The organism is Brevibacterium sp. 239c (assembly GCF_900169365.1).
Classification (GTDB): domain Bacteria; phylum Actinomycetota; class Actinomycetes; order Actinomycetales; family Brevibacteriaceae; genus Brevibacterium.
Genome location: NZ_FXZH01000012.1, coordinates 1 through 115,343, shown reverse-complemented (window position 1 = coordinate 115,343; position 115,343 = coordinate 1). Strand labels below are relative to the sequence as shown.

Annotated in this window: 100 protein-coding genes, 1 pseudogene and 1 riboswitch (1 of these 102 running past the window's edge); of the genes and pseudogenes, 45 read left to right on the top strand and 56 right to left on the bottom strand. The window is 63.1% G+C overall.

From position 1 onward, the window contains the following. A protein-coding gene (locus BSP239C_RS12420; protein WP_101573307.1) for an FAD-dependent oxidoreductase crosses the window boundary here: on the bottom strand, positions 1–659 show its 5' portion. Its footprint begins 547 nt before the window's first position; 659 of the gene's 1,206 nt are visible here — the first part of the coding sequence; it begins with the start codon at positions 657–659; the stop codon falls past the left edge of the window. Positions 660–735: 76 nt separating this feature from the next. Between BSP239C_RS12420 and BSP239C_RS12415 the strand changes: the two genes are divergently transcribed. Beyond that, on the top strand, positions 736–1,062 hold the full coding sequence (locus tag BSP239C_RS12415; protein WP_101573305.1) for a rhodanese-like domain-containing protein: 327 nt from the start codon (positions 736–738) through the stop codon (positions 1,060–1,062). 32 nt (positions 1,063–1,094) lie between these two features. On the opposite strand, the gene BSP239C_RS21375 is transcribed toward BSP239C_RS12415, so the two are convergent. Further along, on the bottom strand, positions 1,095–3,626 hold the full coding sequence (locus BSP239C_RS21375) for an MFS transporter (RefSeq protein WP_374701030.1): 2,532 nt from the start codon (positions 3,624–3,626) through the stop codon (positions 1,095–1,097). A 141-nt stretch (positions 3,627–3,767) separates the two neighbouring features. On the opposite strand from BSP239C_RS21375, the gene pgm reads away from it, so the two are divergent. Further along, positions 3,768–5,408: a phosphoglucomutase (alpha-D-glucose-1,6-bisphosphate-dependent) gene (gene pgm, locus BSP239C_RS12400; protein WP_101573301.1), complete on the top strand. Its 1,641-nt coding sequence runs from the start codon at positions 3,768–3,770 to the stop codon at positions 5,406–5,408. 33 nt (positions 5,409–5,441) lie between these two features. On the opposite strand, the gene fdxA is transcribed toward pgm, so the two are convergent. Beyond that, the gene (gene fdxA / locus BSP239C_RS12395; protein WP_101573299.1) at positions 5,442–5,774 is read right to left on the bottom strand and encodes a ferredoxin; all 333 of its coding nucleotides are present in this window, start codon (positions 5,772–5,774) and stop codon (positions 5,442–5,444) included. A 500-nt stretch (positions 5,775–6,274) separates the two neighbouring features. Here fdxA and BSP239C_RS12390 point away from each other — a divergent pair, with 500 nt between their 5' ends. Beyond that, positions 6,275–6,727 (top strand): hypothetical protein, encoded by a 453-nt coding sequence (locus BSP239C_RS12390; protein WP_101573297.1) that lies wholly within the window; start codon positions 6,275–6,277, stop codon positions 6,725–6,727. A 130-nt stretch (positions 6,728–6,857) separates the two neighbouring features. Here the strand turns inward: BSP239C_RS12390 and BSP239C_RS12385 are convergent, their stop codons facing one another. Further along, on the bottom strand, positions 6,858–7,904 hold the full coding sequence (locus BSP239C_RS12385) for an LCP family protein (RefSeq protein WP_101573295.1): 1,047 nt from the start codon (positions 7,902–7,904) through the stop codon (positions 6,858–6,860). A 180-nt stretch (positions 7,905–8,084) separates the two neighbouring features. On the opposite strand from BSP239C_RS12385, the gene BSP239C_RS12380 reads away from it, so the two are divergent. The 5 genes from BSP239C_RS12380 (at position 8,085) to BSP239C_RS12360 (ending at position 11,830) form a co-directional block, all read left to right on the top strand. Beyond that, a complete protein-coding gene (locus BSP239C_RS12380) occupies positions 8,085–9,323 on the top strand; it encodes an MFS transporter (protein ID WP_101573293.1) in 1,239 nt (412 codons plus the stop codon). A gap of 147 nt (positions 9,324–9,470) precedes the next feature. Beyond that, complete coding sequence (locus tag BSP239C_RS12375; protein WP_101573291.1) at positions 9,471–9,680, top strand: helix-turn-helix transcriptional regulator; 210 nt, start codon at positions 9,471–9,473, stop codon at positions 9,678–9,680. Next, positions 9,677–10,243 carry a hypothetical protein gene (locus BSP239C_RS12370; protein ID WP_101573289.1) on the top strand — a complete coding sequence of 189 codons (567 nt, stop codon included), beginning with the start codon at positions 9,677–9,679 and terminating at the stop codon, positions 10,241–10,243. The genes BSP239C_RS12375 and BSP239C_RS12370 overlap by 4 nt, the downstream gene beginning before the upstream one ends. A 139-nt stretch (positions 10,244–10,382) precedes the next feature. Further along, positions 10,383–10,580, top strand: a complete 198-nt coding sequence (locus BSP239C_RS12365) for a ferredoxin (protein ID WP_101573287.1) — start codon at positions 10,383–10,385, stop codon at positions 10,578–10,580. Next, positions 10,577–11,830, top strand: coding sequence for an NAD(P)/FAD-dependent oxidoreductase (locus BSP239C_RS12360; protein ID WP_180959007.1), 1,254 nt, complete (start codon positions 10,577–10,579; stop codon positions 11,828–11,830). The genes BSP239C_RS12365 and BSP239C_RS12360 overlap by 4 nt, the downstream gene beginning before the upstream one ends. A gap of 45 nt (positions 11,831–11,875) precedes the next feature. Here BSP239C_RS12360 and dld read toward each other — a convergent pair whose 3' ends face one another. The 4 genes from dld to BSP239C_RS12340 all read right to left on the bottom strand — a co-directional run bounded on the left by dld (position 11,876) and on the right by BSP239C_RS12340 (position 17,055). Further along, positions 11,876–13,585 carry a D-lactate dehydrogenase gene (gene dld / locus BSP239C_RS12355; protein ID WP_101573284.1) on the bottom strand — a complete coding sequence of 570 codons (1,710 nt, stop codon included), beginning with the start codon at positions 13,583–13,585 and terminating at the stop codon, positions 11,876–11,878. An 81-nt stretch (positions 13,586–13,666) separates the two neighbouring features. Further along, positions 13,667–15,013 carry a replication-associated recombination protein A gene (locus BSP239C_RS12350; RefSeq protein WP_101573282.1) on the bottom strand — a complete coding sequence of 449 codons (1,347 nt, stop codon included), beginning with the start codon at positions 15,011–15,013 and terminating at the stop codon, positions 13,667–13,669. A 96-nt stretch (positions 15,014–15,109) separates the two neighbouring features. Then, on the bottom strand, positions 15,110–16,378 hold the full coding sequence (locus BSP239C_RS12345; protein ID WP_257930195.1) for an MFS transporter: 1,269 nt from the start codon (positions 16,376–16,378) through the stop codon (positions 15,110–15,112). After that, on the bottom strand, positions 16,375–17,055 hold the full coding sequence (locus BSP239C_RS12340) for a GntR family transcriptional regulator (protein ID WP_101573280.1): 681 nt from the start codon (positions 17,053–17,055) through the stop codon (positions 16,375–16,377). Before BSP239C_RS12340 ends, BSP239C_RS12345 begins: the two co-directional genes overlap by 4 nt. Before the next feature lie 269 nt (positions 17,056–17,324). Between BSP239C_RS12340 and BSP239C_RS12335 the strand changes: the two genes are divergently transcribed. Beyond that, the gene (locus BSP239C_RS12335; RefSeq protein WP_145997443.1) at positions 17,325–17,591 is read left to right on the top strand and encodes a hypothetical protein; all 267 of its coding nucleotides are present in this window, start codon (positions 17,325–17,327) and stop codon (positions 17,589–17,591) included. Between the two features lie 38 nt (positions 17,592–17,629). Here BSP239C_RS12335 and BSP239C_RS12330 read toward each other — a convergent pair whose 3' ends face one another. Next, complete coding sequence (locus BSP239C_RS12330) at positions 17,630–19,408, bottom strand: FAD-dependent oxidoreductase (protein WP_257930194.1); 1,779 nt, start codon at positions 19,406–19,408, stop codon at positions 17,630–17,632. A gap of 77 nt (positions 19,409–19,485) precedes the next feature. Here BSP239C_RS12330 and BSP239C_RS12325 point away from each other — a divergent pair, with 77 nt between their 5' ends. Further along, a complete protein-coding gene (locus BSP239C_RS12325; protein ID WP_101573276.1) occupies positions 19,486–20,460 on the top strand; it encodes a LysR family transcriptional regulator in 975 nt (324 codons plus the stop codon). Positions 20,461–20,954: 494 nt separating this feature from the next. On the opposite strand, the gene BSP239C_RS12315 is transcribed toward BSP239C_RS12325, so the two are convergent. Beyond that, complete coding sequence (locus BSP239C_RS12315; RefSeq protein ID WP_101573345.1) at positions 20,955–21,938, bottom strand: LLM class flavin-dependent oxidoreductase; 984 nt, start codon at positions 21,936–21,938, stop codon at positions 20,955–20,957. Positions 21,939–22,083: 145 nt separating this feature from the next. Between BSP239C_RS12315 and BSP239C_RS12310 the strand changes: the two genes are divergently transcribed. After that, complete coding sequence (locus tag BSP239C_RS12310) at positions 22,084–22,509, top strand: MarR family winged helix-turn-helix transcriptional regulator (RefSeq protein ID WP_101573272.1); 426 nt, start codon at positions 22,084–22,086, stop codon at positions 22,507–22,509. After that, positions 22,502–23,893, top strand: coding sequence for an MFS transporter (locus tag BSP239C_RS12305; RefSeq protein ID WP_101573270.1), 1,392 nt, complete (start codon positions 22,502–22,504; stop codon positions 23,891–23,893). Before BSP239C_RS12310 ends, BSP239C_RS12305 begins: the two co-directional genes overlap by 8 nt. Before the next feature lie 235 nt (positions 23,894–24,128). On the opposite strand, the gene BSP239C_RS12300 is transcribed toward BSP239C_RS12305, so the two are convergent. Both BSP239C_RS12300 and BSP239C_RS12295 read right to left on the bottom strand, forming a co-directional pair. Continuing rightward, positions 24,129–24,779 carry a copper resistance protein CopC gene (locus tag BSP239C_RS12300; protein WP_101573268.1) on the bottom strand — a complete coding sequence of 217 codons (651 nt, stop codon included), beginning with the start codon at positions 24,777–24,779 and terminating at the stop codon, positions 24,129–24,131. 33 nt (positions 24,780–24,812) lie between these two features. After that, positions 24,813–25,328: a low molecular weight protein-tyrosine-phosphatase gene (locus BSP239C_RS12295; protein WP_101573266.1), complete on the bottom strand. Its 516-nt coding sequence runs from the start codon at positions 25,326–25,328 to the stop codon at positions 24,813–24,815. Between the two features lie 106 nt (positions 25,329–25,434). Between BSP239C_RS12295 and BSP239C_RS12290 the strand changes: the two genes are divergently transcribed. Continuing rightward, a complete protein-coding gene (locus BSP239C_RS12290; RefSeq protein WP_101573264.1) occupies positions 25,435–27,381 on the top strand; it encodes a M13 family metallopeptidase in 1,947 nt (648 codons plus the stop codon). A gap of 80 nt (positions 27,382–27,461) precedes the next feature. On the opposite strand, the gene BSP239C_RS12285 is transcribed toward BSP239C_RS12290, so the two are convergent. Continuing rightward, positions 27,462–28,973, bottom strand: a complete 1,512-nt coding sequence (locus tag BSP239C_RS12285) for a DUF1684 domain-containing protein (RefSeq protein ID WP_257930193.1) — start codon at positions 28,971–28,973, stop codon at positions 27,462–27,464. 181 nt (positions 28,974–29,154) lie between these two features. On the opposite strand from BSP239C_RS12285, the gene BSP239C_RS12280 reads away from it, so the two are divergent. From BSP239C_RS12280 to BSP239C_RS12270, 3 genes are all read left to right on the top strand, one after another. After that, on the top strand, positions 29,155–30,492 hold the full coding sequence (locus BSP239C_RS12280) for a M18 family aminopeptidase (RefSeq protein WP_180959006.1): 1,338 nt from the start codon (positions 29,155–29,157) through the stop codon (positions 30,490–30,492). A gap of 361 nt (positions 30,493–30,853) precedes the next feature. Further along, the gene (locus tag BSP239C_RS12275) at positions 30,854–31,624 is read left to right on the top strand and encodes an amidohydrolase (protein ID WP_101573258.1); all 771 of its coding nucleotides are present in this window, start codon (positions 30,854–30,856) and stop codon (positions 31,622–31,624) included. A gap of 48 nt (positions 31,625–31,672) precedes the next feature. Beyond that, positions 31,673–33,403, top strand: a complete 1,731-nt coding sequence (locus tag BSP239C_RS12270; RefSeq protein WP_101573256.1) for an ABC-ATPase domain-containing protein — start codon at positions 31,673–31,675, stop codon at positions 33,401–33,403. 45 nt (positions 33,404–33,448) lie between these two features. Here BSP239C_RS12270 and BSP239C_RS12265 read toward each other — a convergent pair whose 3' ends face one another. Then, positions 33,449–34,915, bottom strand: a complete 1,467-nt coding sequence (locus tag BSP239C_RS12265; protein WP_101573254.1) for an MFS transporter — start codon at positions 34,913–34,915, stop codon at positions 33,449–33,451. 164 nt (positions 34,916–35,079) lie between these two features. Between BSP239C_RS12265 and BSP239C_RS12260 the strand changes: the two genes are divergently transcribed. Continuing rightward, on the top strand, positions 35,080–35,994 hold the full coding sequence (locus BSP239C_RS12260; RefSeq protein WP_101573252.1) for a TetR/AcrR family transcriptional regulator: 915 nt from the start codon (positions 35,080–35,082) through the stop codon (positions 35,992–35,994). 59 nt (positions 35,995–36,053) lie between these two features. Here the strand turns inward: BSP239C_RS12260 and BSP239C_RS12255 are convergent, their stop codons facing one another. Further along, positions 36,054–38,300, bottom strand: coding sequence for a thioredoxin domain-containing protein (locus BSP239C_RS12255; protein ID WP_101573250.1), 2,247 nt, complete (start codon positions 38,298–38,300; stop codon positions 36,054–36,056). A gap of 351 nt (positions 38,301–38,651) precedes the next feature. Between BSP239C_RS12255 and BSP239C_RS12250 the strand changes: the two genes are divergently transcribed. Further along, entirely contained in the window at positions 38,652–39,560 is a 909-nt protein-coding gene (locus BSP239C_RS12250) for a hypothetical protein (protein WP_101573248.1), read from the top strand. 2 nt (positions 39,561–39,562) lie between these two features. Here the strand turns inward: BSP239C_RS12250 and BSP239C_RS12245 are convergent, their stop codons facing one another. Next, positions 39,563–40,378, bottom strand: coding sequence for a glycerophosphodiester phosphodiesterase family protein (locus BSP239C_RS12245; RefSeq protein WP_101573246.1), 816 nt, complete (start codon positions 40,376–40,378; stop codon positions 39,563–39,565). Positions 40,379–40,727: 349 nt separating this feature from the next. Between BSP239C_RS12245 and BSP239C_RS12240 the strand changes: the two genes are divergently transcribed. Then, positions 40,728–42,218, top strand: coding sequence for a sodium:alanine symporter family protein (locus tag BSP239C_RS12240; protein WP_101573244.1), 1,491 nt, complete (start codon positions 40,728–40,730; stop codon positions 42,216–42,218). Positions 42,219–42,332: 114 nt separating this feature from the next. Further along, positions 42,333–42,632: a hypothetical protein gene (locus tag BSP239C_RS12235; RefSeq protein WP_101573242.1), complete on the top strand. Its 300-nt coding sequence runs from the start codon at positions 42,333–42,335 to the stop codon at positions 42,630–42,632. Between the two features lie 37 nt (positions 42,633–42,669). Here the strand turns inward: BSP239C_RS12235 and BSP239C_RS12230 are convergent, their stop codons facing one another. The 9 genes from BSP239C_RS12230 to BSP239C_RS12190 all read right to left on the bottom strand — a co-directional run bounded on the left by BSP239C_RS12230 (position 42,670) and on the right by BSP239C_RS12190 (position 54,612). Then, the gene (locus tag BSP239C_RS12230; protein WP_101573240.1) at positions 42,670–43,380 is read right to left on the bottom strand and encodes a hypothetical protein; all 711 of its coding nucleotides are present in this window, start codon (positions 43,378–43,380) and stop codon (positions 42,670–42,672) included. Positions 43,381–43,693: 313 nt separating this feature from the next. Continuing rightward, on the bottom strand, positions 43,694–44,086 hold the full coding sequence (locus BSP239C_RS12225) for an ectoine synthase (protein WP_101573238.1): 393 nt from the start codon (positions 44,084–44,086) through the stop codon (positions 43,694–43,696). Positions 44,087–44,241: 155 nt separating this feature from the next. Continuing rightward, positions 44,242–45,534, bottom strand: coding sequence for a diaminobutyrate--2-oxoglutarate transaminase (gene ectB / locus BSP239C_RS12220; RefSeq protein ID WP_101573236.1), 1,293 nt, complete (start codon positions 45,532–45,534; stop codon positions 44,242–44,244). A gap of 166 nt (positions 45,535–45,700) precedes the next feature. Beyond that, positions 45,701–46,141 carry a diaminobutyrate acetyltransferase gene (ectA, locus tag BSP239C_RS12215; RefSeq protein ID WP_180959005.1) on the bottom strand — a complete coding sequence of 147 codons (441 nt, stop codon included), beginning with the start codon at positions 46,139–46,141 and terminating at the stop codon, positions 45,701–45,703. Positions 46,142–46,886: 745 nt separating this feature from the next. Continuing rightward, positions 46,887–48,383 (bottom strand): L-serine ammonia-lyase, encoded by a 1,497-nt coding sequence (locus BSP239C_RS12210; protein WP_101573232.1) that lies wholly within the window; start codon positions 48,381–48,383, stop codon positions 46,887–46,889. Between the two features lie 92 nt (positions 48,384–48,475). Next, on the bottom strand, positions 48,476–48,874 hold the full coding sequence (gcvH, locus tag BSP239C_RS12205) for a glycine cleavage system protein GcvH (RefSeq protein ID WP_180959004.1): 399 nt from the start codon (positions 48,872–48,874) through the stop codon (positions 48,476–48,478). 93 nt (positions 48,875–48,967) lie between these two features. After that, positions 48,968–50,251, bottom strand: a complete 1,284-nt coding sequence (locus BSP239C_RS12200; protein ID WP_101573230.1) for an aminomethyltransferase family protein — start codon at positions 50,249–50,251, stop codon at positions 48,968–48,970. After that, positions 50,251–53,202 carry an aminomethyl-transferring glycine dehydrogenase gene (gcvP, locus tag BSP239C_RS12195; protein ID WP_101573228.1) on the bottom strand — a complete coding sequence of 984 codons (2,952 nt, stop codon included), beginning with the start codon at positions 53,200–53,202 and terminating at the stop codon, positions 50,251–50,253. Before gcvP ends, BSP239C_RS12200 begins: the two co-directional genes overlap by 1 nt. Positions 53,203–53,317: 115 nt before the next feature. Further along, positions 53,318–53,439, bottom strand: a riboswitch (glycine riboswitch). A gap of 372 nt (positions 53,440–53,811) precedes the next feature. Next, entirely contained in the window at positions 53,812–54,612 is an 801-nt protein-coding gene (locus BSP239C_RS12190; protein WP_101573226.1) for an SDR family oxidoreductase, read from the bottom strand. A gap of 120 nt (positions 54,613–54,732) precedes the next feature. Between BSP239C_RS12190 and BSP239C_RS12185 the strand changes: the two genes are divergently transcribed. Further along, the gene (locus tag BSP239C_RS12185) at positions 54,733–55,314 is read left to right on the top strand and encodes a DUF1990 family protein (protein WP_101573224.1); all 582 of its coding nucleotides are present in this window, start codon (positions 54,733–54,735) and stop codon (positions 55,312–55,314) included. A 5-nt stretch (positions 55,315–55,319) separates the two neighbouring features. Here the strand turns inward: BSP239C_RS12185 and BSP239C_RS12180 are convergent, their stop codons facing one another. Beyond that, entirely contained in the window at positions 55,320–56,222 is a 903-nt protein-coding gene (locus BSP239C_RS12180; protein ID WP_101573222.1) for an aldo/keto reductase, read from the bottom strand. A gap of 118 nt (positions 56,223–56,340) precedes the next feature. Between BSP239C_RS12180 and BSP239C_RS12175 the strand changes: the two genes are divergently transcribed. Next, entirely contained in the window at positions 56,341–56,919 is a 579-nt protein-coding gene (locus BSP239C_RS12175) for a TetR/AcrR family transcriptional regulator (RefSeq protein WP_226841746.1), read from the top strand. Beyond that, positions 56,916–57,752: a phosphotransferase family protein gene (locus tag BSP239C_RS12170; protein ID WP_101573218.1), complete on the top strand. Its 837-nt coding sequence runs from the start codon at positions 56,916–56,918 to the stop codon at positions 57,750–57,752. The genes BSP239C_RS12175 and BSP239C_RS12170 overlap by 4 nt, the downstream gene beginning before the upstream one ends. Before the next feature lie 60 nt (positions 57,753–57,812). Here BSP239C_RS12170 and BSP239C_RS12165 read toward each other — a convergent pair whose 3' ends face one another. After that, complete coding sequence (locus BSP239C_RS12165) at positions 57,813–58,718, bottom strand: LysR substrate-binding domain-containing protein (protein WP_101573216.1); 906 nt, start codon at positions 58,716–58,718, stop codon at positions 57,813–57,815. A 162-nt stretch (positions 58,719–58,880) separates the two neighbouring features. On the opposite strand from BSP239C_RS12165, the gene BSP239C_RS12160 reads away from it, so the two are divergent. The 3 genes from BSP239C_RS12160 to fabG all read left to right on the top strand — a co-directional run bounded on the left by BSP239C_RS12160 (position 58,881) and on the right by fabG (position 62,193). Beyond that, entirely contained in the window at positions 58,881–60,110 is a 1,230-nt protein-coding gene (locus BSP239C_RS12160) for a CaiB/BaiF CoA-transferase family protein (protein ID WP_101573214.1), read from the top strand. A gap of 58 nt (positions 60,111–60,168) precedes the next feature. After that, positions 60,169–61,332: an acyl-CoA dehydrogenase family protein gene (locus BSP239C_RS12155; RefSeq protein ID WP_101573213.1), complete on the top strand. Its 1,164-nt coding sequence runs from the start codon at positions 60,169–60,171 to the stop codon at positions 61,330–61,332. 69 nt (positions 61,333–61,401) lie between these two features. Beyond that, entirely contained in the window at positions 61,402–62,193 is a 792-nt protein-coding gene (gene fabG / locus BSP239C_RS12150; protein ID WP_101573211.1) for a 3-oxoacyl-ACP reductase FabG, read from the top strand. 177 nt (positions 62,194–62,370) lie between these two features. Here fabG and BSP239C_RS12145 read toward each other — a convergent pair whose 3' ends face one another. Both BSP239C_RS12145 and BSP239C_RS12140 read right to left on the bottom strand, forming a co-directional pair. Beyond that, the gene (locus tag BSP239C_RS12145; RefSeq protein ID WP_101573209.1) at positions 62,371–63,684 is read right to left on the bottom strand and encodes an acyltransferase family protein; all 1,314 of its coding nucleotides are present in this window, start codon (positions 63,682–63,684) and stop codon (positions 62,371–62,373) included. A gap of 64 nt (positions 63,685–63,748) precedes the next feature. Further along, on the bottom strand, positions 63,749–65,722 hold the full coding sequence (locus tag BSP239C_RS12140) for an amidohydrolase (RefSeq protein ID WP_180959003.1): 1,974 nt from the start codon (positions 65,720–65,722) through the stop codon (positions 63,749–63,751). 103 nt (positions 65,723–65,825) lie between these two features. Here BSP239C_RS12140 and BSP239C_RS12135 point away from each other — a divergent pair, with 103 nt between their 5' ends. Next, complete coding sequence (locus tag BSP239C_RS12135; protein ID WP_101573205.1) at positions 65,826–66,308, top strand: hypothetical protein; 483 nt, start codon at positions 65,826–65,828, stop codon at positions 66,306–66,308. A gap of 119 nt (positions 66,309–66,427) precedes the next feature. Here BSP239C_RS12135 and BSP239C_RS12130 read toward each other — a convergent pair whose 3' ends face one another. The 12 genes and pseudogenes from BSP239C_RS12130 to BSP239C_RS20755 all read right to left on the bottom strand — a co-directional run bounded on the left by BSP239C_RS12130 (position 66,428) and on the right by BSP239C_RS20755 (position 77,721). After that, positions 66,428–67,102, bottom strand: coding sequence for an ATP-binding cassette domain-containing protein (locus BSP239C_RS12130; RefSeq protein WP_180959002.1), 675 nt, complete (start codon positions 67,100–67,102; stop codon positions 66,428–66,430). Next, a complete protein-coding gene (locus BSP239C_RS12125) occupies positions 67,089–68,225 on the bottom strand; it encodes an ATP-binding cassette domain-containing protein (RefSeq protein WP_101573201.1) in 1,137 nt (378 codons plus the stop codon). The genes BSP239C_RS12130 and BSP239C_RS12125 overlap by 14 nt, the downstream gene beginning before the upstream one ends. Next, complete coding sequence (locus BSP239C_RS12120) at positions 68,222–69,004, bottom strand: ABC transporter permease (protein ID WP_101573199.1); 783 nt, start codon at positions 69,002–69,004, stop codon at positions 68,222–68,224. The genes BSP239C_RS12125 and BSP239C_RS12120 overlap by 4 nt, the downstream gene beginning before the upstream one ends. Further along, the gene (locus tag BSP239C_RS12115; protein ID WP_145997442.1) at positions 69,001–70,044 is read right to left on the bottom strand and encodes an ABC transporter permease subunit; all 1,044 of its coding nucleotides are present in this window, start codon (positions 70,042–70,044) and stop codon (positions 69,001–69,003) included. The genes BSP239C_RS12120 and BSP239C_RS12115 overlap by 4 nt, the downstream gene beginning before the upstream one ends. Next, on the bottom strand, positions 70,014–71,627 hold the full coding sequence (locus BSP239C_RS12110) for an ABC transporter substrate-binding protein (protein WP_180959001.1): 1,614 nt from the start codon (positions 71,625–71,627) through the stop codon (positions 70,014–70,016). Before BSP239C_RS12110 ends, BSP239C_RS12115 begins: the two co-directional genes overlap by 31 nt. A gap of 109 nt (positions 71,628–71,736) precedes the next feature. Further along, complete coding sequence (ureG, locus tag BSP239C_RS12105) at positions 71,737–72,474, bottom strand: urease accessory protein UreG (RefSeq protein ID WP_101573193.1); 738 nt, start codon at positions 72,472–72,474, stop codon at positions 71,737–71,739. Between the two features lie 63 nt (positions 72,475–72,537). Beyond that, positions 72,538–73,464 carry an urease accessory protein UreD gene (locus BSP239C_RS12100; RefSeq protein ID WP_101573191.1) on the bottom strand — a complete coding sequence of 309 codons (927 nt, stop codon included), beginning with the start codon at positions 73,462–73,464 and terminating at the stop codon, positions 72,538–72,540. After that, positions 73,442–74,158: an urease accessory protein UreF gene (locus tag BSP239C_RS12095; RefSeq protein ID WP_101573189.1), complete on the bottom strand. Its 717-nt coding sequence runs from the start codon at positions 74,156–74,158 to the stop codon at positions 73,442–73,444. The genes BSP239C_RS12100 and BSP239C_RS12095 overlap by 23 nt, the downstream gene beginning before the upstream one ends. 11 nt (positions 74,159–74,169) lie before the next feature. Next, positions 74,170–75,883 (bottom strand): annotated as a pseudogene (locus BSP239C_RS12090) (urease subunit alpha). Beyond that, positions 75,876–76,184, bottom strand: a complete 309-nt coding sequence (locus BSP239C_RS21370) for an urease subunit beta (RefSeq protein ID WP_374701031.1) — start codon at positions 76,182–76,184, stop codon at positions 75,876–75,878. Before BSP239C_RS21370 ends, BSP239C_RS12090 begins: the two are co-directional and overlap by 8 nt. A 305-nt stretch (positions 76,185–76,489) precedes the next feature. After that, a complete protein-coding gene (gene ureA / locus BSP239C_RS12080) occupies positions 76,490–76,792 on the bottom strand; it encodes an urease subunit gamma (protein ID WP_101573187.1) in 303 nt (100 codons plus the stop codon). A gap of 581 nt (positions 76,793–77,373) precedes the next feature. Then, positions 77,374–77,721 carry a DUF559 domain-containing protein gene (locus BSP239C_RS20755; protein WP_180959000.1) on the bottom strand — a complete coding sequence of 116 codons (348 nt, stop codon included), beginning with the start codon at positions 77,719–77,721 and terminating at the stop codon, positions 77,374–77,376. Positions 77,722–78,028: 307 nt separating this feature from the next. Here BSP239C_RS20755 and BSP239C_RS20750 point away from each other — a divergent pair, with 307 nt between their 5' ends. Beyond that, entirely contained in the window at positions 78,029–78,166 is a 138-nt protein-coding gene (locus BSP239C_RS20750) for a hypothetical protein (protein ID WP_180958999.1), read from the top strand. A gap of 597 nt (positions 78,167–78,763) precedes the next feature. On the opposite strand, the gene BSP239C_RS12070 is transcribed toward BSP239C_RS20750, so the two are convergent. From BSP239C_RS12070 to BSP239C_RS20745, 6 genes are all read right to left on the bottom strand, one after another. Then, positions 78,764–79,519: an ABC transporter ATP-binding protein gene (locus BSP239C_RS12070; protein ID WP_101573183.1), complete on the bottom strand. Its 756-nt coding sequence runs from the start codon at positions 79,517–79,519 to the stop codon at positions 78,764–78,766. Next, positions 79,516–80,700 (bottom strand): iron chelate uptake ABC transporter family permease subunit, encoded by a 1,185-nt coding sequence (locus BSP239C_RS12065; RefSeq protein WP_257930192.1) that lies wholly within the window; start codon positions 80,698–80,700, stop codon positions 79,516–79,518. The genes BSP239C_RS12070 and BSP239C_RS12065 overlap by 4 nt, the downstream gene beginning before the upstream one ends. Positions 80,701–80,708: 8 nt before the next feature. Continuing rightward, positions 80,709–81,830 (bottom strand): ABC transporter permease, encoded by a 1,122-nt coding sequence (locus BSP239C_RS12060; RefSeq protein ID WP_257930191.1) that lies wholly within the window; start codon positions 81,828–81,830, stop codon positions 80,709–80,711. Between the two features lie 97 nt (positions 81,831–81,927). Next, the gene (locus BSP239C_RS12055; protein ID WP_101573181.1) at positions 81,928–82,920 is read right to left on the bottom strand and encodes a siderophore ABC transporter substrate-binding protein; all 993 of its coding nucleotides are present in this window, start codon (positions 82,918–82,920) and stop codon (positions 81,928–81,930) included. Between the two features lie 187 nt (positions 82,921–83,107). Beyond that, positions 83,108–84,127, bottom strand: coding sequence for an inositol monophosphatase family protein (locus BSP239C_RS12050; protein WP_101573179.1), 1,020 nt, complete (start codon positions 84,125–84,127; stop codon positions 83,108–83,110). Between the two features lie 442 nt (positions 84,128–84,569). Next, positions 84,570–84,725, bottom strand: coding sequence for a hypothetical protein (locus BSP239C_RS20745; RefSeq protein WP_180958998.1), 156 nt, complete (start codon positions 84,723–84,725; stop codon positions 84,570–84,572). A gap of 414 nt (positions 84,726–85,139) precedes the next feature. Between BSP239C_RS20745 and BSP239C_RS12045 the strand changes: the two genes are divergently transcribed. Further along, the gene (locus tag BSP239C_RS12045; protein WP_101573177.1) at positions 85,140–88,085 is read left to right on the top strand and encodes an FAD-binding and (Fe-S)-binding domain-containing protein; all 2,946 of its coding nucleotides are present in this window, start codon (positions 85,140–85,142) and stop codon (positions 88,083–88,085) included. A 50-nt stretch (positions 88,086–88,135) separates the two neighbouring features. On the opposite strand, the gene BSP239C_RS12040 is transcribed toward BSP239C_RS12045, so the two are convergent. Both BSP239C_RS12040 and BSP239C_RS12035 read right to left on the bottom strand, forming a co-directional pair. After that, complete coding sequence (locus BSP239C_RS12040; protein WP_101573175.1) at positions 88,136–88,525, bottom strand: universal stress protein; 390 nt, start codon at positions 88,523–88,525, stop codon at positions 88,136–88,138. Between the two features lie 85 nt (positions 88,526–88,610). Then, positions 88,611–89,573, bottom strand: coding sequence for a YafY family protein (locus BSP239C_RS12035; RefSeq protein WP_101573173.1), 963 nt, complete (start codon positions 89,571–89,573; stop codon positions 88,611–88,613). Between the two features lie 86 nt (positions 89,574–89,659). Between BSP239C_RS12035 and BSP239C_RS12030 the strand changes: the two genes are divergently transcribed. Further along, positions 89,660–90,256, top strand: coding sequence for a DinB family protein (locus BSP239C_RS12030; protein WP_101573172.1), 597 nt, complete (start codon positions 89,660–89,662; stop codon positions 90,254–90,256). Positions 90,257–90,363: 107 nt separating this feature from the next. On the opposite strand, the gene aceB is transcribed toward BSP239C_RS12030, so the two are convergent. Beyond that, positions 90,364–91,968, bottom strand: coding sequence for a malate synthase A (gene aceB, locus BSP239C_RS12025; protein ID WP_101573170.1), 1,605 nt, complete (start codon positions 91,966–91,968; stop codon positions 90,364–90,366). Between the two features lie 284 nt (positions 91,969–92,252). Beyond that, the gene (aceA, locus tag BSP239C_RS12020; RefSeq protein ID WP_101573168.1) at positions 92,253–93,563 is read right to left on the bottom strand and encodes an isocitrate lyase; all 1,311 of its coding nucleotides are present in this window, start codon (positions 93,561–93,563) and stop codon (positions 92,253–92,255) included. 177 nt (positions 93,564–93,740) lie between these two features. Between aceA and BSP239C_RS12015 the strand changes: the two genes are divergently transcribed. After that, entirely contained in the window at positions 93,741–95,192 is a 1,452-nt protein-coding gene (locus BSP239C_RS12015) for a helix-turn-helix transcriptional regulator (RefSeq protein ID WP_101573335.1), read from the top strand. Between the two features lie 37 nt (positions 95,193–95,229). On the opposite strand, the gene BSP239C_RS12010 is transcribed toward BSP239C_RS12015, so the two are convergent. Beyond that, entirely contained in the window at positions 95,230–96,786 is a 1,557-nt protein-coding gene (locus BSP239C_RS12010) for an FAD-dependent oxidoreductase (RefSeq protein WP_257930189.1), read from the bottom strand. Positions 96,787–96,823: 37 nt separating this feature from the next. Between BSP239C_RS12010 and BSP239C_RS12005 the strand changes: the two genes are divergently transcribed. From BSP239C_RS12005 to BSP239C_RS11990, 4 genes are all read left to right on the top strand, one after another. Beyond that, entirely contained in the window at positions 96,824–98,035 is a 1,212-nt protein-coding gene (locus BSP239C_RS12005; RefSeq protein ID WP_101573163.1) for a site-specific DNA-methyltransferase, read from the top strand. 92 nt (positions 98,036–98,127) lie between these two features. After that, positions 98,128–98,412: an FmdB family zinc ribbon protein gene (locus BSP239C_RS12000; protein WP_101573161.1), complete on the top strand. Its 285-nt coding sequence runs from the start codon at positions 98,128–98,130 to the stop codon at positions 98,410–98,412. Positions 98,413–98,620: 208 nt separating this feature from the next. Further along, complete coding sequence (locus tag BSP239C_RS11995) at positions 98,621–98,917, top strand: antibiotic biosynthesis monooxygenase (RefSeq protein WP_101573159.1); 297 nt, start codon at positions 98,621–98,623, stop codon at positions 98,915–98,917. 311 nt (positions 98,918–99,228) lie between these two features. Then, complete coding sequence (locus BSP239C_RS11990) at positions 99,229–100,683, top strand: APC family permease (protein ID WP_101573157.1); 1,455 nt, start codon at positions 99,229–99,231, stop codon at positions 100,681–100,683. Positions 100,684–101,109: 426 nt separating this feature from the next. Here the strand turns inward: BSP239C_RS11990 and BSP239C_RS11985 are convergent, their stop codons facing one another. After that, on the bottom strand, positions 101,110–102,330 hold the full coding sequence (locus BSP239C_RS11985) for a glycine cleavage T C-terminal barrel domain-containing protein (protein ID WP_219618894.1): 1,221 nt from the start codon (positions 102,328–102,330) through the stop codon (positions 101,110–101,112). Positions 102,331–102,571: 241 nt separating this feature from the next. On the opposite strand from BSP239C_RS11985, the gene BSP239C_RS11980 reads away from it, so the two are divergent. The 4 genes from BSP239C_RS11980 to BSP239C_RS11965 all read left to right on the top strand — a co-directional run bounded on the left by BSP239C_RS11980 (position 102,572) and on the right by BSP239C_RS11965 (position 106,421). Beyond that, positions 102,572–103,432, top strand: a complete 861-nt coding sequence (locus tag BSP239C_RS11980) for a methylenetetrahydrofolate reductase (protein WP_101573155.1) — start codon at positions 102,572–102,574, stop codon at positions 103,430–103,432. A gap of 173 nt (positions 103,433–103,605) precedes the next feature. After that, positions 103,606–104,070: a carboxymuconolactone decarboxylase family protein gene (locus BSP239C_RS11975; protein ID WP_101573153.1), complete on the top strand. Its 465-nt coding sequence runs from the start codon at positions 103,606–103,608 to the stop codon at positions 104,068–104,070. A 6-nt stretch (positions 104,071–104,076) separates the two neighbouring features. Continuing rightward, positions 104,077–104,715, top strand: a complete 639-nt coding sequence (locus tag BSP239C_RS11970; RefSeq protein ID WP_101573150.1) for a sigma factor-like helix-turn-helix DNA-binding protein — start codon at positions 104,077–104,079, stop codon at positions 104,713–104,715. 119 nt (positions 104,716–104,834) lie between these two features. Beyond that, positions 104,835–106,421, top strand: coding sequence for an FMN-binding glutamate synthase family protein (locus BSP239C_RS11965; RefSeq protein ID WP_101573148.1), 1,587 nt, complete (start codon positions 104,835–104,837; stop codon positions 106,419–106,421). 86 nt (positions 106,422–106,507) lie between these two features. Here BSP239C_RS11965 and BSP239C_RS11960 read toward each other — a convergent pair whose 3' ends face one another. After that, complete coding sequence (locus BSP239C_RS11960) at positions 106,508–107,257, bottom strand: IclR family transcriptional regulator (RefSeq protein ID WP_101573147.1); 750 nt, start codon at positions 107,255–107,257, stop codon at positions 106,508–106,510. 121 nt (positions 107,258–107,378) lie between these two features. On the opposite strand from BSP239C_RS11960, the gene BSP239C_RS11955 reads away from it, so the two are divergent. From BSP239C_RS11955 to BSP239C_RS11940, 4 genes are all read left to right on the top strand, one after another. Next, entirely contained in the window at positions 107,379–108,155 is a 777-nt protein-coding gene (locus BSP239C_RS11955; RefSeq protein ID WP_101573145.1) for an IclR family transcriptional regulator, read from the top strand. A 142-nt stretch (positions 108,156–108,297) separates the two neighbouring features. After that, positions 108,298–110,811 carry an FAD-dependent oxidoreductase gene (locus tag BSP239C_RS11950; protein WP_101573143.1) on the top strand — a complete coding sequence of 838 codons (2,514 nt, stop codon included), beginning with the start codon at positions 108,298–108,300 and terminating at the stop codon, positions 110,809–110,811. Positions 110,812–110,814: 3 nt separating this feature from the next. Further along, positions 110,815–111,603, top strand: coding sequence for an electron transfer flavoprotein subunit alpha (locus BSP239C_RS11945; RefSeq protein ID WP_101573141.1), 789 nt, complete (start codon positions 110,815–110,817; stop codon positions 111,601–111,603). Further along, positions 111,600–112,568, top strand: coding sequence for an electron transfer flavoprotein subunit alpha/FixB family protein (locus BSP239C_RS11940; RefSeq protein WP_101573139.1), 969 nt, complete (start codon positions 111,600–111,602; stop codon positions 112,566–112,568). The genes BSP239C_RS11945 and BSP239C_RS11940 overlap by 4 nt, the downstream gene beginning before the upstream one ends. Before the next feature lie 6 nt (positions 112,569–112,574). Here BSP239C_RS11940 and BSP239C_RS11935 read toward each other — a convergent pair whose 3' ends face one another. Next, entirely contained in the window at positions 112,575–113,741 is a 1,167-nt protein-coding gene (locus tag BSP239C_RS11935) for a CaiB/BaiF CoA-transferase family protein (protein ID WP_257930188.1), read from the bottom strand. A 178-nt stretch (positions 113,742–113,919) separates the two neighbouring features. Here BSP239C_RS11935 and BSP239C_RS11930 point away from each other — a divergent pair, with 178 nt between their 5' ends. Further along, positions 113,920–114,321: a thioesterase family protein gene (locus tag BSP239C_RS11930; RefSeq protein WP_096158930.1), complete on the top strand. Its 402-nt coding sequence runs from the start codon at positions 113,920–113,922 to the stop codon at positions 114,319–114,321. A 4-nt stretch (positions 114,322–114,325) separates the two neighbouring features. On the opposite strand, the gene BSP239C_RS11925 is transcribed toward BSP239C_RS11930, so the two are convergent. Beyond that, a complete protein-coding gene (locus tag BSP239C_RS11925; protein WP_096158083.1) occupies positions 114,326–115,009 on the bottom strand; it encodes a 4a-hydroxytetrahydrobiopterin dehydratase in 684 nt (227 codons plus the stop codon). 128 nt (positions 115,010–115,137) lie between these two features. Between BSP239C_RS11925 and BSP239C_RS21145 the strand changes: the two genes are divergently transcribed. Continuing rightward, the gene (locus BSP239C_RS21145) at positions 115,138–115,269 is read left to right on the top strand and encodes a hypothetical protein (RefSeq protein ID WP_257930187.1); all 132 of its coding nucleotides are present in this window, start codon (positions 115,138–115,140) and stop codon (positions 115,267–115,269) included. Positions 115,270–115,343 lie beyond the last annotated feature (74 nt).

Sequence of the window (115,343 nt, the reverse complement as noted above, 5' to 3'; positions counted from 1 at the left end):
TTGTGAGTGTTCGCGGGAATTTCATCTGGACTGCTCGTGTGGGCCACAAACCTCACGCCGGCTGCTGTGTGGGCATCGAACAGCGCCGAGCGCACAGGCGCAGAGAGCTGTTTGCGCAGGGGTTCATCGCCGCGCAGGTAGACGGTCGCCTCATGACCAGCCGCGACGGCCGAGGTGGCGACCTCCATACCTAAGTATCCGGAGCCGAGGACGCCGACGTTGAGCGCCTCGTCCGTCGTGGCCACCTGCTCGCGGATCCACTCGGCCTCGGACAGGTTGTACACGGGCAGGGCATCCGGGTAGCCGGGGATCTCCGGACGATTCGCTTCCATGCCTGTGGCCAAGATGGCGTGAGTGAAGTCCAGGGTCTCCCCCGACGACAGATGAACGGTGCCGGTGTGCTGGGACTTCGCGGTCGCCTCGGCGAGGGTGATCTCTGTTGCCTTGTCACGAACAAACGTGACGAGCTCACTGGATTCGAGGTGGAAGGGCAGGTGGTACCTGGAGTCGTCGAAGAGGTGCTTCGACAGTGGGGGCCGTTCGCTGGTCTCCCCCGCGGCGGGGTCGATGAGGGTGACCGCCTGGCCGCGTTCGCTGAGCTCCCGGGCGGCGGTGGTTCCGGCCAGCCCTGCACCGATGATGACGATCTTCTTTGCCATGTCTCCATGCTATGCCCGGTGGGAAAGACCCCAGGGACGGGTGCAAGCCGTTCGGGCCCGTGTTTAGACTGGGGCCATGGATGAAGAATCAGTCTCCGTAACAGAAATCCCAGAAGGCGCTGCCATCATCGACGTCCGTGAGGATGACGAGTGGGAAGCCGGGCACATCGACGGCGCACTGCATGTGCCGCTGGGCGATCTGCCGACCCGACTCGACGACCTTCCTCTCGATGACGATATGTACATCATCTGCCGCACCGGCGGTCGCTCTCACCGCGCTGTGGCCTGGCTGACGAACAACGGCTTCGACGCCTTCAACGTCATTGGCGGCATGGGGTCCTGGAACCTCGACCACGGCAAGCCGATCGTATCTGAGACCGGCGAGGAGCCGTGGGTGAAGTGAGTCCGCTTCTCTCAGGCTTACATCTCTCAGACCTACTTCCCTGAGGAGTGATCTGCCGGAGCGGGGATCTCGTCGGGACGGTATTTGGGCAGGCGTGAAGCCGGCAGGGCCGCGATCAGGCTGATGCCGGCGAGGATGAGGAATCCGATCTTCAGGGTGCGCAGACGCTGGTCGGCGTTGAGTTCGACGGCCTGTTCGATCTGAGCCGGCGTCGCCGTGGTCTCAACGAGGACGTCTTCGAGTTCGTCGTTGCTGATGAAGTTGACGTTGTCGAGGTCGACCTGGGCGACGAGGTCTTCCGGCAGCTCGGGATGATCATCAGCTGCACTCACGATTCCCGCGCTCAGCACGGTCACCAGCACGGCCCCCATCATCGCTGTGCCGACCGCCGAGGCGAGGTTCTGGGCGGTGCCGCGAATCGAGCCGACGTCGCCGGCCAGATGTTTCGGTGCGGCGGTGACGAGGACATTGAAGACGAGGGTGACGAGAGCTCCTTGGCCGATGCCGAAGACAATGAGGCCGAGGATCGTCGGCAGCGTCTCCCAGTTGTTCGTAACCACGAAGGCCAACCACACGAGCGCCACTGTGGTCAGCGCGAAGGAGAACAGGGCGATCGTGCGCGGTGAGTAGCGTTTGTAGAAGCGGACGATCAAGGTCGCTGTGACGAACACCGTGAGGTTGAACGGAAGCATCGCCAGGGACGTGTCGAAGGGAGTTCGCCCCTGGACCACCTGGATGTAGGTGGGAACGGTGAAGTTCACCGCCGCCTCCATCGCAACAATGACGAACATCGCGTACACGGCGGCACGCTCCGTGGGGCTGGCGAGGACACTGATGTCGACCAGCGGCACCTTGCCGTTGGCGATGCGTCTGCGCGTCCACATAAAAAAGGCCTGTCCGAGGACGACTCCGACGATGACGAAGACCGGTGCCGGGGAGAGGCCTGCGATGGAGAACGGGGCGCCGTCCTCAGCGCGGATGATGCCCCAGGCGTTGAGATTGTTGAATCCCATGGTCAGCAGCACGATCGCAGAGCCGATGAGCACCGAGGCGACGATGTCGATGCGGATCGTGGGATCGCCCTTGTCCGAGTGCAGTTTGAAGCTCAGCGCGAAGACGATGGCGGCCAGGCCGAGGGTGATGAAGAAGATCGGCCGCCACCCGACCAGGGTGCCCAAGGTGCCGCCGATGAGGAAGGCACTCATTCCCGAGAATGCGCGGGCCGATCCCAGCGAACCCACAGCGGCGGCCTGCTGCGATCCCCGGTAGTTCTCTGCGATGAGTGCCACCAGAGCCGGAACGATGATGGCGGCAGCGGCACCAGCAAGAAACTGCCCACCGATCACCCACGCGACCGTGCGCGAGAAGATCATCAGCAGTGACGATGCGGCGAAGATGATGAGCACGAACCGGAAGATGATGACCCAGCCGATGCGCTGGCCCAGTTTCGCACCCGTCATGACAAGGGCCGCCACGGCGAGACCGTAGACGACGATCGTCGATGAGGCGACTGTGGGTGCCACCCCGAAGTCCTCAACCATCCCACCCAGAGAGATGGGGAGGGCTGAAACATTGAAGGACATGAGCACCTGGGCGAGGAAGAGCCCGATCATGGGTGTCCAGGATGCACGAACCTCAGCGTGGTCGGTCGGTTCGGCCGGGACAGTCATAGTGATTCCTTTCAGCGTTGACGTGGTGCGGGTGCTGGGGTGACGTGGTGCGGGTGCTGGGGTGGAGGCGAAGAGATTGAGACCCAAGGCCTTGGAGAGGTCGAAGCAGGCCCGCTGGCCGCGCACGCTGTTGCCGGCGGAGTCGAGCCGGGGAGAGAACGTGCCGAGCGCACCCTTGCCCGGAGCGATGGCGACGATTCCGCCCGCGACTCCCGATTTGGCCGGCAGACCGATCTCGAAGAGCCATTCACCGCTGTTCTCATACATTCCGCACGAAGCCAGCAATGCGAGGGTGTCACGGGCCACCTCGGCGGAGACCACGCGTTCGCCGGTCACCGGGTTCACTCCCCCGTCTGCCGGAGTCGAACCCATCACCGCGAGATCGTGTGCGCTCACCGACAGTGAACACTGGCGGGTGTAGATGTCGACGCTGTCCAGAGGATCAGTGATGATCCTCCCGTAGCTCTCGAGCAGTCGGGCGATCGCCCCGGCATTGACCATCGAATTCATCGGATGCCCATCATTGAGCTCGATGGCCATCACAGAGTTGAAGGGCAGTCCCGTGTTGTTGACCCCGATGCGCTCATGGACGAATTCGTGACTGCGGGCCTGGCAGACGAGGGCAAAGACGAATGCCTTCGAGATCGACTGAATCGAGAAGGTCAGGTCGATGTCGCCTGCCTCATGGGCGCGGCCGGCGATATCGATGAAGCTGAGGCCGAACCATGTGGGATCCGCCTCGGCGAGGATGGGGATGTAGTCGGCGATCTCTCCGTCGTCGAGGTCACGGTAACGGCGATGAGCCTCGGCGAGGATCCGGGCCGTTGCAGAAGGGCCGAGCAGCTCGCCGGTGAAGGCACGCTGCTGGGGTTCAGTGGTGTCGCCTTCGAACACTGCCGATCTCCTCGTCGAGAGCAGGGATTGTTGTTCTAATTTGCTGATTTCAGCCTAGCCTCTTGGACACCCACCGTCCACGATGCAAGAACTGGAGGCTCAGAACTGTGTGCATCGGTTCGGGTTTGGCATTGTAGAAGTATGACTACTCGCGCCGGCCAGCTGGCCCAGGATAGGGATCTCGTCGATATCCCCGCACTGCTTGACTCGTACTACGACCTCGTTCCCGACTCCTCAGTGCCAGCGCAGGCCGTGAGCTTCGGAACCTCGGGGCACCGCGGCTCGAGCTTCAACCGTGCCTTCAACGAAGCCCACATCGCAGCGATCACCGCCGCCATCGTCGACTTCCGTAAGAAGCAGGGCATCCACGGGCCGATCTTCTTAGGCCGTGACACCCACGCGCTGAGCGAACCCGCAATCCTCACCGTCCTCGAGGTCCTCGCCGCCGCGGAGGTGCCTGTGCTCATCGATGAGCGTGATGGCTTCACCCCCACCCCGGTGCTCTCCCACGCGATCCTCGGGTTCAATGCCGGGAAGACCGCAACGGATGCCCAAGCCGATGGCATCATCGTGACACCCAGCCACAACCCGCCCTCCGACGGCGGCATCAAGTACAACCCGCCCCACGGCGGTCCGGCAGGCTCCGAGACGACGACCTGGATCGCCGAGCGTGCGAACTCCTACCTTGGGGCCGGGTGGGAGAAGATCCCGCGCACCGGTTTCCAGCGGGCCTTCCACCTGGAGAACACAGAGAACTTCGACTTCATCGCCAATTACACCGAAGACCTTGAGTCGGTCATCGACCTCGACGTGATCCGTGGCTCCGATATCCATATCGGTGCCGACCCGCTGGGCGGTGCAAGCGTCGACTACTGGGCCGCGATCGCCGAGGACTTCGACCTCAACCTCACCGTCGTTCACCCCGAGATCGATCCCGCCTGGTCGTTCATGACTCTGGACTGGGACGAGAACATCCGTATGGACTGCTCCTCGCCCTACGCCATGGCCGGGCTCATCGCCTCCCGCAATGACTTCGATATCGCCACGGGCAATGACGCCGATGCCGACCGTCATGGCATCGTCACCCCAGATGCCGGGCTGATGAACCCCAACCACTATCTGGCGACCGCGATCGACTACCTGCTCGACAACCGGCCCGAATGGTCCACCAGCGCAGGCATCGGCAAGACACTGGTCACCTCGTCGATCGTTGACCGCATTGTGTCGGCACATGGTCGCCAGCTGTTCGAAGTACCTGTCGGGTTCAAATGGTTCGTCCCCGGACTCCTCGACTCGACACTGGCCTTCGGCGGCGAAGAATCCGCAGGAGCATCATTCCTGCGCCGCAACGGCAAGGTCTGGTCAACGGACAAGGACGGCATCATCATGGCCCTCCTGGCCGCCGAGATGACGGCGAAGACCGGACAGACTCCGTCCCAGCGCTACGCAGGACTGGCCGCGAACTTCGGCACCAGCGCCTACGCCCGCCAGGATGCTCCGGCCACCCGGGAGCAGAAGGCGACACTGGGATCACTCGACGCCTCCCAGGTGAAGGCGAATACCGTCGGCGGTGAACCGGTGACCTCGACACTCACCTCGGCGCCGGGAAACAACGCACCCATCGGCGGGCTCAAGGTCACGACCGAGAACGCCTGGTTCGCGGTGCGCCCCTCCGGCACGGAAGACGTGTACAAGATCTATGCCGAGTCGCTGCGCGATGAGGACCACCTGCGGGCCGTCCAGCACGATGCGCGGACCTTGGTGGATAGGGTGCTGGAGTAGGTCGGGACGAAGGGGCTCCCCGTGGCCGGCCGGTTACAGCTCGACGTCCTGGTTCTGGGGCGGCAAGGCGGCGATGGCCGAGTGGTCTCGGCCGGTGTTGCCCAGGCCCGCCGCGCCTCCCGGCGAACCCAGTTCGTCGAAGAACTCGACGTTGTAGGTGTAGTAGTCCGCCCACTCCTCCGGGACATCGTCTTCATAGAAGATCGCTTCGACGGGGCAGACCGGTTCACAGGCCCCGCAGTCGATGCACTCGTCGGGATGGATGTAAAGACTGCGTTCGCCTTCGTAGATGCAGTCGACAGGACATTCGTCGACACACGACTTGTCCTTGACGTCAATGCACGGCTGCGCGATCACGTAGGTCATTCGGGCCTCCGCTCTCTGCTCGGATCGTCCACTTCCTCTGAGTGACGAATGGGATGAACCTCAGGGCCCACTCTAGGCCTTCGAACCCAGTCTTCATATGGCCCAGATCACGTCCGAGGAGAATGCAGAACCACCTCGGCGCGGTCCGGTCACAATCGGGTTTCACTGTGCGGACGAAAACGTCGCAAACCGCGCTCTGCAACATCCATGTGTCACCGTCTGGTCGAATCCGCCGAGCACTCGTTCGCACCGCGTCACCAGGCAAGAGTCGTTGCCGTATGCGACCCGTTGGCTCCGCGCACCTCGGCGACCGCCGCAGGACTGCAAACAAGTCGTCTCCTGGCTGTGACCCTCTCCGAGTTTCCTCTCAGACACTGTGGTCCTGACTTCAAGTGCGGGCGCAATACTGGTCGGCGTCGATGATGTGTCACCTGCCCGGTGACCGCACTCAGCAAAGACATCATTCAGCGACGACATCTCGAAGAAGAAGGATCGATGACATGAAGACCACCATTCGCAATCGCGCAGCAGCCCTGGCCATCGCCGGTATTGCCAGCCTGGCCGGAGTCGGACTCGCCAGCGGACCCGCCCTGGCGGCCCCGGCACCCGCCGCAGCCACCAGCGCGGACGCAGAGCCGCAGTCCGTCCACTACCCGACGGACACCAACATCTATGCCGATGAGCTCGTGCGAGCTTGGGGTGCCGACAATACGGAGCGGGTCGAAGGATTCGCCACAGCAAGCGTCGCCAGCGACCTAGCCGCCCACGGCAATGAGAACGGGAGCCATTGGGTTCAGACAGGCGAGGAGGGAGCCGCGGGAACGATCTATGTCGACTACAAGAACACCGTGACGGGAGAAACCATGTCTGTCGGTGTCGCCAACGAACAAGTGTCGAACGGCGGAGAATGGGGCTCACCCCACGGAGTCCATAGCGTCCAGTTCAACAACTGATACGACACACACTGGTGCGAAGAACCCCGTCCCTGGAAATCCGGGGGCGGGGTTCATCGTATGCACGGTTGGGCGGAGCTGCCTCGGCGAAGGCGTCTCGGCGAAGGCGCCCTTTGATGTGACGCGAGGATTACAGGTGTGACTCCGGGGCGTTCTGCACGTAGTCCTCGAGGGTGTCGTTCTTGTACGCGTCCTGGACCTTCTTCAGTTCCTCTTCATCGACATTGACGATCGACTGACCGTCACTCGAGGTGCCGACGCCAGCGGTCGGGGAGGTGAAGAACTCGATGTCGCCGGGGCGGACGTCGCGCATGCCGAAGGCTGTCGCGGAGATGTACTGGGCGTCGAGCCCGGAGTCGACGTACATGTACGGGGCGAAGTTCTTGACCATATCCTGGATCTTCTTCGGGTTCGACAGGGTGTCAGCGGAGATGATCTCACTGGTCAGCCCCCTGATGAAGGCCTGCTGGTTACGAGCGCGCTGGAAGTCGCCGTCCTTGAAGGACTTGCGTTCGCGCACAAAGGTCAGTGCCTCGTCACCGTCGAGGACGTTCTCTCCCCTCGTGAAGGTGTAGCCGTTCTTCTCAAACGACTGCTCCGAGTTCACGCTCACCCCGCCGAGGCTGTCGGTCAATGCCTTGAAGCCTTCGAAGTCGATGATCGCCACGTGGTCGAGGTCCGTGCCGATGAAGTCCGACACCGTGGATACGGCCAGCGGCAGACCACCGTAGGAGAGCGCAGAGTTGATCTTGGCCTTGCCGTGGCCTTCGATGTCGACCCAGCTGTCACGCGGGATCGACATGACCTGGACCTTCGATCCGCTCTCGGGCAGGTGCATGACCATGATTGTGTCCGAGCGCAGTCCGCGGGAGTCGTTGACGTCGACCTGGTCCATCGGCTCATCGGAGCCCAGCAGCAGAATGTTCGTGCCGCCGTCTTCCTTGTTATCGGCACGCTTGGTGCCGAAGACCTGCTCGTCGGTGAGCTTGTTCGCGTTGTTGTCATAGGACCGGCCGACGTTCCATAGGTACAGACCCACGCCGAGCACGCCGAGGATGACGATCACGAGGATGACGACGAGGACCTTGCGCCACACCTTTTTCTTCTTGCGGCGGGGGCGCTGCGGTCGTTCGTCCTGGCTGTCGAAGAGATCATCGAAACTGCTGTTGTCCGTCATCGGCACTCCGGGTTTCAGTCAATGCGGCGGGAACGCCGGCGGGGAGAAGATACAATCTCTGCAATTATATAGCTTTTGTTACATTCTTCTTGACACCTTGCGCGCCGAGGTGACTCGACTCACCGGTAACAACGCCGTATTCGTATGGTGAGGGCTTGGTTCGCTGGGTAGACTTTTCTGGTGTTCAACAACTATCGGGAAATTCTGTCTCTTCCCGGTGCTCTCAAGTTCTCCTTGGCCGGTCTTGTTGCACGTATGCCCATCGCAGTTCTGGGCCTGGGAATCGTTCTGTTCATCCAGGGCGTCAGCGGCTCCTATGGTCTGGCAGGCATCGTTGCCGCCGTGTACATGATCATCCAAGCGCTTGCCGGGCCCGGGATCGCGCGTCTTGTCGACCGTCGCGGTCAAGCTGCTGTCATGGCGCCCATCGTCATCACGCACCTCATCGCGCTGCTGATGCTCATCATCACCGTCTACGCCGACTGGTGGGTGGGACTCATCTTCGTCTTCGCCGGCATCGGCGGTGCCACCGTCGGCTCCGTCGGATCACTGGTGCGTTCCCGCTGGTCACACATCGTAGATTCGCCGAAGAAGCTGCAGACCGCATTCTCGTGGGAATCCGTGGCCGATGAGCTGCTCTTCGTCACCGGCCCCGTCATCGCCACAGTGCTCGCCACCGCTGTGTTCCCACCGGCAGGCATCATACTCTCGATGCTCACCGCCGGGATCGGCTCGGCCCTGCTCTACGTGCAGAAGTCGACCGAACCCCCACCGATCGAACGCACCACAGAGGCCAGGGGCCACGTGTTTTCCAACCCAGGCATCTTCACGATCATCATCGTCAATGTGTTCCTCGGGGTGAACTTCGGCGCCATCGACGTCATTGCCGTGGCCTTCGCCGACGAGCAGGGAGTGAAGTCCCTGGCCGGCATCCTGCTCAGCGCCTTCGCCCTGGGCTCACTCATCGCCGGCGCACTCTATGGGTCGCGAAACTGGAATTCAGCCACCCATCATCGTTTCGGCATCACCGTGTCCCTCCTTGCGCTCGGCGCCTGCTCGATGATGCTGGCACAAGGCATGATCTCCTACACGATCATCCTGTTCCTCGTCGGCTTCACGATCGCCCCGAGCCTCATCGGCGCGAACTCAGTGATCGAACAGCTCGCACCACCTCGGCGCCTGACCGAGGCTTTCGCCTGGCTGGGTACCTCGCTGGGCTTCGGTGTTGCCTTCGGGTCGGCGATTGCCGGCAACATCATCGACGCGGCAAATGCCAAGACCGCGATGCTGCTGCCCGCCGGGTGCGCCATCGTCGGTGCGCTGCTGGCGCTGAGCCTGCTCAAGCTGCTCAACCCGAAACGCTCAAGTCACGAGGTGCGGGTCAACCGTCCAGGACGACAGGTGCGCATCGAGGGGTAGTGCGCACTGGGTTCGGACAGCAGGTTGCGGCTGCACCGCAAGCCCTTCTCCAGCGCGAAACACCTTCCGAATGTCAACGATCTTTGACACACCCACGTCAACAATGCTTTACTTTTGATGTAAAGAATCATTGACATAGGGAGTGGGATGGAAGTTCAGACCTCGAACCTCAAACACGTCCGCAAGTCGGTCGGTCTCACTCAGGCTCAACTGGCCCAGCTCACCGGCGTATCGCGGCAGACGATCATCGCCACCGAACGTGGCGACTATGCTCCCAGCGTGTACCTGGCGCTGCGGATCGCCCGGACCCTGGAGACCAGCGTGGAAGAGATCTTCGCGCTGAAGGAGGAATCATGAATAACAGCAACGCGAGCAAACCCCGTCCCAATGCATTCGCCGACAGAATCACCGGTCTCGACGATCCCTCGATGGGTGATGAACGGGAACGTGATGTCATCCTCCGCGCCTATACATTCGGCTCTGTCGTCTCGACACACGTCTTCTTCGCCCTCGCCGTACTCTTCGCCGTCATCGGCGCTGGCCTCTGGACCATCCCTTTGGTCCTTGGAACCGGAGTGGCCGGTCTCGCAGTGCCCGCATACTGCAAACGTGAGGGTGTCGATTTTACTCTGGCGGTCTCGCGGGCAGCCAATAAACGGATCGTTGTCTCCTACGCCGTATCAGCAGTATTCACCGCCGCTTGGGTGGCCGCAATCGCCTTCCAGCAGACCACCGGCCACCCCCTGATCGATGTCGGTCTTGGGTCACCGCTGGTTGGAGCCAGCAACGGCTCGTTTGTCACCGGCGCGATTATCGGCATAGTCATCGCCCTCACCGCATTCGCCGTCTTAAGACACCGCAAGCTCAAACGAGCGCGCCTCGAGGAGGAGAGCGCGGCAGATATCGAAGACGAAGAGTGAGCGAAGACTGCATGAAGAGTGAACAAAGAGGCGCGGGAAGTCGCGGCACCTATAATGTGAGTGATGCTTCTCCCCCAAATCAGTCGCTTGACAAATCAGTCGCTTGACGAGTAGTTGACGGTCAACGTAGGAGGATCTGTTGAGAATCGAACTGGACCAAGACGCGTGCATCGGGGCTGGAAACTGCGTCATCACAGCCCCGGACTTATTCGACCAGCGGGATGATGACGGAGTGGCTTTTCTGCTTGAGGAGAATCCCTCTCCCGAACAGGAGAGCTCCGCCAAGGAGGCGGAAGCACTGTGTCCTGCCGCCGCAATCCGCATTCACAAAAAGTGACGAGAGTCGTTTCAGCGAAGAAGGTCGTCATTGTCGGTGCCGGCCCCGCCGGAATCGCGGCCGCCGATGCACTGCGGGCTCAAGGCCACACCGGAGAGATCCTGATCTTCGGCGAGGAACGCCATATGCCCTACGACAGACCACCACTGTCCAAACAGATATTGGCCGGTACCTGGTTGCCCGAAAAGGCCGAGCTGCGCACCGGTGAACTGCTGGCCGATGCCGATGTGACGCTGCGCCTCTGCACCAGAGTCGCCTCAGCAGATGTCGCAGCCCATCAGCTCACCCTCCAATCCGGCGAGCAGATCGCGTATGACGCTTTGATCATCGCCACTGGAGTCACCGCACGAGAGCTGCCGTTCGGACACCATCTCGACGGTGTCCACGTGATGCGCACTCTTGACGACGCTCTGACTCTGCAAACCGGTTTGGAGACGGCCCAACGACTCGCAGTCATCGGCGCAGGATTCCTCGGCGCAGAAGTCGCCGCCGTCGCTCGCTCGCTGGGCAAAGAGGTCACGTTGATCGATCCTCTCGAACTGCCGATGCAGAATGTGGTCGGCGACGAGATCGGATCCATGATCGCCGAGCTGCATCGCCACCATGGAGTCAAGCTTGAACTCGGACATGGCGTCAGCTCCATCGAGGACGGTATGGGGCAGGCCACCGGAGTCACACTCGACGATGGAAGAACGGTATCTGCGGATGCGATTCTCGTCGCCGTGGGAGCCCGGCCTGCCGTTGATTGGCTGCGGTCAAGCTCGGTTCCCCTGACCGCGTCGAATGAGCCCGGCGCCGGTGGTGTGCGCTGTGATGCGAGTGGACGCGCCACCGATGATGTCTGGGCCATCGGCGACGTCGCTGCATGGTGGGATCCCACACAGGAACGCCACGTGCGCGTGGAGCATCGGCAGACCGCGAATGAGCACGCTCTCTCCTGCGTACGCGACATCCTGGAACTCACGCCGACCTCGGCGAAGTCCGTCCCGTACTTCTGGTCCGACCAGTACGATCTCAAACTGCGCAGCTTCGGCTTCCCCTCCCGTGACAGCGGATTTCACGTGGTCGAGGGAAATCTTGAGGACCACCGATTCGTTGCCGCCTACACAGACGAATCAGGTCGCATCGTCGGCACAATCGGGTCCGGAATGTTCAAAGCGATGAATTGGTGGCGGTTGCAGATCCTTGACCGCCGTCCCCTCGGCGACGCCCTCCGCGACAGACAGATCACCAAGCGATCTGTCGAATAGTCCACGGAGAACTCCGCTTGATCGCTCAGCAGCATGTGCCTACGGTCAGGCCCAATTCTTGTGCGGCGAGGTGTCACCGACACCGGGGTTGAAGACATTGCACGGGTCGAGTTCCTTGAAGTGAGCTTCCATCTCCGGCGGCACACGGTAGAGGCGACCGTAGTTGTGCTCGGCAGGAACCGCGGCACCTCGTTCCTCAAGCAGCGCCATCATCTGCTTCTTCAACGCGACCGGGTCGACACCCTTCTTCGCCACGTGGTCCTGATGGAGGACGTGGCAGAAGAAGTGACCATAGTAGGAGCTGATGTGCAGCTGCTCGGCGATCTCCGGTGGCAGCACCTCGAGCCAGTCATCCTCGTCCCGACGCAGTGCGACATCGAAGGTGATCATGTCCGACGAGTCGTCACGGTTGAGGTTGAAGTACCGGGTTGCCGCGCTGGCGGCACCGAAACGGTGGAGCATGGCCGATTGAGCCTCATCGGCAGTGCAGATGAAGAAGTCACCGTCATGGCTCGCCTCGGCGAAGAAGGTCGTGAGGAACTCCTCGGTCCTCTGCTTCTGGTCACCGCTGACGACAAGCAGAAGGTGGTGTTCGAAGCGGTCGCGGTACTCCAGCATTCGGTCCGGCAACTGCTGCGGCAGCAGGCTGAACGCGCCTTGGGCGATGGAATCGGCGACTGTCTGGCCGAAGAACGGCAGTTTGGCGAAGACCCCGTTCGCCCAGTTCTTCAACGCGAAGAGCTTGATCTGTTCGCGGCTGCCGGCGTGCTTGACGGAGACGAACGTGTCCTTGCCGTACTTCTCTGCGAGATCGAAGGAGGGCCGTCCCATGTACTCGCCGGAGATCGGCAGCGGCATGTCCGAGGTCAGTATCGCCCGGCGCAGGGCCTCGAGCTCGGCAGGGCTGTCGGTGCCGATGTAGAAGGTCGTCGATTCCTTCTGCTTGGGGAAGGTGCGGGTGCGCACGGCGAAGACCATGAGCTTACCCGCCGACCCGGACGCTTCGTGGAGGAATTTCGGGTTGGCGTTGTAGCGTGCGGGAGAGTCGGCGATCTTGCGGACGTGCTCGCCGTATTCGGTCTCCGTGGCGTCCTCCGGCGGCGGCGTGACATCCGCGGGAGCCCAGTCGCCGCGCTGGAGCTTGTCGAGGATGTGCGCGGGATCGTCACCGAGTTCGACGCCGAGGTGGTTGACGAGTTCGACCTTGCCTTCGTCGTTGACTCGGGCGAAGATGGCATGCTTCGTGAACGCCGGACCCTTGCGGATCTGGCTGCCTCCGGAGTTATTCGCGATGCCACCGACGACCGACGCACCGATCGAGGATGAGCCGATGACCGAATGTGGTTCACGGTCGTGGGCGGCCAGGGCGTCGTCGAGTTCGAAGAGCGTCGAGCCTGCCAGGCAGACGGCTTCACGAGCGTCGTTGATGAGGTGGATCTCGTTGATGCGCAGAGTGGATATGATGACGATCTCACGGTCATAGTCCTGATCGCCGGGTCCCGACCCGCCGGTCAGTCCGGTGTTCGCCGACTGCGGTATGACGATGAGGTCGTGATCGACGCAGACCTGCAGGGCCCGCCACATGTCGACGAGGCTGCCCGGCTTGAGGACGGCGAGCACATTGCCGCCGCCGAAGCGATTGCCTTTGGCGAATGGTGCTGTCGCCCGGGCCGAGGTGAGCACGTGGTGTTTGCCCATGATGTCGTTGAAGGCGCTGACGGCTGGTGACGGCTTCTGGTGTGATTGTCCGAGCATAGTGTCGATCCCTATCTGGTCGTTGCGAGCTGTTGTCGTCGTTGAATATCGTCACTGGGCGCGCCGAGGTGACCTCAGTGCTCAGATCTCGGTTCCGCCGTCCTGCGCTTCCTGGTCTTTCTCGTCTTCCTGCATCCGTCTCTCAGCACGCAACCGGTGCCATTCGGCCAGTTTTTCGGCGATGACGCGTTCGTAGCCATTGCCGGTGGGCCGGTACACCCTCTGCGGCTCCATATCCTCGGGAAAATAGTTCGCCCCCGAGAAACCTCCGGGCCGGTCGGGATCGTACTCGTATCCTTCTCCATAACCGAGATTCTTCATCAGCTTCGTCGGGGCGTTGAGGATATTTGCCGGTGGCATGAGAGACCCCGTCTGCTTCGCGAGCTTCTTTGCTGCGTTGAATCCACGGTAGACGGCGATGGATTTCGGTGCGGTTGCGAGGTAGACGACGGCTTGGGCGATGGCGAGCTCACCTTCTGGAGATCCGAGACGCTCGTAGACGTCCCATGCCGCCAGCGCTTGCTGGACGGCTTGCGGGTCGGCGATCGCGATGTCTTCGTTGGCGAACCTCACCAGACGTCGGGCGATGTAGAGCGGATCTTCACCCCCGTCGAGCATTCGTGCCAACCAGTACAGTGACGCGTCTGGGTCGGAGCCGCGCATCGCCTTGTGCAGGGCGGAGATGAGGTTGTAGTGGCCTTCCTGGCCTTTGTCGTAGATCGGTGCGCGCTGCTGAACCAGCTCGGCTAAGGCAGAAGGGTCAAGTGTCCCGCTGACTGTTTGGAGCTGTTCGATGAGGTTGAGCAGGTATCGACCGTCACCGTCGGCCATCGCCACCATCGCCTGCCGGGCCTGCGCGTCAACAGGAAGTGATCTTCCCGTGGCCGCTTCGGCACGTTCGATGAGTGTGGTCAGTGTCTGCTCGTTGAGTCGTCTGAGGACGAAGACCTGGGAGCGGGAGAGCAATGCTGAGTTGAGTTCGAAGCTGGGGTTCTCCGTGGTCGCACCGACGAGCACGACCGTGCCGTCTTCCACGTAGGGGAGGAAGGAATCCTGCTGGGCGCGATTGAAGCGGTGGATCTCGTCAACGAACAGCATCGTGCCCTGGCCGATCTCGCGGCGCTTGGCAGCTGATTGGAAGACTTTGCGGAGTTCGGCGACACCGGAGAAGGTCGCTGAAACCGATTCGAAGACGAGGTTTGTTCGCTCAGCGAGGAGTCGCGCAATGGTTGTCTTCCCACAGCCTGGTGGCCCCCACAGCACCATGGAGACCAGTCGGCGTTCGTCGACCATCCGGCCGATGGGGGCGTCATGTCCGAGCAGGTGCTCTTGTCCGAGCACGTCTTCGAGTGTCTTCGGGCGCAATCTATCGGCAAGGGGACGACCTGCCTCGTCAGGTTCAAACAGTGACGGCGGTTCCTGGCTCATAGCGGCACCTCCATCGTCATCGATTCGTCTGCGTGGTGAGGATTCCGTTTTCATCCTAGTTGCCCGTGGCAAGGGGCGTCGGTCGGTCCGCGTCTCTCACCCCGGCCGGTTCGAGGCGCGCGCCACAGCGCCAAGACAGAGCAGGCAGATCACGGCAACCCCAGCCAAGGAGAGGCTGTAGGGCATGACCGGCAGCAGGGCCGCGAGCACTGTAGGCAGCAGGAACCCGGAGTAGGCCAGCGAATAGTAGACGCCGGTGATGCCGGCCAGGTCGTCCGGTTCGGCGATGGCCTGGACGATGACCAGACCGGCCACCACGCAGATGCCGTAGGCGATGCCGAGCACGATGGCCACGACCAGGGCGAGGACTGGATCCGCGACCAGGGACGCGACCACGGCGAGCGCCATCCCGAGGGTCATGAGCACGAGGCCGACGACGAGTGCGCGCCCGCCCGTCCACCGGTTGATCCGGGGAACGCTGTTCTGCACGAGCGCCCCGGCACCGAGGGTGACGACGGTGAGCACGGTTGCGTAGAGGGTCGTCCACTCCCCCAGCTCGTCCTGGACCAGTGCCGGCATCACAGCGTAGGCGATGCCCGCTGCACCGAAGACCCAGGGAGCCGCAGGGGCAATGAGGCGCACGAACGTGCGGTGTCCCACCAGGGGAACGCGCAGGCCTCTCCACCAGTGTTGAGAGCTCCGCTGTTCCCGCGACAGAGACTCCGGCGCGGCGAACAGGATGGCCAGGGCCACGATGCTGAGCAGTCCGTGCACCGCATAGGGTGTCGCCTCGGGGACTGGCCCCCATTGTGCCAGGCATCCGGTGACCGCGGCACCGACGGCGAATCCCAGGGTCAGAGTCAGTGCCGGGCGGCGAGCTCCTGCTGTGATTCCGGCCTTGTGGTCGAAGGGCGGCATCGAGAGTTCCTTGATCCAGCTCGTGCCCACCGACATCGCCACGCCGACGCCCGCACCGGCGAGCACCCGGCCCAGACACAGAAGCCAGAAGAGGTCGAAGCCGATGCCGAGGAGCACACTGCCGACCAACGCCGCAATGGTGCCGACGATGAGCACGGGTTTGCGTCCGCGACGATCCGATATCGCCGAGGCGATCAGAAGTCCCGGGATCAGCCCGCCGACGTACATGCCCAGGAGAAGATTGGCCTGCCAGACCGCGTATCCTCCATCTTCCTCGTACATATGGACGAGCGGGGTGAAGTGATTGCCGCCCCAAGCAAGCAGGAAGATGGCAGGTGCAACGCGAAGCCAGGCACCGCCTCGGCGACGGACGGGTTCAGGGGGCATCGCTGTCGGGCCGGGCGTCGGCGTGGCCGAGTCTGAGGTCACCGCTGGATCGGGTGTCATCGGGTCCGGTTCTGCTGGAAGTGACCGTGATCGATGTGCTGGCGGACGAGTCTCGTAAATCGTGGGGAATCTCCTTGGCAGGCGCATTCGGTGAGCTGTTCGTGGTCGGCGAAGAGGTCTTCGAGAGCCGAGGGCAGATCGATGACGGCCTGGTAAGTCAGGCGAGCCAGGCGGGGGCCGATGGTGGAGAGCAGTTCGTCGGTGACTGCGTTCCGGCCGCTGCGAATGATGCGGGCATGGAAGGCGTAGTCACTGCTCGCGAAATCCAGCGAGGAGTCGCCGCTCAGAGCCTCGCGCTGCCGACCAAGGAGGAACTGCAGGTCTGCCGCCAAGGCCTCCATCACCTCGGCGTCGGCACTCAGGGCATGGACTGCGTCGATTTCGAACATGGCGCGCACGGCCAACAGGTCCCGCCGCTCCTCGCCGGTGACCGTTGTGACGATGGCCCCTTTCTTGGGCACGAGTCGGACCAAGCGCCACCGCTCGAGTTGGAGCATAGCCTCCCGGGCCGGGGTGCGGCTGGCCTTCTGCGCCTCGGCGAGATCAGCCTCGGTGAGGAGCATTCCAGGTTCATACCGCTGTTCGATCACCTCGCGAGCGGCCCAGGCCGCCATCCGCGCAGCGATCGGAGAAGCGTCGTCGGCGGTCTCCCAGGGCAGCGTCAGCAGATCATTCACACACCCAAACTATCAGATGCATGCATTGATAGATGCATCAAGTCCGGACCGGAGCAATGCGACCTTGGACAGGACGCTCAGCTCGCCGATCGGCAGTCAGCACCAGCAATAAGGACAATGTCGACAATAAAGAATGCGTCATATTGTGTACTCAACGAACCTTGTCGGTTACTATGGTCTGCGGCGCCATTCAAGCGCTCAATGCCGAGCACATTAGCGGAGGAGATTCCCGGGCACCCACGAGCTGGGTATCCGGTGATGTGATCAACGTGGAATCAGTTGTCTGGAGCGCTATCGCCCTCAGCTTCATCACCGGAATGCTGTCGAAAGCTCTGCCCCGAGCCCCGGGTGCACTCGTGGCCGCCGCGTGGGGAGCCGTTTCATTGGCAGCAACCGGAGTCTTCTTAACCACAGACACCACCGACGCGGGCCTGGAAATCGTCGCCATCGGACACCTGGCCACCTTCTCGGCCTTCCTCACAGGCTTCACGATGATCAGCCTGGTCGGAGATTGGAAGCGCGAGCTCGCCGCCTGAAGGACCCTCGCGGAGAGCTCGCGCTCGAAGGTTCCGACTCACTCGACGAGCTTGCCGACCTGGCTGATCTCGTCATCTCGCATGAGCTCGGCAACCTCGGGATCGACTGCTGGAATGCTCTCCTGCACGACTCCAGTGGACGGTGACCACACGAGGTTGACCTGCAAATTCTCGTCCTGTTCGGGGTAGTCGCTGCGATTGTGGCAGCCGCGGGTCTCCCTGCGTTCGAGTGCGCACTCCAGGGTTGCCCGAGCCGCCAGTGCCGAGGATTTGAGGTCGAAGGCGTGTGAGAGATCGGAGTAGCCGGCGATATCCGGGTGAATTCCGACCTCACCCATGCGTGCCTCGATGCCGGCGAGTTTCTCGAGTCCTTCCAACAATCCAGCCTCATCGCGGACGACTCCGGCATGCTCGGTCATGAGATTGCGGATCTCGCGCTGCAGCGCCCGGACATTCTCCGTACCCTCGGAAGCGAGGAGATCATCGATCTCAGCCCGCGCCTCGGCGATGGCAGACCGCGACCGCACCTGCGCACCCAACTCTGATGAATACGCGACGGCGGACTTTCCGACGATGCGGCCGAAGACGAGGAGTTCGATGAGCGAATTGCCGCCGAGGCGATTGGCCCCATGCAGCCCGGATGACGCTTCGCCGATGGCCCACAGCCCCTCGACGTCGGTGCTGTGCTCAACCGGGTCGACCCACACCCCGCCCATCGAATAGTGCGCGGTCGGGGCGATCTCGATGGGGCTGACGGTGATGTCGAGCATCTGCGTTTCCATCATCGTCTGGAACACGCGCGGCAAGCGGTTCATGATGGTCTCGCGCGGCAGGTGGGAGACATCGAGCCAGATGCCGCCGTTCTCCGTCCCGCGGCCCTCGGCGATCTCGGTGTAGGCGGCCAGAGCTACGCGGTCGCGGGTGGAGAGTTCCATGCGTTCTGGATCGTAGCGTTCCATGAACCGCTCCCCCAGTGCGTTGCGCAGAATTCCGCCCTCACCGCGTGCAGCCTCGGAGACCAGTGTTCCGGCGGCGTTCTCGGGTTCGATGATGCCCGAGGGGTGGAACTGGACGAGCTCGGCATCGCGCAGACGGGCTCCGGCTTCGACGGCCAGGCGGAAGGAATCACCGGTGTTCTCGTCGCGACGTGATGAGGTGCGGCGCCAGATCCGGTTGTGCCCACCGGCTGCGAGGATGACCGCGTCGGCATGGATTCGGTAGCGGGAACCGTCGACGATGTCGAAGCCGAAGGCGCCGAAGATGCGCCCGTCGGCGACGAGGAGTTTGGTGATGTAGACGCGGTCGAGGATGGGGACGTTCAGGGCCTCAGCACGATGAATGAGGGTGCGCTGAATTTCGAGTCCCGTGTAATCGCCGGCGAAAGCGGTGCGACGCCAGGTATGGGCGCCGAAGAAGCGCTGCGAGATCCGACCGTCGTCCTCCTTCGCGAAGTCCATTCCATATCGCTCCAGGTCAGCGATTCCCTGTTCGGCTCCTTGGGTGACGATTTCGACGGTGCGGGGGTTGGCGAGGTCATAGGATTCCTTGATTGTGTCGGCGGCGTGCTGCTGCCAGGAGTCGTCGGGGTCCATCGTGGCCAGGGCCGCGTTGATGCCGCCGGCAGCCAGCGAGGTGTGGGCGTCGTCCTTGGGTCGCTTGCCGACGGCCAGGACATCGGTGCCGGATTCGGCGACCTCGATTGCCGCCCGAAGACCGGATCCGCCGGTGCCGATGACCAGCACCGAGGTGGAGATCGTGTGTTCGTGTGTGCGGGAATTGCCCTGTGTGGTCTTCGAGTTCTGTGCTGTGGAGTTCATGTTTTCCACGCTAAGCTCAGCGGTCTCATGCGTCCAATGTATTGTTTCGCTCAACTCGATAGCGGTACGCTATCAGCATGAATCTGGAACAGCTCGCGAGCTTTGTCGAAGTCGCCAATACCGGTCATTTCACGAAGGCCGCTGCCACTCTTCACCTGGCGCAGCCGTCACTCAGCCGGCAGATTTCCACCTTAGAGAAGGAGCTCGGGTCCGAACTCTTCCATCGCGCCCATGGACACATCAGTCTCACCGCCGCGGGTGAAACACTTCTGCCGAGTGCACGACGGATGCTCGCCGACGCCGAGGCGGTGCGCCGTGACATGGATGAGCTCGCGGGCCTGCGCAAGGGTCGCATCCGCCTGGGTGCGACGCCGACCTTGTGCGTCAGCCTCGTCGCCGAGGCGATCAGCAACTTCCATCAGGAGCATCCCGGGGTCGGGCTCGAGCTGGTCGAGAAGGGATCGCGGGAGCTCATTGAGGCGCTGGGTACGGGTGAGTTAGACCTTGCGCTCATCACGCGGACGCTGAGTCCGAGTGCGCAGATGCCGCGGCTGCGGATGCAGGGGGTGCTCAGTGAGGATCTGGTGGTGATTGCTGCCACGGAGGCAGGTGAGCCGCTACCGTCCGACGGTCGGGGCAGGTCCGCGCTCCTGCCAGGTGACACGGTGACTCTGGCGGAGGTCGCGGCACTCCCCCAGGTGCTGTTCCATCACGGATACGATCTGCGCGAAGCCACCTCGGCGGCCTTCGACGCCGCAGGACTGGCGCCGAATATCGTCGTCGAGGGCGCTGAGATGGACGCGGTGCTGCGGTTCGTCGAGCGCGGCCTCGGCGTCGCCATTGTTCCCGCCATGGTCCTCGTCGACCGGCCCCAGCTGGTCTCAGCACAGCTGGTGGAGCCAAGCCTGAATCGGACGGTCAGCCTCGCCGCCCGCGGCGACGTACGGCCGACCAGAGCCGCCTCGGCGATGGAGACAACGATCCTCTCGACTGCGAGGGTACTGGCCGAAGAGGATGCCGGCCTGGCGGCGCATGTGCGGCTGGTGGGGTGAGGCAGGTTGTTCACCGTCGAATGTTTCAAGTCCGCGCACGGCCTTGATAGCGTCAACGACCTCAATCGAGCCGCCTACAAACGTGTCGATTGTGTCGATGTCGTTGTAGATGCACCACGACTGATCGGCTGGCCATACGAGACTGACGGGACCATATTCGGCGTCGAGTTCGTTCAAGTCACGTAGAACAATCGAGCATTTGGCATAGGTGCGCCCTCTGTATCGGAACGGTTCGCAGCCAGACGGTTCCTCGTCGTTCGCCCACCCTTCCCATATGCAGGCAGACACTCGAGTTTCGACGTATTCAGCAAGCGCGTTCGCGATGAGAAGGGTGAAGACTTCGCTGCAGGTGTGACCCGTCAATATCGGATGCACTGCACGAAGGCCCACCTGAAAACAGGGCAATTCGGCAGAACCGATGGAGCCGAGCTTGTCGAGAACGGTCGGCCTCGCCAAGCGAGCGGACGTGCGCCCGGTCAGGTGAAACCTCTCGATCAGAACCAGGCGTCGGCGAGCAGCTTGAGCGAACGCTCCGCCACTGCAGGGTCGTAGGCGTAGGTGACGGTGATGAGCTCATCGGCACCGGTGCGCTCGACGAATTCCGACATCTGACGGGTGGCCGTCTCTGGTGAGCCGACGGCGCTGATCGCCAGCATCGGGCTCTCACCGCCTCGGGGCAGCTCACTGGGATCGACCGGCGGCTGGAGGTGGCGTCGACGGCCAAGAGCGATGTCGGTGAACATCTGCTTCACCGTGGTGAACTCGCGCTCTGCCTCCTCGTCCGTCTCGGCGACCAGCACATTGATGCCGGCCATGACATAGGGTTCGTCGATCTGTGCGGTTGGGGCCTCGGTGGTGAAGGAATCCCTATAGACACGGATAGCCTCATCGATCTGATTCGGTGCGAAATGCGAAGCCAGGGAGAACGGCAGACCCAGCTGACCGGCGATCGACGCGCCATTCATCGTCGAGCCGAGCACCCAGATGGGCACCTCCGTGCCGACGGAGACCGCGGACTCGATCGGTGCCGTGTGCGCCTTGCCTTCGGCGCCGAACCACCCCTGCATGTCATAGATGTTCTGTGCGAAGTCCTGCGGTTCGGCCGAGGAGCGGCTCAGTGCCTGTGCCGTCATCCCGTCGGTGCCGGGCGCGCGGCCAAGCCCCAGATCGATGCGATCGCCGTGGATGTTGGCCAGTGTTCCGTACTGCTCGGCGACCATGAGCGGAGCATGGTTGGGCAGCATCACTCCGCCTGAACCCACACGGATCTTCTCGGTCACCGAGGCTGCCTGAGAGATGAGCAAGGCCGTCGCACTGGCGGCCAGTCCCATGGTGTTGTGGTGCTCGGCGAACCAGAGACGGGAGTAGCCGAGCTCATCGGCCAGGCGTGCGGCACGCATCGAGGTGTCGATGGCCTCGCGGGCGGAGGATCCGTCACGGATCGGGACGAGGTCGAGAATATTCAGTGGAACGGACAAAGCGATGCGGTCCTTCGGTCGAGCGTCGAGAAAGTTCAAAGATCAGCTTCCTGGGACAACAGCCGCTCGACATGGTTCTATTCCATCTCACACGCGAGGCCACAATAGACAAGTAGATTGATCAATTTATTTGTACAATGGGGCAATGCCCGATCCGAACCTTGCCGCCGAGTTCCGCAGTGCGCTCCGCCCACTCATCCGCCGCTTCTACTCGGAACGGACGACCTCGCGCGGGAAGTCCGGCATCCTCACTCACCTGAATGAGCGGGGACCTGCCACCGCATCCGAACTCTCAGCGACAGAGAGGATCACACCGCAGGCAGTCGCCGTGGCTCTGCGCGAATTGGAAGATCTGTCGTATGTCGCACGCTCACGCGACGAGGTCGACCGACGCAAGGTCCGCGTCCAGATCACCGAGACGGGGCGCATCGCACTCGAACGCGAACATGCGGCCGGCACCCGGTGGCTCGCCGATGCTCTTGTCGAACATCTCGATGACTCCGAACGCGCGACGCTGTCAGCTGCCGTGCCCGTGCTGCGCAAACTCATGCGGGAGGCTGCGGATGAGTGAGCCCGAACCAGGCGGACGGCTGCTCCCCGCACTCATCTATGCGGCATTGTCGACGGCGATCGTCAGCTCGCTGGGCATGCTGCTCGTCCCGACGATCTCCTCCGAATTCCACGTCGCGATCAGCGCCGCCCAGTGGATGCTCACGATCAATCTGCTCGTCGGCGCAATCGTCACCCCGGTGATGGGCCGCCTCAGCGATGGCCCACACAAGAAGAGACTCCTCCTCGGCGCTCTCACAATCATCCTCGTGGGTTCGGTGATCGCCGCTTTAGCGACCAACTTCGCCGTCTTCCTGATCGGGCGTGCGCTGCAAGGACTCAGCTACGGCATCGTGCCCATGACGATCGCACTGGCACGGCGCTATCTGCCTGCGGAGAAGAGCACGCGCGGCATCGCCAGCCTGTCGGTGACCGTGTCGACGGGAATGGGCATCGGGTACCCCCTGACGGGACTCATCGCGGGATCCCTCGACTATCAGTTCGCGTTCTGGTTCGCTGCGCTCTTCGTTGCCACAGCCATGGTCGTGGTGATCGTCGCCGTCCCATCGGGACCGGACACGCAGGCGCCGCGAGTCCGCTTCGACGTACCAGGTGCGACAGTGCTCGCCTTCGGGCTCGCGGCGCTGCTGCTCGGGGTCAGCGAAGGAGAGATCTGGGGCTGGGCCACCCTGCCGACCCTGAGCTGCTTCGCGGTCGCGATCATCCTGCTCACGATCTGGGTCCTGCTAGAACTGAGGGTGAAGTATCCGCTGATCAATCTTCGGGTCCTCCGCAGCCCGGATGCTCTCGTCGCAAACCTCACGGCCATCACACTCGGCACGGTGATGTACATGGTGCTGTCGATCGGCAGCATCATCGCACAGGCGCCGAGCGAGACCGGATACGGTGTCGCCCTACCGGTGTTCTGGGCCGGGTTCGTGATGCTGCCGTTCTCGGTCGGAAGCTTCCTCGCCAACCGCCTCGTGCGACATCTGACGAAGCGGATTCGAATGACCACCCTACTGCCGCTGGGCGCGACACTGGTCACCGCGTCATCACTTCTGCTGCTCTTCGCCCATACCCAACTCTGGGAGATCCTTGTCGGGATGTTCGTCGTCGGCATGGGTGTCGGCACCACCTATGCAGCGATGCCGGCGCTCATCGCCCGCACCGTCGCGACAGAGGAATTGGGTAGTGCGGTCAGCTTCAATCAGGTGCTGCGTACCGTCGGCGGTTCCTTCGGCAGTGCGATCTCCGGCGCGGTGCTTGCTGCGCACTTGGGTGCTGATGGCCATCCGAGCGCGAACGGCATCTTCCTGGCCCTCGCGATTTCAGCGATCGGATGTGTCGCGGTGCTGATCGGCTTGCTCGCCGACCGGGTGCGCGGGGCGGGCGCTCAACGCTGAGGCAAGAGTCGCCCTCACCGCTGGAGCACCTGTGTCCAGGCGAAACCCGCATCGTTGGCAGGCAAAGAATGGTCCCGGAAGCGTTCACTTCCGGGACCATGCTCAGCTCGGAATACTCTGCCCTGGCCGATCGCCTCTCGGTCGATCAACGCTCAGTCGGTTTTTCACGTCGCCGAGGACGACATTTTCCGACGCCGCGTTGCTCGAGAGGGGTTCTTCTGCGAAAGCCTGCAGCTCACTCGTCCTTCGGACCGTCTCCCGAGTCATCACTCTTGGTGGTGCCGGGCAGGCCCTGTGCCTTGCGGCGCATGAGGAGGATGACGATGATGATGATGGCCAGACCGCCGACACCCAGCAACACGATCATCGGTGTCGACATACCGGAATCGCTTCCGGTCGATTCGCCGATCTCGCCGCGCTCTTCGGTGTCCTTGCCCGGCTCGTCGACGACGCCGCCGCCGAGTCCGGCCTGTGAAGATTCTTCGACCGCACCGCCGGCGCCCTCGGCGTCAGAGATGGTGAAGTCGAAGTCACCGGAGATCGGGTGACCGTCCTGCGACACCACGCGCCAGGTGACTTTGTAGTCGCCGGGCTTGAGGTTGTCGGGCAGTGCGACGGTGAGCTTCTTGCCGTCGACAGCGAGCTCACCAGCAGAGACGTTCTTGCCGTCGATGACGACCTTGACCTCGGAGCCGACCTCCTGGACTTCACCGGAGAAGGTCATCTCAATCCATTCCGGCTGCTGGTCGACCGTCGATCCATCTTCGGGATTCGAAGACACGAGCTGGTCGTGAGCACTGGCCGGGGCAAAAGCAAAGACACTCAAGGCAGCCACCAGCAGGGCAGCGAAGCCGAGCCTGAGGGCGGGCCACGTGGTTCGAGTCATGTCAGTTTTCTCCTTCAACAATTACCTTCAGTATCACCGAGTCTGCTCGGCCAAAGAGTGTAGATAGTCTGTGATTCCCGGCACGGACACTTCAATTGTCTCAAGAGTTTCTTCGAATTTCTTCAATTCCCCTGCCCACGGGTCCTCAACGTCCGGCGCCGGGGCATCAACGGCCTCCTCCTGAGACACTCGCGGATCGAATTCGCGCAGCATATGCAGCCGTGGGCGCGCCTCGGCGGGGAGGTCTCCGATGAGGTTCTGCAGGGCACGGTAATGTCTGCGGGTCATCGCGATGGCCACGTCACGTTCGGCCAACCAGTCGGGCGTGATCTGCCGGGCGACATGATCCTCGGTACGGTACCCGGCCGTGCGCAGCACCCGCGCCTGGGTGGGGTCAATGGGGTTGCCGGCTTCCTCATCACTGATGCCGGCGGAATCAACAACCGCCTCGGCGTCGTTGAGTTCCAGATGATGCTGGAGCACACGTTCGGCCGTGACCGAACGACAGATATTGCCCGTACACACGAACACCACGGATGCCATCTTCATACGATTCTCCTGATCGATCCGATACCCGCAACGGCTGCGAGACACCGGCGCATCCGCACCGGTAACTTCTGACCGTTCTGCCTACTGATCACGATACTGTTGCACCATGACTTCTGAAACACCGACCGCTTCGGCGCGCCCTCAGGACGATCTGTTCCGCCACATCAACGGCGAGTGGATCGACTCGTTCACCATCCCCGACGACCGTGCCGGCGACGGCGCCATGCGCGAACTCTTCGACACAGCTGAGACCAAGGTCCGCGACATCATAACCGCCGTCTCCGACGCCCCGCAGGAGCCGGGCAGCGAAGGCCAGAAGGTCGCCGACGTGTACTCCTCGTTCATGGACCTCGACCAGATCAACTCGCTGGGCGTGACCCCTCTTCGCTCCTCCTTCGCCGCCATCGACGCCGCTGAGGACAAGTCCGAACTGGCAAATCTGCTGGGTCGCCTCGAAGTGGAAGGCATCGGCGGGGTCCTCGACGGCGGCGTCACCGCCGATGCGAAGGACTCCGACATCTACGCCCTCTACCTCCACCAGGGAGGCATCTCCCTGCCCGACGAGGACTACTACTTCAACGACGACCACGCCGAGGTGCGTGTGAAGTTCGTCGATCATGTGAAGAAGATGTCCGCCCTCGGTGGGATCGGTGCCAAGAGCAACGTCTCCGACGCCGAGGTGGCCGCCAAGGTGATGGCGTTCGAAACCTCCCTGGCCCGCCACCACTGGGACCGGGTCGCCTGCCGTGACGCAGAGAAGACCTACAACAAGGTCAGCCTCGACGAACTGCGCGAACTGGGTCCCGGCTTCGACTTCGACTCCTGGTTCGCGGCACTGGCCGCCGACGTCGATGAGGAACTGAGCTACGTGGTCATCGGCCAGCCCTCCTTCGTCACCGGCATGGCCGAGGTGTGGGACCAGACCGACATCGAGACGATCAAGACCTGGTTGCGCTTCTCCGTCCTCTCCGCCAACGCCGCACTGCTGACCGATGAGATCGTCGAGGAGAACTTCGACTTCAACGCCCGCACCCTCTCGGGCACCCCGGCCCTGCGGGAACGCTGGAAGCGCGGTGTCGGACTGGTGCAGGGTCTCCTCGGCGAGGCTGTGGGCAAACTCTACGTCGCGGCCGAGTTCCCGCCGGAGGCCAAAGCGGCGATCGACCACCTCGTGGCGATGCTCATCAGGGCCTACGACAAATCGATCAACGAGCTCGACTGGATGAGCGAAGAGACGAAGAAGAAGGCCCTGGTCAAGCTCTCGAAGTTCACACCGAAGGTCGGTTACCCCGAGGTGTGGCGCGAGTATCCGGCCGCGATCGACTCCTCTGACCTGGTGGGCAACGTCCGCCGCTGCGCCCGCGCCGAGCATGCGCGCCAGATCAAGCGCATCGGCAAGGAGATCGACCGCACCGAATGGCTGATGACGCCGCAGACCGTCAACGCCTACTACCACCCGGTGATGAACGAGATCGTCTTCCCAGCCGCGATCCTGCAGCCCCCGTTCTTCGATGCCTCCGGTGATGTGGCAGCGAACTTCGGTGCCATCGGCGCGGTCATCGGCCACGAGATCGGCCACGGATTCGATGACCAGGGTTCACGCTATGACGGCGACGGCAACCTCGTCGATTGGTGGACGGCCGAGGACCGGGAGCGCTTCGAGGAGCGCACCAATGCCCTCATTGCTCAGTACGAGGCGCTGGTACCGGCAGGTCTGGATTCATCACAGCACGTCAACGGTGCGCTGACCGTGGGTGAGAACATCGGTGACCTGGGCGGACTGTCCATCGGCTGGAAGGCTCTTGAGCTGGAGCTGGAACGTGAGCCGACGTCCGACGAGGCTGCAACGTTCTTCGAAGCCTGGGCGAAGGCCTGGCGGGCGAAGATGCGCACCGAAGAGCGCGTGCGACGGCTGAGCATCGACCCGCACGCACCGGAGGAGTTCCGCTGCAATCAGGTCGTGAAGAACATGACCGCCTTCCACGACACCTACGGCGTGGGTGAAACCGACGGCATGTACCTAGCTCCTGAAGAGCGCGTCACCATCTGGTAGGCGCTGTTTAGGCAGGCTTCCTCCCGGCAACCCTCCGGGCGCTGGGCAACCTTTAGTGGACCACTCCACAGCGGGGTTGCTCAGCGGTGCTGGCGGATGAGGCAGACCATGCGATAGTCGAACTCTTCCCAGCTCTTGATCGGGGCATCTGCGTACATCGCGGCCTCAAACTCGTCGAGCTCATGGAAGTCCGATTCCAGCGGGATGTCGTAGGGCATCTCGACGTAGAGAAGTCCGCTGACATCGGTATGCACGACGTCGAATCCGACATTCTTCGGCGCTAACTCGTTGTTCATCACGATGAGCAGTTTGCCTTCGGTGCCCGCGTACTCTTCCTCGATGTTGTCGACGTATCCCTGGGATTCGTGCAGTTCACGCTGTGCTCGGATGACGAATTCGGCGTAGGCGCCGATGCCGATGACGGGGATCCGAGAGGTCAGGGCTTCGGTCGCGACCTTGACCATCCGTGACCTCGCCTTGCGCGTCAGTGGGGTGACGTCGCCTCCGGACATGGCGACGCCGTCGAAGCCGACCAGCGATTGTGCGATGTCGTCGTGGTTCGGGTTGTGCATTGTGATATCGAGTCCGAAGCGGGCGTACCACGGCCGGGTCACCTTCGCGCTTTCTTCGTCCCACCACACGTAGAAGAGGAACGGCACATTGATGCCGGCTTCCGAGAAGTAGAACGGCGGGGTGCGCTCTCCCGCGGTGACTTCGAAGGGAACGACATTGCCCTCAATCGGTGCGGGGCAGGTGGCGAAGGCGGTGAACGCGAACGGGTAGTTCACGGCTCGGTTGAAGTCGACGACGAGTGAACCGTCATGATTCGGGACGCCCAAGTCGAGGGTTCTCCACGCCGGGGTGGTCACGCCATTCGTGGAGTCGTGGAAGTCCAGCTGCAGCCCGCTGGCGGGGTTGCCTGTGGCCAGAAGCTTCACCTCGCCGGCTTCGCTCGTGAAGGAAACTACTCCCACGGCCGGGGTCTCAACGTTGAGGCCATCCTGCGCTGTGTTGATCTTGTGCACTTCAGGCGTCTCAAAGGGAGTGAACTTCGCTAAGAACACGAAGCTGGGGTCCGGATCGAAGACCGGAACTTCGAAGAATTTGCCCAGCAGCGGCGACTTGGAATCCCGGACGCGGATTCCGATGCGACCTGCCCGGTCGATGAGTTCGTAGAGCACATTGCCGACAGTGAACCACTGAAGGGATCCTCCGGTGGGCAGCTTCGCGCTGAATCCATTCTCCTCGACCCGCACTTCAGGTCCTGAGATCTCTGGGATCTTCGGCAGAATCGTGGTGTCGCTCGGTACCGATGCCGAGCTGGAAGGGGACGCGTCGTTGGTGCTCGGGCCCGCCTCGGCGGACTTACTCATGAGGTCGAAGGTCGCGGCAGCAGGACCGGCCTTGGTCCCAGGTTCCAGTGCCACGCTGACCCAGCCATCGTCGACGGTGAAGGTGCCGGGTGCGTCCGGCCAGGTCGTGGTCTCGTCGAGCCAATGCAGGCCGGACACGCTAAGCCAGCCGAAGGGAGTCGCCAGTGCCGAGTTCCTAGAATCCCGCCATGTGTTCCATTCGGTCACGAACTGGTTCACGTCGCACACTCCTTGCATTGCATTGCGTTGCTCCTCGGCGCTGGTACTCGGGCGATGGGCGATGAAGCCCGAGCGGCCGATGGCTCCTGTGGCACTGGATTCTTACCCTCCGTCGTCTCGACGCGGACTCGAAGACCAATGCCCTTGTAGCCAAAGCTACCGCAAACGATAGGCTGTGGAAATGAGCACATCGCCCGTGACACCACGTACGAAAACCCAGGTCGCAGCCGATCTGACGGACTTCATCAGTTCTTCTCCCAGCTCCTATCATGCCACCGCGACGGCGGCCGCACGATTGGAGTCCACTGGTTTCCGCCGACTCAAAGAGCGCAAGATTTGGGAACTCGAGCCCGGCCAGGGCTATTACGTCATCCGCGACGGCGCAATCATTGCATGGCGAACTCCAGCGAGCAAAGCTGATGTCTCCGGTGCTGATTCGGGTGGGTCGTCGGCTACGATTCCAGGTTTTCGCGTGTTCGGTTCTCACACGGATTCCCCAGCCTTCAAGCTCAAACCGGGCGAGGAATTCACTGCCGAAGGAACTCGTCAGATCGGCGTCGAAATCTACGGCGGACCACTGCTCAATTCGTGGCTCGATCGGGAACTGGCGCTGGCCGGGCAGCTCAGCCTCGCCGACGGTTCCGTCGTCCTCGCACAGACTCCGCCCATCGCACGGATCCCGCAACTGGCCATCCACCTCGATCGCCAGGTCAATGATGGTCTGACGCTGGACAAGCAACGTCACACCACTCCGATCATCGGCCTCGCGGATCTGGCTGAAGCCGATGTCATCGAGATCCTCGCCGCCTCCGCCGAGGTCGATCCTGAGCAGGTCGTGGGACACGACGTCTACACGATCCCGGTTCAGTCCCCCGGGCTCTTCGGTGCCCGGGAAGAATTCTTTGCCGCACCGAGGTTGGATAACCTGTTGTCTGTCCACGCCGGTATCAGCGCCTTAGTGGAAGTCGATGCGGCGGCGCTGGATTCCGTCGCGCTCTTCGCCGGATTCGACCACGAGGAGATCGGGTCGAACTCACGCTCCGGTGCATGTGGGCCTTTCCTCGCCGACGTCACCGAACGCATCATCGCTTCCTTGTTCCCGGAATCAACGCGCAGTGACTATTTGGCGTCGCTGGCTTCGTCGATCTGCGTATCCTCCGACGCAGGTCATGCCGCCCACCCGAACTATCCGGAGCGTCATGATCCTCATGTTCGCCCCCACCTCGGCGGCGGTCCGCTGCTGAAACTCAATGCTCAGCAGCGCTATGCCACTGACGCTGTGGGCACGGCCGCCTGGTCGCAGGCGTGCGCGGCGGCCGGTGTGGAGTACCAGAACTTCGTGTCGAACAACGCGATGCCCTGCGGGTCGACGATCGGCCCCCTGACCGCGACCCGCCTGGGTATGACCACCGTCGATGTGGGCCCGGCACTGTATTCGATGCACTCGGCTCGCGAAATGGTCGCCATCGATGATGTGGTGGCGCTGGGAGCGGCGGCGAAGGCGTTCCTGCAGGGGTGAGCGCTGGAACTGTTCCAGCGGTTTGGCCCCACTCGGCTTGGTCCATCGTGTTGACACCAGCACTCGTCATGTAACCAAGTTGCGGAACAGTACACGGGTTGCAACCTGTGTACTGTTCCGCAATCTGACGCAGCCGCCGGAAGCCACCGACGCCCAGCTGCTGGCTGCGTCCAGCCTGCTTCCTTCTAGGCGGTCGGCTCGACGCCGTTCCGCTACCGACACAGCGCCGCGCGGCTACAGGATCAGCGCCGCCCGGTTACAGGACGCTGGCGAACAACAGTTGAAGCGTGCCCCTCGGGGCCCCTGTGGCCACCCTTTGAGATGAAACATGACTTGCTGGAAACGAGGGTAAATTGGAGCCATGAATTCTCCGACTCCGGTCTTCGACGCGCACCTGCACATCATCGATCCGAAACATCCTCTCGTCGAGAACAACGGATACCTGCCGGGCCCCTTCACGGTCGAGGACTATCTCATGCGCATCAGCGGCCTGGGCATTGCCGGCGGAGCAGTGGTCGCCGGGTCATTCCAAGGGTTCGACCAGTGCTATCTTGTCGATGCCCTGAGCATTCTTGGTCCCGACTTCGTCGGCGTGACCCAGCTTCCCACCGACACATGCGACGAACGCATCCTCGAACTCGACCGCGACGGTATAAAAGCTCTGCGCTTCAACGTCGCCCGAGGAGGCTCCGCAGTCTTGGACGACATGGAGTATATGGCTCGTCGGGTCCATAACCTCGTCGGGTGGCACTCGGAGCTTTACATCGATGCCCGCAGCATCGACGAGGACTTGGGTGAGCGCATCGCCGGACTGCCCGCGGTGAGCATCGATCATTTCGGCATGCACCGCGACGGACTGCCGGCCCTTCTGCGCCTGGTCGAACGAGGCGTCAAGGTGAAGGCGACAGGTTTCGGCCGTGTCGAACTCGATCCTGCCGCCACGATGCGAGCCATCGTCGACGTCGACCCCTCGGCGCTCATGATCGGTACGGACCTGCCATCGACCAGAGCTCCTCGAGCGTTCGAGAACTCAGATTTCGACATAATCCGTGACGCTCTGTCACCGGAGGAACTCACCGCCGCGTGCTGGGACAACGCCGCGGAATTCTATCTGGGACGCACGCGCGACTGATCCCACAGCCTTGGCCTCTGTTGACCTCGATCAAGTAGCATTCCACGGATGAACTCCCAACGATCGAATCTCGCCTCCACCCTGCACAGCCTCGATGGTCGCAGCTACGGAAACTACAAGCAGATCCGTGGCAGCTACGAGTTCGGGCCGGTCACCGTGTTCATCGACCGGGTTCAGGTCGACCCTTTCGCCTCCCCGTCGAAGGTCCGGGTCAGGATCGACCGCGCCGAGGCGGGGTTCCCCACTGACATCACCAGCGAACGCGCAGATCGCATCGCGGCCGCCGACTTCCTCTTCCGCGTCGGCGATTCGTTCCTGCACCGCAACGATCGGCGCTCGATCATCCTCGGACGCCCGGGACAAGAGGTGCTTGAGCGCACCAATGTCGTCATCGATGACGAAGGCTTCGAGGCACGTCTGCTCGTCAATCTTCCGGCTCGCGGCAGACGTATCTTGGGCCACCAGGCCGCGGACATCCTCACTCGCGATCTCCCTGAACTCGCTGAGGCCATGTTCGTCCATGCCAATCTGCCCCAGGTCGATAAGGCCAACAGCGGTCGGCCCGGTCAGGTCAACGGCAGCCAGGCCGGCGAAAATCTGCGCGAACATGTCCAGCTCCACAGGGATCAGCTGGAACTGCAGAACCACCTCGGCGAGGCAGGTCTTCTCGCGTTCGTCGGCAACGGTGCGATCCTGCCGAGGCGATCCGGGGATTCGGATCTGCCGATGGAGTCGAACGCTGTGGCATTCGCCAGCCCGAGTTCACTCGAGCACACCGTCACACTCTCGAGCGGACGCAGTCTCACAGGCATGGCGATCCCTCGTGGTGTCACAGTCATCGTCGGCGGCGGCTATCACGGCAAGTCGACGATTCTGCGCGCTCTCGAGCGCGGCGTCTACCCGCATATTGCAGGCGACGGCCGGGAATGGGTCATCACGGAACCCAGTGCCACCTCCATCCGGGCCGAGGACGGTCGCGCCGTGACCGGCGACGACATCTCGCCCTTCATCAACAATCTGCCATCCGGCACTGACACGAGAGCCTTCACCACGACGAACGCGAGCGGGTCCACGTCACAGGCAGCCAACCTCGTCGAAGCTGTGGAAGTCGGTGCACGTTCGCTGCTCATCGACGAGGACACCTCGGCGACGAACTTCATGATCCGCGACGACCGAATGCGCGCACTCATCCCCGCCGACCGCGAACCCATCACCCCTTTCGTCGACCGCATCCGCCCGCTGTTCACCCACCGAGGCGTCTCCACCGTGCTGGTCGCCGGTGGATCGAGCGCATTCTTCGAGGTCGCCGACCATGTCATCGCCCTCGACGCCTACGTGCCCCAGGAAGTCACCGAGAAGGCGCACGAACTCGTGGGTATGAAATCAGCCGATGACACAGGAGAAGTGTTCACCACTCCGCAGCCTCGAGTCCCCACGGCGAAGGCACTGCGTCCCAGCTCGAAGACGAAGTCGGCGAAGGCGAAAGGGCTCGGTCAGGTTCAGTTCGGCAAGGCCTTCATCGAACTGACCGCGGTGTCCCAGCTCGTCGACCCGCAGCAGACGACGGGCATCGCCGAGGCGCTTGAGTATATGGCCGAGATCTTCGACGACCGGACCTCACTGACTGAGGCTCTGGCCGAGGTCGAGGACATGCTTGATGCGCAGGGAGTCGACGGTCTGACCGGCAATCGCGATCATCCGGGGCATGTCGCCCGCCCCCGTGCACAGGAGATCGCGGCAGCGCTCAACCGTTTCCGGGGGCTGCGACTCATCGACTGAGCCGACTCTCCGGAGTCGACTCGCCTTCAGAACCGGGGCACCTGTTCAGTGCTCCTCGACCTCTTTCGAGTCGGTCAGGGTGCGAATACCGAAGATCGACATCACCAGCACGATGCCGGCAAGGACCGTGAACGAAATCTGCTGTGAGTGCACGAAGCCCGCAACCATTGCCGAATCCCAGGCACCCTGCGGCAGTGTGCTGCCGAGAACCGTGGCCATGATCGTGCCGACGATCGCGACGCCCACGGCGTTGCCGAGCTCCTGAGCTGTGTCATTGAGCGCCGATCCGATCGACGTGTGCGTCTCAGGAAGCGCACCGAGGAGAGCGACGGCACCGGTCGTCATGATCGTCCGCATCCCCATGGTCATGATGAGCATCCCGATCGCGCACCAGATGAATCCGTGCGTGAGAGCGAAGATCCAGACGACGAGGCTGATGAGGACGAGTGCGATACCGCCGATCGAGGTCTTGCGGTGACCGAAGCGCGCCATAGCGCGATCAACGAACGGGCCGGCAAGCAGCATGCCTGCCACGAATGGCAGGTTCGCCAACCCCGCCTGGAACGCCGACCATCCCCAGGCGAACTGGTAGAGCTGAGTCGAGACGAACATGACGCCCACCATGGCGATCATTGTCGCGGTCTGGAGGATCGCTGAACCACTCACGGTCGGCAGTGCGAGCAGTTTGAGATCGAGCATCGGGTCCTTGGCCGACTTCTCTCGCCAGATGAAGCCGATGAGGGACAGCACTCCGGCGGCGAAGATGATGATCGTCAGCGGTGCGCCCCAGCCGTTTTCAACCCCAGCGGTGAAGCCGTAGAGGAGAAAGCCCAGCGAGGCCACAGAAAGTATGCCGCCGGGGACGTCGGCATCACCTGCGCGCCGGTCAGCAGGGTCATCCTTGGCGATGCCGAACCGCACGCCGAGCCAGGCGATGAGCGCGACCGGTGCGTTGATCACTAGGAGTACTTGCCAGGGCCAGTTCGCGATCGCGAGTCCGGCAATTGTCGGACCGAGCGCGAAGCCGATCATTGAGACGACCACGATGAGGCCGATTGCCCTCGTCCGCAGATCGTCGCGGTCGAAGAGTCGAAATACCAGCGACATGGTCAATGGGGCGATGAATGCTGCGAAGATTCCTGACACTGCCCGCACCGCGATGAGCTGAGCGGGCGTGGAGACGAGCAGCACCGACAGTCCGGCAAGGCCGAAGAGCGCGAGACCGAAGAGGAGGGTCCGGCGGCGACCAAGCTTGTCACCCATTGTCCCGCCGACCATGAGCAGTCCGCCGAACGTCAGCGAATAGGCACCGACGATCCACTGCAGGTCAGATGGAGAAGCATTGAGGTCTCGCCCGATCGTCGGCAGAGCGACATTGAGAATCGAGTTATCGACCATCTCTACGAGCATGGTCAGGCACAGGGCGAGAAGAGCGGGCCAGGCAGCACGGAGACTCTGCGGTTTGGGTGCTCGAGTCTCGGCGATTGAGGAGGTAACAGAGGAGGAGGACATATGCGTCCTTTCGCGTGTGGGTGATAGTCGGCTGGATAGCCGGTGCGAAAATAACATCAGGATCGAACGACGCTCGATGATGGAACGCCGTTCGATTCATCGAACTGTGTTCGAGAATAGAACGGTGTTTGGTTGAATGCAAATGGGTGGGTAGATTCAGAGACATGGATTCAGGTGCATCACGACGTTCGGTCCGAGATCTCGACACAGAAACAGAAAGTTCTGACAGCGGAGAAGATCAGAGCCCAGGTGACACGGGTGACCCAGGCGGCACGGGTGACCCAGGCGGCACGGGCGGTCCAGGTGACACCACCCCACGTCGTCGCGGCGGACGGGGAAAGCCCCGTTCCCGCGCCTCTCTCTCGCTCGAGACAATCATCGACGCAGCGATTTCGACCCTCGACACAGTTGGAGCGGAGAAGGTCACACTGAGGGGGCTGGCAGCCGAGCTGCAGAGCGGGGTGGCGAGCCTGTACTGGTATGCCTCGGGCAAAGATGAGCTCATGGCGATAGTCGCCGACGAGCTGCTGGGGCGCGCTCTCGAGGAGGCCTCGGCCCTCGAGGAGTCAGGGATGACCCGTCCGTCTACCTTTGCCGACTTCCCAGATCCCGAACCAGACACACGCACCAGCGACTCAACTGGTGAGGGGCTTGTGCAGATCCGGCGCCTGGTGCTGTGTCTCTTCATCCAGATGATTGAGCACCGCTGGCTGGCAGGGCAACTCATCAAAGCCGGACCCGATGAGCAGAACTCGCTGACATATTGGGAGCGGATCGGTCAGGCGCTGCAGAAGATGGAACTCAACGTCACCACACAGTTCCATGCCTCTCTGGCGGTCGTGAATTACGCATCCGGAATGGGGGCTGAAGTCTCACAGGGAGCCATCAACCGGGAGGCAGCGGTCGACGCCGAAGCTGAATTCGCCGAGCAGGTTGACCACTGGTCGAGCTTCAGCCCTGAGCAGTTTCCGTTCGTGCATTCAGTGCTCGAAGAGTTCCAGAACTTCGACGACAAGTCGGAATTCGTTGCGGGCCTCGATCTTCTGCTGTCAGGGATCGAGCGCCAGACCTGGGGCTGAGCACATCGACGACGCAGATGGACCGCTGTCTGTAGCGATCGCCCGTAATGCTGACTCGCCTAACCGTCGAGGAGTGCGACGAGGTCCTCAACCGTCTTCACGGGCAGTGAGCACTGTGTCCCCTGGCAGACGATGGCGGCACCGTCGGGCACCTCGACCTCTGCACCGTTATCACCAGGGACGCCGGTTGAACCGGTGACCAATGTGACACCAGGATTCCTGGCCGCGATGCTGTTCAGAGTGGCATCTCGGGTGGCGACACGGACTGGTTTGAGAGCTCGTTCAGACTGCCACAGCGCGTGACCGCAGCCGCGTGGGGCGCGTCCGGCGAGCGCCCTATAGACGCCGAGCAGACGGTCGCGCAGGTCAAGTAGTCCTCCGGTGCTCAGGCCGTCGGTCTCAGCTCCGCCGTCCACGCCGATCTCTGCGAGCAGAAGTGCCACTTCTGCCGCGGCGGACCTGCCTGAGGGCACCGTATTGTCCACCGGATCGGAGGCTCTGACGTCGAGGATCTCGTCGCCCATGGAATCGAAGACCTCAAGCGTCTCACCCTCAGCGGTGAAGTCTGTGAACATCCTCGCGCTCCATGACCTCAGGTCACTCACCTGCACCGACGCTCCTGGGAGTTGGCGGACCATGATCCCTGCAGTGATGAACTGCGCCCAGTCGGCGAGGCCTGCCTGGCCGGGACCCGGGGTGTCACCGGTGAAGCTGCGCCGGACCTCGAAACTCGCATCGGTGCCGAAGCGTGCGACCATCGCTTCCCAGAAGTGGACAGCTTCACTCCCCCAGCCCGCCGACGGTCCGGTGGCTGCGGAACCACCCACACCAGCACCGCCATCTGCACCAATGCCACTTCCGTCGGACGCACCGGTGTACAAGGCGGCTTCGGCCAGAGCCGTGATTGCCAGCGAGTTCCATTCGGTGATCGTCTTCTCATCCCGCGCGGGCTGAGGGCGTGTGCCCAATAGGTGCCTCAGACTCTCCTGCTGTGCGACCGTCGCCGAGGTGGGCCACGGTGCAGGGTGGGTCTCGTCGAAGGGCACCTCGTCCATGCCCAACCAGTCGATGATGCGGATGGCGGCGACGACGGAACCGGAGAGTTCCGCGGCGGCCGGCGAATCGACGAGCTGCAGCAGTCCCTCCTCCCCCACCTCGGCGAACTCTTCGGGTGTCACGACGTAGGCGGCACCTTCCTCCAGCACATCGTCAGCATTGAGGGAGTCCGCGTCGAGTGCGGCGATGAATCGGTCACCATCGGACATGTCCGTGGTGAGGAAATTCGCGGTGTCGGTGACCTCGCGTTCGGCGAGCGCCAACCACTTCGAATCCGGGTTGAGTGCACGTTCGACCTTCGCCCATTGCACGGCGGCGCGCAGGTAGAGCGCATTGTCATAGAGCATCTTCTCGAAGTGCGGCACGAACCATTGGCGGTCGACGCTGTAGCGGGCGATGCCGCCGCGCACCTGGTCACGCATGCCGCCGCTGGCAATCCGGGCGAAGGTGCTGCGCACCGCGATGAGACAGTCGAGGACGAGCTCGCCTTCGAGGTGCCCGTCGGCTCCCAGTCTGTCGACCACGTCAAGGGCCAGTGCCCCTTCCCTCGCCGAGGTTGTTCCACCCAATCGTACGAATGTGGCCAGGAGCTGCATCAAGTTCATCAGCGGTGGGAACTTCGGGGCCTTGCCGAACCCGCCCCACGCGGGGTCATAGGAGTCGAGCAGGGACTCGGCAGCCGAGTCGAGTTCCTCGGCGCTCAACAGCTCGGACGCGGCCTCGGCAGGCAGGGCGTCCGAGACGGCACTGGCCATATCAGCCAGACCCCGATTCATACGCGCCGTCATCTCTGTCACCTCGTCGCGGCGCTCCGTCCACGACTGGGACACGGCGGCGAGCACCTGTGTGAAGGCGGGCAGATTTCCCCGCGGGGCCGGTGGGAAGTACGTCCCGGCATAGAAGGGGCTGCCTTGCGGGGTCGCGAAGATCGTCATCGGCCACCCGCCTTGACCACGCATCGCCTGGAGTGCGTTCATGTAATAGGAGTCGATGTCCGGCAGCTCTTCGCGGTCGATTTTGATCGGCAGGAAGTTCTCATTGATGACGCGCGCGATGGCCTCGTCTTCGAAGGATTCATGAGCCATGACGTGGCACCAGTGGCAGGTGGAGTAGCCGATCGAGATGAGCAGCGGCACGTCACGACGGGCCGCCTCGGCGAGGTTGCCCTTCGTCCACATTCGCCAGTCGACGGGATTGACAGCGTGGGCGCGAAGGTACGGACTGGTGGACGACGCGAGTTCATTGGCCATGGACCCAGCGTCTCATTCGAATGCCCCCGCTGAGAACCGGCTCGTCATTCCACCGGCGCGAATGCCCAACATGAGGGCAAGGAGCGCTGAGGATTCGGGTGCCTTCAGCAGTCGTGCCTCCCCGTTGCTGCATGCCCATCCACTGAGCCATGTCCTCAGCAGAGCTGATCTTAACTATCAGCTGAGGTGCACTGACCAGGGCACTCGATCTGCTCTCGGCCAGGGGGCCGACCCGCACAACAGCGGGAGGAAAATCCACCGGTCACCCACCAGAGGCCTTGCTCGCAATCCGCCGCTGCATCAGCAAGGTCGCTTCCTGAAAAGAACAGCCTTCCATGAGAGGATCCCACTATGGATGACTCGACCTCACTGGATGACTCGACCACGCTGAACGAGACGACTGCCAGAAACGCTTCGGCCCCGCTGCGCTTCACCGTGATCGCACTCGCGTTCGTCGTTCACTTCGTCGCCTGGGTCGGCTACTGCTCACTCATGTTCGCAAAAGCCGAGTATTACTCCGCCCAGAGCCTGCCCGCCGGAATTGCCATGTCCGTCCTGGCCTGCCTGGCCGGCGCCGCTGCCATCGTCGTCGCACGCGAGCTCTCGCCCATTCCGCGCAGCATCGTCACCGTGCTCAGCATTGTCATCTTCGGAATCTCGGCCATCGCCGAGGTAGTGGGACACATCGAACGGCCGAGTCCGGAAATGTTGGCGCTGACCTTCACAGAAGTCGTGCTGCTCATCGGCGCATTCGTGTTCCCCTTGGTCATCGTAGGGGTCCTCGTCGCCGTGGTGGGCAAGACTGCAACGGATGGCAAGCCTCCAGTATCGACCAAGCTTCCGGCAGCGGGCCGGGCGACAACCGGTGCGGGGGTCGTTCTTCTTGTCTGCGTGGTGATCGTGTTCTGCTGCCACGTGCCGTTGTTCCAATTCCTCGGTCCGCCTGCATTGCCCTCGTGGTACCGGCCGGCTTGGCCGATCGCCCTGAGCTCGGCAGTCGCCACGGTCGCCGCGGTGTTCCTCCTTGCACGCGCGCAGGGCCGCACTTCTTCACCAGGCTGGTCGCTGGCCATCAGAGTCTCCGGCTTCCTCACCCTGCTCTGCGCAATGTATCTGTGCAGTCTGGCGACCGGTGAGATTGTGGCCTTCCTACCTCTTGGCGACCTGAGCTGGCTGCTCTGGCGGGGAGCCGTGTTGGGACTCTTCATCGGTGCAGTGGCTCTGTTCGTCTCTGCGGCAGCGGGAAAGCCTCGACGCTGACCTCAGAGGGCTTCGACGACCTCGACAAGCCGGTCGGGCCTGTTGGTGATGATGCCGTCAGCGCCGAGGTCAATAGCCTTCTCCATCTCCTCGACACTGTCGACGGTCCACACTAGGCTCGACATTCCCAGCTCGTGGACGTGGCCGAGGAAAGTCGAATCGGCCGCGATGTACTGAGGATTGACCTGGTCGACCCAGGTAGCGAAATCGTGCAGTTCGTCCGGGCAGGGCCTCCCCAGAACCCCGACGGGGACTTCAGGCGCCAGGGCATGGAACTCGCGGATGAAGGCCCAATCGCCGGACTGGACGACGAGCATCCCCGCCGCCAATGCCCGGTCCAGATAATCGGGCACGGATGTCAGGGACTCAACAAGCACCTCGGCGATTCCGGGGTACTGGGCGGGATGCTTGACCTCGAGCAGCAGGCCGGTGCGAGTGGTGTGCACCAACTCCAGCACCTCGCCGAGGTGGGGCACGGTGACGCCGGCGAAGGAGGACCCCTTCCAGCTGCCGGCGTCGAGGGCTGCGATCTCGGCCGTCGTCATACCGCTTACGCTGAGGTCGGCACGCTCAGGGTGGAGCAAGCGGACGTTGGTGGTGCGCTCGAGGGTGTCGTCGTGGATGACGATGAGGTCGCCGTCCCTGTTCATATGCACATCGATTTCGATCATGTCCGCACCCTGCTCGATTCCGGCTGCGAAGGCGGGAATCGTGTTCTCGGGATACTTCGCCGAGGCTCCTCGGTGAGCGATGACCAGCGGTGGAACACGGACGTGGGAGGTAATTGCTGAGCAGGGGTTCAGGAGCGCGATGGGCATGTGGGGACTCCTCGACGATTGCTGCCGGTGACTGCGGGTCGGAGGCCGAATCGCGAAGACGGTCCACCGACGGTGCAGCCCATTGGCGATCAGATTAGTCATCACGAGCAAGTTCGCGATGTTATGAGAGTGGACTGGAGGTGAATCCTAGCCGTGCCGGGCTCACGAGCGCAGCCGTGGTTCGCTCTGCTCACCCCACTGCTTCACTTTCCTTCAATGAGCCAATCGCCCCCACACCTGCGCACTACAGGAGCGGCTTGGTGGCAGACTGAAGACATACACAGCGGAAGTTCAGGCTTTCATCCGCCCGAACCTCTGATCGCATGATTGCCGAAGGAGGCTCAGTTCCATGGAGATGTTGCAGACCGCACTGGACGGCATCGATTCCGTATCGTCCTACGTTCTCGTTGCAGTGCTGATTCCCACTGGTTTGTATTTCACCATCCGCACCGGAGTAATCCAAGTGCGAATGCTGCCCGAAATGTTCCGCACGCTCGTCGAACCGGGAGGAAGAGATTCCGAGGGCAATAGGAACATCTCACCGTTCCGGGCCTTTTCCATCTCTGCCGCATCACGGGTGGGCACGGCCAATATTGCCGGCGTGGCCTTGGCCATCTCGCTGGGCGGCCCTGGTGCGATGTTCTGGATGTGGGTGACTGCCATCGTCGGCGGTGCCACCGCTTTCGCCGAGTCCGCACTCGGCCAGGTCTACAAGATGAAGGACGGCCCGAATTTCCGCGGCGGCCCGGCGTACTACATTCGGCACGGGATGAACATGAAATGGCTGGGTCTGATCTTCGCCGTGATCGTCGCCATCACCTACGGCATCGTGTTCAACACGGTGCAGTCGAACTCGATCGTTGACGCTGTCGGAACATCGTTCAACATTGAGGACTCGAACTTCGCATTCACAGCAATCGCCGGTGTGGTCATCGCCGTCGGTGCCTATGCGATCTTCGCCGGTGGAGCCAAGCGCATCTCGAACGTCTCCGCATACCTGGTGCCGATCATGGCCGGTCTCTACCTGATCGTCGGGATCATCGTCGTGGCGCTCAACCTCGGCGCCGTCCCCGACATGATCGCCACCATCTTCTCCGACGCATTCAGCATGAACTCGATCGCCGGTGGATCGCTTGGTTCCATCATGCTCATCGGCGTTCAGCGCGGCCTGTTCTCCAATGAGGCCGGAATCGGTTCCGTTCCGAATGCCGCGGCAACGGCCTCGGCATCTCACCCAGCCAAGCAGGGATTCGTGCAGGCCCTGGGCGTGTACTTCGACACGATCCTCGTCTGCTCGATCACGGCGTTCATCATTCTGCTGTCCAACCCCAAGTACGGTGACTCCGGCGAGGGAATCCAGTTGACGCAGACGGCGCTGAGCGGGCAGCTCGGACAGTGGGCGATCCACTTCCTCACCTTCGCGATCTTCCTCTTCGCCTTCTCCTCCATCCTCGGCAACTACTACTATGGCGAAGCCAATATCGAGCACCTGACCACCAGCAGGGTCGCCCTGCGGGTGTACCAGCTGATCGTGATGGTGTCGGTCTTCATCGGAGCGATTGCCGCGCTGGACATCGTCTGGACCGCAGCAAACATCTTCATGGCGATCATGGCGCTGATCAACCTCTTCGCCCTGCTGATGCTTTCGCCGCTGGTGTTCAACCTGCTGAAGAACTACCAGGAGCAGCGCAAGCAGGGACTGGAGCCGGTCTTCCACCGCTCCGATCTGCCCACGTTCAAGCACATCAACACCACCGTCGACGCCTGGGACGGCACGGACGAGGTCACCACTGCGAAGTTCTGGCAGGACCGCGGCAAGAAGGTCCGCCCGGACGAGTGACACCGGCGTCCTGTTCACGCAGCGACAGCGCAATCGCATCGGGCGTTCCCCCTCACGGGAGCGCCCGATGCGCATTCACTGCAACCACTACAAGACGACTGGAAGGAAGTTTCCATGACTGTGGACCGCACAGAATTGGCCGAAGCCCTCGCCGAGGCGACCGGATGGTCGGTCATGGCCGATGCCCGCCGAGTGACGTTCACCAATGATGATCCACCGCAGGTGGTCATCTGGACTGTCACCGACGCTGAGATCGGCGAACTCCGTTACAGCCAAAACCGCATGGCCAAGTCGGCCGGAGCTCGACAGACTGCCGATCTAGGAGCATTGTGGCTGCCTGTCTACGAGGCGCTGGGTCCGTTCGAAGGATCCCGGGGATATATGCACGGGACAGAACTGATCATCCGCGAGTGATCTCGGTCAGGACTTGACCACCCTCACTCGCGGTTGGTCAGCGCTTGACTGACTTCGAGGTTGCCCCGGTTGCCCAACTGATCTGCCCGAAGGTGACCCGATAAGTCTTCTTGCTCTTCGTCTTAACCTTGTATGTGGCCTTGCCCTTCTTAGCGGTCACCGTCTTGATGGTTTTCCACTTGCTGCCGGACTTGACCTGGAATTTCACCTTCGGATTGTAGGTGACCTTCCCGTACTTCTCGGGGTTGTAGACCTTCGTCGTCGAGGTCAGAGTGACGGTCTTGCCGCTGCGCTTAGATGCGAGAGAGGCGTAGGTCTTGCCGCGAACGTAGAAGGAGCCCTTGGTGTAGTCGGTGCGCGCATACCAATGCGAGTTGTAGTTGGCATCATCATAGTCAGCGCTGATCTCAGAAGGCCCGATCCTGTACTTCCCTAGTCCCTCCAAACTCGGGCAGATCATTGCCCGATCTTTCGTTGAAGGCGAATGATAATTGCCAAAGTACGCGGAGGTGGTGCTTCCATGGCGGCCAGCAATATCTGCCTCCACATCCCAGCTGTCCACCTTCGACTTCTTGTACTTCATGTGAACATCAAAATATTTGCAGTTGCCGTTTGAGACAACCATGTTTTTCGCCGACAGCTTCGTCACGTCGAATGACATCGTCGCCGCCTCAGCGGACACAGCCGGACCGACAATGAGTGCCACAGCGGCAATAGCAGAGACAAGGGCACGCCTGATGAACTTCATGGAGACTCCAAAGAGTGGAATTGAACAGAGGAATGCCAGAGTCAGAGTCTTGGAATGTGTCAGTCGGCAGGCAGCGTCACGATACTTGAGGTGTCAATAAGCCGAACAGTATCACACCTGAAGTCTGCCCGAGCGAAGAACCGTATCTACACAAAAACTGGTGGCCACGGAACCTCGGCGAAACCCGCAATAGCGGATCTTCCTTGGTTCCGTGACCACCAGTCATGGTGTCCGGAATCCCGGACCCAGCTTCAGCAGCAGATCAACGGATCAGCCACCTCGGCGATGGAGCTATTCAGCTCACAAAAGGATCTCAGTCCTCTTCGACGATGAGCGGGTAGACGCCGTTCTCGTCGTGGGTCTCGCGGCCGGTGACAGGCGGGTTGAACACGCAGGCCATGCGCAGTTCCTCGTCGGCGACAACGGTGTGCTTCTCGTGTCCGTCCAGGAGGTACATGGTGCCGTCGGAGAGGGGGTAGGTCTCGCCTGTCTCCTGGTCGGTCAGAGTGCCCTTGCCCTGCACGCAGTACACGGCTTCGACGTGGTTCTGGTAGTGGAACGTCGAGGTGGTTCCGGCGTAGATCACGGTGTCGTGGAGCGAGAATCCGACGCGTTCCTTGCCCAGCACCATGCGGCGTGAGCGCCAGGTTTCCGACTTGATATCGCGGTCGGTGTCGTTGAGGTCATCGCGGTTGACTACGTACATTCGTGGTCCTTTCAATCGGTACATCAGACGGGTTGCCGATGTGTCAGTCGAAATGTCGACCGATCCACCGGCAACGCGTCATACAAGTTTCATGGTTGAGTCTCGGCGAACCGAAGCTCAGTTTTTCAGGCTCTCGCGCTCAGCTGGGAGCAGGCTCAGACCGCCGCGGTTTCTTTGGCCGGAGCGAACTTCAGCACAGCAGCCTCGATGATGTCGAGACCCTGTTCCAGATCGTGCGAGGAGATGGTCAGCGGAGGCATGATCTTCGTGACCTCATCCTTGGGGCCGGAGGTCTCGAGGAGCAGGCCGTTCTCGAAGGCTTCTGCTGCCACCTTGCCGGCAACCTCGTCATCCTCGAAGAAGATTCCGGCGAGGAGTCCGCGTCCACGGATGGATGCTCCCTCTGCCTTCTCCACGATCGAGTCGAGGCGCTGGTGCAGTGCGGCGATTGTGTCGGCCAATTCGTTCTGGAACGTGTTGTCGGCCCAGAAGTTCTTGATCGCGGCGGTCGCCGTAACGAATGCGGGGTTGTTTCCGCGGAAGGTTCCGTTGTGCTCGCCTGGCTCCCAGACGTCGAGTTCGGGGCGGAACAGGGTCAGTGCCATCGGCAGACCCGATCCGGAGATCGACTTCGACAGGCAGACGATGTCTGGTTCGATGCCAGCCTCTTCGAAGCTGAAGAACGATCCGGTACGGCCACAGCCGGCCTGGACGTCGTCGACGATGAGCAGGATGTCGTGCTTCTTGGTGAGCTCGGACAGAGCGCGCAGCCATTCGGCACGTGCGGCGCGGAGGCCGCCTTCGCCCTGCACGGTCTCAACGATGACAGCGGCTGGCTTGTCGACGCCCGAGCCGGAGTCTTCGAGGACCTTTTCAAGCCACAGGAAGTCAGGAATCTCACCGTCGAAGTAGTCGTCGTAGGGAATCTTCGAGCTGTTGGTCAGCGGGATGCCTGCGCCTTCGCGCTTCATCGAGTTGCCGGTCACCGAAAGCGAGCCCAGGGTCATGCCGTGGAATGCGTTGGTGAAGGACAGCATGTGCTGCCGGCCTGTAACCTTACGAGCCAGCTTCAGTGCAGCCTCGACGGTGTTGGTTCCCGTTGGTCCGGGGAACATCACGGTGTAGTCGAGTCCGCGGGGCTTGAGGATGAGGTCCTGGAAGGTTTCGAGGAACTCACGCTTAGCTGGGGTCTTCATGTCCAGCGAGTGCAGGACTGCACCCGACTGGAGGTACTCGATGAGAGGGTTCATCACGACGGGGTTGTTGTGCCCGTAGTTGAGGGCTCCGGCGCCGGAGAAGAAATCGATGAATTCCTTGCCGTCTTCGCCCCACTGCTTCGCACCATGTGCCTTGGCGAAGGTGGCTGGCCAGGAGCGCGAGTATCCTCGCACCTCTGATTCGCGAGTTTCGAAGATGTCGGGAGTTGTGGTCTTAGAGCTTTCGGTCATCACTTGAGTCCTTTCGACTTCTGGATTACCCGCTTGCCTCGTGAGCAAGCGGCTAGGCGGTGGCCGCGACCGATCAGTTTCGGATACGGCTGTCGCCGGTCGGCGTCCCAGTCGGGATCAGCTGATCCCCAGGGCGCCTGGTGGCACCAGGCTTTTCAGCGGTGCATCAAAGTGGTGCGATTTCGTACAGGTACTCGGTGTCGTGTCCGTCCGGGTACAGATCCGGGGTGATCAGCGCACGCCGTTCGCACGACGCTCCGCGCTGCTCAGCGAATGACTGGAACAGACGGTTCGACGCATCGTTATCATCGGTGATCGTTGTCTCCAGGCGGAGCGAATTGGTGCGGTCGGCCAGCTCGTTGAGCATGGTCTTCGCCAATCCGTGTCCGCGGAAGTCCGACGAGACAGCGACCTGCCAGATCATCAGCGTGTTGGGCCGATCCGGGCGGGTGTAACCGGTGACGAACCCGGCGGGCTCTCCGCCGATTCGCGCGATGGTCGAGGTGGCCGAGAAATCACGGCACCACAGGATGTAGGAGTACGAGGAGTTAAGGTCGAGAACGGCCGAATCTTTAGCCAGTCTCCACATGTGTTGACCGTCCTCCATGGTTGGAGTCCGGACATCGGTTTCTGTTTGAGGTTCAGCGACTGCGTTTCTCACGCCCCCAAACCTAACGACCTGAGGATGAGCGTCAACTCGAAAACCGGCGATTCACGCCACATTCCGGTGTGATTCCCGCGCGTGTTCCGCACGTCACGAACCCGGGTTTCCCCATGGCATCTCTGGGATGCGCCAGGGCGCTCCCGCGCGCTCATGCCGGGACAGAGCTTCGTTATCGTTTCGTTACATTTCAACACCTTTGGAACTGCGGTTCCACGGATGTTCCACGTTTCGCCGCCGCTTCGAGTCGTGACTTCGGGATGACTTTTCGACAGGCGCTGAAGCCAGCGCCCGCCTCATTGAGACGTGCGGCAGGGCTGGTTATTGAATGGGTGTGGGAGAGGAGGGCGCGGGTATACGGGTGTGGGAGAGGAGGGCGCGGGTGTACGGGTGTGGGAGAGGAGGGCGCGGGTGTACGGGTGTGGGAGAGGCGGGTGTGGGAAAGGGCGCCTCAACGGAGGCTGTCGCCGGCACCCGGCACCGATACAGCGCCGGAGCGTCCATACACCTATGCGTGCGTAGGTGTATGGACGCTCCGGCGTGGTCTCGATGGAGACACAGCCTCACACATAGGGCGCAAGGGCGCTCCTCGGCGTCTAACCTGTGTTTCGGCCCTTAGCCTGTGTCTCGGCATGCGCGCCGGGCTTCACAGGAGCCCCTGGCCCCGCCTACCTCGGCGGCCCGGGCTACCTCAGCACTCCACGACGTTGACGGCGAGGCCGCCCTGCGCTGTCTCCTTGTACTTCGAGCTCATATCGGCGCCCGTCTGGCGCATCGTCTCGATCACCTCGTCGAGGCTGACCCTGTGCTGGCCATCGCCCCACAGCGCCATCCTCGAGGCGTTGATCGCTTTGCCTGCCGCGATCGCATTGCGTTCGATGCACGGGACCTGAACGAGCCCGGCGATCGGGTCGCAGGTCAGGCCCAGGTTGTGCTCCATCGCGATCTCGGCGGCGTTCTCGACCTGCTCGGGAGTTCCGCCCATGATGGCGGCCAGTCCCCCGGCGGCCATCGACGACGCGGATCCGACCTCACCCTGGCAGCCCACCTCGGCGCCGGAGATCGACGCTCTCTCCTTGTACAGGACACCCACCGCCGCCGAGGTGAGCAGGAAGTCCACGATCGCCCTGTGCTTGGCAGCCTCGCCGCCCTTGACCACAGAATCCACATAGTTCAGTGCGTAGTGGAGCACCGCGGGGATGATGCCCGCCGCACCATTCGTCGGCGCGGTGACCACGCGTCCGCCAGAAGCGTTCTCCTCGTTGACGGCCATGGCGATGAGGTTGACCCACTCCAGGTAGTATCCGGGGTCACGTTCGGGGTCCTCGGCCTTGAGCTTGAGATACCAGTCGTGAGCCCGTCGGCGCACCTTGAGTCCGCCTGGCAGGTAGCCCGAACGGTCCAAGGACGCCGAGGCGCATTCCTCCATCACGGAGTAGATGTGGAGGAGACCGTGGCGGATCTCGTCCTCATCGCGCATCGACTTCTCGTTGACGAGCATGATCTCAGCGACCGACATATCGGTCTCCTTGCAGCGCTGCAGGAGTTCGACGGCCGAGTGGAACGGGTAGGGCAGTTCTTCACTGTAAGCCTGCAGCTCGGCGTCGATGACAGCGTCGGCAACGGCGAACTCGTTGGCGTCATCGGTTCCGGACTCAGCAACAGCCTCGGCGGCCTGCTCCTTCTCACGGAACTCGGTCTCTGAGGTGACGAAGCCGCCGCCCACCGAGTAGTAGGTCTCTTCGGCCATCGTCTTGCCTTCAGCATCGAAGGCGGCAATGGTCATGGCATTCGTGTGGCGGGGCTTGATGGTCAGGGGACGTTTGACCATATCGTTCTCGGTGAAGGCGATCTCGACACCGCCAGCAGCGGCATCCGAGTCCCCGGCCACGTCGCCGAGGAGGATTGTGCCGGTCTCGGACATGCGGGTCCGGCGGGCGGTGAGTTCATTGGCTTCGACGTGCTCGGGAGAACAGCCTTCCAGGCCGATCAGGATGGCGTCAAAGGTGCCGTGTCCGGCACCGGTGGCGGCAAGGGACCCGAAGACATCAACCTTGATGTCTGCAACGGATCCGAGCTTGTCGCCCAGAAGTGTGAGGAAGCTCGATGCCGCTCGCATCGGGCCGACGGTGTGGGAACTCGACGGGCCGATGCCGACGGTAAAGAGATCGAAGACGCTCAGTGGCATGGAAAATACTCCGATTCTTTTCGTGTGATCGATGGGACCGGCCACGGGCCGGATGTTTCAGCTGTGGTCGGTCCCATCGGTCGGAGATTGTGTCAGAGGGAGTTGGCCTCTGCGTAGCCTGCTGCATCCATCACTTCGCCCAGTTCGGTGACGTTGACTTCGAACAGCCAGCCGTCGCCGTAGGGGTCGGAGTTGAGCAGTCCGGGGTTGTCCGTGGCTGCCTCGTTGATGGAGGTGACCTCGCCGGTGACGGGGCAGTAGAGGTCAGAGACCGACTTGGTCGATTCGACCTCGCCACATGTTTCGCCTGCGGTGACGGTGTCGCCGACTTCCGGCAGATCCACGTACACGACCTCGCCGAGGGCGTCAGAGGCGACCGCGGTGATGCCGATCTTCACCGTCTTGCCGACAATGGCGTCGGCACCGGCGTTGATCCACTCGTGCTCAGCGGAGTACGTGAAGTTGTCTGGGAGCGGAGGCAATTCAGCCATGATTGTCCTTTTCTGCTGGTTGACAGCTGTATGGGTGAGCAGGTGCCCCCCAGTGTACGAGCCACCGGGGGCAACAACATCAGGTTCGGTGGATCAGTTCTCGCCGCGTTTGTAGAACGGAAGTTCGGCCACGGTGAATTCGTGGGACTTGCCGCGGATGTCCACGAACACGGATGTGCCCGGATCGCCCAGCCCGCGGTCGAGGAACGCCAGGGCGATGGGGTGTCCCAGCGTCGGCGAGGGCTGTCCGGAGGTGATGGTTCCGACGGCAGTGCCGTCCTCGGCACCGACCTCATCTGCAGAAGCGAAGATGGTTGCCCCGGACCGTGCGGCGCGGCGGCCAGCGGAGGTGAGGCCGACGAGCACGCGTGCCGGTTCGGTCTCCCCCAGCTTGGCCAACGCGTCACGAGCTACGAAGTTCTCCTTCGTTTTGAACCCGATCATGCGGCCTAGACCCACGTCGTAGGGCGAGGTCTCGAGGCTGAGTTCGTTGCCGTAGAGCGGCATGCCGGCTTCCAGGCGCAACGAATCACGCGAGGCCAGGCCGCAGGGCACGAGGCCGTAGTCGACTCCCGCGGTTGTCAGGGTCTCCCACAAACGCTCGGCTGCGATGTTGGGAATGTAGAGTTCGAAGCCGTCCTCGCCTGTGTAGCCGGTGCGCGCGAGCATCAGGTCGATGCCCGCGATCGTCAGCGGCATCCATGCGTAGTACTTCAGCTCCCGGACCGCCTCGCCGACGGTGATCCCTGTCGAGTTCACCGAGGAATCATCGCCGGAGCCGTCGACGGCCGCATCGTTGGCCGTCGATCCGTCCGCCGAGGTGGTCGCGGGCCCGAATTCCCCATGTGCACCCTCGTCGAGGGCCCGAAGGATGATGGCCGCGGAGTTCGGCCCCTGCACGGCGATGAGTGCCGTGTCCTCTGACTCGTCGAAGAGTTTGGCATCGGCACCTGGGGACTCCCCCTGCAGGAAGTTCTGCAGGCGTTCCTTCAAGGTCGCGACGACGGTCGGGGTGTTCGAGGCGTTCGGGACGATGAGGAACTCTTCGTCAGCGATCCGGTAGGTGATGAGGTCGTCGAGGATGTAGCCGGCTTCGTTGACCAGCACACCGTACTTGGCTTTGCCGATCTTCATCTTCGAGTACTTCGCCACGAGCGCGTAGTCGAGGAAAGCGGCGGCATCGGAGCCGGTGAGGCGGACTTCTCCCATATGGGAGAGGTCGAAGATGCCTGCTGCCTCACGCACGGCTCGGTGCTCGGCCAGTTCGGATCCGTACTTCAGCGGCATGTCCCATCCGCCGAAGTCGGTGAAAGATGCACCCAGCTGCTCATGGATTCCGTGCAGTGGGGTCTCGCGCGTCGAATTCTCGGTACTCATCAGTCGTCCTCTCCATCGTTGACCTCGAAGGCCTCTGGCGGTGGGCAGGTGCACACCAGGTTGCGGTCGCCATAAGCACCGTCGATGCGGCTGACCGGCGGGAAGTACTTGGTCTGACGCAATCCCTTGACCGGGAACACAGCGGTGTCGCGGGAGTACTTGGCATCCCAGTCATCCATCACGACGGTGGCTGGGTGTGGGGCACCGGCCAACGGCGACTCCTCGTAGGTGTACTGGTCGCCGATCGAATCGATCTCGGCTCGGATGACGCGCATGGCCTCGATGAAGCGATCGAGTTCGTCCTTGTCCTCGGACTCGGTCGGTTCGACCATCAGGGTCCCGGGGACCGGGAACGCCAGGGTCGGGGCGTGGAAACCGAAGTCGATGAGGCGTTTGGCCACATCCTCGGCGGTCACGCCCGACTTCGCTGTGGCCTCGCGCAGGTCGAGGATGGTTTCGTGGCCGACGAGTCCGTGCTCACCGGAGTAGAGAATGGGGAACACATCGTGGAGCTTGGCCGCCAGGTAGTTCGCCCCCAGCAGTGCTGCACGCGAGGCCTCGCGCAGTCCGTCGCCGCCCATCAGCTCAAGGTAGGCGAAGCTGATCGGCAGGACGCCGGCGGAGCCGAACATCGAGGCCGAGATCGGCAGTTCGTGGGCATCCTCGGCACCGGCCACGAGTTCGGCCGCGGTGGGATCGCCGGGCAGGTACGGGGCGAGGTGTTCGCGCACCGCGACCGGTCCGACACCGGGTCCGCCGCCACCGTGGGGGATGCAGAAGGTCTTGTGCAGGTTGAGGTGGGAGACGTCGCCGCCGAACTCGCCGGGCTTGGCCAGACCGACCATGGCGTTGAGGTTCGCACCATCGACGTAGACCTGGCCGCCGGCTGCGTGGATCTTCTCGCAGACGTCGCGGACCTCGGACTCGAAGATTCCGTTGGTCGACGGGTAGGTGATCATGATCGCAGCGAGATTGTCCGCGTTCTTCTCGATCTTCGCGTCGAGGTCGGCCATGTCGACCGAGCCGTCCTCGGCGGTCGCGATGACCTGGACCTTGAGTCCGGCCAGGACCGCAGATGCGGCGTTGGTGCCGTGAGCCGACTGCGGGATGAGGACCACGTCGCGGTTGGCCTCACCGTTGGCCACATGGAAGTTGCGGATCGCCAGCAGCCCGGCCAGCTCACCCTGAGAGCCTGCATTGGGCTGCAGGGACACACGGTCATAGCCGGTGACCTCGACGAGCGAGTTCTCCAGACGGGTGATGAGGTTTCGCCAGCCATGAGTCTGCTCGACGGGGGCGAAGGGGTGGATGGAAGCGAACTCCGGCCAGGTGATGGGTTCCATCTCCGCCGCGGCGTTGAGCTTCATCGTGCACGAGCCGAGCGGGATCATGGTCCGATCCAACGCCAGGTCCCGGTCAGCGAGGGTGCGCAGGTAGCGCATCATCGAGGTCTCGGACCCGTGTGCGCTGAAGACGGGGTGGGTGAGGAACTCGGTATCGCGGTGGAAGGTCGCGTCGAAGGCTGGGGTCGGAACATGGTTGGCACCGAATGTCCCCGCCGAGGCGGCTTCGAAGTCCGCTTCATCGATGCGGGCAATGATTCCCAGGGCTTCAAGCAGTCCGTTGGCATCGGCGACCGAGTGTGGTTCGCCGAAGGAGACGCCGATGGTGGAGTCGTCGATGACGCGGATATTGAAACCGGCGCGTTCGGACACGACTCTGGCTGCTTCTGCGTCGGCGACGCGGATGGCCACGGTGTCGAAGAATTCGCGGCTGACCACCTCGGCGCCGGGTGCGGTGTCCGCGCACGCTCCGAAGGCCTGGGCCAGGCGGTGGATGCGGGAGGCGATGCGGGTCAGGCCGACGGGGCCGTGATAGACGGCGTACATGGAGGCCACGTTGGCCAGCAGTGCCTGCGCGGTGCAGATGTTGGACGTCGCCTTCTGGCGGCGGATGTGCTGCTCACGGGTCTGCAGGGCCAGGCGGTAACCGGGTTTGCCCTGGGAATCTTTGGAGACACCGACGAGGCGGCCGGGCAGCTGGCGCTGGAGGCCGGACTTCACGGCCATGAAGCCGGCGTGGGGTCCGCCGAAGAACAGGGGAACACCGAAGCGCTGGGCCGAGCCCACGGAGATGTCGGCGCCCTGGGAGGCGGAATCCTTGAGCAGGGTCAGGGCCAGGAGGTCGGCGTCGAAGGTCACAAGTGCGCCGCGATCGTGGGCGCCGTCCACGGCTTCGGTGAAGTCGCGGATGACTCCGGTGGTGCCGGGCTGGGCACAGACGATGCCGAAGATATCTTCGCCTACGAGGCCTTTGGCCAGGTCAGCGACGGTGACGCGGAAGTCCATAGCCTTCGCGCGGGCACGGACGACGGCGATGGTCTGCGGATGGAGTTCGGAGTCGAGGACGACGGTCGTCCCCTTCTTCACTGCTCGACGCATGAGGAGGACGGCCTCGGCGACGGCGGTGGCCTCATCGAGGAGGGAGGCGTTGGCGATGTCGAGGCCGGTGAGGTCCTGGACGACCTGCTGGAAGTTCAGCAGCGCTTCGAGGCGGCCCTGGGAGATTTCGGGCTGGTACGGGGTGTAAGCGGTGTACCAGGCGGGGTTCTCGACCAGGTTGCGGCGGATGACGGCCGGGGTGATCGTGTCGTAGTAGCCCTGGCCGATCATCTGCGTGCGCATGACGTTCTGGCCGGCGATCGCGCGGAGGTCACCGAGGACCTCGGCTTCGGAGCGGCCGGTGGGCAGGTCGAGTCCGTCGATCTGGATGGATTCTGGGACGGCTGCGGCCGACAGCGCTTCGAGGGAGTCGTAGCCGAGTTCGGCCAGCATGGCCGCGGTGTCGTCGGCGCGGGGGCCGATGTGCCGGTCGGAGAAGGGACGTTCGGTGTCTCCGGTGGGGGCGGTGGTGTGCGCGAGTGAACTTGTGTGGGCGTGTGAACTGGTCATGCCGTCCTCGGGTCGGTGTCGCGCCCGCCTATGGAGGACGCACTGAGCAGTGGTGGTCCTCCCCGTTCTGTCGGACTGACAACGCGCGAGCGCGGTAGCGGTCCTTCAGATATGCCTGCAATCGGTGGTACTGGGCCTGAGAGTTTCCCGGGGAGGGAATTGCACCTACGGCGCTGCTTCGCACTGTTCGGGCAACCGGTGGTTGCGACAGTTGAGCAGCTCTCCCACGTCATGTCTTAACGGCAGTATTCAATTGTGTGGTTCTGCTTGTTGCTGGTTTTACTTGTTGCTGATGTGGCTATGTACTTATGGGGCCAAGTCTAGTGGGTGAGATCACGGCGGACAAACACCGTGGACTGGGCCCTGAACCGGGTCCTGAGCAGGGCATTGGACCGGTCACTGGGCCGGTTGCCGGGCCGGTCACTGGGCCGGTCACTGGGCCGATCACTGGGCTGGCTACTAGGCCAGTCGGACGAACGGCGAGATAGCGGTCCCAGCTCACGCGGAGCTCGGACTGTTCGCACTCACGTATTCGAGGATTTCGCGGGAACAGAACCTCGAAATTCGTTGATTCGATCGAGGTTCTGTTCCCGCGAAATCCTTGACCGGCTAGGCTTTTCCGCCGGCAGTGATGACTCCACCGTCGGCGGTGAGCACCTGGGCGGTGATCCAGTCGGCATCCGAGGACGCCAGGTAGGCCACGGCAGCGGCGATGTCCTCGGGGGTGCCGAGCCGCTTGGCTGGGTAGGCGGAGGCGACTTCCTCTTCTTTGCCTTCGTAGAGCGCAGTGGCGAAGTTCGTCTTGACCACTGCTGGGGCCACAGCATTGACGCGAATATCAGGACCGAGTTCGACGGCCAGGGACTTCGTCAGGTGTGACACCGCTGCCTTCGAGATGCCATAGAAGGAGATGCCGGGGCTGGGAACCTGACCGGCTACGGAGGAGACGCTCACGACCCGCCCCTTGTTCTCACGGAAGCCCAGCTTCTCGTGATGGACTGCCTCCTGCACCCAGGCAAGCGTGCCGATGACGTTGACGTCGAGGATCTTGCGAGCGGCATCTAGGTCAAGGTCGATGAGCGGACCGTAGACCGGGTTGATGCCCACGTTCGTGACCAACACATCGAGTCGACCGAACTTCTCCGCGATCGTGTCGTAGACCTCCGCGCGGTGCTTGGGGTCATCGGACTTCCCGGCAATAGCCAGGGCAGTGCCTTCGGGGAATTGCGCGACCGCCTCGGCGAGGGCCTCGGGTTTTCGGGCGGTGAGGATGACGGTGGCACCCTCTGCCTGCAGCCGCTTGGCGATGCCGAGTCCGATTCCACGACTGGCACCGGTGATGAGTGCGACCTGACCGGCGAATCGCGCGCCGAGGTGAGTCTGGTCTTGGGTGCTGGCGTGTTCTGTCATGCGTGAACTCCATCGTCCGTCGAGTTAACCGAGCGTTCGCTCAGTGCTGTGTTTGTATCGTAGGCAGGAGCGACCGACAATCACAAGGACGAGTTGGCCGGCAGCATCAGGAGATAACGGATGAACCGATTGAAGCAGACCCTCGACCTGGGACCGGCCGAGGTGTTCCCGATGGCAAGGGAGGCGATCCTGACGTGGAAGCTGCAGGAGTCTGCCGGTGTCATCGCGCGTCCGGTCCGTCGTGTTCATGTCGGTCAGGTCGTGAATCTCTGGCTCAATCCGACCTGGCCGCTGCCTGCACCACGTCTGCGCGGACGCGAGCTCACAATTCCGGTCGGAACCTGCGAAGTCATCGAGGTCATCGACGCAGAATCTGCAGCGGGTTTCGTCTATCGCACTCTGCCCGGGCACCTCGAGTCTGGGGAGCAGATGTTCCTCGCGTCCCTCGGATCGGACGGTCGCCTCGGTGTCTCCATCACTTCGGATTCCGTTCCCGGACACCCGCTGCTGAGAGCCTTCGCTCCGATGTCTGTTGCAGCGCAGAAGATGATGGCCCGGCGATATGCGGCCGGCCTGAAGAGGATGCTGCAGGAGTCAAGTGTGCGCGGGACCGACCGTCAACCTGTGGCTCAATCCGCTATGGCCCATGTCGCCAAGGCGGTCGCAGCAGCCACTCGAACCGGCATTCGCCACTCGGGCTAGTCAAGTTAGTCGAGCTGGCCGGGCCAGTCGAGCTGGTCGAGCTGATCCATGACCTTGGCGGAGAGTTCGATCTCGCTGACAGCGAGGTTCTCCCTCAGGTGAGCAATGGAAGTGGTGCCGGGAACCAGTACGGTATTCGCCGCATGGTGCAGCAGCCATGCCAAGCCGAGCTGCGCCGGTGTGATGCCCGATGCTGCCGCCATGTCACGAATGACAGGATGCGAACCGACTTTTGCGATGCCCGGCTGCGCTCCTCCCAGAGGGAAGAACGGCATCCACACCACCCCGTTGTCGGCACACGCACGGAGAATCGGTTCGTCGCTGCGATCGACGAGGCTGAAGTTGTTCTGCACGGCAGCGGTCACTCCGAGAACTGCCTCGTCGAGGGAGTCGCCGGTGATGCCACTCAGTCCGATGTGACCGATCTTGCCCTCAGCCCGCAGCTGTTCCAGCTCCGCCAGCTGGTCGTCCAATGCGACCAGTTGGTCACCCTCCGCAGTGATTCCGGGCCCCGCATCGAGACGGCGCAGGAAGAGCAGATCGATGTGTTCGACACCGAGACTTCGCAGATTATCTTCGACACCCGCTCGCAACTGGTGCGGCTTCTGCGCCGGACGGAGCGGGATCGCACCCGCCGGATCGTATTCGGCCCCGACCTTCGTCGACATCACGATCTCATCATCGTCCGTCAGCGCTCGCCGCAGAATGTCGTTGACGAACCCGTCACCGTAGAAATGAGCGGTGTCGATCACTCCCACCCCTTCGTCGACTGCTCGCCGAACCACCCCGATCGCTGCCTGCGGATCATCGCCGAGGCGCTCAAGCTGCATGGTCCCGTATCCGACCTTGGAGATGGTGCGACCGGCGAGCTCGATCGTTGCGTCGCGTCTCGTTTCGGCAGTGCTCATGAGAGCCTCCTATGTGATAATCGGCAGTGAGCGGAGGTTCCTCCGCTTTGTGGGCACTACGCTACCGGAGTGTCCTCCGTTTATGAACCCTGAATCCGACCTAATCCCAGGAGCACCCATGCGGGCCGACGCACTCCGCAATCGCAGCAAGATCCTCGCCGCGGCTCGCGATGCCTACTCAGACGGGGACGCCGGTGCGTCACTGGACGCCATCGCGCAGGCCGCAGGAGTCGGCATCGGAACCCTCTATCGCCACTTCCCCACCCGCGAGGCACTCGTTGATGCCCTCTACGCGGCAGAGTTGGACGCGGTCATCGCAGCCGCTCCGAGCCTCCTTGAGGATTACCCCGCCGACAGGGCACTGCACATCTGGGCGGGACGTTACTTCCAATTCGTAGAGCTCAAGCACGGAATGTTCGAAACGCTGCGTTCAGGATGGGCCGCCGGCACCATCGCCACCCCGGACACGCGCTCTCGCGTGACTGAAACCATCGCCGCCTTCCTCTCGGCGGGAAGCAGCGCCGGCGTGCTTCGCAATGATATCGACGCAAAGGACGTCACGGCTTCGCTCATAGGAATCCAGCTCGGCCACGCCGTCGCCGGGGACTCTCCCGCTCAGCGCGAACGCCTCCTCGATCTGCTTCTCGACGGACTCGCGGCCGGAGCACAATCCCAGCCGCAGAACCCAACAGGATGAGAAGCGCTCCGCTCAGCGCAGATGCAGTCAGGCTGGTCCGCAGCGCCTCCCACCTTATCGGGCGCGAGCTGATCTTGGTCGATTTCCTCACCGGCGGTCAGCACGCAACCACCCTGCTGGCGAGCGACGGAAAGACAGAATTCGTCGTCCGCGCCTTCCCTGCCCATGACGATTCGGCCGTCAGGGAAGCTGAGATCCTCAACCGGATATCACCTCTGGGTGACTGGGTTCCCCGACTGATCGCAGTCAGCGATGATCTGCGCGATCCCGTCATCGTGACCTCGCGGGTCGCCGGCACTGCACCCTACCGCGAGCTGCCACCAGCAGTGATCGCCACTGAGATGGCGGCTGCACTGGTGCGGATCCACACACTCGACGGCAGCGGGCTGAGACCCACTCCTGCAGAGCCCCCGCACGGACATTCTGATCTTGCACTCCGTGCTCAGCGAGAATGGGATTGTCTGGACATGCGTGATCCAGTACTCACTCACTCGGACTTCTGGTGTGGGAATGCACTATGGAAGGCGGGCGGGCTCGCCGGAGTCGTCGACTGGTCGGGTGCACGCCGAGGTCCGCGCGGAGTCGATATGGCGTGGTGCCGACAGGACCTTGTGCTCCTCGGCTCCCCCGAGGCTGCCGGACTCTTCCTCGAGGAGTACGAACGACTGCTGGGACGCACAATCAGTGATATCCACGCTTGGGATGTGCAAGCAGCAGCTCGAGCCCACGAACGTGTTGAGACCTGGCTGCCCAACTACCACGGCATCGGTCGGACCGAGATGACCTCAGGGATCCTGCGGCAGAGGCTCGATGCGTGGAACGCGACGCTCTGACGCAGCCCGACGATGGGCGCCGCGCCACAAGGTAAGGCGCATCGAGGCAACGCGCGGCACTCACTCTGTTACGACGGTCGGCAGAACCTCCTCCGCGAGGACGAGCACTGCCTCCAGCGACGATTTGCCATGACCGGTCCGATGCGCCAGGTACAGAGTCGAGGGATCCTGCTCGACATCGAGGGGTACGGCCACGGTTCCCGCCTCACGCGTATTCGCCGAGACCGAGTCGAAGGTGATCGAGATACCCAGTCCTGCTGCAACAAGGGCGCCGATCGTCTGCGAATCCGGCGCCGCCTGAGCCAGGCGAGGGGTGAAGCCGGCCTCGTGGCACAGCCGTAGGGTGTTCTCTCGCAGCGTCGAGCTGGGATGGGCAGGCAGGGCGATGAAGTCTTCGTCAGCAAGTTCATCCACGCGCAGAGAGGAATGTTTTGCCAGCCGATGACCTTCGGGCAGTGCGGCGCACAGACGCTCGATCATGACCGGTCGCCCCGTCACCCCAGGCGGCTGCTTGTCCCATCGGACCAAAGCGAGATCAAGGGTTCCGTCGACCAGCCTGGCTAGACCCTCCTCAGCGAAGACGTTGGACTCGAGGCTGAAGACGATGCCCGGACTCCGCCCTCGCGAGGCTGTCACCAGGGCAGCCGCCAGAGCCCGCGAGGATGACCTGGCGAAACCGAAGCTGATGCGCCCGGTCTCCCCCGCTGCCGCCCGCTGGACGGAATCGACCGCAAGACTCTGGTATTCGAGCATTTTTCTCGCAGGCTCGATCAGCGCCTCACCCTCCGACGAGAGCCTCACGTTCCGAGTCGTGCGCTGAAACAGGGAGACCCCGAGGTCGTCCTCGAGAGCCCTGATCGTACGGCTCAGCGGGGGCTGGAGTACACCCAGCCGCGCAGCGGCACGGCCGAAGTGCAGCTCTTCGGCGACGGCGAGAAAGGCACGCACCTGCTGAATCTCCATCATGTTCTGCTCTCCATCTACCTACGACCGCACACAGATCCTGCATTCGCTTAAATACCATTACAGATAACAATCACTTCTCATTATTACTCATATTGCTATATTGTGGGGTGAAACACTCTGAGGAACCTCAGAGTCGAGCAGAATCACCGGGAGCGTTCATCGATGAATGGCGAGACAGCCACGAGCCAGGCACCAGCGGATCACGGGACGACCGCGAGAGATCAGGCCGCGTCCATCGCCGATTTCCTCCCACGCGCTGGCAACGGTCCTCTCTCGGGCCAAGTCGTCGTTGATTTCTCCCGTGTCCTCGCCGGCCCCTATTCCACGATGATGCTCGCCGACCTCGGCGCCACGGTCATCAAGGTCGAAGGTCCGGGCGGTGACGACACGAGGAACTGGAGCCCACCGGTTCGTGATGACGATGCCACCTACTATCTGTCGATCAATCGGAACAAGTTCGACATCGTGCTCGACTTCTCCGATGCCGATGACCTCGAAATCGCCCAGAAGCTCGCTGCCAGAGCCGACATCGTCGTCGAGAACTTCAAACCGGGCGGCTTGAAGAAGTTCGGCCTCGACTACGACTCGATCAAGGACGCCAACGCTGAAGTCATCTATGCCTCGGTCACTGGCTTCGGTGCACACAATGCTCTGCCCGGCTACGATCTGCTGGTCCAGGCGATGTCCGGTTTCATGAGCGTCACCGGCAGCCCCGAGGGCTCCCCCTACCGTGCCGGCGTCGCAGTCTTCGACGTCATCACCGGACTGCACACGACGATCGGCATCATGGCCGCGATCCAACACAAACATCTCACCGGCGAAGGTCAGCTGGTGGAAACGAACCTCATGTCTTCGGCGATGTCGGGCCTTGCAAATCAGTCCGGAGCCTATGCCGCCGCAGGTGTGACACCGACGCGCATGGGCAACGCCCACCCCAGCCTCTACCCGTACCAGCCGATGGCGACAAAGGGCGGCGAGCTCATCGTTGCTGCGGCCAACGACGGTCAGTTCGCGACTCTCGCCAAGGCCCTCGGGCGACCGGACTGGGCCGAAGACGAACGCTTTGCAAGGGCCAAGGCCCGCAACGCCAACCGTGACGAGCTCGAACCCGAACTCCTCGAAGCGCTCCAAGCCCACACCGCTCAGGAATGGTTTGAGAAGCTCACGGCCGTGGGCCTGCCCTGCGCCCCGATCAACTCGATCTCCCAGGGTGTCGAACGCGCCCGGGACCTCGGCCTCGACCCGATCGTCGACACAGGTCAGGGCGAGCGCGTCATTCCCACGATCCGCAATCCGATCCGTCTGGCCAAGTCCGAGGTCTCCTACGATCTCGCGCCGCCCGAGCTCGGGGCCGACTCCGATCGGGTCCGCGCCTGGCTCGACAGCCTCTGACCACCTCGGCGACTACATCACCTTGACACCCCGCCTCACCACATAAGGAGAACGAAGAATGGATACTTCGGAACTGGATGACGTCCTCTCGATCGTCCGCGAATTCGTCCGCGAGAAGGTCGTCCCCATCGAACTCGACATCGAGGCCAACGACGCCATCCCGGAGACGATCATCAAGGAATCCGCCGAGATGGGGCTCTTCGGCTGGGCTCTGCCCGAGGAGTACGGCGGGCTGGGCATGAACGCCGAACAGGACGCCCAGCTGGCAATGGAGCTCGGCTACACGACACCGTCGTTCCGGTCCGTGTTCGGCACGAACAACGGCATCGCCGGGCAGGTACTGGTCAATTACGGCACGGATGAGCAGAAGAGCGAATGGCTGCTGAAGCTGACGTCCGGCGATGTCGTCGCTTCCTTCGCTCTGACCGAGTCCGAGGCCGGCTCCGACCCCTCGGGCATGCGCACCAGAGCTGTGCGCGAGGGTGAGGATTACGTTATCAACGGCAGCAAACGCTTCATCACCAACGCCGAATCTTCCGACGTCCTCATGGTCTTCGCCCGCACCGACCCGAACGCGAAGGGTTCGAAGGGCATCTCGGTCTTCCTCGTGCCTACGAAGACGGCCGGTGTCACGCTCGGAGCTCATGACAACAAGATGGGTCAGGCCGGTGCCTGGACTTCCGAGATCTTCTTTGACGACGTCCGTGTCCCGGCCGCCAACCTCATCGGCGGTGAGGAGGAGAAGGGCTTCTACGCCGCAATGGCCTCACTGAACAAGGGCCGCCTGCACATCGCAGCGATCTGCGTGGGCCAGGCCACCCGCATCCTCGACGAGTCCGTGAACTATGCCGCCGAGGCGAAACAGGGTGGAGAGCCCATCGCCCGGTTCCAGCTGGTCCAGGCCATGCTCGCCGACATCTACACCGAGGTCGCCGCCGCCAAGGCTCTCGTACTCGCGGCCGCGAAGCGCTGGGACGCCGATGAGGATCGGAAGCTCGGGCCCAGCTCCGCGAAGCTCTTCGCCTCCGAGGCTCTGGGCCGCATCGCCGACAAGGGTGTGCAGATCCAGGGCGGAACGGGCTACATGCGCGAATCCGCGGTCGAACGCTTCTACCGCCATGCTCGCCTGTTCCGCATCTACGAAGGCACCTCGGAGGTCCAACGCGTCGTCGTCGCCCGGCAGCTGCTCAAGGGCGCCCACAAACCCCAGTTCAACCTGTAACTCATCCTCACGCACAGCAGATGATTCACGTACAGCTGACTCATCCACCCACAAAGAAGGAAGAACCCTATGACTGATGCACCCACCACTTCCACCGCACAGGGGATCTCCGAGATCCCCGGCCTGCTCACCGGCAAGGTTGCCGTCGTCACCGGCGGCGCCCAGGGGCTGGGCCTGGCCATGGCCCGCAGCCTCGTGAACTCCGGCGCGAAGGTCGTCCTCGGCGACATGAACGAGGAGAGCCTACGCTCAGCCGTTGAGGAACTCGGCGGTACGGAATCAGCTGCCGGTGTCGTGTGCAATGTGGCCTCACTGGAGAACACTGAAAAGCTCGCCGAGACGGCAACGACGACCTTCGGCGGCGTCGACATCTGGGTCAACAACGCCGGCATCACCCGCGACGCTACGATCCGGAAGATGACCGAGAAGGAATTCGACGACGTCATCTCCGTGCACCTGCGCGGAACCTGGAACGGACTCAAGGTCGCCACCGGTCTCATGCGCGAACAGGACCGCGGCGGAGCAATCGTCAACGTCTCATCCATCAGCGGCAAGGTCGGCATGCTCGGCCAGTCGAACTACTCCGCAGCGAAGGCCGGCATCGTCGGCATGACGAAGGCCGTGGCCAAGGAGGTCGCGTTCAAGGGCATCCGCATCAACGCGATCCAGCCCGGCTTCATCAACACCGCGATGACCGCGGCCATGCCGCAGCACGTGATCGATTCGAAGCTCTCCGAGATCCCGCTGGGCCGTCCTGGCGAGCCCGAAGAGGTCGCCTCGGTGGTGCTGTTCCTGGCCTCCGGCCTCTCCAGCTACCTCACCGGCACCGTCACCGAGATCTCCGGCGGTCGCCACATCTGATCACCCAGGCCAGCGTCGAGGTGACGAAATCCCAGCGGCCCAGCGGCCCAGCGGCCCAGCGGCCCAGCGGATTTGGAGGGAACAGAAGTGCGATTTCTATGACAGAAATCAGTGTTCTGTTCCCTCCAAATTCTGTCTGCGGCTCAATCTTGAGAGCTCAGTCTTGGCCCCGGCGGCTCAGTCTCGGTAGGAGCGCCTGCGCGGGAGTCTGACGACGCCGAAGACGATCATGCCCACCAGCGGCAGCAGCGGCCAGATCCAGGTCACCCCGGTGGCGTTGACCATGCCGACATCGGCCATGATCGCCAGTCCCACGCAGATCGCTGCCGCGGCAAGGATCGGCATCCACACCGGCGGAGCAGGGCGATCGTCGGGCTGCGCAGACTCGAACCGGCCGAAGATCACTACGAGGACGCCGGTGATCGCGAGCAGCCCCAGGCACCACAGGGGTCTGGTCAGCCACCAGACGCCGCTCAGTGGGGTGGGCAGCAAGGCCTCGGCGTTGAGCGCGAGGAGCATATGGGCCAGTGCCGTCAGTGCGGTGAGGTGCCAGAGGAACCAGGTCATGATCCGCTGATTGACCAGGACAGTGAGCATCCACAGCCCGGGGCTGCGCAGCAGTGCCGCCAGCGGTCGCTGCAGCATAAGCACGATTCCTGCCTGTGCCATTCCGAGGAAGGCCATGGTCACCCTGGTCGGGGCCGAGTTGGAGATCGTATCGGTACCGGCGGTGATCATCGAGACCGGGTACGGGCCGAGACCGACGAGAAGTCCCAGTCCCACGGCGCCGATGACGAAGATCAGCAGGCAGCGTTTCAGGCTCGAGAGCCTGCCGTCGAGCCATGCGTAGCCGAATTGGTGGAAGCTGGCCCAGACGAGCAGATAGTTGGGGTAACCGGCCAGGGTGCTGCCGGTGGAGATGCTGATGATGTCGATGATTCCCGCTGCAGCGATGCCGAGGACGATCGACCACCAGCCCCATTTCTCCCACAGCACCAGGCAGGGCGGGGCGACGATCGCGACGATCAGGTAAGCGGCGAGGAACCAGGTGGGCACCAGAGCCATCTGCGATGCCAGCTGGACAGCTGCCGGTTCGGCCCCGAGGCTCAACGCGATGATGCAGGTGGCCAGCCAGACGAGCAGAAGTGGGATGAGGGGCAGTCCCAGACGACGCAGGCGAGCGCGCAGCCATTCGGCGTAGCCGACGTCCTTCCGCCTCGCCGAACGCCAGGACAGAGCATTGGAATAGCCGCCGACCAGGAAGAAGATCGGCATCACCTGGAACAGCCAGGTCAGCGGGTGCGTCCAGCGCGCCTCATCGAGCAGGCCATGCGGCTCGATGCCTCCGGTGACGCTGACCGCGATGATCGTCCAGTGACCCAGCACGACGACGGTGATCGCTGCTGCGCGGAGGAAATCGACTTCGCGATTGCGGGAGTCAGGGGTGGCGGCGTCGATCTTCTGTGCCTGAGCCGTGAACGAACGGGGCATGTGCGGGGTCCTTTTCGGCAGTCTGGGACAGCTTTGGCGTGGCAGATAGGTGGCAGGTGAGCGGTCAGGCGGAGTACTTCACCTGACCACCGACCACGGTCAGTGCAACCCTGGTATCGCGGATCGCCTCGGCATGGGCGAACAGTGCGTCTTCGGACTCGTAGCCGAGTAGGCCGTCGTGCGCATATCGGTCGTGGTGATCGAGCGGACTGTCGTGATCGAGCGGGGCCGAAGCATCGTGCGTACCCGCGGAGTACTTCAATCCCGCAGCGACGCAGGGATCTGTGTCGACGACGATGAAGTCAGCGTCCATGCCCGGTGCCAGATAACCTCGGCGATCTTCGAGTCCTGCGGCATAGGCCGGGCCCAAGGTGTGCTGCCGGACCGCTTCGATTGCGGAGAGCCGACGACGAGGTTGGAAACTCGTGCTCGCATCGCCGGAGATGTTCGCCCTGGTCATCGCCGCATAGATCGCAGCGAAGGGGTTCGCGGGCTCGACCGGGCCATCGGATCCGAATGCCACATGAGCCCCGGCTGTCAGGAGATCTGGCCAGGCGTAGGCAGCGAGTTGGGCGGATTCGTCGATGAGGTGGAGCAGGTGCAGATCGGAGATGCAGTGGCGGGGCTGCATCGAGGCGATGACGTCGAGTTCGGCGAACCGGGCGACATCGGCAGGCTGGATGAACTGAGCGTGCTCGACCCGGTGGCGCAGTGGGCGCTCGAAGCGTTCCTCGGCCTCCTTCGTGGTCTGGCGCAGACGGTCGAAGACGTTGAGCACATGGTGGTTGGCCTGGTCGCCGATGGCGTGGATGGCGACCGAGATGCCGGCTTCGGTGGCCCAGCGTGCGTTCTCGAACAGGTCGTCTTCTGACATCTGCGTGATCCCGTAGTTGGCGTCGTCCGGCTCGCTGCTCAAAGCATCCTCGGGCACAGTACCGGGATAGGTGAAAGTCTCCTGACCGGAGGGCTCATCGGGCGTGCTCGGTTCTTCGTGGGCGCTCGTCTCTTCAGGCGCAACTTCCTCGTCGTGGGCGCTCGCTTCGAGAAACGGTGAGGACATGTGGCAGGTGTGCGAGCCCAGGGCTCCATCGGAGAACAGCTTCAAGCCGCCTCGGTGCAGCCAGTCATCGCCGTCGCCGGTGTGCCAACCGGTTTCGATCGCCCAGGGCACCTCCGGTGAGCGCAGATACTTCGTCACACGGATGTGCTGACGATCGGCCTCCCGCAGGTCATACCACCCCAGGGTTGAGGCGATGCTGTCGAAGTCGTGGATCCCGGTCAGTCCCTGGGAGAGGAAGAGTTTCTGCGTGCGGTCGAGTCGCTCGACCTGTTCTTCGCGGGTGGGTTCGGGGATGAATCTGGCCACCAGGTCGGTGGCGTCCTCACGGACCAGGCCAGTCAGCACACCCTCATCATCGCGAACGAACTCTCCACCGAAAGGATCCGCAGTGAGGTCATCGATGCCGGCGATCTCCAGGCCATGAGCGTTCGTCCAGAGCGTGTGGAGGTCGACCGACCACATTGCCACCGGATGGTCAGGCACGGCCTGATCAAGCAGTTCCCGGTCGGGATAGCGCGGGTCATCCCATTTGTTGAGGTCCCACCCGGAGCCGACCACCCATTCACCGAACGGCATCGAACTGGCGCGTTCACGGATCGCGTCGACCGCCTCGGCGAGGGAGCGCACGTTCGAGAGGTCGAGGTCGGTCAGAGAATCGGCGTAGTGAACCGAGTGCATGTGCGCGTCGACGAGGCCGGGCAGAATGACCTGGCCGGCACAGTCGATCTCTTCGATTTCAAGGCCCGGAATCACCGTGGTGGCACCGATTCCGCCCGCCGGGGCGAGCGCTGCAGTCGTCGAGGACTCCTGGGCTGCGATGTCGAGCAGTTCCGCTCTGGTGCCCACGGCCACGATCGTCTCCCCGTCGACGAGGATCGAGTCAGGTGCCGTGTCAGCGGCAGCGGTTAGTGTGGCAGCATCCGACCCCGGAGAGGAAGGAGCAAAAGTTCGCACGACGGCGTTGGAGAACAGACGCATGAGCACCAGTCTAGAGCTCCAGTGCGCGCGTATCGGCTTGGGGAGCGAGGTGGCTTCTGCGAGTCGATACCGCACGTCTTCTACCGAGAGTAAAATTCGAGGCATGGCCAATGTTTTCAGCTCTCAAGACACCCGGCTCTCTGCAGGTGCCCGCATCATTCTTCCTGCCGTCTGGCTGGGTCTCATCATCGGCATCTCACTCATCGAGGCGCCGCTGAAGTTCACTGCTCCAGGCATCACGATCCCACTGGGGCTAGGCATCGGCCGACTGGTCTTCACTGCCATGAACTGGGTGGAGATCGTCATCGCCGTGATCCTGCTGTGGTCGGTGCTCAAGGACCACATCGGCAGGGCCTACCGGTGGCTTGCCTGCGGCATGATCGCTGTCCTCATCATCAAGGTCACCGTGATCCGACCGCTGCTCAACAAACGCACGGATGCCGTGCTCGCCGGCGTCGATGACGGCGGGTCGAGCCTGCACCTGTTCTACATCGCCGCCGATGGTCTGCTCATCATCGGCCTCATCGCCATGCTCATCGTCGCTGTCCGCAAGTGGGCCACAGTCCGCCCCGAAGTGAGCGCCTGAGCGTCTGAGCGTCTGGAAGTCTGAGCTTCAGATCTTCTGAGCTCTGAGCTCTGAGCTCTGAGCTCTGAGCAATGAGGGGTGGGGTCTACTCACCTCATAAGCATCACGGCCCGCGGGGCTCAGAGGGCGAAGGAATGACCGCTGTCGGTCGCCGCAACGAGGTCCCTGTCGTGGGTCGCCCACACCATCGTCTTCCCCGTGGCCGCAAGATTGTTGACCAGCCTAGCGATGCGTGCCGCGTTTGAGGAGTCCAGTGCCGCGGTCGGTTCATCGCAGACGATGGTGTCGATGCCGCTGGCCAGCGCGCGGGCAATGCACACTCGCGCGGCCTGCCCACCCGAGAGCTCCCCGCAGCGATGTTCGGCGATTTCGGGACCCAGCAATGCCAGAGCCAGCAGCTCGTCACGGTCCAGGTCGCCGTCCAACGGACGGTCAGCGGCACGTTCTGCAGCGTCAGCGGCACGTTCGGAGGGTCGAGCGGCACGTAATCCCGGTCCCTGGTGAGCGGGGTCGCTCGATTGCGTCCTGCGGATGCGCATCGTGTGCTCGAGCACTTGAGAGACCCTGAGCCTGGGGTTGAGCCATTCCCGGGGATTCTGAGGAACAAGGACACCGATTTCCCCCTCAATGTGACCGCGGCCGGGAGTGAGGAACCCGGTCATGGCCAGGCACAGGCTTGTCTTCCCGCTTCCCGAGGGCCCCTGAAGCACCGTCACCTGTCCTTCCGGGATGGCCGCGGTCACTGGTCCCACAAGGGTGGAACCGTGATCGATGACGACCTCATGCAGCTCCATGTTCGCCACCTCCCTGCCGATGGCCTGGCTCTGGATTACCGGCGTTGAGACGGACCAGTTCGTCGCCTGCGCGATATGTCCATGGTCGAGGTCGCGGCTCATCCATTACGGGAAGCGGGTGAGCTCCGGCGGCCGGGGCAGCGGCGGCCAATGCTCGAGCATACGGATTGCAGGCCCCTCCAGAGAGGAAGTCGGCGACCGAACAGTTCTCCACGATGTGGCCTGCGAAGATCACCGCCACACGATCATCGGCATGAGCGTTGCGCTGCACCGCCGAGAGATCATGGGTGACGGCCAGGACCGCCCGTCGGTGCGCACGCTCGGCCCTTCCTCTCGCATGGTCGTTGAGGATGGACACCACTGCGTCGGCCTGGTCCGGGTCGAGACCTGCGGTGGGTTCATCGCAGACGAGCAGGCGGGGCGTTCGGGCCATGGCCGCGGCCAAGGAGATTCGGGAGATCTGCCCGCCGGAGAACTGGTGCGGCAACTTCTGCAGCATCGCGGTCTCCAATCCGAACGGTTCGAGGTCGGGAGCCTCGATCCTGGCACGTACGAACCAATCGCGCAGCCGCATCCGCGGAGGGAAAGTGTCCATCGCATTCTGTGGAGCCCACGCGATGACACCCTTCCTGCGCAACCTCGTGAGGTTTCTGCGACCTCGTCCCGTCGCAAAATCGATGTGTGGTGGGATGTGGACGCCTGTGCCGCCAACCCTGCCGCCATCCGCAGTACCATCCGGCGCGAATTCCAATGTGCCTGATGACTTGGCCCCGGCCGGAATCAGCCCGGCCAGGAGATTGCACAGCGTGGACTTCCCGGCGCCGGATTCGCCGACGATCCAGGTCACGCCCCCTGTGCGCAGTTCCAGGTTGAGTGCCGACAGCACCTGATCAGTGTCAGGGAGTCTCAGCGTGCAGTCGGCGATGCGCATGACCGCAGTCTCATTCGGCTCCGCAGACTCGTTCGGCAGCACCGCGTCAGGCCTCGCCACGTCAGGCTTCGCAGCGTCAGGCCTCGCAGCATCGTCCGACGCTGCCGAATCAGCTACCGCCGCGTTATCCAGCTTCTCCTCCCGCCGGACGGACGTCGACTCCGCCTGTCGCAGGGACTTCGACTTCGTCATAATGATCGCGGCCTTTCACCAAGTCGGCGGGCGAGAACCGTCGGCGGCAGCAGCAGAATCATCAGCGCCACCGTCGGCACGAGCAGTGTCCACCATGCCCCGAGGTTCATTTCCGACTGCCCCCAGGCAATCAGCGGCCCCAACGACACGGCCGAAGGGTCGACACCGATTCCGAGAAACGCCGTCGTCGCCTCATGGACGACCGCCGAAGGGAAGATCACGGCCATCGCCGCCGATACCCGACCGGCCGCCGCTGGCAGCACATGCCACCTGAGGATCTGTGCTCGCTTGGCGCCGAGGCGACGGTCGAAACAAACCCATCCGGAGTTCCATTCCTCCCGCAGTTTCGGTCCGATGAGCTGAGCGGCCAGTGGCCAGTGGGTCAGCGCCACGGTCACCATGATCGCAGTTCGCCCACCCCCGAGGAGTCCGACGACGATGAAGGTGAAGAGCATCGAAGGAACGACGAGGGTCGCAATGAGCAGCCCGGTCGAGACCTTCGACAAGGCCGAGGACAGGGTGGACACGACGCCGATCCCGGCACCGATCACCGTGGTGACCACCGCGGTGAAGAGGGCGGCGAGCGCCGATCCGCCGGCCGCGTTCCACACGGTCACGGCGACGCTGCGCCCGAAATGGTCGGTGCCGAGAATTCCCCCATCCCCCGGCGGGGTCAGAGCCCGGGCGAAATCCGTGTCCTGACCGGGAAGGAATCGTCCGCAGATGAGCAACACGAGCAGACACCCGAGCACGATGACGGCCGTGGGACGGATCTTCATAAGCTCACCCCGACCGTCGAGATACCGAAGGTCGCTGCCGTACCCGCGCCGACCAACCGTGCCTCACGCACCTGCCCCAGGGAACGCACGAGCAGCACCAGACCTGTCGTCAGCGCGGCCGCGAGCGCTGTCACCGTCGCCAGCAGCGGCAGATCGGCTCCGGCCGCCGCCTCGACGAGGGCATTGCCCAGACCCGGATACGACAGCACCGCCTCGACGGCGGCCTCCCCGAGGATCACGACGGGCAGGTAGATGACAGCGGGCGAACGCACAGCCGACAGGACACTCGGCAGGATCGTGCGCACTCGTGCTGAGGAGGGCAGTCCCCGGCCGATGAGGGCTCGCGCCCACGGTGTCGACCACACCTCGGCGGCGGCCGACCTGGCTGCGGCGATGAGCATCGCCGACCAAGCCAGAGCGATCGTGAACGACACTGCCGGGATGAGGGTGATCGGTGCGCTTGTCGCGGGGTTGGGCAGCTGGGACCCGAAGCCCACGACGATGAGCAGCGCGATGAGGAAGGAAGGCACAGCTAACCAGGCTCCGATGACCCCCGAGGTCACCGGGTTATGCGCGAGACCGGGAAACCGCGCCAACAGGATGCAGACGACGGCGACGATAACCCCGGTGAGCACCACGGCGGTGGCCGTGGCGGCCACGGTGTTGAGGCCTCTGCCGGCGACCACCTCGGCGACGGGCTCATGGAGGATCCGCGAATATCCGAGATCTCCCGTGGTCACCGCTGTGACCATCCACTGCCACCAGGCCCCGAACCAGCCGCCCGTGTCATAGGCGGTCACGAGGTCCGCACGAGCCTGCGCCGAGGCGAACTCCCACCCGGCCACCGTGTGTGCTAGTGGATTGGCCGGGGAGATCGCGGCCAGGGCGAAGACTCCGGCCCCGCCGGCGAGCAGGGCAAGGATCATCCCGCCGAGGATGATGCCACCTCGGCGCAGGATGTGTGCCGGTGAGCGGGACGGACCCGCCGACCTGCTCGATCGGGGCTGCCTCAGCTCTTCCTCCAGTCGGCCAGGTTCCACCAGGGGCCCCAGTCGGAGCCGTGGACGTGGGGTTCGAAGGTGGTCTTCGGGACGTCCCAACCCTGGGTGTCGGCCACGTAGGTGTGTTCGAGGAAGGCCACGATGAGGTAGCTGGGTGCGTCCATGTACTTATCCTGCACGGACCGGTAGTCGGCGTCGGCCTTCTTCTCATCGGTCTCGACCGCGGCATGGTCGAGCAGCTTATCGGCACCCGGGACCTCGACATTCGAGGGATTGTCGAAGACCCCCGAGGTCTTCGTATGGGTGTGCAGGGAAGCGCTGATCTGGTGGTCGATGTTGTAGGGCTGTTCTCCGCCGGCGTAGACGATCGCCAGGTTGGCCATGTCCTTCTCGATCTCGTCCCATTCCATGGCCTTGACCTTCATCGTGATGCCCAGAGGTTTGAGCTGGGCGGCGATTTCGGCGGCGATGTCTCCGCGCACGGTGTCCCCGGCCGGGTAAGTGACGTCAATGACGGCTTGTGTACCGTCCTTGCTCCGCGGCCCGTCGCCTCCGGCCTTCCAGCCGGCTTTGTCGAGCAGCTGCTTCGCCGCTTCGACATCGTGGTCGAATGCGGCGGATGGTTCGTAGGCGTCGCCGTAGAATTCGCCGACCGGGGTGGAGGCGGGCGTGCCGTGACCGCCAAGCACCTCGTCGACGACCTTGTCCCGGTCGATGGCTAAGTTAAGAGCCTTTCGGACGCTGGCATCGGAGGTCAGCGGGATGTCACTCGGCAGGGTGAGTCCGCGCCAGTCGGCGGTGCGTGCGGTATAGATCTTCTGGTCCTCGCCCTTGATCTTCTCCGCCGAACGCGGGGGCACAGCGGCGCCGGAGACCTTCCCGTCCTTGACCGCGGCGGCCAGGGCCGAGGTGTCGGAGTATCCCTGCAGGGTCACCGATTTCACCTGCGGGGTGGTGCGCCAGTAGTCATCGCGGGCCTTGAGCACGGCGGTGTCGGCGTTGAGCGAATCGAGGGTGTACGCACCGGTGCCCACGGGTGCGGAGTTGACCTTCCAGTCCGCCGCGGGTGTGCCCTCTTCGATGGCTTCCGACGGTAGGATTCCCACAGCCAGGCGGGAGGTGAAGCTCGGTGTGGGCTCGTCGAGTTCGAAGACGACAGTGTGCTCGTCTGGGGTCTTGACGTCCTTGATCATGCGGAAGGCGTCGACGGATTCGGAAGCCGACTTCGGGTCGATGATCGCCTCGTAGGTGGCGGCCACATCCTTGGAGTCCAGCGCCGTTCCGTCGGAGAAGGTGACGTCATCGCGCAGCTTCACAGTCCATTTCGTAGAGTCCTCGTTCGCACTCGGCTGGGCTGAGGCCAGTGCCGGCGCGAGCTCGGGCATCGCACCGGATCCCGAGTCCTCCTGCAGACGCAGGAGACCATCGTAGAAGGGCGAGTTGCCGTCGACGGAGTACCCGTTGACCGGGTTGTACCCGCCCAGGTTCTCCGTGCCGATGACCAGCTCCGAGTCACCGCCGCTGGGTGCCTCGCACCCGGACAGCACCAGGGCCAGGGCGCCGATGCCTGCAGTCCAGGCCACAGCCTTCAGCGCGGTCTTGTGCTGTCGAACCCTTGTCATCTCGCCTCTTTCTGTCAACTGTTCTTTACCGATCAGCCCAAACACCGACGAGGTGGGGGCAGCAGTCCCAGCCCCCACCTCGGCGCCGGTGGTTCTTGTTCTGAAATTATCAGTGCGCGTGGGCGGCTTCGCCCTCTTCATGCGTGTGCATGAAGCCGCCGCCTTCGGCATCCTCATCGGCGTGGAAGTGCGGTGCCATCGGGCCCGGATCGACAGGGGTGTGGTCACCCTTGACGAAGCGAGCATGGACCTCGCGCACCCAATCGGCCAGGGCGTGGACGGTGTCCTCCTGCTTGCGAGAGACGCCGAGCACGGGTCCGCCCTCACGTGCATCCCTGGCATCGGCGAGCATCTGCTCGACGTCGACGTCAACATGGGGGCCGAGGTCGATCTTGTTGATCACGAGCAGGTCGGCACGGCCGATTCCCGGCCCGCCCTTGCGAGCCACGTCGCCGCCGCCGGCAACGTCGAGGACGAAGAGCTGGGCGTCGACGAGAGCCGGGGAGAAGGTGGCGGTGAGGTTGTCTCCGCCGGATTCGATGAGCACGATGTCGAGGGGATCGAAGTCCTCTTCGAGTGCTTCTACGGCGAGCAGGTTCATGCTCACATCATCGCGGATCGCGGTGTGCGGGCAGGCACCGGTCTCGACGGCGCGGATGCGCTCCTCGGGCAGCACTCCGGCCGCCTTGAGGAAGCGTGCGTCCTCATCGGTGTAGATGTCGTTGGTGATGACGCCGATGCGGAACTCCTCGGCCAGGGCCGTGCAGATGTTCGCGATCGACGAACTCTTGCCGGTCCCGACGGGGCCGGCGATTCCCAGGCGCAATGCGCGTTTTCCTGTACTCATGATCTTCCTCCTAATGCGTGTGTGACAGATGTGGTTCGTGATGGTGCGGGTGGGGTACGGCAGTCACCGGGGTACGGCCGACCATCCGGTCTGCCTCCCCCAAGGTTCGCCGAGTTCGGCCAGTGACGCGTCGAGGCGTTTGCGCAGCGCCAACGCATCATCGCCGAGTGCATTGATCTGCACGCAGGTCTCATCGATGGGCAGCAGCGCCGAACGCGGATCGGAGATCGCGGTCGCCTGTGGCAGACCACCCTCGGGTTCGACGATGACGACCGAGCCGACCCCCAGCGCACCGCCGGCCACGGCCGGTGAGTCGAATCCGATGCTGGCCGGACCGAGGTCGAAGCGTTGGATGCTCAGCGGGCGACCACCTCGGCGAACGTTGAGGCGCGAGCTGAGGTTGCCGGGGTCCTCACCGTGACGTCCGAGGACGAGTTCCTCCCGGTAGAACAGGCGGGCATCCTCGGCCAGGTCGATGTCGACCTGATGGGTGTGGTCGCAGGCTTGGGCGGCGATGACGGGTTCGGGTACCCAGATGAGGGTGCCCCCGGCTTCGACCGTGACCCGGCAGTGCATGAGCGAAGGTGCGCCGTGGGCGCCGGGCAGGACGAGAGTGGCCGAGACCTCGCGGATGAGCAGTGTTGAACCGGCACCGACATGGACATCGAAGACGTAATGGTCTCCGCCTAGCGGACCCGCGGCCGCGGTCGTCAGAGCCACTCGGGCAATGTCCGGGTCGCCGTCGACGTAGGGTTCGAAGCCGCTGGCACCGGTGGGACGCGGCACCAGCGGCGCCTGCCGGCGCAGGCCGGAGACGCGGGACCGAGGTGCTCCCGTACGACCGGTGCCGTCGAGTTCCGTGGCCACGGAGGCTCGGCAGGTCATGCCGCTGGCAGAGCCGTCAGAGCTGGCGAAGCCGGCAGTCTGGGACCCCGTCGTCCGGTGAGCCAGCGGTGCCGTCTCGTCGTTATGAGGCGAAGAGTCGAACATTGTCCCCCTCGTGCAGTTCGGAGGCGAAATCGGACAGCGGTGCGCTCAGCGCCGGAATCTCGGCCGCACTTCCTCGACCCAGTTCAGCCGCTTTGTCGGCGGCGGCATCCAGATCGGCGGCAAGGTCGATGACGGCACCGTGGGCTTGGAACGGGTCGATGTGCATGAGCTTCACCGCGGCCGTGGCCGGCCCGGTCACCGCCTCATGCAGCACCACTGCCGCCGTGTCCGCGGCGTCCAGTCCCAGCACACGACCGATGACGCCGTAGACGAGCGGCTGTTGGAGTCCCTTCGGGAACTCTTCGAGCAGCGGATGCGGGTGGATGCTGCGCATCGACCGCAGGAGCAGGGTCCCCAGCCACGCGCCGATCCGGCGCAGGGCCGGAGACGGGGTGCGGGCGAGGAGCTCGGCATCAAGCTCGGCCAGGGCCGCTTCGACCTCGGACGTGATGACGCCGGACCCAGCTCTCGCCTCGGCGTCGGACCGATCCCCCACCGAGTGCCAGGCGGCAGCGGCGAAGGCGGCGTTCATCAGGCCGGTGGTGTGCAGTCGCCCGCGCAGGAAATCGCGCAGACCGTCCACATCGTTCACCCAGCCCTGCCGGATCGCCTGTTCGAGCCCGCCGGAATGAGCATAGCCGCCCGAGGGCAGGCGCCCATCACCGAGGATGAGCAGTGCAGCGCGTGTTCTCATCCGCCCCTTCCTCAGAACAGGAAGTAGCGCTGAGCCATGGGCACGAACTCGGCGGGCCGGTGCTCGATGAGCTCTCCATCGACCTTGACCGCATAGGTGTCGGTATTCACCTCGATGTGCGGGCGGGCCGAGTTTTCGATCATGTCGTCCTTCGTCACCTTCCGCGTCGAGGTGATCGGCACGAAGTCGCGCTGGACCTTATCGAGCTTGCCCGCGATGTCGTCCTCGATGGCCTGCTCGGACACGAACGCAAGGCTCGTGGCTGCCGCCGAGGCGGACCGGAAGTTGAAACCGAGACGTTCGGACACCGGCTGTGGGGTCGGGATCGAAGCGTTCGGATCACCGAGTGCGGCGACCGCTGCCATCCCGCCCTTGAACACTGTGTGCGGCCGGACGGCGAACATCGACGGCTGCCAGAGCACGAAGTCAGCAAGCTTGCCCGGTTCGATCGATCCGACATAGGAGTCGATGCCGTGGGCGATGGCCGGGTTGGCCGTGTACTTCGCGATGTAGCGCCGTGCTCGGTTGTTGTCGGCCCCGGTCGTCTCCGGCCAGGGGCCCGCGCAGCTTCTTCATCTGATGGGCCGTCTGCCAGGTGCGCATGGCGACTTCACCGATGCGACCCATCGCCTGGGCGTCGGACGACATGATCGACAGGGCCCCGAGGTCCTGGAGCACGTCTTCGGCCTCGATGGTGCCGGCCCGGACACGCGATTCGGCGAACGCGAGGTCGTTGGGCACCTGCGGGTTGAGATGGTGGGCGACCATGACCATGTCGAGGTGCTCATCGACGGTGTTGACCGTGAATGGGCGGGTCGGGTTCGTCGAGGCTGGGAGCACATTGAGCTCCGAAGCGACCTTGATGATGTCGGGTGCGTGCCCGCCTCCGGCACCTTCTGTGTGGAAGGAGTGGAAGGTCCTGCCGTCGACGGCCTTGAGCATGTCCTCAACGAAGCCGGCCTCGTTGAGAGTGTCCGAGTGGATGGCGACCTGGACGCCGGTGTCATCGGCCACGGACAGGGCCTTGTCGATGACGGCCGGGGTAGCGCCCCAGTCCTCGTGGATCTTGAAGCCGGCGGCACCGCCGCGCAGCTGTTCGTACAGGGCCTCTTCGTTCATCGTGTTGCCACGACCGAGGAAGAGGACGTTGACCGGCCAGGGGTCCATCGACTCGAACATCCGTGCCAGCCACCAGGGGCCCGGGGTCGCCAGCGTTGCCTTCGAACCCTCGGTGGGTCCAGTGCCGCCGCCGACCATGGTCGTCGTGCCGGCCATGAGGCCGACTTCGAACTGGTCGGGGCCCACGAAATGAACGTGAGTGTCGATGGTGCCCGGTGTCATGATCAGACCATTGCCGCTGGCCACCTCGGTGTTGGGGCCGACAACGAGGTCCGGGTGGACGCCATTCATCGTGTCCGGGTTGCCGGACTTGCCGATCGCGACGAACTTGCCGTCGCGGATGCCCACGTCGGCCTTGACGACTCCCCAGTGGTCGAGGATGATCGCACCGGTGATGATCAGGTCTGGGGTTCCCTCAGCGCGAGTGCGTGAGGACTGAGCCATCGATTCGCGGGCGGACTTGCCGCCGCCGAAGACCACTTCGTCGCCTCCGACGCAGTAGTCCTTCTCGATCTCGATGACGATGTCTGTGTCGGCCAGGCGGACACGATCACCGACGGTGGGGCCGAACGATGCAACGTATTCGGACCTCGATATGTCAACCATCCAACTCTCCTCTGCATTCTCCGCGGAATCCCAGTGCGATGCGTGCACCCTGGATCGGGACGAGTTCGACTTCCTCGTCTGCGCCGGGTTCGAAGCGCATCGCACCTCCCGACATCACATTCAGCCTCTTTCCCCACGCTCGAGCTCTGTCGAATTCGAGGCCGGGGTTGACCTCGGCGAAGTGGAAATGCGATCCGATCTGGATCGGCCGGTCGGAGACGTTGGCCACGTGCAGTGCCGTGACTGCGAGTCCCGCATTGATTTCGATCGGTTCTTCCTTGAGGAAGATCTCACCCGGGATGACCCGATCCGCCGAGGTGACCGGTGCGTCATGCTCCTGCCTGGGAGCCTGACGTGAACCACCGCCTGGGCGCCGGGGCTCGCTGGGACTGCTGGGGCCCGACGACGGGTGACGCTCACGGTCGTTGTCGATGCCCGGCTCGACGATGACCATAGTTTCCGGCTCGTCGTATTCACGACCGGGATCATCGGTTGCGTGCTCGGGCTCGACCTCGCGGTCCTTCGGCTGCAGCTCTTCGTTTTCGAAGGGATTGTCGTTGACTGTGGCCTCGTCCGTGTTCTCGCCGGGGGCGTTCTCGTTGCTCATCATTGGAGCGGCCCTGTCACGGTCACGAGTTTGGTTCCGTCGGGGAAAGTCGCCTCGACCTGAACTTGGGTGAGCATTTCCGGTACCCCTTCCATGACGTCATCTCTGCTGAGTACATGTCGGCCCGATTCCATGAGATCCGCGACGCTGCTGCCGTCCCTCGCACCTTCGAGAAGGTAGGAGGTGATGACGGCGGTCGCTTCGGACAGGTTGAGTTTGAGGCCGCGTTCTTTGCGCTCCAGGGCCAATTTCCCAGCCGTGTAGATCATCAGACGCTCTTGCTCATACAAACTGAGAAACACTTTTCCCCCGGTGCGTTCGAAAGGTATGTATCAATTCGCAAAGGTGATGTGAAAGCTGCCTGTCACACCGGGCACTCGAGACCCGGGCAGGGCACGTCGAATGACGCCCTGAAGCAGCGTCTCACCCGCGAGAATACGCTCATGCACGCAACTTGACCCATCACCCTGGGGCAGTCAAGTCCACGACGGAGCTCGTCTGCGGCCGAGGTGCCAGGTCGGGGCCAACTCGCTGTCCGCGCCGCGTCAGCAGCGCGTCAGCAGCGCGTCAGCAGCGCGTCAGCAGCGCGTCAGCTCGGTGTCAACCGCTCACAATCAGCCTGCCCGCGCGGCCATGTGCCGGCGCCGGCTGGACCCATCCACGGGAGTCGGCGCGACCGGCGGACCTGGGCCAGCATGCACCTTTCCACGTGGAGCGCACTGGCCGATCACCTTTGGTGCAAGAAACTAGTTTGCAGACTGGTTTCCTGCACCAAAGGTGATGAAGAGCTGGAAGCAGCCCCCTTGCAGGCCAACTGCGCGGGCGCACAGGACACGTGGATTCAGCGTCACTGGTGCATGGGCTCATCCGTCGTCACATGAACTCATCGAACGGCACCCGTAAATTTCCTCAGCTCGGGTGCTTGGGCGTACAGCTTCGTTGCGAAACTGTTCAGGTGAAGTAAGTCCTTGAACCTCATGCGAATAATCGTGTAGCCCATGGACAGCAGTCGGTTGTGCCGGTCGCTCTCTTTGTTCATGGCCGCCCGGCCTTCGACCAGATACTTGCCTAGGCCATCGACTTCGATGATCGTCTTCGTCTCCTCATGTAAGAAGTCGACGCGGCCGACGAAGCCCCTGGCATCGCGAATGCTCACCTGCTGTTCAAATCCGCTGATCTGAAGAGCATGCAGGTCAAACGAACAGAAGCTCTCGGCGATGCTCTCGGACATCGGGTTGAGTACGTCGACCATCCGCTGTGCTGTCGCTCTGCCGGATGGGAGACGCGCGATGGCGGGGTACCAGTTCTCCACAACCCTTCCACGCGCAAGTCCCCCGAACCCAGATGGATATCCGAACCGAAGGTCGCGTTCCCCCTCGGCTCCTAAGACGGAAGCACGAAGCACTGCCTCCATGGCCGCGAACCCCGCCTGCTGTCCTTCCTGGCGCACGAGGTCCAGAGAAGTTCTGATCGGAGATGTGAGGGCCAGGTGGGAGAAGACACATTGGTCTGCCTTGTCGACTGTCCGCACGGTTCGAATGATCTCTCTCGACCGCGAGGCGCTGGTGGGATGGACGACGAAGATCGGGCCAGATCTCACTCCGAAGAGCGGAATGTCGTGGATCAATGCCGCCGAGGTTCCCCAGACTGTATCGCCGCTTCGATATCTCGAATAGCTGAGAACGCGCAGTCGACGTAGCTGCTCCTGGTACGAGAAGTCATCTTGAAGCTGGGCGGTCGTCTTCTGCGAGTGCAATTCAATCCAACTCGGATCGTCGATGAACCGTGCGATCCTTCGGTGAGCGATGTTCGGACAGTCGAGCAGGACGGTGTACACGCCGCGACACAGTCTCCGTATGCAGCATCCCTGAGCCTGACGAATTGTTCGAGTCGACACTCCTGCCGATACAAGGTCCCTGTAGTAGACGATGTTGTACATCCACCGATCATGAGTCGCAGAGGTCAGAGGATGCCAGAGTCAATTATGTGGCTGTGGACAAGCTCCAGCCATCCACAACCGATCCGCACATGAGTCGCCGGACTCTCCACAGGAGTTCTGCCCTGATTCGCGCGGCTTAGCTAGGACAGAACGATTCGCTCAACTCACCACGACCTACGGAGCCCGACGATCGCCGCGACTCTGCCGATCACCTTTCGTACGCGTTTCGATCACTTTCAGTGCACGCGACCAGTCTGCAAACTGCTCTCCTGCACCAAAGGTGATCGACACCGCGAATCACCCCGCAAGGAGCAGCACCCCGGCGCCGAACGTCTCAGTAGTACACGGCCAACCGGCCGCGGGGTCCGTCGATGACCTCGACAGGGGTGTCGAAGACGTGGGAGAGCACCTCGGGGGTCATGATCTCCTCAGGCGTTCCGAACTCGACGACGCTGCCGGTCTTCACCGCACAGATGTGATCGGCGTAGTGTCCGGCGAAGTTGATGTCGTGGAGGACGATGACGATGGTCCGCCCCATCTCAGCGGCGGCTCGGCGCAGGTGCTGCATCATCTGCACGGAATGTTTCATGTCGAGGTTGTTCAGCGGTTCGTCCAGCAGCACATAGTCGGTGTCCTGAGCCAACACCATCGCCACGTAGGCCCGCTGCCGTTGGCCGCCGGAGAGTTCGTCGATGAACCGGTCCTCGAGGTCGTTGAGCTCAAGGAAGTCGATGGCCTGAGAGATGATCTCCTCATCGGCGGCCGTCAGACGTCCCTTGGAATAGGGGAAACGGCCGAAGCCGACGAGCTGGCGGATCGTCAGCCGGGTGATGAAGTGGTTCTCCTGGCGCAGGATGGAGACGATCTTCGCCAAGTCCTTCGACTTCGTCGACGACACGTCGTATCCGGCGACCTCGATCGCCCCGTCATCGATGCCCAGCAGACGGCCGATCATCGTCAGCAGCGTCGACTTCCCGGCACCGTTGGGCCCCACCAGCGCGGTGACTCCCCCGGCGGGGATCTGCAGATCAACCGGTCCGATCTCGACGTCGTTGCTGTAGGACTTGCGGACATCGCGCAGCGTGATCACAGGCGCCCCTTTCTCATGATGACAAAGAGGAATGCGCCGCCGCCGACGACCTCGATGATGATGGATACGACGCCCTCGGCATAGAACAGGTTCTTCATAATGAAGTACGCCCCGCCGAGGACGACGAAGCCGAGGAGGCCAGCCATCGGCAGCACGTATTTGTGGTCGTAGGTGTCGGAGAACTGATAGGCGAGCATCGCGACGAGGAAGCCGAGGAAGATCATCGGTCCGATCATCGACACAGACACTGCCATGAGGATCGAGACGAAGAACAGGATCTTCATCATCTCGAACCGGTGGTTCAGCCCCAGATTGCTGGTCGTATCCCTGCCCAGGGCGAGGACGTTCAGCCGGGAAGAGCTCAGGTAGATCGCAGCGCAGGCGAGGAGGCACAGTGGGATCGAGACAGGCAGATAGCTGGCGTCCGAGTTCGAGATCGAGCCGAAGAGTCTGGCCGAGAGCACGTCGAATTCGCTCGGCGTCAGGGTCCGCTGCATGAATGTCGCGATCGATCCGAGGCCACCGCCGATGACGACGCCGATGAGGAGCATGATCGCGATGTTGCCGTATCTGCCCGAGAGCAGCCATCCGTAGAGTGCCAGCGACAGTCCCACCATGAGCAGCAGCTGCACGGTGAAGGGGACCAGCCCCTTGAGGTCGACGATCGCTGTGACGCCGAAGAAGTACATCGCCCCGGTCTGAATGGCCACGTACAGTGATTCGAAGCCCATGATCGAAGGCGTGATGATTCGGTTGTTCGTCACCGTCTGGAATGCCACGGTCGCGAACGCCTGACATAGTGCGACGATCGCGATGACGACGAGGTTCTTCATCCGCAGCTCGGCGATGAGCCAGAACCCCTCGTCGGTGATCGGCAGGGGGTTGTCCCAGGCCAGGAGCCCCAGGGCGATGGCCGCCGAGGCGATGACGAGCCCGAACATGATCGTCCAGTACCGCCGTTTGGCCGTGGGAGTCGCCAAAGACCCGGATGATCGCCGAGGCGGCCCTCCGTCCCGCTTCACCGTGATCGGTCGGCGCTTCTTCGAGGTCGGTCGGTGCTTCTTCGGGGTCGGTCGGCGCTTGGCCGACCTCGACTCCTGCTTCCTGGATCTCACCCGGTTCGTGGCCGACGGCAGCGTGGATTCTGTCGTTTCGGTCGTTCCTGTCGTTTCTGCAGTCATGGCGCGCCTCATCCTCGCTTCCGCTGTCGTAGGAGGAGACCGACGAATACCGCCGCACCGACGACCCCAAGGATGACGGAGACCGGCAGTTCGAAGGGCATGATGATGATTCGGCCGATGAGGTCGCAGATCGTGACGATCGCGATGCCCAGCAGGCACACCCAGGGCAGGTTGCTGCGCAGGTCGTCGCCGCGGATCATCGAGACGACGTTGGGCACGATGAGGCCGAGGAACGGCAGGCTGCCGACCACGACCGTGACGATGCCCGTGGCGGTGGCCACGAGGATGGTGCCGATGAGGATGATCTGGCTGTAGTTGACTCCGACGTTCGTCGCGACCTCTTTGCCCAGACCTGCGACGGTGAAGCGGTCAGCGGTGATGAAGACGGCGATGACGACGATGACGACGACCCAGAGGATTTCGTACTGCCCCCGCAGAATCGACGTGAAGCTGCCGGCGAACCAGATGCCCAGGCTCTGGAGCATATCTGTCTGGACGGCGATGAAGGTCGAGATCGCGCCGACCACCGCGCCGAGCATGATGCCGACGATGGGCACGATGAGTGATGATTTCAGCGAGACTCGGCGCAGGAACAGGAAGAAGACGAGCGTGCCGATGAAGGCGGCGAAGACGGCCCCGATCATCCGGGCCAGGATCGAGGCATCCGGGTAGATGATGACAGTGAGCATGAGTCCGAGGCCGGCCCATTCCGTGGTGCCGGTCGTCGTCGGCTCGACGAAGCGGTTCTGCGTCAGCAGCTGCATCACCAGACCGCACATAGCCATCGCAGCACCGGAGAGAACGAGTGCGATGGTGCGCGGCACACGGGTTATCTGGAACATCTCTGCACCGCCGTCGCCGCCGAAGACGTCGTAGACACCGGTGAAGAGGGAGACTACGAGGAGCAACGCGACACCGATGAAGCCCGCGAGCAGCTTCCAGCTCAGCAGTGGGTTCTTCGCCGTGCCAGCAGGGCTGGTGATCGGGCTCTTCACTGCCTCGGGGGCACTGGCCTCGGGGCCCTTCGCCGCCCTGTCGTGCGCTGCGGCACCCGACTTCGCCGAGGCGGTGCTCGTGTCCGTGGTTGCGCCACCCCGCCCATCGGGTGGTCTGTTGTCTGTGCTCGTCATCCGGTCGTTCTCATTCGTGACAAGGCGGTGGATGGGCCGGGGCTCATCCACCGCCGTAGTGGCGCTCCCAGATCAGGAGGCTTTCGTCGTGCTGGTCTTACTTCTGCCCTTCGAGCTGATCCGCGAAGGTGTCGAAGAACTCCGTGTACGTCTGGATGCCTTCATTGAGGTAGGTGTCCTCTGGGAAGTAGACGATCTTGTCGTCCTTGATCGCGGGAACGTCCTTGAGCGCTTCAGACTTCTCGAGGACTTCGGCAGCCGGTGCCGAGCCTTCATCGCGTTTCTCGGGCGCGAATGAAGCATCACGATCCATGACGATCATGAGATCGGGGTCGGAGTCTGCGATGGCTTCGACGGAGATGTCATCTCCCTGGTGATCTTCGCTGCTCGCATCGACTTCGAGGGACGGGGTCAGGTCGAGGATGTCGAAGACCGGTCCGACGGTGCGTCCGACCGAAGGTGCGGAGTAGCCGATGTCACCCGCCGAGGTGATGAGGCCCATGGCCTTGTCGTTGCTGTCATAGGCGGTTTTGGCTCGCTCGACCGCGGCATCGTAATCCTCGATGATCTTCTTCGCCTCATCCTGTTTGCCGAAGACCTCCCCCAGAGTTGTCGTCTGGCGTTTGAGTTCGGAGCCGAAGTCCTCACCGTCGCGAGGGTCGAGTTCGAGCACGGTGGCCTCGGGGGCCAGCTTCGCGAGGTCGTCGTGGAACTGCGAGAATCGCTGACCGTTGATGATGAGGTCTGGTTTGGCCTCGACGACCTTTTCGAGGTCGGGCTCGCGGTGCGAGCCGAGGTCGAGGACCGAGTCGTCTTTCGTGTAGCTGAGATCTGAGGACATCAGGGAAACAGCGCCGGCACTGAGTTCGATGCCCCAGGTGTCGAGAGTTTCGAAGGTGCGGTTGTCTGTGGCAACTACAGAGGAAGGCGGGCTCGCCACGGTCTGCGCACCGTTGTTGTCCTCGATGTCGATGGTGCTGCCGGAAGCTGCGTCGGCGCCGGTGTCTTCGGCGGCAGCTTGGCCGCAGCCGGCCAGTGCGAGTGCAACCACGCCGGCCAGGGCGCTGAAACGGAGACGAGACGAAACCATGGTGATCTACTTCCTGCAAAAGTCATTGATGACAGATGAACACGAACTGTGAATTAGCTTAGCCTAAGCTTCACGCAATACGTGACAGCAATCTATCGTTATTCATCTCACATTGACAATAGAAGTAGTTTATGGCCTGGTCAGACAGGGAGCACCGGTGGGTGGAGTCACCGACAGATGGGCCGCATCAGATCGAGTCGATAAGACGCCTGGCTTCCTGCTCGGTTGCCGCGGCCGCAGTGGGGCCACCGGACCCACCCCGCGACACATGAGCACCGGCTTCCGCGGCAATGACGCCGCCACCGGCATAGTCATAGATCCCGAGGCCGCGCTCGGCATAGCTGTTGACCTTGCCTTCGGCGAGCATGCAGAGATCGATGGCGGCCGATCCGCAGCGCCGGATATCGTCGTAACCCTCCATCAGGGTGAACAGCTTGGCCAGCTGCGGTCCGCGGTTGTCGCCGGTATAGGCAAAGCCCGTGGCCAGCAGCCTGCCGGAGAGTCCATCGGGCGTCCCGCGCAGACGCCGGGCAGGGATGCCAGACGCCGAATCGCCACCATTCGTCGAATCACCGCTCTCCGTCGAATCGCTACCCGACATTGATCTCCCAGCCGCAGACAGGCGACCTTCAATGCGATAGGAACCACGGCCCTTCACGCCCACCCAAGTGGCATTCAATCCCGGCGAAGCAACGAGACCGATGAGCCAGCCCTCGTCGCCCAGGCCGCGCCCGTGCGACTCGCCAGCCTCGCAGACCCCGACGGAGAAGGCATAGTGCTCGATGTTGCGCACATAGTTGACGGTGCCGTCGATGGGGTCGACGTGCCACTCCAGCGGCGCACCATCATCGCTCATGTCGAGGAGATCATTGCGGCTGGCGTCAAAGCAGTTGAGCTCACGCACGAACTGCGCATCGAAGAAGTCGATGGGATCCAGTGCCGGCGCACCCTCCTCACCGACCATCGTGTCTGCAGGGCGGACCTTCGCCAGGTACCCGCGGACGAGTGATTCGATCTGCGCATCTGCGAGAGTCACGAGGTCGTTGGGCGAAGTCTTCGTGTCCACCACCGAAGCATCAAGCTGCGCACCGAGGGAGCTGCGCCAGGCCACCATCTGCTCCCACGCCATCGCGGAGAGGTCCGAGGCGATGCGGATCAATGGCAGATCGTTGACAGCATTGGGCAGAAGGTCGGTCTCTGAGCTCATAGTTCAACTCTAGTCGGCCCCGAACGGGCTTCCCCTGTAACAACACTGCAATACAGGCCCGAGTGTGTACTTCTTGTATCTAAGCCGCTTTGATTCAGAATTCAAGGGAACTCGAAGCCTCGAGTTCAACCAACTGAACTTCACCACGGGCAACCGAAATCGATACTCCGGAACCAGGCTTCTCGATCACATGACCGCTGGGTCGAAAGAGCCGTTCACCGACCCTGGGAAATCGCCTGTCTAATGCCACATGCATGCTTTTCACAGGATTTCCACAATAAAGCACTGTTGTTATCAATCAGTAATGAAACGAATGACTCAGGTCACCATTGGGCACCCAAGGCGCACCTCGGGTGCGGATCACGTCACTGTGATGCGCAGGCCCACCGGGCGCCTCGGCCCACCGTCTGTCAGCTGACGCTCAAGCAGCGCCCTCCTAACCCTATTTCGCGGGGGTTGGCACGGATGTCGCGGTCTCAGTGCGCTGGATCGGACCATGCCTGCGCACGATCTCCTGCACCGCCTGCGAGGAGGTGCCTGCCGCCTCGGCGATGGACCCGAAGGTGGCCCCTTCTTCACGAGCACGAAGAATCGCCATCACGTAATCTGTATTGACTTTGGCTCGCTGACGAGAAACCTTACGAACGGCACCAACTAAGGCTGTCTGGTCAACTGTTAATTCACGGGCGCGGCGCGACATGGTTTCTTCCCTTACTTATGTCTGTGGCTCGATGCCAGCTAGATGTGTAGTTCCATTAAATACCACGTATATGACAATAGGCCAATTATTCCCGAATTATAGAAGTTCAGGCGCATTTTCGGTCGTTTACATAACGGTTGTGTAACGTTTGCTGAATTTCCTGCTCTGCGCGATCTGGCCATCCCGCCCAGAGACGGTGCCATCCCACTCACCGTCGAAGGAGTACCTCACCGACTACTGAAGTGGCAGAATGCGGACATGACCACATTGGCTCACAGCTCCAGTGCACCTCGGAACTCTGCGGAGACAGAGATGTCTCTCGCCGATGTCCTCCTGACCGAGCTCCGGTCTGCGGGGGTTCGCGACTTCAGCGTCGATGACACCGATCGTGCCGCGTACACCACCGATGCCTCCCTATTCCGCCTGGTGCCCCAGGCAATCGTGTTCCCGCATGACGAGGCCGACGTCTCGCGCACACTGGCGATCTCGCGTCGTCTGGGAGTACCCATCACCAGCCGCGGCGCCGGCACCTCGATCGCCGGCAATGCGATCGGCACGGGAATCATTCTCGACTTCTCCCGCCATATGAATGAGGTCCTCTCACTCAACCCCGATGCGCAGTCCGCATGGGTTCAGGCCGGATGCATCCACGCTTCTCTGCAGACGCAGGCGCGGCCGCACGGGCTGCGTTTCGGCCCGGATCCCTCAACCCATACGCGCTGCACGATCGGCGGGATGATCGGCAACAACGCCTGCGGGCCACGCGCTCTGGGCTACGGGCGCACCGGCGACAACATCCTGGCGCTGGTCGTCATGCTCGTCGACGGCACCATCGTCACCCTCGACGACACCGACTCGTCCGAGCAGTTCCCGCGTCTGCATGAACTCGTGGCCGGGCAGCTGGGCACCATCCGGACGAGTCTGGGCACCTTCTCACGGCAGGTCTCCGGGTACGGGCTGGAGTCCCTGCTCCCGGAGAACGACTTCGACCTGCGCCGGGCCTTCGCCGGGACCGAGGGCACCTGGGGCATCGTCCTCGCTGCGAAGATGCGTCTGGTCAAGGACCCCACCCATACCGCGGCGGTGGTGCTCGGATTTGAAAACATGGTTGCCGCCGCACATGACGCTCCCCTGTTGAAGGACTTCCCGGTCGCAGCCTGCGAGGGCCTCGACTCGCGCATGCTCGATCGGGTCATCGAAACCAAGGGCGCCGAGGCGGTCCCCCACCTGCCAGAGGGCGCGGGCTGGCTCGTCGTCGAGCTCACCGGCGAGGATGAAGCCGAACTGGTCGATGAGACGAAGCGCCTGATCAGGGAGTCCAGCTCCCTGGACTCGGCGGTTCTCGGCCCCCAGGCCGCCGCCGAGGTGTGGGCGATCCGCGCCGATGGTGCCGGCTTGGTCTCCCGCACACCCGATGGTCGTGACGCCCACGCCGGGTGGGAGGATTCCGCGGTTCCGGTGGAGCACCTCGGCGACTATCTGCGTGATCTGATGGACCTGCTCACCGAGCATGGCCTGTGGGGCATTCCCTACGGGCACTTCGGCGACGGCTGCCTGCACATGCGCGTGGACTTTCCACTCGACGATCCCGACGGGCCCGAGGTGATGCGCACATTCATGGTCGCAGCGACGAAGCTCGTGGCGCGCTACGGAGGATCCGTCTCCGGTGAGCATGGCGACGGTCGGGCCAGGTCCGAGCTGCTGCGCCTCATCTATCCCCCGGCGGTGCTCGACCTGTTCAAGGAGGTCAAGGAGCTCTTCGACCCGCAGTACCTGCTCAACCCCGGAGTCATCGTCGACCCGGATGCCCTCAGCGAATCACTGCGCCTGACCCGGCTGCCGCTGCGCGAAGAGCTGCCAGGCAAGTTGGCGATGGCCTACGAAGGAGAGTCGGCAGGGTTTGCCTCGGCCGTGCACCGCTGCACCGGCGTGGGCAAGTGCCGCGCCGACTCCGCCGATACCGGTGGAGTCATGTGCCCGTCTTACCAGGCCACCCGCGATGAACGGCACTCCACGCGCGGTCGCGCCCGGGTGCTGCAGGAGATGGTCTCCGGTGACCTTCTCGACTCCTCGTGGCAGTCCCCCGAAGTCGCCGATGCGCTCGACCTCTGTCTGTCCTGCAAGGCGTGTGGCACCGAGTGCCCGACGGGCACGGACATGTCCACGTACAAAGCGGAGGTCCTCTACCAGTCCTATAAGGGCAGACTGCGGCCGATGAAGCATTATTCGCTCGGGTTCCTGCCGCAGTTGGCGCGGGTCATCACGCCATTGGCTCCCGTGGTCAACCGAGTCTCGGGTCTGCCCGGACTCACGACCGTGGCCAAGAAGCTGTCCGGGATCGACGTGCGCCGATCGATCCCGCAGTTCGCGGCGACGACGTTCAAGAAGTGGTGGTCCACCACGGGCACCACCCCCGCCGAGGTGGGGCCCAGGAATTCGGGTGCACCTGGGGCAGGTGCCAGGGCGAATACACGTGAGGTGATTCTGTTCGCCGATTCGTGGTCGAATCATTTCGCACCGCGCATCCTCGCCGCCGCCGTTGCCGTGCTCGAACGCGCGGGTGTCACGGTGCGCGTCATCGACCAGACCGTGTGCTGTGGCCTGCCCTTGATCTCGACCGGTCAGCTCGACGCGGCGAAGGCGAACCTGGGAGCGACGATCAGCGCGCTCGATGCCACCGGGGATGTGCCCATCATCGGGGTCGAACCCTCATGTCTGGCGACCCTCAAGGATGATTCGCAGAAGCTTCTGGCCGATGAGGCCTCGGCCCGGGTCGCCGCACGCGTGCAGACCTTTGCCCAGTACCTCCTCAGCGTGGGTGCCGAACTGCCACGGCTGGACGAGGTCGAAGCACTCGTGCAGCCGCACTGTCATCAATCGGCGATCTTCGGCAACGCCGCCGACAAGGAGCTGCTGGCCAGGACCGGCGCCGCGGCGAAGTTCCTGGGCGGCTGCTGCGGTCTGGCAGGGAACTTCGGCGTCGAAGAAGGCCATTACGAAACCTCCGTCGCCGTGGCCGAGGTGGCTCTGCTGCCGGCCCTGCGCAAACAGGAAGCGCTGCACAAGCGGACACCGAACGCGGTCGGGGCTGGAGGACCAGCGGGGACAGGTGAGGCTGCCGGTGATGGTGACCGAACACGAGTCGTGCTGGCCGATGGCTATTCCTGTCGGACTCAGATCGCTGACCTCAGCAACGCCCAGGGTGTGTCGCTGCCGGAGTTGCTCGCCTGGGGCTGGGGTCTCGAACCCACTCGATGAGCGAGGGCTCAGACACACGTTGCCCAGGTTCCTGCGCACGCCGCCTGGGCTCAGGCTTTGGCGGTGAGGACCGGAACTTCGGCTTCGAGCAGGATTCGCTGGGCCTGTGAGCCGAGGATGAATTTGCCGATGGCTGAGCGTTTGCGCAGTCCGATGACGATGAGCTGAGCGTCGTGTTCTTCGACGAGCTCGTTCAGGGTTCCGGGCAGATCATCTTCGTGATCGGGCTGGAGCACCTCGACCTCGACGTCCGAATCCTTGCCCAATGCGACGATTCGGTCGATGACGTCCTGGTCGATCTCGGTCGGGGTTCCACTGGCTCCGCGTCGTTGAGAGTTGATCACGACAGCATTGCTCGACCGAAGTTTGGCCTCTGCGAAGCCCGCGCGCAGAGCTGCTTCACCCTCAGGAGCAGGAAGATAGCCAATGAGAATCGTCATAGCAACAAGTATATTGGCTCTGCCCTGATTAGTTCATTCTCGTGTCATCGTGAGGACATCTCAGGGCCTTCACGACCGGCCCTGCTCACTTGGGCCTCCCGCTCATTTTGGCCGCCCGCTCACCAAGGTCGCGCAGTGCGTCCAAGAGTTCCGGGGGCTGGATCACTCGACATTCCACGGGAGTCGCCGCGGTGATCACGGCCGCCCATCCGAGGTCCTCGACACCGAACTCGATGCGGGCGCCGTCGTCGGTCTTCGTGATCGTCGCCGTCCTTGTAGGGAACCACGCTTTGGTCTCGGCCACTGTGGCATCGACATCCAGGATCACGGTGTGGCGGTACGCGTCGGTGGTGACGGCGGAACTCACCGCCGCCTCGGCGTCGGGATGGTCTCTGGGCGAGAAGGCGAAGGTCGTTTCGTGAACCTGAGTCATCCGATCGAGGCGGAATACGCGCCAGTCGCTGCGGGTGAGATCCCAGGCATAGAGATACCAGTGCGCGCCGAGAACCACCAGCTGCACCGGCTCCACCCGGCGCTCCATCGCCGTCGCGCGTGAGCTGTCGGCTGGCTTCCGCTTCATGTGGGTGAACGTCAGGACGCTTCGAGACGTAATCGCCGAGGCGGTCGTCATCACCGATGTCATGTCGACTCCAGGCTCGTGACCAGCCAGAACAGAGACCGCCGTGCTGATGTCCCCGATCATCTCGCGCATCACAGCAGGCAGCATTTCGCGCAATTTCGCGGTGGCTGAATCGGCGTTCGACGTACCCAACCCGGCTCCGTTGAGCAGTGCCAAGCCGAGCGCTGTGGCCAGTGCTTCACCGGCCTCGAGCTGCAGCGGGGGCAGGACGGTGCGCGAGTGAGCGCGGTATCCGCCGGCCGCGCTCGGGGTTGATTCGATGACATATCCGAGCTGCCGCAGGCTCGTGATGTCACGGCGAATGGATCGCGGGGTGACACCGAAGTGTGCGGCCAGCTCAGTCGCGGAGTAGGTCCGTCCCGAAGCCACCATCCCCAGCAACGACAGCAGACGGAAATCAGCGGTCATAGCGGACAGTATATGTCCGCAATCGGTCAGATACTTGTGTCACAGGTCCGGACGACCGGATCAACGACTGACATTCAGGAGATCCCATGCCATTCTTCGCCCCCTCAGTGACAACCGAGGCCGACGCCCTGTTCGCCTTCCTCGAGCAGCAGTGCACCCAACTCAAGCTCACTGCACGCGACCTCACTGACGAGCAGGCCCGCACCGCCCCGACTGCGAGCGCGCTGAGCATCTCCGGCCTCATAGCTCATGCGGCACAGGTCCTCAACGGTTGGCTGCTGCAGGTGAAGGCACCTGACCGCTATATCGATGAGGAGGAATATCCGACAATCAACGACGGACTCGGCCTTGAAGGAATGTTCGATGGGTCTGCGCTCCCCGACCTCGACATCGTCGACGTGGTGGCGATCTTTGAGAAGGCCGTCGCCGAGATCGACGTGGCTCGTCGGGCCGTGGACGAGAACGGAACCGACCTCGGCACCGTCGTACCGATGCCCGGCAATCCGTGGATGCCCAAGGACTTCGTCATGAATGTCCGATGGATCCTATGCCATCTCACCACCGAGATCGCTCGCCATGCCGGACACGCCGACATCATCCGTGAGTCCATCGATGGTGCGATCGCCTACCAGCTCAACGCCCAGGCCGACGGTCAGCCCTGGCCACCCGAGGGGTGGAGCTGAGGGATGGAGCTGAGGCCACACAAAACTGCCCGAGTCTGGAAGACGCAACTGATACCTGTTGCGTTCCCAGACTCGGGCAGCGGGCTATGTCAGCCGGCGGATGGCGATCAGGCCGCGAATACGGCGCCCTTCGACACCCTGTCGACCAGGTGGTCGGTGTAGGCAGGCATGGTGAGGAATTCGGGGAAGTCCTCGCCCAGTGCGCTCTTGCGGAAGATCTCCACAGCCTCGGTGTAGTGGTCAGCGGGGTGGCGGTCGATGACAGCGAGCTCCTCGCCCATGTAGCGCTCAACCAGGTCGCGGGTGACCTGCTTCCCGTTGTCCAGTGTCACCGAGTGACGGATCCACTGCCAGATCTGTGACCGAGAGATCTCAGCAGTCGACGCGTCTTCGAGCAGGTTCTCGAGTGCGACGTTTCCGTTGCCGCCCAGCCATTCGTTCATGTAGCCGATTGCCACACGGATGTTCAGGCGAACACCTTCCTCGGTGACCGTGGTGTCCAGACCCGATACGTCGAGCATGTGCTCGGCGCAGGCATGGGCATCGACCCGGCGGTTGTCGAGCTGGTTCGGCTTGTCACCGAGCGCAGCATCGAAGACCTCCAACGCATCATTCACCAGTCCCGGCTCGGCCACCCAGGTGCCGTCGAAGCCGCGTGAGGCTTCGCGAGCCTTGTCTTCACGCATCTTCGCCAGCTCTGAAGCGACGAATTCCTTGTCCGGGTGTGTGGTCATGAGGTTGCCCATGGTCCCGATCGCGTGTGCTCCGCGGCGGTGGCAGGTCGAGACGAGACGGTCAGCGAACGCCTGCAGGAGCGGCAGACCCATTGTCAGGTGCTCACGGTCCGGCAACACCCACTTCGGGGAATTGCGGAAGTTCTTCACCAGCGAGAACAGGTAGTCCCATCCTGCTGCGTTGAGGCCGGCACAGTGGTCGCGCAGCTCCCACAGGATCTCTTCCATCTGGAACACAGCGGTGATCGTCTCAATGTGAGCGGTCGCGCGGATGGTTCCCTGCGGGATGCCCATGTAGTCCTGTGCGAAGACGAAGATCTCGTTCCACAGACGTGCTTCGCGGAAGGATTCGAGCTTCGGCAGGTAGAAGTATGGTCCCGAGCCGTTGTCGATGAGACGGCGAGCGTTATGGAAGAAGTAGAGACCGAAGTCGACCATGGCGCCCGAGGTCTCTGATTCCCTGCCCTGGTCGTCGATGCGCAGCAGGTGCTTCTCCGGCAGGTGCCAGCCGCGGGGACGCAGACCGATCGTCGGCTGTTCGCGGTTGTTCACGCCCGGCAGGTTGCCGCGGATGGCGTTGAACAGGTTGAGCTGTCCGCCGATGACGTTGCCCCAGGTCGGGCTTGTTGCGTCTTCGAGGTCGGCGAGCCAGACCTTCGCACGAGAGTTCAGCGCCGCAATGACTTCAGGTTCGGAGACGGGGCCGGTCAGCTCGACGCGTCGATCTTCGAGACCGGGTGCGCCGGTCGCTCCGGCAACCTTCCATGAGGTGTCGGCCCGGATTCCTGCGGTGTCTGGGGTGAACCTCGGGAACGTACCGTTCCGGATGCTCTGCGCCTGACGTCCGCGGACTCCCAGCAGCTTGCCCAGACGGTCGCTGAAACGATCGTGGAGCGCTGCGATGAAGTTGAGAGCGGACTCCGAGAGGATTGTGTCGAAGCCTGGTTCGATGGGGGCGTTGATTTTGATGTGAGACATGGGGCTTCTCCTCACCCGTCGGAATGTGTGCTGCTGATGTGCGTTGCGGTGGCTGTGGTGCGGTGGTGCTCTACTGTCTGTGGTGCCGTTGGTGCATTGGTGCTGTTCTTCGGTGGTGCTGGTGTCGCCGAGGTTGTGGTTGGATCTGTGATGACCGGTGTGCCGGCGCGGATCAACAGTGCAAACCCCGTGAAAACACTGTCGATCCGCGCCGAGTTCTAGATGACCGGTCCACCGACGAAATCGGTGTCCCTCGTCAAGTACCCGGTCGGGTCACCGAAGGCTCAGCTGAACTGAGCGGATTCGGTCGAACCGGCCAGAGCTGTAGTCGAGGACTCCGGGTTCAGTGCGGTCGAGACCAGGTCGAAGTAACCGGTGCCCACCTCGCGCTGGTGCTTCGTGGCGGTGTAGCCGCGGTCCTCTGCAGCGAACTCGCGTTCCTGCAGATCGACGTACGAAGTCATCTGGTTGCGGGCGTAGCCGTGAGCCAGATCGAACATCGAGTAGTTCAGAGCGTGGAAGCCGGCCAGGGTGATGAACTGGAACTTGTAGCCCATGGCTCCGAGTTCGCGCTGGAACTTCGCGATGGTGGCATCGTCGAGGTGCTTGCGCCAGTTGAACGACGGCGAGCAGTTGTAGGCCAGCATCTGGTCCGGGTACTCGGCGTGGATCGCATCGGCGAACTGCTTGGCAGCTTCGAGATCCGGTGTGGAGGTCTCCATCCACAGCATGTCCGCGTAGGGAGCGAAGGACAGTCCGCGGGCGATGCCTGCTTCGATGCCGTTCGTGATCTTGTAGAAGCCTTCAGAGGTGCGCTCACCGGTGACGAACTTCTGATCGCGCTCGTCGATGTCCGAGGTCATGAGCGTGGCTGCCTCAGCATCTGTACGGGCGATGACGAGGCTGGGCACGTTCTCGACGTCGGCCGCGAGGCGAGCCGCGTTGAGTGTGCGGATGTGCTGCGAGGTCGGGACGAGAACCTTGCCGCCGAGGTGGCCGCACTTCTTCTCCGAACCGAGCTGATCCTCGAAGTGCACACCGGCTGCGCCGGCGGAGATCATCGAGCGCATGAGCTCGTAGACGTTGATCGAACCGCCGAAGCCTGCTTCTGCGTCGGCCACGATCGGTGCGAACCAGTCGTCAACCTGCTTGTTGCCTTCTGAGCTCTCGATCTGGTCGGCACGCATGAGCGCATTGTTGATCCGACGCACGACCTGCGGCACCGAGTTGGCCGGGTAGATCGACTGATCTGGGTAAGTCTGTCCGGCGGCGTTCGCGTCGGCGGCGACCTGCCAGCCGGAGAGGTAGATGGCGTTGAGGCCGGCCTTGACCTGCTCAACTGCCTGGTTGCCGGTCAGCGCACCGAGTGCGTTGGTGTAGTCACCTGACTTGATGTCGGTGGAGGCCACCTGGTTCCACAGGCGCTCGGCACCGTGACGTGCCAGCGTGTGCTCTTCGATCAGCGAACCGCGCAGTTTGACGACATCCTCGGGCTCGTAGTCACGAGCGACTCCCGACCAGCGGGCATTGGTTGCCCAATCGCGGCGGATGGCCTCAGCATCGTGCAAGCTGCTCTGCGTGGTGTTGTCAGTCATTGTTTCTCACTCCTACTCGTTCGGGGTTGGTGAGACCAGTCTGCCGTGGGTGCAAGGGGGTCGATAGAGGTTTCTTGAATGAATAATCGACAGTTTTCCGTTTTTAGAAATTTCCCCGTTCTGTCATACTTGCTCTCACTGCATGTGAACCAGGACACGATGTCGACGGGAGCCGCCATGACAAGCAACGAGATCGATCTGAAGGACACCGACCAGGAAGCCGACACCCTCAGCATCGGTAGAAGAATCAGGTTTTTTCGCAAACAGCAAGGGCTGACCCTCACCGAGCTGGGCGAGAAGGTGGGGCGCGCAGCCTCCCAGATCTCAACGATCGAGAACGGCAAGCGAGAAACTTCTGTCACGCTGTTGAGCGCGATCGCGAAGGCCCTGCACACCGAAGTCGCCGAGCTCATCGACCCCACGCCAGTCGACGGCAGGCAGGCTCTCGAACTCGAAGCCGAACGCAACCAGGCGTCGCCCATGTACTCCTCTTTGGGTCTGCCACAGGTGCGGATCAAATCACTGCCCCACGACGCCCTCGAAGCGATCGTGGGTCTGCAGAGACAGCTCGGCCAGGTCCTCGAACGTCGAGCCGCGACTCCGGAGGAGGCTCGTCGGGCCAACCGGGAGCTGCGCGAGCGCATGCGTGAGAAGAACAACTACTTCGCCGACCTCGAGGCCCAGGCGGCTGAGCTCCTGCGCCTGGCCGGCTATGAATCGGGCACGGTCTCCCAACGGCAGACGGCGACGATCGCGGAGAAGCTGGGATTCAGCCTTCACTACGTTTCCGATTTGCCCACATCAACCCGGTCGATCTCGGACACGGCCAACAACCGCCTCTATCTGCCCAACTCCGATGCCGCCGCAGATCCGCGCTCCCATCTGCTCACGAGCCTGGCCGCACACGTACTCGGCCACGACTCTCCGAAGGATTTCAGCGAGTTCCTCCAGCAACGAGTCGAGGCGAACTATCTGGCTGCGGCGGTGCTGCTGCCGCAGAGCTCTGCCGTGCCGATGCTCGTGGAGGAGAAGAAGAGGCGTGAGATATCGGTCGAGCATCTGCGCGATATGTTCGGCGTCAGCTACGAGATGGCCGCCCACCGGTTCACGAATCTGGCCACCGAACATCTGGGTCTGCCCGTGCACTTCATGAAGGTTCACCGCTCGGGAACGATCCACAAGGCCTACTCCAACGACGGACTGCCCTATCCCACGGATCCACTTGGCGCCATCGAGGGACAGTTCGCGTGCAAACGCTTCACCTCTCGCACGGTGTTCCGTGTCGCGGACAGGTTCAGCCCCTACTACCAGTACACGGACACGCCGGAGGGCTCATTCTGGTGCACCGCACGCGTACTGCCCGGCGGTGACTTCGCCATCAGTGTCGGAGTCCCCTTCGCCCACGTGAAGTGGTTCGAGGGACGCGAATCGCAGATCCGTTCCAAGTCAGCATGCCCGGACCCCGCCTGCTGCCGTCAGGCACCCGAGGATCTCGCCGAGAAGTGGGAGAACCAGGCCCTGCCTTCGGCGCAGATGCACGCATCCCTGCTTGCGGCCGTTCCGCCCGGCGCCGTCCCCGGAGTCGATGACACCGAGGTCTACGAGTTCCTCGAACGCCACTCGGGTTAGGAGCGCTCACCTCCGCCGTTCACATCAGCTTTTCGTGTCACGCGTTCGCGTCCAGGGCCTGGTCCGCGATGCGCTCCGCGGCAGCCAGCGCCGAGGTGGCCCCTGACCTGGGGAGGCTCCTGACCATGGTGAGCCTGCCGCGCGTGGTCACGCGCAGTTCGTCGACGAGCTTGCCTCCAGCATCGATTGCCTGTGCGCGGATGCCGCGCGTTCCTGGTCGGACGGTCGATGCGTCGATGGCAGGAACGAACTTACGAACCTCTGCGACGAAGGAGGAGGAGCTGACGGCCGACTTCGCACCGCGTGCCGCGGTCTTCGCAGTCTGCGCCGCGAACTTCCAGAACCCCTTGAAGCCGACTGTCGACCCCATATCGCCGAGGTCGAAACCGTGCTTGTCATAGCGTTCGCGCCCCAAGGACACGAATGTGTTCGGGCCCAGGGACAAGGAGCCATTGACGCCCCTGACCACAGACTTCCCGGTAAACGGGGTGCCGGCATCGGGAACCGTTCCGATGATGCCCCGAACCACCTCGGTGGAGTCGTCGACACTGTAGTAGTCGCTGGTGAAGGCCACGATGCGAGGCTCCTCGTCGAAGCCGGCTGCCAACGCCAGACGGTCAGCCTGGAGACCAGCGCAGACGATGACGAGGTCAAAAACCTCCGCGTCCTCGGACCGCTCCGAACGTTCACGCTCGCGGGTACTTGGCCGTTCCTGCTCACGAGCACCTGGCCGTTCATGATCAGGGGCTCCTGGCCGTTCACGTCCCGCGGCCGGGTTGGTGAATCGGTCGCTGAGGTTGCCAATCGTATCCTCGACCTGCTTGAACCAGCCCTGCTCACCGAAACGGCTGCGCAGCTCGTCGCGGAAGTCGATGACCGGCCCAGTCGAGTCCTCACCACGATATGTCCGCGGGGCCTCGTGCACCTGATCGTCGATGTCGTCGCGAACCTGGGAATGGTCGCCACTCTCCCGCCTGTCGGCTCCGGTGTCACTGGCCGCATCCGTGTCAGGCTCGGGTGCTGCAGCACACATGCGGACGCGGACTTCGTTGCTCATCACGTCCAGGCCGGTGACCTCGGTGCCGAAGCGGAAGGTACCCCCGGCTGCGGTGACATCGGAAGCGAACGCCTCGGTCAGGGCGGTGAAATCGGTGACGGCCGTGTGCGGCGAATACAGGGCGAGGACTCCCCTGGCATTGGGTTCGACCTCGCGCATCTCGTTGCGATCGAGTAGCCGGACCCCCGGGATCGCGTTCGCCTCGGCCCGGGCGAGGATCTCTTCGAGCCGGTCGGCTTCGTCGGTGGTCTGCGCGACGAGGAGCTGCCCGCACGCGCGGTAGGGAATGCCGCGTTCGGACACGTAGGGGACCAACAGCTCAACACCTCGACGGGCGAGCTTCGCTTCCGGTGATCCTGCCTTCGCATCGAGGGTGGGATCCACGATCCCCGAGGTGTGCCCGCTCTGATGTGCGCCAACACGGTCAGCCTTATCGAAGACGGTCACTTCAGCGGCTGGAAGTCGGCCGGTGATCTCCCTGGCGAGCGCCACTCCGACGATCCCGGCACCGATCACGGCCACTCGTGAAATACTCATACAGCAATCTTGGCACCGATCGCGGAGAAGGAGAAGGATGTCGACGGCCCTGAACTGGACTGGAAAGGACGCCGCCTTCGCACTCGGCGAACGGCTGGAACAGCAGAGCCACCTCGGCGAGGTTCCGCATTTCATTCGCAATGGTGACACCCACGTTCCGGACGTCGCTGAGAATATGTTGGTCGTCGGGGACAACCTGCCGGCGCTGACCGGGCTGCTGGCCACGCATCGCGGGCGGGTCAAGGTCGTCTACATCGATCCGCCGTACAACACGGGCAATGCGCTGGCGTATAAGGATCATGGGCACGATCATGCGAGCTGGCTGAACTTCATGACGCCGCGACTCATGCTCGCACGTGAGCTCATGCGCGATGACGGCGTGATCTTCATCCACCTCGACGATGGGGAGAGCGCGTGGGCGCAGCTGCTGGGGCATGAGATCTTCGGCGAGGACAATTCGCTGGGCACCCTGATCCATCAGCGCGCGAAGGGCGGCGGCAACTCCCCCTCCTTCGTCCGCGGCCACGACTATGTTCACGTGTGGGCCAAAGTCGCTGATCAGGCGGGTGCGTTCCTGACGGAGAAGAAGGCCCCGGCGAAGCTTGAGATCATCGACGGCAAACGCATGCTCGTCGAAACGGATGTGCTGCGTGCCGGCTTCGGCCGCTACGCCCGGGGTCAGGAACGCCGGCTGATGTACGAGGACATCGTCGATGTCAAAGGAGCGAAGAAGCTCGCCGAGGTGGATGCGAAGTTGGCCTCGGGTGAATATGTTCTGCGCCAATGGGGTGCCCAGGGGAAACATGCGGTCGTGCGAGTCACGCCTGCTGAGAAGGCAAGTTCGAAGCTCTACTCGATCATCAAAGCCCTGGGCGGGCAGAACGACCTCGAAGATCTCGGACTGGGTGGGATCTTCAGCTATCCCAAACCCGTCGACCTGGTCAAGACGCTCGTGGCCTCGCAGACGTTCTTCGATCCCGACGCCATCGTCCTCGACTTCTTCGCCGGGTCCGGTACGACCGCGCAGGCAGTGATGGCTGCCAATCAGAGAGACGAAGGCTCACGGAAGTTCATCCTCGTCCAGACCCCAGAACCGCTGCAGTCGAAGAATGCGCGCAGCCTCGTGGATGCGGACTCCGAGACCGGTTTCCCTGAGATCAGCAGGCTCACCGCGGAGCGGATCCGGCGTGCCGCGAAGCGCCACGACTCCGAGTTTCATTTCACGGAGATCAGGGTGGCCGAGCAGTGAACTCTCGCTGCCACTCTTGAGTCTTTCCTGGTGACGGTGTAGGAATGAATTGAGGATTATCAGTCGGCAATGATTTCGAGAAGAGTGATCCAGTGCCCACCTACGTCTACCGATGCGAGTCCTGCGGCGACACCGAACAGGCTTTTCCGATGAGCCGGAAACCGGAGGCTGTCACCTGCCCCGACTGCCACGGAACGGCCGTCTCAGCGTTCACTTCCCCTCACCTCGGCGCCGGTTCCGGGACTGTCTTCGGAGACATCGACGCCACGAAGAAGACCGCAGAGTCACCACCAGTCATCTCGCGTGTTCCCTCCTCCAGTCGCCGTACGCAGCCGGTGAACCGGGATCCGCGGCACGCCAAGCTTCCCCGCGCCTGAGGTCGATCGGCTTCGGGGGCTTTGGCGTCCTCTTTCATCTCACGATGCTGATTCATCTCATAATGCTGAGACGGGTCGCGGTCTCATGTGGACAATTCAGCTCGGATCCAGATTTCGGTCGTAGCCTCGAGGAAGACACGAACGGTTTCGCCGTCGGTCTGTGAACCGTTGTTCTGCAGATAATTGTTCCCCAGTTTTAGGAGCCAGCATGTCCGTCGTCGCCATCAATACCCTCACCGTTCCCGAAGCGGCACGCGGTGAACTCGAGAAGCGCTTCGCGGCACGCAAGCACTCCGTCGACGGCTCACCCGGCTTCGAAGGCTTCCAGCTGCTGCGTCCGGTCTCCGGCGGCGACCAGTACTTCGTCTACACGCAGTGGGCCACACGTGAGGACTTCGAGAACTGGCGCCAGGCCCGCCAGCCCGCACACGAAGCCAACGGCAAGGAGCCCGTCTCGGAGCAGGCCAATCTTCTCGAGTTCGAGGTCGTCGACCTCGGCGAGTGATCTCCAAGCAGGTCTGCCCTCACCGATCGGTGGGGGCAGACCTGTCTCAGTCCGGCCTCGTGTCAGCTCGGCTGCATGCCAGTTCGGCGGTGGAAGTCGGCCGAACTCAGCTAATCGAGCCCACGACTTACGGGGTCGGAGCTGAGCCTTAGCCTGATTTTGAGCCTGTTGGCGTCGGGGTCGGAGCCTGGGCCTGTACGCGTCGGGGCTCTGAACCGGCCGATGCGTCCGTTCGGAGGTTACTGACGCGGAACTCTCGCTTTTCCTGCTACTGTGCAGAACTGTAATAGCAGGGACATGAGAGGCACGCAATGACGCAGCAGAACACGGAGATCGACGACCGGGGCCACGGTTTCGTCAGATCGCTGGGAACGATCGATGCCCTGTTCATCGGATTCGGAGCGATGATCGGTTTCGGCTGGGTCGTCCTCACCGGCGATTGGCTCACCGGTGCCGGCACCCTCGGCGCGATTCTCGCGTTCATCGTCGGTGGCGTCATCATGTGCTTCGTCGGCACGGTGTACTCCGAGATGGTGGCCGCGATGCCGCACGCCGGCGGTGAGCACAACTACCTCATCCGGGCGATGGGCCCCAAAGTCTCTCTCTTCGGATCCTGGGCGATCACCGGCGGCTATATCAGCGTCGTCATGTTCGAGGCCGTCTCGGTGCCGAAGACCGCCGTCTATCTGTTCCCGAACCTCGAACAGATAAAGATGTGGACCATCGCCGGTTCCGATGTCTATCTCACCTGGGCCCTCGTCGGCACCATCACAGCGATCATCATCGCGTGGATCAACATCCGCGGCGTCAAGCTCGCCTCCATGGTCCAGACCTTCGTCGTCTGGTTCCTCATCATCGTCGGACTCATGCTGCTGGCCGGCGGCTTCACCGGCGGAACGATCGAGAACGCCGAACCATTCTTCTCCGGCGGTGGCGCCGGCTTCATCGGAGTGATGGCTGTCGTCCCGTTCCTGTTCGTCGGCTTCGATGTCATCCCGCAGTCCGCCGAGGAGGTCAAACTTCCTCCTGCGAAGATCGGCAAGCTCGTCGTCATCTCCGTCATCATGGCCGTGGCCTTCTACGTGATCATCATCGGCACCACCTCGGTGGCCATGCCCGCATCCGAATTGGGCACCCACGACCTCGTCACCGCCGACGCCCTCGCGTCCATGTTCGGTTCGCCCATCTGGGGCAAGATCGTCATCGCCGGCGGTCTGGCAGGCATCATCACCTCATGGAACGCATTCCTCATGGGCTCGTCCCGACTGATGTGGGCAATGGCCGCAGCGGGCATGATCCCGAAATGGTTCGGCAAACTGCACCCCAAGTACCGGACCCCGTCCAACGCGATCATCTTCATCGGAGCCCTCTCCGCCGTCGCCCCGTTCTTCGGCACAGCGGCCCTCGGCTGGATCGTCGATGCGGGATCACCAGCGATCGTCATCGCCTACTTCCTCGTCAGCGTCGGCTTCCTGGTTCTGCGCAGGCGCGAGCCGAACATGGAACGTCCATTGCGCATCGGCGGGCCGCGCAATGGTGGCTTCATCATCGGCGTGATCTCTTCTATCCTGACCTTCATCCTCTTCATCCTCTACCTGCCGATCACCCCGGTCTCAGCACAGTTGGATTGGCAGTCGTGGGCCATGTTCGGCCTCTGGCTCGCAGTCGGAGTCTTCTTCATGTTCCGCCTGCCCACCGGCATCAAGGCCGGACCGAATGCTGAAGACGAACTCCTCGCGAAGGTGAAGTCACTCCGCAGGAAATGAAGTCGCGCCGCAGGAAGTGATGCGCTGAGAGTCAGCCCGAACAACAGCGGCTGGAGAGCAGCAGCGAACAGTTCTCACCTCGCAAGAGTGCGGCCATCGGAGACATCTCGGTGGCCGCACTTCAATGCTCGAGGTGTGTCTTCATCGACGGTGCCGCGCGGATCGACGCTGGGGCACACGGGGCTGGGCGGCCACCCCTCACCGCGAGCAGCAATTCATTCCCGCGTACGTGGAGGAATTGGCGCTGCCGGTGAGGGATGCACGGTCGAAGCGCGACGGCGGGGCAGAGGCGAGCGCGGCCACTGGTATGTCGCGCAGTGACCGCGCTCGGATCAGGGTGGTGGAACCGTGCAGCAGAATTTCTCCGCTAGGTAGAGCCCGACCGCTGGACTCAGGCTCTCGCCCGCCCCAGGCTTTCGCCGCGGATCAGACGGCGGCGTCGAGGCCGTTCATCTTCAGACGTTCACGCTGGCTGGGGTTGACGCTCGCCCGGAACGGCATCTCCACCACCTCGGCGCGAACGGGCTCACCCGGGGTGTCTGCGAAGGGTTCGGGGAGTTGAACCCAGTACTCGGTTCCCAGCGCACTGCTCTCGACCGGCACATGTGCCATCGCGATATTGGCTTCGAGCTCCGGTGAGTACCAGGGCGACGTCACATACCCGACCGGGTCGCCACCAGATGTGGCGCTGACCAGCCAGAAGTCGGGAGCGTAGTCTGTGATCGGCTTTCCGCCGACCAGCAGACCCACGAGCTGAGTCTTGAACGGTGGAGTACCGGCAGTGATCTGCTCACGAACCTCCTCGAGTTTCGCTTTGCCGATGTAGTCGGCTTCCTTCTTCCGCGGCACCTGGTAAGAGAGGTTGACCTGGAACGGGTAGGTCTCGAAGTCCATGTCCTGACCCCACGACAGGATGCCTGCGGCAATCCTGCGGTGATGGCTGGGAGCAACGACCTTGAGGTTGTAGGGAATGCCGGCTGCGAGCACTGCGTTCCACATGTCCTCGGCGTATTTCGTCGAGTCCTTGAGGTAGATCTCGTAGCCCTTCTCTCCAGTGAACCCTGTCTGGGAGATGATGACGTCGTGCCCGCCGACTTGGGCTTCCATGAGTCCATAGCTGGGCAGCGTGCGCCCCTCTTCACCGACGAGGTCGGCGATGACATCGACGGACTTCGGACCCTGGACCTGCACCGGCGAGACATCGATCTCGGCGATGGTGACGTCGAACCCCTTGCCGACGTTGACGCCCTGCAGCCAGAGCATGAGGTCGGTGTCCGAGAGGCTGAACCAGAATTCGTCGATCGCCACTCGCAGCAGGATCGGGTCGTTGAGGATGCCTCCGGCTTCATTGCACAGGATCACGTAACGGGCGCGCATGACTGGGATTTTGGTCGCGTCACGGGTGATGACATAGTTCACGAACGCCTCGGCGTCGGGACCCTTGACTTGGATCTGACGTTCGACGGCGACGTTCCACAAGGTCACGTCGTTGACGAGAGACTGGTACTCGACCATCATCCCGCCATCCTCGCGAGGCACATAGCCGCGCGGGTGGTACATCCGGTTGTAGATAGAGGCTCGCCAGCATCCCTCTTGCATCGACAGCTCCCAGTACGGAGACTTCCGCACTCTGGTGTCAATGAGCATCTCGACTGGCGTGGGGCCTGATTGGCGTAGGTTGATTGGGACTTGTCTGTCGCTTTGGTCCACTGATGGAACGTTGTTGTCCATGATGTTCCCCCTGCTGATCAGTTCTACATTGTAGAACTCGATTCCCATATTATGGGTAGAATCAGTGTAGGATTGAAGTGTCGACGGAAGCAAGGGTTTCCATCCAGATTCATCAGCCGTCGACCACTTTCCAGGGATCCTCTCAAAGGAGCACGGGATGTCACAGGAAGTTCTGAGCACGCTGCTGAAATCCGCGCGCTATGAAATCCTTCCCACCGCCGGAGTCGTCGACCGTGTCCACGAGTACGTCGCACCCGGCCGGGTGATCACTGTGACCGCCTCGACCGGGCTGACACTTGAGGCCACGCTGTCGACCGCGGAACAGCTGCAGGCGCTCGGATTCAATGCGGTCCCCCACATCGCAGCGAGGATGGTCCAGGGCAGAACCGAGCTCGAGGAGATCGTCGACCGCATCACGCAGGCCGGCATCGATCGGATCTTCGTCCCCGCCGGCGATGCCACGCCCCCAGCCGGAGGTTATGCCGGAGCACTCGACCTCATCGTCGACCTCGCGAGCATGGCGGCACCGATCCAGCACCTCGGCGTCAGCGCCTACCCGGAGACTCACCCGCTGATCCCCGATGACGTCACCATCCAAGCGATGTGGGACAAACGCGACTACGCCACCCACCTCGTCTCGAATCTGTGCTTTGATCCCGGAGTCATCGCCACGTGGCTGGCCAGGGTGCGGGCGCGCGGCATCGAGCTGCCGCTCATCCTGGGCATCGCTGGCAAAGTGGAACTGACGAAGCTGACCCGCGTCGCGTCGAAGATCGGCGTGGGCGAATCGACACGGTTCCTGCGCAAGAACACGGCGACCTTCTCCCGAATGGCCAAACCTGGCGGGTACAACCCACGGAAATTCCTCGACAAACTCGCACCCATCCTGGACGATCCAACCATGGGCGTGGCCGGACTCCACATCTATACTTTCAACCAGATCAAGGACACGGAGATCTGGCGACGCAAGCAGCTCGCTGCTCTAGGACACACCGATGAGGTCCCGAGCACGTCGTGAGGCAGCGCGTCCTAAGACAGCAGGTGTGAGACGTTCGGTGCGCCCGGCGGACAGAGATTTCGCGTGAACCTGTCACACTTCACCGCCGCCATCCGACGTAGTGGATGACGGGCGAAAGTCGTCCGCACCATTGTTCGCCAGGGAACGTGACACACCTTCAGGAAAGGACACTCATGGCTCGTATCAACCTCGACCAGGTCAGCAAGAAGGGCTACTCCCACGTTGCTCGACTCGATTCCCACTGCCGCACCGCTCTGGGCGATGAGCTTTACGATCTCATCAAGCTTCGCGCATCGATCGTCAACGGCTGCGGCTTCTGCGTCGACATGCACTCCACCGATCTGGAGAGTCTCGGCGTCTCGTCCCGAAAGCTCTACGCCGTTTCGGCATGGCAGCACGCCGGCGCCCTGTTCGATGAGCGAGAGCGCAGCGTCTTCGCCCTCACGGATGCGGTGACGAAACTCGGTCCGGAGACCGTGACCGACGAGATTTGGGACGAGGTGGCCAAGCACTTCAGCGCCGAACAGCTCGGCGACCTGCTTCTGGCCATCTCCACGATCAACGTCTGGAATCGCCTGGCAATCGCCACCGAGACGACCCCGCCGGTCGCCGATGGCTCTGCCGAGACAGCCGACTGATCTACATTGGAGAGGTGGACGGGATCGAGTTCGGCAGCCCAGGCGATACGGCTGCCAGCACAGAGGCCGCCCGAGCCGGTCTCGACCGACCAGCTGCCAGAGGATGCGGTCGCGAATCGGGACCTGCTGTCGCTGACACTGCTCCACCTGGCCGAGCAGCTGAACCCGGAGACCCGCGCGGCCTTCGTTCTCACCAGGGCCTTCGATATGAGCGCCGAGGAGGTCGCCGGAATTCTCGGCAAGAGCTCTGCCGCTGTGCGCCAGATGATCTCACGAGCCGCACGCCGGATCGATCTGGATCGGCAGGTGACTCGCACCGCGGACTCGGCGATGCTCGGTCGTCTCATCGATGCGATTCACAGCGGCGATCTGAGAACAGCACTCGGCCTGCTGCTGGCCGAGGACGCCGTGTTCTGGGCCGATGGGGGCGGCAAGGTCTCCTCTGCACTCAATCCGATCTTCGGTGCCCAGCGGATCATCCGCTTCTTCCACTCGGTCACCACCCCCGGCAGCTCCAGTGGTCAGGACTTCAGAGGATCCGTCAAGGTCAATGGTGGATTCGCCATTGCCGTCGTTCGCGCAGGACGTGACCACATCTCTGATTTCACAGGCAGATTTCTCAGTTCTCTCCGGATCGAGGCATAGCATGGCAGCAGGACGATGCTGCCCGACGCCGCTTTTGAGCACACGGAACCAACGGCGCCCGTCACTGAGATCGTGACCCGAGACTCGGGGCTCCATCGTTCGCTCGGGAGGAGATCACGATGGGACGTTTCCTGGCAATCGCTGCGACACTCGGCATTCTGGTGGCACTGGGGTGGGCGGCAGCAGTCGGACCGTGGGCCTGGTGGGTGATCGGTGCCCTCGTCGCCGCCGTCATCGTTCTCGCGATCTACGATCTCACACAGAAGAAACACGCGATCCTGCGCAACTATCCGGTCGTCGGGCACCTGCGGTTTCTCCTCGAGAGCCTACGACCAGAACTCCAGCAGTACTTCATCGAACGCAACTGGGACGGTCGCCCCTTCGACCGCGACACACGCTCGATCGTCTATGAACGGTCGAAGGGCATCCACGGAGAGAAGGCCTTCGGCACCGAGCGCGACGTCAATGCTGAAGGCTATGAATATCTCGTTCATTCCACTGCCCCAATCCCCGCTCCTGCGACGCCGCCACGTGTCATCGTGGGCGGCCGCGACTGCTCACACCCCTACAGCATGTCCCTGCTCAACGTCTCTGCGATGAGCTTCGGTGCTCTGTCGCCCAACGCGGTGCGAGCGCTCAATCGCGGGGCGGAGATGGGCGGCTTCGCCCACGACACCGGCGAAGGCGGCATCTCGCCTTATCATCTTGAGAACAATGGTGACCTGATCTGGGAAGTGGGCTCCGGATACTTCGGCACACGCACCGACGAGGGCCGATTCGACCCCGAGCAGTTCGCACAGCAGAGTTCGCGTGATCAGGTCAAATGCGTGTCCCTGAAGCTGAGCCAGGGCGCAAAGCCAGGCATCGGCGGCGTCCTGCCGGCGGCCAAGGTCAATGCGGAGATCGCCCGGGCCCGAGGGGTCCCCCAGGGCGTGAAGTGCGTCAGTCCCCCGGCGCACTCTGCCTTCAGCACCCCGACCGAACTCATCGAATTCATTGCCCGCATGCGTGAACTATCTGGCGGGAAGCCCGCCGGCTTCAAACTGTGCGTCGGCTCCCGTATCGATGTGCTGGCGATCTGCAAGGCCATCAAGGACGTCGGCACGGCACCGGACTTCATCATCGTCGACGGCTCTGAAGGAGGAACGGGTGCGGCTCCTCTCGAGTTCGAAGATCACATGGGAACGCCCCTGACCGACGGGCTGCTCACCATGCACAATGCTTTGGTCGGCACCGGCCTGCGCGACCAGATCCGGATCGGGGCCAGCGGTAAGGTCGCTGCTGGCAACGACATCGTCAAACGCCTGGCCCAAGGAGCGGACTACACGAATTCGGCACGAGCGATGATGATGGCCGTCGGCTGCATCCAGGCCCAGATCTGCCACACCGGGCTCTGCCCCGTCGGGGTGACGACCCAGGATCCGAAGCGTCAGCGTGCCCTGCACGTCGGCGACAAGAGCGAACGCGTAAAGAACTACCAAGAAGCGACGGTCGAGCAGGCCGTCGAGATCATGGCATCAATGGGTGCCAGCAGCCCGCAGGAGCTGCGCCCGGAACACCTGCAGCGCAATATCTCCCGCAACGAGCACCGCTCCTATGCCGAACTCTACGAATGGCTGCAGCCGGGAGAGCTTCTGGCACAGCCACCGGAGTCATGGGCGAGGGACTGGGCGCGCGCCGACTCAGGAACGTTCCGGAACGCGTGACTCAAGGGTTCGTACGACGCAGGGGTTAGTGTGACTCAAGGGTTCGTACGACTCGGGGGTTCGTCCGACTCAGGGAAACGCGGGACTCAGCGGTGGGTGACCTTGCGCTTGAGGCTGCGGGAGAGCAGACCCGCCTCGTCGACGAGGAGGCGTCCGACGTCGTCATGATGTGCAGCGATGCGCATGGTCGGTCCCGAGATTCCGATCGCCGCAACCACCTGACCGTCGACGCCGTACACGGGTGCGGCCAGGGCATCGAGTCCCTCTTCGAATTCCTCGTGCACGAGCGCATACCCACGTTCGCGCACCTCGGCGAGGTTGTCCATGAGCTCTTTCCGGGAGCCCAAGGTGTACGGGGTGCGGCGCTCCAACCGGCCAGCGGGAACCGGGATGATATCGAAGGCGTACATGATCTTGCCCAGCGCCGAGCAGTGCGGTGGCACCTCCACGTCGACCCAGTTCGTGGCGCCGAGGACGAAGGTCGAATCGACCTGTGCGACCTGCACGACACCTGTGGCACTGGGCACGGCGAGATTGACCGTCTCGCCGGTCTCCTCGCTCAGCCGCTGCAGCGTGGGATCGGCCGCCGTGACCAGCGTTTCGACCCGATCGAAGCGTGAAGCGTAGGTCGCGAAAAGGGATCCTCCACGATAGAGTCCATCGCCGTCACGTTCGACCAGACCGTTGCGTTCGAGGGCGGAGAGCAGGCGTGAGACCGTCGATCGTGCCAGCTCCGTCGACTCCACCACTTCTGTGTAGGAGATCGGGTCATCCGACTTCACCACCAGCGACAATATCTCTGCCGCGCGATCGATCGACTGGGTCCCATTGGTCATAGCGCTCAACTCCGTCGGGGAAAGATGTGCCGCGGCGCCATCGGCGCTCCGGCGGCATTCACCCTACATCACCCGTGATTGAACCCTGTTCGTGTTGTGTCATGTGAGTTACAGTTTCGAAATGAGCAACAGCGAGACGAATTCCGGCTCCGTGCAGTCAGTCGACCGCGCGGTCACGATCCTCGAGGTCATCGCCCGCACCGGGCTCGCCGGGGTCACCGACATCGCAGTCGAACTCGGCGTGCACAAATCGACCGCCTCCCGCATCGTGTCCACACTTGAGGCCCGCGGCCTCGTCGAACAGGACCAGCATCGCGGCAAGTACCGCCTGGGTCTTGGCATCCTCCGCCTTGCCGGAGCCACCACCGCACGTCTCGACATCGTCCAGGAAGCCCGCCCCATCGCGAAGCTCTTAGCAGAACGCACCGGTGAGACGATCAACGTCGCCGTCCTCTCCGACGGCGCGGCCCTCTACCTCGACCAGGTCTCCGGCAGTGCCTCTGTCCAGAGCCACAACTGGGTCGGCCAGCGCATCCCCCTGCACGCGACATCGAACGGCAAGGTCCTCCTGTCGGGCCTGAGCGAGGCAGGCATCCGCGCCGCACTCGAAAAGAGACTGCCGACCTACACTCCGCACACGGTGACCGCGATCCCCCATCTGCTCGCTGAAGTCGCCGAGGTGGTCGCCGCCGGACACTCGATCGTCATCGATGAGCTCGAGATCGGCCTCACCGCCGTTTCTGCCCCGATTCGCAACGCCCACGGCGATGTCATCGCCTCGGTCTCTGCCTCGGGACCGGGGTTTCGCTTCACGGAGGAAAAGGTCGAAGCTGCCAAGGATCTGCTGGTGGCTGCGGCCGCCGACATCTCGTCACGGTTCGGCTGGCGCGAGAGCTGAGGAACGGTCGCCGAACAGACCCCTTGACACACCTCGGCGGGCGGAGGACGATCAGAGCACCTAGTTTCACATAGTGCGTCACGTTGCATAGTACGCAACATGTGCCGTTGAAGGCGAAGATGCCTTCGGAGAGGAGCCTCCCGTGGCCTCCATTCCCGCCCAGGCCAGTGTCGTTGTCGTCGGTGCAGGCATCGTCGGCAACAGCCTCGTCCACCATCTGGCCGAGCTCGGCTGGAGCGACATCGTCCAGGTCGACAAGGGTCCGCTGCCCAACCCGGGCGGCTCGACCGGACATGCCTCGAACTTCATCTTCCCGGTCGATCATTCCCGCGAGATCACCGACCTCACCCTTGACAGCGTGCGTCAGTACAAGGAACTCGGCGTCTTCACCCAGTCCGGCGGCTACGAGGTCGCTCGCACCCAGGCGCGCATGCAGGAGCTGCGGCGCAGGATGGCCTCGGCCAAGGCCTGGGGCATCGAATCTCATCTGGTCACCCCCGAAGAGGTCGTCGAGAAGGTTCCGTTCCTCGACCCGTCGGTCATCGTCGGTGCCTTCTGGACGCCCAGCGTCGGCGTCGTCGACTCCGTCGGGGCGGGCACGATGATGCGCGAATCCGCGCAGAAGAAGGGTGCTCTCACTGTGTCGCCGAACACCGAGGTGACCGGCATCGACGTCGAGGGCGGAGCGATCGCACGCGTGCACACCACGAAGGGTGCGATCGAGACCGACAAGATTCTCATCGCCTGCGGTGTCTGGAGTCCGCGCATCGCTGCCATGGCCGGTGCCGCGATCCCACTGACCCCGGCAGTGCACCAGATGATCAGCGTCGGCCCGGTCCCACAGCTGGCCGAACAGACGGGTGAGATCACCTTCCCCATAGTGCGCGATATGGACACCTTCTGCTACGAACGTCAGCACGGCTCGGACATGGAGATCGGCTCCTACGCCCACCGTGCAATTCTCCACGAGCCCGATGAGATCCCCTCGATCGAGGCCGCGAAGCTCTCCCCCACGGAGATGCCCTTCACCGACGACGACTTCGACCCGCAGCTCGAACAGGCCCTCGAACTCATGCCCGATGTGCTGTCCAACCCCGACGTCGAGATCCGCTACGCGATCAACGGTCTCCTGTCCCTGACTCCCGACGGTGCTCCCATCCTCGGCGAATCACCCGAGGTCAGAGGCCTGTGGTCGGCCGCAGCCGTGTGGGTCAAGGAAGGCCCGGGCGTGGGCCGGGCCGTGGCCGAGTGGATGACGAACGGCCTGCCCGAGGTCGACGTCCAGGGCGCCGACATCGCCCGCTTCCACCCGCACCAACGCACCCGCGAACACGTACAGGCCCGCACCTCGGAAGCCTTCATCAAGACCTACGGCATCGTCCATCCCGGCGAGCAGTGGAACTCCGACCGCAACGTTCGCCTCTCCCCCATGCATGAGCGCGAGAAGGAACTCGGCGCCGTCTTCTTCGAAGTCGCCGGCTGGGAACGCCCCCAGTGGTACGAATCGAATGCACCGCTGCTCGAAGAATTCGGCGACAAGGTCATGGACCGCACTGCGGAATGGGACTCGCGCTGGTGGTCGCCGATCACCAACGCCGAACACCTAGCGATGCGCGAGCGCGCCGGACTCGTCGACCTCTCAAGCTTCGTCATCTTCGATGTGTTCGGCCCCGCCGCCCTCGATGCCGTCCAGTCCATCGTGCTGGCCCAGATGGATGTGAAGATCGGCAGGGTCGTCTACACCCCGGTCCTCGACGAGGCAGGTGGATTCCGCTCGGACCTGACCATCATGCGACTGTCCCACGACCGGTTCCGCGTTGTCACGGGAGCCGCCCACGGCATGGTCGACGTCAAATGGTTCGCCGATCGGCTCCCGAAGACAGGTGCCCAGATCGCCGACCTCACCTCGTCATGGACGACGATCGGATTGTGGGGACCGCGGGCACGCGACATCCTCTCCCAGGTCACGAACGCAGACGTCTCCCACGAAGCCTTCAAGTTCGGCACGGCCCGGACCATCGAGATCGGCTCGCTGACGGTGCTGGCCTCCCGCATCTCCTACGTCGGTGATCTGGGCTGGGAACTCTACGTCCCTATGGAATCCGGACTCAAACTCTGGGACGTCCTCACCGAGGCCGGAAAAGAGCACGGTCTCGTACCGGTGGGACTCGGCGTCTACGGCACCACGGGCCGCATCGAGAAGGGCTACCGCGCCTTCGGTGCCGAACTCGACTCCGACCGCACCGTCATCGAGGTCGGCATGGCCCGACCGAAGGTGAAGTCGCAGAACTTCGTCGGCCGCGACGCCCACCTGCGACACCGCGAGGAGGACCCGAAGGCGATCCTGTGCTCACTCACGGTCGACGATCATACAAGCGCCAGCGGCGAGAAACGCTACATGCTCGGCGGGGAACCCATCCAATCCAAGGACGGCGGGCCGCTGGTCGACGGGCACGGGCACCACTCCTTCGTCACCTCGGCGGGGTCTGCCCCGAGCCTGGGCAAGCATGTCCTCATGGCCTTCCTCCCTCCCGCCGAGGCGGTCGTGGGCAACCAGCTCACCGTCGTCTACATGGAGGAGGCCTACCCCGTCACGGTGGCCTCGATCGACGCCACGCCCCTCTTCGATCCCGACAACGAGAGCATCAGGAGGTAGGCCGTGGACATCCTCGTCTGCATCAAACGCATCCCCGACATCTCTGGCCAGATCACGCTCAACGAATCCGGCACGAACATCGACGACTCGAGCCTGGGCCACACCACCTCGGCGCACGAGGAATGCGCGGTGGAGTTGGCCATCCAGACCGCGGCTGCCACCGGCGGCACGGTCACAGTACTCACGTTGGGCCCCGCTGAAGCAGTCGAGCAGCTGCGCGCAGCCGTAGGCGTGGGCGCCAACGACGGAATCCTCATCGAAGCCGACAATCCCGAGGCGTTCGGCCCCGAAGACATCGCCTCGATCATCGGTGACGTCATCCGTGATCGCGCCGAGGAGGGCCAGAACTTCGATCTCGTGCTGCTGGGCAATGATGCCGCCGACACCGGTGATTTCCAGGTCCCCATCCGCCTGGCCTATGATCTCGAATACCCGGTGCTGACCGGGATCCAGACGCTGAGCGCGACCGGGGGTTCCGGCGGCTCCGGCGCGATCGAGGCCCACGGGATCGGGCCGGCCGGGACCGAGGCCTTCTCCCTCGAGCTGCCCGCCGTCATCGCCGTCCAGGAGGGCGGTATCGACCCGCGCTATCCATCGATCACCGGTCGGATGAAGGCGAAGAAGGCTCGCATTGCCGAATATGTGGCGCCCGAGCCGGGTGCCGGAAATCCGCGCATCGGCCTCGAATTGCCGCCGGAGAAGGCAAGCGCGGTCACGATCCTCGGCGAGGGCCGTGACGCTGCCGGTGCCTTGGTCGATATTCTCGAAGAGATCGGAGTGATCAGGTCATGACTCTCGTATACGTCGAAACCGATGAGAGTGGTCAGGTGCAGCTGACCTCCGCCGAGGCGCTCACCTTCGCCCGTACGAACGCGGACGTCCTCGCCGGTTCGGTCCTCGAAGCTGCCGTCATCGGCTCGCTCACCGAGTCAGCCCACAAGCAGCTCGCAGCACTCGGCGTGGACCGGATCCACCACCTCGAGTCTGCGGACCTTGAGGCCTATTCAGCCGCAGCCTGGGCTCAGGCTCTCGTCGACATCGCGCCGGAGACCGGGACGGTTCTGGCCTCGGGGACTCCGCGCGGGATGGAGCTCATGACACATGTGGCCGTGCGCATCGGTGAGCGGATGGCGGCCAACGTCGTGGCCGCCGACGACGAGGGTCTGCTGCGACAGGTGCTCGGTGGGGCCGCGTTCGAACGCCTCCGACTCGGCGGTGACCTGCAGGTTCTTACGGTCGCCGGCCACGCCTGCAACCCGGAGGAGACCACACCGACGACACCGGAGGTCCTCACGCACTCCCCCGAAGCCGCGGAGGAGGATCTGCGCACCCGCGTGCTTCGCACCGAAGTCGAAACCACCGATGGCAATGACACGACAGGGCTGACTCAGGCCAGAGCCGTCGTCGGAGCCGGTCGCGGAGTCGGTTCGGAGAACGGATTCGGCGAGGTCCTCGAACTCGTCGACCACCTCGGCGGAGCCCTGGGAGTCTCTCGCGTGGTCACGGGTCTGGGCTGGCGACCGCATTCCGAACAGGTCGGTCAGACCGGCAGTCGGATCACCCCCGATGTCTACATCGCGTGCGGAATCTCCGGCGCGATCCAGCACATGGCCGGAATCGAGGGCGCGAAGACGCTCATCGCGATCAACACCGACGAGGAGTCGACGATGGTTCAGCGCGCCGATTACGCCATCATCGGCGATCTCCACGAGGTCGTCGGCGCCGTCAACGAGGAGATCAGGAACCGTCGCGGCTGATGCCGCTCACAGACCCAATTCGGCGATCACCGCGTCGGTGTCGGCACCGATAACCGATGCCCGCCGAGGTTGGCCTGCACTGTCCGCGCCATCCGAGGTGGCCGCGCCAGTTGAGGTGGGGGTGCCTGTTGAGGTGGGGGCAGTTGCCTGGCCGAACCTCGGTGCCGGTGCGGGTTGCTCGATTCCGGCCTCATCGGTGTAGAAGAGTCCGCGGTACTGGTTATGAGCATCGGTCTTCGCCTCGGCCATGGTCAGGACCGGTTCGACGCAGGCATCGCGACCGGTGAAGAGCTCTTCGAGTTCGGCCAAGGTGCGTGAGGCGAGCGCCTCGGCGAAGACTGGCCGCATGACGGGCCAGTGCTTCGGCTGCCAATGGTTGATCTCGCCCAGCGGTTCGGGCAGGCGGTCCTCGACGTCGAGAGTGCGCACGAATTCGGCGAAGAAGGCCGGTTCGATGCAGGCAACGGACACGTACCTGTCGTCGGCGGTGGGATAGACGTCATAGAACGGTGCTCCGGAATCCAGGAGGTTGCGCCCGCGTGCGTCGTGACGCCACATGCCGATCTCGGAGAAGCCGTGCATCATCGAATACAGGAGGTTCGCGCCGTCGATCATGGCGGTGTCGACGACGGTGCCGATGCCGGTGGTGCGGGCACTGGTCAGTGCGCCGAGAACGCCGACGACAAGCAGCATGCCGCCCCCACCGAAATCGCCGATGAGGTTTGCGGGGAACTGCGGCGGTCCATCGGCGCGGCCGAGCTGGTTGAGCAGTCCGGACGAAGCGATGTAGCCCAGATCGTGGCCTGCCTTCTGCGACTTCGGACCGTCCTGTCCGTAGCCGGTGATGCGGCCGTAGACAAGGGCAGGATTGAGCGCGTGGAGATCGTCGGGGCCGAGGCCCAAGCGTTCCGCGGCGCCTGGACGGAAGCCTTCGATGACGATGTCGGACTTCGCCGCCAGGGACCGGGCGAGTTCGATGCCGGCTTCGGACTTGAAGTCTGCGGTCATCGACCTCTTGCCGCGGTCGAGAACAGGGTTCATGGGCTGGCCGGCCGTCTTCGGCGGATCAAGGCGAATCACCTCGGCGCCCATATCTGCCAACATCATTGCGGCGAAGGGGCCGGGGCCGATTCCGCCGAGGTCGAGAACGCGCACGCCTTTGAGCACTGCCATGATTTCCTTTCGTCGATCAAACATGTTCCACTATAGAACGATCGATCAGGTCCGAAGAGGCGGCAGGGCCACACCCGACGATCAGAGGTCCCGGTGATCAGGGCCGTCCGGCCACCCTGGTAGCGTCCCATAGTCGGAGATGGAGAGTCTCCGAAGCAGATGAGTCGAAAGGTTGTCCGTGAAGACATTCGAGTATTCCCCAGAGGTGCGCTGGTCCGATCAGGACATGCTCGGCCACGTGAACAACGCGCGCATGATCACCCTCATCGAGGAAGGCCGCATCAGGTGGCTCCACGAGGCCAAGGCCGGGAGCTTGACCGGCGGTGGCATGCTCGTCGCCAACCAGTCGATCGACTACCTGCTCCCCGTCATGTACGGCCCCGAACTCACAATGACGGTGACCATCAAGAGGATCGGCAACTCCTCATTCACCGTCCACACCCGCGGTGACCAGAGCGGCCAGAAGGTGTTCAACTCTGACGTCGTCCTCGTCCACATCGACCGGGAGACCGGCAAGCCCTCGCCGATCCCCGAGGGCATTCGCAGCATCCTCGGGGAATACCTCGCCGAAGCCGACTGATGACTCAGTGGACCATCGGCGCGCAGATGCAGGCTCGGTTGCCGTCGGGATCCTCTAGAACCCAATAGGACGGAGCAGCTGTGTCGCTGACGAGGTGGCCGCCCGCAGCGAGAGCTGCAGCAATCCGTCCTTCGGCCTCGTCATGGCTCACCCAGACATCGAGATGCCAACTCTGCGGGACGGCTGACTCCGGCAGAGGGAACCGGCTGTCGTCTCGTGGCCTCTGCCACCACAGCAGCGTATTCACCTGACCAGTTGGGTCGACGAGGTCACCACCCGCATGCACTCCCGCAGGTTCACCGCCGAGGAGTGCCGCGTAGAAGTCGGACACTCGATCACTTGAATTCGTGTCGAGAGCGAATTCGGCTTGCATCAGGCTTGCGGTGTCAGCACTCAGGTCCGCTTCAGCGGCGATCGTGCTGATCTTTCGAGCGAGAGTGATATCCCGTTCGGTCACGCCGCCGACGTCATGACTGCCCACAGTCACGGTGACACCGGTCTTCGTGAGAGTGATGTCGGGGGCATGGTTCGACAGTTCTGCCGCCTCCCCGACCGCATTGACGAAGGCAAGACCTCGGCCGAATTCGTCGGTTCTGAATCTGGCCCTGATCGGCCCTGCCAACTGCCGCCAGTCCTCGAGGTCAGCGTCGAAGATCTGCGAACTGGTGAGAACGCCATCGTGTCCCACAACTCGCTCCTCCCGTGATGCGTGTGCGTTTGGTCGCAGGAGTCACGCTATCGGAGGAATGGTGCCTCTGCGAGAAGATGGCCGTTCTGTTCATGCTCGGCCAGGCCTCGTGCCCATAGCCTGGGAACATGAAACTCGACGCGATCTCAATCATCACCGCAGACATGTCCGCAGCAGTGCGGTTCTACTCCGCACTCGGCCTCGACTTAGGGCGTGTCTCCTTTATTGACGATTCCAGGACTGACACGGTGGGTTGGTGACGACAAAGCAACGACACCGAGTATTCACTGATGAGCAGTGGGAGAAAATCGAACCACTGTTGCCCTCGAACGTC

Bases quoted from the DNA above. Each gene is read 5' to 3' on its own strand.
- BSP239C_RS12415 (WP_101573305.1), top strand. From the start codon at position 736: ATGGATGAAGAATCAGTCTCCGTAACAGAAATCCCAGAAGGCGCTGCC.
- pgm (WP_101573301.1), top strand. From the start codon at position 3,768: ATGACTACTCGCGCCGGCCAGCTGGCCCAGGATAGGGATCTCGTCGAT.
- fdxA (WP_101573299.1), bottom strand. From the start codon at position 5,774: ATGACCTACGTGATCGCGCAGCCGTGCATTGACGTCAAGGACAAGTCG.
- BSP239C_RS12390 (WP_101573297.1), top strand. From the start codon at position 6,275: ATGAAGACCACCATTCGCAATCGCGCAGCAGCCCTGGCCATCGCCGGT.
- BSP239C_RS12385 (WP_101573295.1), bottom strand. From the start codon at position 7,904: ATGACGGACAACAGCAGTTTCGATGATCTCTTCGACAGCCAGGACGAA.
- BSP239C_RS12375 (WP_101573291.1), top strand. From the start codon at position 9,471: ATGGAAGTTCAGACCTCGAACCTCAAACACGTCCGCAAGTCGGTCGGT.
- BSP239C_RS12370 (WP_101573289.1), top strand. From the start codon at position 9,677: ATGAATAACAGCAACGCGAGCAAACCCCGTCCCAATGCATTCGCCGAC.
- dld (WP_101573284.1), bottom strand. From the start codon at position 13,585: ATGCTCGGACAATCACACCAGAAGCCGTCACCAGCCGTCAGCGCCTTC.
- BSP239C_RS12350 (WP_101573282.1), bottom strand. From the start codon at position 15,013: ATGAGCCAGGAACCGCCGTCACTGTTTGAACCTGACGAGGCAGGTCGT.
- BSP239C_RS12345 (WP_257930195.1), bottom strand. From the start codon at position 16,378: ATGACACCCGATCCAGCGGTGACCTCAGACTCGGCCACGCCGACGCCC.
- BSP239C_RS12330 (WP_257930194.1), bottom strand. From the start codon at position 19,408: ATGAACTCCACAGCACAGAACTCGAAGACCACACAGGGCAATTCCCGC.
- BSP239C_RS12325 (WP_101573276.1), top strand. From the start codon at position 19,486: ATGAATCTGGAACAGCTCGCGAGCTTTGTCGAAGTCGCCAATACCGGT.
- BSP239C_RS12310 (WP_101573272.1), top strand. From the start codon at position 22,084: ATGCCCGATCCGAACCTTGCCGCCGAGTTCCGCAGTGCGCTCCGCCCA.
- BSP239C_RS12305 (WP_101573270.1), top strand. From the start codon at position 22,502: ATGAGTGAGCCCGAACCAGGCGGACGGCTGCTCCCCGCACTCATCTAT.
- BSP239C_RS12300 (WP_101573268.1), bottom strand. From the start codon at position 24,779: ATGACTCGAACCACGTGGCCCGCCCTCAGGCTCGGCTTCGCTGCCCTG.
- BSP239C_RS12295 (WP_101573266.1), bottom strand. From the start codon at position 25,328: ATGAAGATGGCATCCGTGGTGTTCGTGTGTACGGGCAATATCTGTCGT.
- BSP239C_RS12290 (WP_101573264.1), top strand. From the start codon at position 25,435: ATGACTTCTGAAACACCGACCGCTTCGGCGCGCCCTCAGGACGATCTG.
- BSP239C_RS12280 (WP_180959006.1), top strand. From the start codon at position 29,155: ATGAGCACATCGCCCGTGACACCACGTACGAAAACCCAGGTCGCAGCC.
- BSP239C_RS12275 (WP_101573258.1), top strand. From the start codon at position 30,854: ATGAATTCTCCGACTCCGGTCTTCGACGCGCACCTGCACATCATCGAT.
- BSP239C_RS12270 (WP_101573256.1), top strand. From the start codon at position 31,673: ATGAACTCCCAACGATCGAATCTCGCCTCCACCCTGCACAGCCTCGAT.
- BSP239C_RS12265 (WP_101573254.1), bottom strand. From the start codon at position 34,915: ATGTCCTCCTCCTCTGTTACCTCCTCAATCGCCGAGACTCGAGCACCC.
- BSP239C_RS12260 (WP_101573252.1), top strand. From the start codon at position 35,080: ATGGATTCAGGTGCATCACGACGTTCGGTCCGAGATCTCGACACAGAA.
- BSP239C_RS12255 (WP_101573250.1), bottom strand. From the start codon at position 38,300: ATGGCCAATGAACTCGCGTCGTCCACCAGTCCGTACCTTCGCGCCCAC.
- BSP239C_RS12250 (WP_101573248.1), top strand. From the start codon at position 38,652: ATGGATGACTCGACCTCACTGGATGACTCGACCACGCTGAACGAGACG.
- BSP239C_RS12245 (WP_101573246.1), bottom strand. From the start codon at position 40,378: ATGCCCATCGCGCTCCTGAACCCCTGCTCAGCAATTACCTCCCACGTC.
- BSP239C_RS12240 (WP_101573244.1), top strand. From the start codon at position 40,728: ATGGAGATGTTGCAGACCGCACTGGACGGCATCGATTCCGTATCGTCC.
- BSP239C_RS12235 (WP_101573242.1), top strand. From the start codon at position 42,333: ATGACTGTGGACCGCACAGAATTGGCCGAAGCCCTCGCCGAGGCGACC.
- BSP239C_RS12230 (WP_101573240.1), bottom strand. From the start codon at position 43,380: ATGAAGTTCATCAGGCGTGCCCTTGTCTCTGCTATTGCCGCTGTGGCA.
- BSP239C_RS12225 (WP_101573238.1), bottom strand. From the start codon at position 44,086: ATGTACGTAGTCAACCGCGATGACCTCAACGACACCGACCGCGATATC.
- ectB (WP_101573236.1), bottom strand. From the start codon at position 45,534: ATGACCGAAAGCTCTAAGACCACAACTCCCGACATCTTCGAAACTCGC.
- ectA (WP_180959005.1), bottom strand. From the start codon at position 46,141: ATGGAGGACGGTCAACACATGTGGAGACTGGCTAAAGATTCGGCCGTT.
- BSP239C_RS12210 (WP_101573232.1), bottom strand. From the start codon at position 48,383: ATGCCACTGAGCGTCTTCGATCTCTTTACCGTCGGCATCGGCCCGTCG.
- gcvH (WP_180959004.1), bottom strand. From the start codon at position 48,874: ATGGCTGAATTGCCTCCGCTCCCAGACAACTTCACGTACTCCGCTGAG.
- BSP239C_RS12200 (WP_101573230.1), bottom strand. From the start codon at position 50,251: ATGAGTACCGAGAATTCGACGCGCGAGACCCCACTGCACGGAATCCAT.
- gcvP (WP_101573228.1), bottom strand. From the start codon at position 53,202: ATGACCAGTTCACACGCCCACACAAGTTCACTCGCGCACACCACCGCC.
- BSP239C_RS12190 (WP_101573226.1), bottom strand. From the start codon at position 54,612: ATGACAGAACACGCCAGCACCCAAGACCAGACTCACCTCGGCGCGCGA.
- BSP239C_RS12185 (WP_101573224.1), top strand. From the start codon at position 54,733: ATGAACCGATTGAAGCAGACCCTCGACCTGGGACCGGCCGAGGTGTTC.
- BSP239C_RS12180 (WP_101573222.1), bottom strand. From the start codon at position 56,222: ATGAGCACTGCCGAAACGAGACGCGACGCAACGATCGAGCTCGCCGGT.
- BSP239C_RS12175 (WP_226841746.1), top strand. From the start codon at position 56,341: ATGCGGGCCGACGCACTCCGCAATCGCAGCAAGATCCTCGCCGCGGCT.
- BSP239C_RS12170 (WP_101573218.1), top strand. From the start codon at position 56,916: ATGAGAAGCGCTCCGCTCAGCGCAGATGCAGTCAGGCTGGTCCGCAGC.
- BSP239C_RS12165 (WP_101573216.1), bottom strand. From the start codon at position 58,718: ATGATGGAGATTCAGCAGGTGCGTGCCTTTCTCGCCGTCGCCGAAGAG.
- BSP239C_RS12160 (WP_101573214.1), top strand. From the start codon at position 58,881: ATGAATGGCGAGACAGCCACGAGCCAGGCACCAGCGGATCACGGGACG.
- BSP239C_RS12155 (WP_101573213.1), top strand. From the start codon at position 60,169: ATGGATACTTCGGAACTGGATGACGTCCTCTCGATCGTCCGCGAATTC.
- fabG (WP_101573211.1), top strand. From the start codon at position 61,402: ATGACTGATGCACCCACCACTTCCACCGCACAGGGGATCTCCGAGATC.
- BSP239C_RS12145 (WP_101573209.1), bottom strand. From the start codon at position 63,684: ATGCCCCGTTCGTTCACGGCTCAGGCACAGAAGATCGACGCCGCCACC.
- BSP239C_RS12140 (WP_180959003.1), bottom strand. From the start codon at position 65,722: ATGCGTCTGTTCTCCAACGCCGTCGTGCGAACTTTTGCTCCTTCCTCT.
- BSP239C_RS12135 (WP_101573205.1), top strand. From the start codon at position 65,826: ATGGCCAATGTTTTCAGCTCTCAAGACACCCGGCTCTCTGCAGGTGCC.
- BSP239C_RS12130 (WP_180959002.1), bottom strand. From the start codon at position 67,102: ATGGAGCTGCATGAGGTCGTCATCGATCACGGTTCCACCCTTGTGGGA.
- BSP239C_RS12125 (WP_101573201.1), bottom strand. From the start codon at position 68,225: ATGACGAAGTCGAAGTCCCTGCGACAGGCGGAGTCGACGTCCGTCCGG.
- BSP239C_RS12120 (WP_101573199.1), bottom strand. From the start codon at position 69,004: ATGAAGATCCGTCCCACGGCCGTCATCGTGCTCGGGTGTCTGCTCGTG.
- BSP239C_RS12110 (WP_180959001.1), bottom strand. From the start codon at position 71,627: ATGACAAGGGTTCGACAGCACAAGACCGCGCTGAAGGCTGTGGCCTGG.
- ureG (WP_101573193.1), bottom strand. From the start codon at position 72,474: ATGAGTACAGGAAAACGCGCATTGCGCCTGGGAATCGCCGGCCCCGTC.
- BSP239C_RS12100 (WP_101573191.1), bottom strand. From the start codon at position 73,464: ATGTTCGACTCTTCGCCTCATAACGACGAGACGGCACCGCTGGCTCAC.
- BSP239C_RS12095 (WP_101573189.1), bottom strand. From the start codon at position 74,158: ATGAGAACACGCGCTGCACTGCTCATCCTCGGTGATGGGCGCCTGCCC.
- BSP239C_RS20755 (WP_180959000.1), bottom strand. From the start codon at position 77,721: ATGTCCGAGAGCATCGCCGAGAGCTTCTGTTCGTTTGACCTGCATGCT.
- BSP239C_RS20750 (WP_180958999.1), top strand. From the start codon at position 78,029: ATGATCTCTCTCGACCGCGAGGCGCTGGTGGGATGGACGACGAAGATC.
- BSP239C_RS12065 (WP_257930192.1), bottom strand. From the start codon at position 80,700: ATGACTGCAGAAACGACAGGAACGACCGAAACGACAGAATCCACGCTG.
- BSP239C_RS12060 (WP_257930191.1), bottom strand. From the start codon at position 81,830: ATGACGAGCACAGACAACAGACCACCCGATGGGCGGGGTGGCGCAACC.
- BSP239C_RS12055 (WP_101573181.1), bottom strand. From the start codon at position 82,920: ATGGTTTCGTCTCGTCTCCGTTTCAGCGCCCTGGCCGGCGTGGTTGCA.
- BSP239C_RS12050 (WP_101573179.1), bottom strand. From the start codon at position 84,127: ATGAGCTCAGAGACCGACCTTCTGCCCAATGCTGTCAACGATCTGCCA.
- BSP239C_RS20745 (WP_180958998.1), bottom strand. From the start codon at position 84,725: ATGGCGATTCTTCGTGCTCGTGAAGAAGGGGCCACCTTCGGGTCCATC.
- BSP239C_RS12045 (WP_101573177.1), top strand. From the start codon at position 85,140: ATGTCTCTCGCCGATGTCCTCCTGACCGAGCTCCGGTCTGCGGGGGTT.
- BSP239C_RS12040 (WP_101573175.1), bottom strand. From the start codon at position 88,525: ATGACGATTCTCATTGGCTATCTTCCTGCTCCTGAGGGTGAAGCAGCT.
- BSP239C_RS12035 (WP_101573173.1), bottom strand. From the start codon at position 89,573: ATGACCGCTGATTTCCGTCTGCTGTCGTTGCTGGGGATGGTGGCTTCG.
- BSP239C_RS12030 (WP_101573172.1), top strand. From the start codon at position 89,660: ATGCCATTCTTCGCCCCCTCAGTGACAACCGAGGCCGACGCCCTGTTC.
- aceB (WP_101573170.1), bottom strand. From the start codon at position 91,968: ATGTCTCACATCAAAATCAACGCCCCCATCGAACCAGGCTTCGACACA.
- aceA (WP_101573168.1), bottom strand. From the start codon at position 93,563: ATGACTGACAACACCACGCAGAGCAGCTTGCACGATGCTGAGGCCATC.
- BSP239C_RS12015 (WP_101573335.1), top strand. From the start codon at position 93,741: ATGACAAGCAACGAGATCGATCTGAAGGACACCGACCAGGAAGCCGAC.
- BSP239C_RS12010 (WP_257930189.1), bottom strand. From the start codon at position 96,786: ATGAGTATTTCACGAGTGGCCGTGATCGGTGCCGGGATCGTCGGAGTG.
- BSP239C_RS12005 (WP_101573163.1), top strand. From the start codon at position 96,824: ATGTCGACGGCCCTGAACTGGACTGGAAAGGACGCCGCCTTCGCACTC.
- BSP239C_RS11995 (WP_101573159.1), top strand. From the start codon at position 98,621: ATGTCCGTCGTCGCCATCAATACCCTCACCGTTCCCGAAGCGGCACGC.
- BSP239C_RS11990 (WP_101573157.1), top strand. From the start codon at position 99,229: ATGACGCAGCAGAACACGGAGATCGACGACCGGGGCCACGGTTTCGTC.
- BSP239C_RS11985 (WP_219618894.1), bottom strand. From the start codon at position 102,330: ATGCTCATTGACACCAGAGTGCGGAAGTCTCCGTACTGGGAGCTGTCG.
- BSP239C_RS11980 (WP_101573155.1), top strand. From the start codon at position 102,572: ATGTCACAGGAAGTTCTGAGCACGCTGCTGAAATCCGCGCGCTATGAA.
- BSP239C_RS11975 (WP_101573153.1), top strand. From the start codon at position 103,606: ATGGCTCGTATCAACCTCGACCAGGTCAGCAAGAAGGGCTACTCCCAC.
- BSP239C_RS11965 (WP_101573148.1), top strand. From the start codon at position 104,835: ATGGGACGTTTCCTGGCAATCGCTGCGACACTCGGCATTCTGGTGGCA.
- BSP239C_RS11960 (WP_101573147.1), bottom strand. From the start codon at position 107,257: ATGACCAATGGGACCCAGTCGATCGATCGCGCGGCAGAGATATTGTCG.
- BSP239C_RS11955 (WP_101573145.1), top strand. From the start codon at position 107,379: ATGAGCAACAGCGAGACGAATTCCGGCTCCGTGCAGTCAGTCGACCGC.
- BSP239C_RS11940 (WP_101573139.1), top strand. From the start codon at position 111,600: ATGACTCTCGTATACGTCGAAACCGATGAGAGTGGTCAGGTGCAGCTG.
- BSP239C_RS11935 (WP_257930188.1), bottom strand. From the start codon at position 113,741: ATGGCAGTGCTCAAAGGCGTGCGCGTTCTCGACCTCGGCGGAATCGGC.
- BSP239C_RS21145 (WP_257930187.1), top strand. From the start codon at position 115,138: ATGAAACTCGACGCGATCTCAATCATCACCGCAGACATGTCCGCAGCA.